Annotated in this window: 111 protein-coding genes and 1 pseudogene (2 of these 112 only partly in view); 55 read left to right on the top strand and 57 right to left on the bottom strand. The window is 68.0% G+C overall.

Annotation, left to right across the window (positions count from 1 at the left end; all coding sequences use genetic code 11):
* A protein-coding gene (locus ACMGFI_RS18065; protein WP_436911398.1) for a hypothetical protein crosses the window boundary here: on the bottom strand, positions 1-274 show its 5' end (the start). Its footprint begins 440 nt before the window's first position; 274 of the gene's 714 nt are visible here — the first part of the coding sequence; it begins with the start codon at positions 272-274; its stop codon lies beyond the left edge, outside the window.
* A 180-nt stretch (positions 275-454) separates the two neighbouring features.
* On the opposite strand from ACMGFI_RS18065, the gene ACMGFI_RS18060 reads away from it, so the two are divergent.
* The 5 genes from ACMGFI_RS18060 to ACMGFI_RS18040 all read left to right on the top strand — a co-directional run bounded on the left by ACMGFI_RS18060 (position 455) and on the right by ACMGFI_RS18040 (position 3,618).
* Positions 455-1,435: a DUF8108 domain-containing protein gene (locus tag ACMGFI_RS18060; RefSeq protein ID WP_436911397.1), complete on the top strand. Its 981-nt coding sequence runs from the start codon at positions 455-457 to the stop codon at positions 1,433-1,435.
* Between the two features lie 143 nt (positions 1,436-1,578).
* Positions 1,579-2,487 (top strand): AEC family transporter, encoded by a 909-nt coding sequence (locus ACMGFI_RS18055; RefSeq protein ID WP_436911395.1) that lies wholly within the window; start codon positions 1,579-1,581, stop codon positions 2,485-2,487.
* Between the two features lie 50 nt (positions 2,488-2,537).
* A complete protein-coding gene (locus ACMGFI_RS18050) occupies positions 2,538-2,786 on the top strand; it encodes an AbrB/MazE/SpoVT family DNA-binding domain-containing protein (protein WP_436911394.1) in 249 nt (82 codons plus the stop codon).
* Entirely contained in the window at positions 2,786-3,217 is a 432-nt protein-coding gene (locus tag ACMGFI_RS18045; protein ID WP_436911392.1) for a type II toxin-antitoxin system VapC family toxin, read from the top strand. The genes ACMGFI_RS18050 and ACMGFI_RS18045 overlap by 1 nt, the downstream gene beginning before the upstream one ends.
* A gap of 20 nt (positions 3,218-3,237) precedes the next feature.
* A complete protein-coding gene (locus tag ACMGFI_RS18040; RefSeq protein ID WP_436911391.1) occupies positions 3,238-3,618 on the top strand; it encodes a cupin domain-containing protein in 381 nt (126 codons plus the stop codon).
* A gap of 18 nt (positions 3,619-3,636) precedes the next feature.
* On the opposite strand, the gene ACMGFI_RS18035 is transcribed toward ACMGFI_RS18040, so the two are convergent.
* Positions 3,637-3,759: a hypothetical protein gene (locus tag ACMGFI_RS18035; RefSeq protein WP_436911390.1), complete on the bottom strand. Its 123-nt coding sequence runs from the start codon at positions 3,757-3,759 to the stop codon at positions 3,637-3,639.
* 142 nt (positions 3,760-3,901) lie between these two features.
* Between ACMGFI_RS18035 and ACMGFI_RS18030 the strand changes: the two genes are divergently transcribed.
* Both ACMGFI_RS18030 and ACMGFI_RS18025 read left to right on the top strand, forming a co-directional pair.
* Positions 3,902-4,552, top strand: a complete 651-nt coding sequence (locus ACMGFI_RS18030) for a bifunctional 4-hydroxy-2-oxoglutarate aldolase/2-dehydro-3-deoxy-phosphogluconate aldolase (RefSeq protein ID WP_436911388.1) — start codon at positions 3,902-3,904, stop codon at positions 4,550-4,552.
* A 100-nt stretch (positions 4,553-4,652) separates the two neighbouring features.
* Positions 4,653-5,039: a DUF7573 domain-containing protein gene (locus tag ACMGFI_RS18025; RefSeq protein WP_436911387.1), complete on the top strand. Its 387-nt coding sequence runs from the start codon at positions 4,653-4,655 to the stop codon at positions 5,037-5,039.
* Between the two features lie 63 nt (positions 5,040-5,102).
* On the opposite strand, the gene ACMGFI_RS18020 is transcribed toward ACMGFI_RS18025, so the two are convergent.
* Positions 5,103-5,462: a DUF7344 domain-containing protein gene (locus ACMGFI_RS18020; protein WP_436911385.1), complete on the bottom strand. Its 360-nt coding sequence runs from the start codon at positions 5,460-5,462 to the stop codon at positions 5,103-5,105.
* Positions 5,463-5,521: 59 nt separating this feature from the next.
* Positions 5,522-6,181 carry a helix-turn-helix domain-containing protein gene (locus tag ACMGFI_RS18015; RefSeq protein WP_436911384.1) on the bottom strand — a complete coding sequence of 220 codons (660 nt, stop codon included), beginning with the start codon at positions 6,179-6,181 and terminating at the stop codon, positions 5,522-5,524.
* A 329-nt stretch (positions 6,182-6,510) separates the two neighbouring features.
* Between ACMGFI_RS18015 and ACMGFI_RS18010 the strand changes: the two genes are divergently transcribed.
* From ACMGFI_RS18010 to ACMGFI_RS17975, 8 genes are all read left to right on the top strand, one after another.
* A complete protein-coding gene (locus tag ACMGFI_RS18010) occupies positions 6,511-7,479 on the top strand; it encodes an AAA family ATPase (RefSeq protein ID WP_436911381.1) in 969 nt (322 codons plus the stop codon).
* Positions 7,479-8,498 (top strand): DUF58 domain-containing protein, encoded by a 1,020-nt coding sequence (locus ACMGFI_RS18005; protein ID WP_436911380.1) that lies wholly within the window; start codon positions 7,479-7,481, stop codon positions 8,496-8,498. The genes ACMGFI_RS18010 and ACMGFI_RS18005 overlap by 1 nt, the downstream gene beginning before the upstream one ends.
* Positions 8,495-10,759, top strand: a complete 2,265-nt coding sequence (locus ACMGFI_RS18000; protein WP_436911378.1) for a transglutaminase TgpA family protein — start codon at positions 8,495-8,497, stop codon at positions 10,757-10,759. The genes ACMGFI_RS18005 and ACMGFI_RS18000 overlap by 4 nt, the downstream gene beginning before the upstream one ends.
* 223 nt (positions 10,760-10,982) lie before the next feature.
* Positions 10,983-11,276, top strand: a complete 294-nt coding sequence (gene yciH / locus ACMGFI_RS17995; RefSeq protein ID WP_436911377.1) for a stress response translation initiation inhibitor YciH — start codon at positions 10,983-10,985, stop codon at positions 11,274-11,276.
* Positions 11,277-11,438: 162 nt separating this feature from the next.
* The gene (gene hisS, locus ACMGFI_RS17990) at positions 11,439-12,749 is read left to right on the top strand and encodes a histidine--tRNA ligase (RefSeq protein ID WP_436911375.1); all 1,311 of its coding nucleotides are present in this window, start codon (positions 11,439-11,441) and stop codon (positions 12,747-12,749) included.
* 63 nt (positions 12,750-12,812) lie between these two features.
* Positions 12,813-13,388: an SHOCT domain-containing protein gene (locus ACMGFI_RS17985; RefSeq protein ID WP_436911374.1), complete on the top strand. Its 576-nt coding sequence runs from the start codon at positions 12,813-12,815 to the stop codon at positions 13,386-13,388.
* A gap of 57 nt (positions 13,389-13,445) precedes the next feature.
* On the top strand, positions 13,446-14,282 hold the full coding sequence (gene truA / locus ACMGFI_RS17980) for a tRNA pseudouridine(38-40) synthase TruA (protein ID WP_436911531.1): 837 nt from the start codon (positions 13,446-13,448) through the stop codon (positions 14,280-14,282).
* A 597-nt stretch (positions 14,283-14,879) separates the two neighbouring features.
* On the top strand, positions 14,880-15,614 hold the full coding sequence (locus tag ACMGFI_RS17975) for a class I SAM-dependent methyltransferase (protein WP_436911373.1): 735 nt from the start codon (positions 14,880-14,882) through the stop codon (positions 15,612-15,614).
* On the opposite strand, the gene ACMGFI_RS17970 is transcribed toward ACMGFI_RS17975, so the two are convergent.
* Positions 15,615-17,039 carry a M28 family peptidase gene (locus tag ACMGFI_RS17970; protein ID WP_436911372.1) on the bottom strand — a complete coding sequence of 475 codons (1,425 nt, stop codon included), beginning with the start codon at positions 17,037-17,039 and terminating at the stop codon, positions 15,615-15,617. It abuts the gene before it with no gap.
* Positions 17,040-17,190: 151 nt separating this feature from the next.
* Here ACMGFI_RS17970 and pepF point away from each other — a divergent pair, with 151 nt between their 5' ends.
* On the top strand, positions 17,191-18,981 hold the full coding sequence (gene pepF, locus ACMGFI_RS17965; RefSeq protein WP_436911371.1) for an oligoendopeptidase F: 1,791 nt from the start codon (positions 17,191-17,193) through the stop codon (positions 18,979-18,981).
* Positions 18,982-19,074: 93 nt separating this feature from the next.
* Positions 19,075-19,413 carry a DUF7968 family protein gene (locus ACMGFI_RS17960; protein WP_436911370.1) on the top strand — a complete coding sequence of 113 codons (339 nt, stop codon included), beginning with the start codon at positions 19,075-19,077 and terminating at the stop codon, positions 19,411-19,413.
* Between the two features lie 430 nt (positions 19,414-19,843).
* On the opposite strand, the gene ACMGFI_RS17955 is transcribed toward ACMGFI_RS17960, so the two are convergent.
* The 4 genes from ACMGFI_RS17955 to ACMGFI_RS17940 all read right to left on the bottom strand — a co-directional run bounded on the left by ACMGFI_RS17955 (position 19,844) and on the right by ACMGFI_RS17940 (position 22,214).
* Positions 19,844-20,707 carry a hypothetical protein gene (locus ACMGFI_RS17955; RefSeq protein WP_436911368.1) on the bottom strand — a complete coding sequence of 288 codons (864 nt, stop codon included), beginning with the start codon at positions 20,705-20,707 and terminating at the stop codon, positions 19,844-19,846.
* 15 nt (positions 20,708-20,722) lie between these two features.
* Positions 20,723-20,989 (bottom strand): hypothetical protein, encoded by a 267-nt coding sequence (locus ACMGFI_RS17950; protein ID WP_436911366.1) that lies wholly within the window; start codon positions 20,987-20,989, stop codon positions 20,723-20,725.
* Between the two features lie 105 nt (positions 20,990-21,094).
* A complete protein-coding gene (locus ACMGFI_RS17945; protein WP_436911365.1) occupies positions 21,095-21,553 on the bottom strand; it encodes a DUF5812 family protein in 459 nt (152 codons plus the stop codon).
* An 88-nt stretch (positions 21,554-21,641) separates the two neighbouring features.
* A complete protein-coding gene (locus ACMGFI_RS17940; RefSeq protein WP_436911364.1) occupies positions 21,642-22,214 on the bottom strand; it encodes a DUF8056 family protein in 573 nt (190 codons plus the stop codon).
* 131 nt (positions 22,215-22,345) lie between these two features.
* On the opposite strand from ACMGFI_RS17940, the gene ACMGFI_RS17935 reads away from it, so the two are divergent.
* The 3 genes from ACMGFI_RS17935 (at position 22,346) to ACMGFI_RS17925 (ending at position 25,235) form a co-directional block, all read left to right on the top strand.
* Complete coding sequence (locus ACMGFI_RS17935; protein WP_436911362.1) at positions 22,346-23,641, top strand: phosphoglucose isomerase-related protein; 1,296 nt, start codon at positions 22,346-22,348, stop codon at positions 23,639-23,641.
* Positions 23,642-24,139: 498 nt separating this feature from the next.
* On the top strand, positions 24,140-24,928 hold the full coding sequence (locus tag ACMGFI_RS17930; protein WP_436911359.1) for a CPBP family intramembrane glutamic endopeptidase: 789 nt from the start codon (positions 24,140-24,142) through the stop codon (positions 24,926-24,928).
* Positions 24,929-25,088: 160 nt separating this feature from the next.
* Positions 25,089-25,235, top strand: a complete 147-nt coding sequence (locus ACMGFI_RS17925) for a CopG family transcriptional regulator (protein ID WP_436911358.1) — start codon at positions 25,089-25,091, stop codon at positions 25,233-25,235.
* A gap of 199 nt (positions 25,236-25,434) precedes the next feature.
* On the opposite strand, the gene ACMGFI_RS17920 is transcribed toward ACMGFI_RS17925, so the two are convergent.
* Together ACMGFI_RS17920 and ACMGFI_RS17915 are read right to left on the bottom strand one after the other, a co-directional pair.
* On the bottom strand, positions 25,435-25,893 hold the full coding sequence (locus ACMGFI_RS17920; protein WP_135366014.1) for an NOB1 family endonuclease: 459 nt from the start codon (positions 25,891-25,893) through the stop codon (positions 25,435-25,437).
* A complete protein-coding gene (locus tag ACMGFI_RS17915; protein ID WP_436911356.1) occupies positions 25,894-26,133 on the bottom strand; it encodes a PRC-barrel domain-containing protein in 240 nt (79 codons plus the stop codon).
* Between the two features lie 149 nt (positions 26,134-26,282).
* Between ACMGFI_RS17915 and ACMGFI_RS17910 the strand changes: the two genes are divergently transcribed.
* The 3 genes from ACMGFI_RS17910 (at position 26,283) to infB (ending at position 29,369) form a co-directional block, all read left to right on the top strand.
* Positions 26,283-26,822 (top strand): plastocyanin/azurin family copper-binding protein, encoded by a 540-nt coding sequence (locus ACMGFI_RS17910; protein ID WP_436911354.1) that lies wholly within the window; start codon positions 26,283-26,285, stop codon positions 26,820-26,822.
* Between the two features lie 46 nt (positions 26,823-26,868).
* Positions 26,869-27,477 (top strand): cupredoxin domain-containing protein, encoded by a 609-nt coding sequence (locus ACMGFI_RS17905; RefSeq protein ID WP_436911352.1) that lies wholly within the window; start codon positions 26,869-26,871, stop codon positions 27,475-27,477.
* 77 nt (positions 27,478-27,554) lie between these two features.
* Positions 27,555-29,369, top strand: a complete 1,815-nt coding sequence (infB, locus tag ACMGFI_RS17900) for a translation initiation factor IF-2 (RefSeq protein ID WP_436911351.1) — start codon at positions 27,555-27,557, stop codon at positions 29,367-29,369.
* A 217-nt stretch (positions 29,370-29,586) separates the two neighbouring features.
* Here infB and ACMGFI_RS17895 read toward each other — a convergent pair whose 3' ends face one another.
* Together ACMGFI_RS17895 and ACMGFI_RS17890 are read right to left on the bottom strand one after the other, a co-directional pair.
* Positions 29,587-29,988, bottom strand: a complete 402-nt coding sequence (locus ACMGFI_RS17895) for a hypothetical protein (protein WP_436911350.1) — start codon at positions 29,986-29,988, stop codon at positions 29,587-29,589.
* Between the two features lie 511 nt (positions 29,989-30,499).
* Positions 30,500-31,192, bottom strand: a complete 693-nt coding sequence (locus ACMGFI_RS17890; RefSeq protein ID WP_436911348.1) for a hypothetical protein — start codon at positions 31,190-31,192, stop codon at positions 30,500-30,502.
* 204 nt (positions 31,193-31,396) lie between these two features.
* Between ACMGFI_RS17890 and ACMGFI_RS17885 the strand changes: the two genes are divergently transcribed.
* Positions 31,397-31,612 (top strand): DUF8015 family protein, encoded by a 216-nt coding sequence (locus ACMGFI_RS17885; protein ID WP_436911345.1) that lies wholly within the window; start codon positions 31,397-31,399, stop codon positions 31,610-31,612.
* 34 nt (positions 31,613-31,646) lie between these two features.
* On the opposite strand, the gene ACMGFI_RS17880 is transcribed toward ACMGFI_RS17885, so the two are convergent.
* Together ACMGFI_RS17880 and ACMGFI_RS17875 are read right to left on the bottom strand one after the other, a co-directional pair.
* On the bottom strand, positions 31,647-32,000 hold the full coding sequence (locus ACMGFI_RS17880; RefSeq protein ID WP_436911344.1) for a DUF5811 family protein: 354 nt from the start codon (positions 31,998-32,000) through the stop codon (positions 31,647-31,649).
* A 122-nt stretch (positions 32,001-32,122) separates the two neighbouring features.
* Positions 32,123-32,608: a pyruvoyl-dependent arginine decarboxylase gene (locus ACMGFI_RS17875; RefSeq protein WP_436911342.1), complete on the bottom strand. Its 486-nt coding sequence runs from the start codon at positions 32,606-32,608 to the stop codon at positions 32,123-32,125.
* 109 nt (positions 32,609-32,717) lie between these two features.
* Here ACMGFI_RS17875 and ACMGFI_RS17870 point away from each other — a divergent pair, with 109 nt between their 5' ends.
* Complete coding sequence (locus tag ACMGFI_RS17870; RefSeq protein ID WP_436911341.1) at positions 32,718-33,326, top strand: hypothetical protein; 609 nt, start codon at positions 32,718-32,720, stop codon at positions 33,324-33,326.
* An 18-nt stretch (positions 33,327-33,344) separates the two neighbouring features.
* Here the strand turns inward: ACMGFI_RS17870 and ACMGFI_RS17865 are convergent, their stop codons facing one another.
* The gene (locus tag ACMGFI_RS17865) at positions 33,345-34,253 is read right to left on the bottom strand and encodes an NAD+ synthase (RefSeq protein ID WP_436911339.1); all 909 of its coding nucleotides are present in this window, start codon (positions 34,251-34,253) and stop codon (positions 33,345-33,347) included.
* A 160-nt stretch (positions 34,254-34,413) separates the two neighbouring features.
* On the opposite strand from ACMGFI_RS17865, the gene ACMGFI_RS17860 reads away from it, so the two are divergent.
* Positions 34,414-35,049: a class I SAM-dependent methyltransferase gene (locus tag ACMGFI_RS17860; RefSeq protein WP_436911338.1), complete on the top strand. Its 636-nt coding sequence runs from the start codon at positions 34,414-34,416 to the stop codon at positions 35,047-35,049.
* 243 nt (positions 35,050-35,292) lie between these two features.
* Here ACMGFI_RS17860 and pan2 read toward each other — a convergent pair whose 3' ends face one another.
* Complete coding sequence (gene pan2, locus ACMGFI_RS17855) at positions 35,293-36,513, bottom strand: proteasome-activating nucleotidase Pan2 (protein WP_436911336.1); 1,221 nt, start codon at positions 36,511-36,513, stop codon at positions 35,293-35,295.
* Positions 36,514-36,702: 189 nt separating this feature from the next.
* On the opposite strand from pan2, the gene secF reads away from it, so the two are divergent.
* Both secF and ACMGFI_RS17845 read left to right on the top strand, forming a co-directional pair.
* Positions 36,703-37,560, top strand: a complete 858-nt coding sequence (gene secF, locus ACMGFI_RS17850; protein ID WP_436911334.1) for a protein translocase subunit SecF — start codon at positions 36,703-36,705, stop codon at positions 37,558-37,560.
* 55 nt (positions 37,561-37,615) lie between these two features.
* Positions 37,616-39,208, top strand: coding sequence for a preprotein translocase subunit SecD (locus ACMGFI_RS17845; protein WP_436911332.1), 1,593 nt, complete (start codon positions 37,616-37,618; stop codon positions 39,206-39,208).
* Positions 39,209-39,283: 75 nt separating this feature from the next.
* Here ACMGFI_RS17845 and ACMGFI_RS17840 read toward each other — a convergent pair whose 3' ends face one another.
* The 4 genes from ACMGFI_RS17840 to ACMGFI_RS17825 all read right to left on the bottom strand — a co-directional run bounded on the left by ACMGFI_RS17840 (position 39,284) and on the right by ACMGFI_RS17825 (position 43,105).
* Positions 39,284-39,526 (bottom strand): HalOD1 output domain-containing protein, encoded by a 243-nt coding sequence (locus tag ACMGFI_RS17840; protein WP_436911331.1) that lies wholly within the window; start codon positions 39,524-39,526, stop codon positions 39,284-39,286.
* A 112-nt stretch (positions 39,527-39,638) separates the two neighbouring features.
* Positions 39,639-40,397, bottom strand: coding sequence for a ribonuclease HII (gene rnhB / locus ACMGFI_RS17835; protein ID WP_436911330.1), 759 nt, complete (start codon positions 40,395-40,397; stop codon positions 39,639-39,641).
* 201 nt (positions 40,398-40,598) lie between these two features.
* A complete protein-coding gene (locus ACMGFI_RS17830; protein WP_436911329.1) occupies positions 40,599-41,615 on the bottom strand; it encodes a GDSL-type esterase/lipase family protein in 1,017 nt (338 codons plus the stop codon).
* A gap of 65 nt (positions 41,616-41,680) precedes the next feature.
* Positions 41,681-43,105 carry a tRNA pseudouridine(54/55) synthase Pus10 gene (locus tag ACMGFI_RS17825; RefSeq protein ID WP_436911328.1) on the bottom strand — a complete coding sequence of 475 codons (1,425 nt, stop codon included), beginning with the start codon at positions 43,103-43,105 and terminating at the stop codon, positions 41,681-41,683.
* A gap of 151 nt (positions 43,106-43,256) precedes the next feature.
* Between ACMGFI_RS17825 and ACMGFI_RS17820 the strand changes: the two genes are divergently transcribed.
* Positions 43,257-43,520 carry a DUF8044 family membrane protein gene (locus ACMGFI_RS17820; protein ID WP_436911327.1) on the top strand — a complete coding sequence of 88 codons (264 nt, stop codon included), beginning with the start codon at positions 43,257-43,259 and terminating at the stop codon, positions 43,518-43,520.
* A 101-nt stretch (positions 43,521-43,621) separates the two neighbouring features.
* Here the strand turns inward: ACMGFI_RS17820 and ACMGFI_RS17815 are convergent, their stop codons facing one another.
* Positions 43,622-44,743 (bottom strand): DegT/DnrJ/EryC1/StrS family aminotransferase, encoded by a 1,122-nt coding sequence (locus ACMGFI_RS17815; RefSeq protein WP_436911325.1) that lies wholly within the window; start codon positions 44,741-44,743, stop codon positions 43,622-43,624.
* 94 nt (positions 44,744-44,837) lie between these two features.
* On the opposite strand from ACMGFI_RS17815, the gene ACMGFI_RS17810 reads away from it, so the two are divergent.
* Positions 44,838-46,178: a nucleotide sugar dehydrogenase gene (locus tag ACMGFI_RS17810; RefSeq protein WP_436911324.1), complete on the top strand. Its 1,341-nt coding sequence runs from the start codon at positions 44,838-44,840 to the stop codon at positions 46,176-46,178.
* 4 nt (positions 46,179-46,182) lie between these two features.
* Here ACMGFI_RS17810 and asnB read toward each other — a convergent pair whose 3' ends face one another.
* Positions 46,183-48,123 (bottom strand): asparagine synthase (glutamine-hydrolyzing), encoded by a 1,941-nt coding sequence (gene asnB, locus ACMGFI_RS17805; RefSeq protein ID WP_436911322.1) that lies wholly within the window; start codon positions 48,121-48,123, stop codon positions 46,183-46,185.
* The gene (locus ACMGFI_RS17800; protein WP_436911320.1) at positions 48,123-49,031 is read right to left on the bottom strand and encodes an NAD-dependent epimerase/dehydratase family protein; all 909 of its coding nucleotides are present in this window, start codon (positions 49,029-49,031) and stop codon (positions 48,123-48,125) included. The genes asnB and ACMGFI_RS17800 overlap by 1 nt, the downstream gene beginning before the upstream one ends.
* A gap of 113 nt (positions 49,032-49,144) precedes the next feature.
* Between ACMGFI_RS17800 and ACMGFI_RS17795 the strand changes: the two genes are divergently transcribed.
* The 9 genes from ACMGFI_RS17795 (at position 49,145) to ACMGFI_RS17755 (ending at position 56,827) form a co-directional block, all read left to right on the top strand.
* Complete coding sequence (locus tag ACMGFI_RS17795; RefSeq protein WP_436911319.1) at positions 49,145-49,726, top strand: acyltransferase; 582 nt, start codon at positions 49,145-49,147, stop codon at positions 49,724-49,726.
* The gene (locus ACMGFI_RS17790) at positions 49,723-50,802 is read left to right on the top strand and encodes a DegT/DnrJ/EryC1/StrS family aminotransferase (RefSeq protein ID WP_436911318.1); all 1,080 of its coding nucleotides are present in this window, start codon (positions 49,723-49,725) and stop codon (positions 50,800-50,802) included. The genes ACMGFI_RS17795 and ACMGFI_RS17790 overlap by 4 nt, the downstream gene beginning before the upstream one ends.
* Entirely contained in the window at positions 50,799-51,767 is a 969-nt protein-coding gene (locus ACMGFI_RS17785) for a Gfo/Idh/MocA family oxidoreductase (protein WP_436911316.1), read from the top strand. The genes ACMGFI_RS17790 and ACMGFI_RS17785 overlap by 4 nt, the downstream gene beginning before the upstream one ends.
* Positions 51,768-51,981: 214 nt before the next feature.
* Positions 51,982-52,458: a MaoC family dehydratase gene (locus ACMGFI_RS17780; protein WP_436911315.1), complete on the top strand. Its 477-nt coding sequence runs from the start codon at positions 51,982-51,984 to the stop codon at positions 52,456-52,458.
* The gene (locus ACMGFI_RS17775) at positions 52,455-53,327 is read left to right on the top strand and encodes an HpcH/HpaI aldolase/citrate lyase family protein (RefSeq protein WP_436911313.1); all 873 of its coding nucleotides are present in this window, start codon (positions 52,455-52,457) and stop codon (positions 53,325-53,327) included. The genes ACMGFI_RS17780 and ACMGFI_RS17775 overlap by 4 nt, the downstream gene beginning before the upstream one ends.
* A complete protein-coding gene (locus ACMGFI_RS17770; protein WP_436911311.1) occupies positions 53,320-53,967 on the top strand; it encodes a PglD-related sugar-binding protein in 648 nt (215 codons plus the stop codon). The genes ACMGFI_RS17775 and ACMGFI_RS17770 overlap by 8 nt, the downstream gene beginning before the upstream one ends.
* Positions 53,964-54,662, top strand: coding sequence for a polysaccharide deacetylase WbmS family protein (locus tag ACMGFI_RS17765; RefSeq protein ID WP_436911309.1), 699 nt, complete (start codon positions 53,964-53,966; stop codon positions 54,660-54,662). Before ACMGFI_RS17770 ends, ACMGFI_RS17765 begins: the two co-directional genes overlap by 4 nt.
* A complete protein-coding gene (locus tag ACMGFI_RS17760; RefSeq protein ID WP_436911306.1) occupies positions 54,655-55,767 on the top strand; it encodes a hypothetical protein in 1,113 nt (370 codons plus the stop codon). Before ACMGFI_RS17765 ends, ACMGFI_RS17760 begins: the two co-directional genes overlap by 8 nt.
* A gap of 22 nt (positions 55,768-55,789) precedes the next feature.
* Positions 55,790-56,827, top strand: coding sequence for a methionyl-tRNA formyltransferase (locus tag ACMGFI_RS17755; RefSeq protein WP_436911304.1), 1,038 nt, complete (start codon positions 55,790-55,792; stop codon positions 56,825-56,827).
* A 133-nt stretch (positions 56,828-56,960) separates the two neighbouring features.
* Here ACMGFI_RS17755 and ACMGFI_RS17750 read toward each other — a convergent pair whose 3' ends face one another.
* On the bottom strand, positions 56,961-58,016 hold the full coding sequence (locus tag ACMGFI_RS17750) for a glycosyltransferase family 4 protein (RefSeq protein WP_436911303.1): 1,056 nt from the start codon (positions 58,014-58,016) through the stop codon (positions 56,961-56,963).
* A 419-nt stretch (positions 58,017-58,435) separates the two neighbouring features.
* On the opposite strand from ACMGFI_RS17750, the gene ACMGFI_RS17745 reads away from it, so the two are divergent.
* Both ACMGFI_RS17745 and ACMGFI_RS17740 read left to right on the top strand, forming a co-directional pair.
* The gene (locus tag ACMGFI_RS17745) at positions 58,436-59,200 is read left to right on the top strand and encodes a glycosyltransferase family 2 protein (RefSeq protein ID WP_436911301.1); all 765 of its coding nucleotides are present in this window, start codon (positions 58,436-58,438) and stop codon (positions 59,198-59,200) included.
* Positions 59,201-59,202: 2 nt separating this feature from the next.
* Positions 59,203-59,607: a DUF2304 domain-containing protein gene (locus ACMGFI_RS17740; RefSeq protein ID WP_436911298.1), complete on the top strand. Its 405-nt coding sequence runs from the start codon at positions 59,203-59,205 to the stop codon at positions 59,605-59,607.
* On the opposite strand, the gene ACMGFI_RS17735 is transcribed toward ACMGFI_RS17740, so the two are convergent.
* The 3 genes from ACMGFI_RS17735 to ACMGFI_RS17725 all read right to left on the bottom strand — a co-directional run bounded on the left by ACMGFI_RS17735 (position 59,604) and on the right by ACMGFI_RS17725 (position 62,793).
* Complete coding sequence (locus ACMGFI_RS17735; protein WP_436911297.1) at positions 59,604-60,779, bottom strand: glycosyltransferase family 4 protein; 1,176 nt, start codon at positions 60,777-60,779, stop codon at positions 59,604-59,606. The genes ACMGFI_RS17740 and ACMGFI_RS17735 overlap by 4 nt on opposite strands.
* A gap of 419 nt (positions 60,780-61,198) precedes the next feature.
* On the bottom strand, positions 61,199-61,990 hold the full coding sequence (locus tag ACMGFI_RS17730; protein WP_436911296.1) for a methionyl-tRNA formyltransferase: 792 nt from the start codon (positions 61,988-61,990) through the stop codon (positions 61,199-61,201).
* Positions 61,987-62,793: a polysaccharide deacetylase family protein gene (locus ACMGFI_RS17725; protein WP_436911294.1), complete on the bottom strand. Its 807-nt coding sequence runs from the start codon at positions 62,791-62,793 to the stop codon at positions 61,987-61,989. The genes ACMGFI_RS17730 and ACMGFI_RS17725 overlap by 4 nt, the downstream gene beginning before the upstream one ends.
* A 195-nt stretch (positions 62,794-62,988) precedes the next feature.
* Here ACMGFI_RS17725 and ACMGFI_RS17720 point away from each other — a divergent pair, with 195 nt between their 5' ends.
* Positions 62,989-64,521, top strand: coding sequence for an alkaline phosphatase family protein (locus tag ACMGFI_RS17720; RefSeq protein ID WP_436911291.1), 1,533 nt, complete (start codon positions 62,989-62,991; stop codon positions 64,519-64,521).
* Here ACMGFI_RS17720 and ACMGFI_RS17715 read toward each other — a convergent pair.
* From ACMGFI_RS17715 to ACMGFI_RS17695, 5 genes are all read right to left on the bottom strand, one after another.
* The gene (locus ACMGFI_RS17715) at positions 64,518-64,697 is read right to left on the bottom strand and encodes a hypothetical protein (protein ID WP_436911290.1); all 180 of its coding nucleotides are present in this window, start codon (positions 64,695-64,697) and stop codon (positions 64,518-64,520) included. The two genes, ACMGFI_RS17720 and ACMGFI_RS17715, sit on opposite strands and share 4 nt — an antisense overlap.
* A gap of 46 nt (positions 64,698-64,743) precedes the next feature.
* On the bottom strand, positions 64,744-65,496 hold the full coding sequence (locus tag ACMGFI_RS17710) for a polysaccharide deacetylase family protein (protein ID WP_436911289.1): 753 nt from the start codon (positions 65,494-65,496) through the stop codon (positions 64,744-64,746).
* Positions 65,493-66,647 (bottom strand): glycosyltransferase family 4 protein, encoded by a 1,155-nt coding sequence (locus ACMGFI_RS17705; RefSeq protein WP_436911288.1) that lies wholly within the window; start codon positions 66,645-66,647, stop codon positions 65,493-65,495. The genes ACMGFI_RS17710 and ACMGFI_RS17705 overlap by 4 nt, the downstream gene beginning before the upstream one ends.
* Positions 66,648-66,765: 118 nt before the next feature.
* Positions 66,766-67,839, bottom strand: a complete 1,074-nt coding sequence (locus ACMGFI_RS17700) for a glycosyltransferase family 4 protein (RefSeq protein ID WP_436911286.1) — start codon at positions 67,837-67,839, stop codon at positions 66,766-66,768.
* Complete coding sequence (locus ACMGFI_RS17695; protein ID WP_436911285.1) at positions 67,836-69,551, bottom strand: hypothetical protein; 1,716 nt, start codon at positions 69,549-69,551, stop codon at positions 67,836-67,838. Before ACMGFI_RS17695 ends, ACMGFI_RS17700 begins: the two co-directional genes overlap by 4 nt.
* Before the next feature lie 235 nt (positions 69,552-69,786).
* Here ACMGFI_RS17695 and ACMGFI_RS17690 point away from each other — a divergent pair, with 235 nt between their 5' ends.
* Positions 69,787-71,586: an ABC transporter ATP-binding protein gene (locus tag ACMGFI_RS17690; protein ID WP_436911284.1), complete on the top strand. Its 1,800-nt coding sequence runs from the start codon at positions 69,787-69,789 to the stop codon at positions 71,584-71,586.
* Between the two features lie 34 nt (positions 71,587-71,620).
* Here ACMGFI_RS17690 and ACMGFI_RS17685 read toward each other — a convergent pair whose 3' ends face one another.
* The 6 genes and pseudogenes from ACMGFI_RS17685 to ACMGFI_RS17665 form a co-directional block, all read right to left on the bottom strand.
* Positions 71,621-74,029, bottom strand: a complete 2,409-nt coding sequence (locus ACMGFI_RS17685; protein WP_436911282.1) for an STT3 domain-containing protein — start codon at positions 74,027-74,029, stop codon at positions 71,621-71,623.
* Positions 74,030-74,095: 66 nt separating this feature from the next.
* Entirely contained in the window at positions 74,096-74,443 is a 348-nt protein-coding gene (locus tag ACMGFI_RS21215) for a DUF1616 domain-containing protein (RefSeq protein WP_495849322.1), read from the bottom strand.
* 165 nt (positions 74,444-74,608) lie between these two features.
* Positions 74,609-75,043 (bottom strand): annotated as a pseudogene (locus ACMGFI_RS21210) (DUF8471 domain-containing protein); the annotation flags it as partial.
* A gap of 163 nt (positions 75,044-75,206) precedes the next feature.
* Positions 75,207-76,133, bottom strand: a complete 927-nt coding sequence (locus tag ACMGFI_RS17675; protein WP_436911279.1) for a DUF7982 domain-containing protein — start codon at positions 76,131-76,133, stop codon at positions 75,207-75,209.
* Positions 76,120-76,521, bottom strand: coding sequence for a hypothetical protein (locus ACMGFI_RS17670; RefSeq protein WP_436911278.1), 402 nt, complete (start codon positions 76,519-76,521; stop codon positions 76,120-76,122). Before ACMGFI_RS17670 ends, ACMGFI_RS17675 begins: the two co-directional genes overlap by 14 nt.
* Before the next feature lie 45 nt (positions 76,522-76,566).
* Positions 76,567-77,985, bottom strand: a complete 1,419-nt coding sequence (locus ACMGFI_RS17665) for a DUF58 domain-containing protein (RefSeq protein ID WP_436911277.1) — start codon at positions 77,983-77,985, stop codon at positions 76,567-76,569.
* A gap of 128 nt (positions 77,986-78,113) precedes the next feature.
* Between ACMGFI_RS17665 and ACMGFI_RS17660 the strand changes: the two genes are divergently transcribed.
* The 3 genes from ACMGFI_RS17660 to ACMGFI_RS17650 are packed head-to-tail and all read left to right on the top strand — an operon-like array spanning position 78,114 to position 82,380.
* Positions 78,114-80,279 carry a hypothetical protein gene (locus ACMGFI_RS17660; protein WP_436911275.1) on the top strand — a complete coding sequence of 722 codons (2,166 nt, stop codon included), beginning with the start codon at positions 78,114-78,116 and terminating at the stop codon, positions 80,277-80,279.
* Between the two features lie 3 nt (positions 80,280-80,282).
* Entirely contained in the window at positions 80,283-81,380 is a 1,098-nt protein-coding gene (locus ACMGFI_RS17655) for a DUF4350 domain-containing protein (RefSeq protein WP_436911273.1), read from the top strand.
* Positions 81,373-82,380 (top strand): AAA family ATPase, encoded by a 1,008-nt coding sequence (locus tag ACMGFI_RS17650; protein ID WP_436911271.1) that lies wholly within the window; start codon positions 81,373-81,375, stop codon positions 82,378-82,380. The genes ACMGFI_RS17655 and ACMGFI_RS17650 overlap by 8 nt, the downstream gene beginning before the upstream one ends.
* A 58-nt stretch (positions 82,381-82,438) precedes the next feature.
* Here ACMGFI_RS17650 and ACMGFI_RS17645 read toward each other — a convergent pair whose 3' ends face one another.
* Positions 82,439-83,191: a CPBP family intramembrane glutamic endopeptidase gene (locus ACMGFI_RS17645; RefSeq protein ID WP_436911270.1), complete on the bottom strand. Its 753-nt coding sequence runs from the start codon at positions 83,189-83,191 to the stop codon at positions 82,439-82,441.
* Between the two features lie 372 nt (positions 83,192-83,563).
* On the opposite strand from ACMGFI_RS17645, the gene ACMGFI_RS17640 reads away from it, so the two are divergent.
* The 3 genes from ACMGFI_RS17640 (at position 83,564) to ACMGFI_RS17630 (ending at position 86,348) form a co-directional block, all read left to right on the top strand.
* Positions 83,564-84,976 (top strand): sugar transferase, encoded by a 1,413-nt coding sequence (locus ACMGFI_RS17640; protein WP_436911268.1) that lies wholly within the window; start codon positions 83,564-83,566, stop codon positions 84,974-84,976.
* 92 nt (positions 84,977-85,068) lie between these two features.
* Positions 85,069-86,172 carry a glycosyltransferase family 4 protein gene (locus ACMGFI_RS17635; protein WP_436911267.1) on the top strand — a complete coding sequence of 368 codons (1,104 nt, stop codon included), beginning with the start codon at positions 85,069-85,071 and terminating at the stop codon, positions 86,170-86,172.
* Complete coding sequence (locus ACMGFI_RS17630; protein WP_436911265.1) at positions 86,169-86,348, top strand: hypothetical protein; 180 nt, start codon at positions 86,169-86,171, stop codon at positions 86,346-86,348. Before ACMGFI_RS17635 ends, ACMGFI_RS17630 begins: the two co-directional genes overlap by 4 nt.
* 31 nt (positions 86,349-86,379) lie before the next feature.
* Here the strand turns inward: ACMGFI_RS17630 and ACMGFI_RS17625 are convergent, their stop codons facing one another.
* From ACMGFI_RS17625 to ACMGFI_RS17585, 9 genes are all read right to left on the bottom strand, one after another.
* Positions 86,380-87,312: a UDP-glucuronic acid decarboxylase family protein gene (locus ACMGFI_RS17625; protein WP_436911263.1), complete on the bottom strand. Its 933-nt coding sequence runs from the start codon at positions 87,310-87,312 to the stop codon at positions 86,380-86,382.
* Positions 87,305-88,171 carry a UTP--glucose-1-phosphate uridylyltransferase GalU gene (gene galU, locus ACMGFI_RS17620; RefSeq protein ID WP_436911262.1) on the bottom strand — a complete coding sequence of 289 codons (867 nt, stop codon included), beginning with the start codon at positions 88,169-88,171 and terminating at the stop codon, positions 87,305-87,307. Before galU ends, ACMGFI_RS17625 begins: the two co-directional genes overlap by 8 nt.
* A gap of 123 nt (positions 88,172-88,294) precedes the next feature.
* Positions 88,295-89,260 carry an NAD-dependent epimerase/dehydratase family protein gene (locus tag ACMGFI_RS17615; protein ID WP_436911260.1) on the bottom strand — a complete coding sequence of 322 codons (966 nt, stop codon included), beginning with the start codon at positions 89,258-89,260 and terminating at the stop codon, positions 88,295-88,297.
* Between the two features lie 175 nt (positions 89,261-89,435).
* Positions 89,436-89,711: a DUF433 domain-containing protein gene (locus tag ACMGFI_RS17610; protein WP_436911259.1), complete on the bottom strand. Its 276-nt coding sequence runs from the start codon at positions 89,709-89,711 to the stop codon at positions 89,436-89,438.
* A gap of 23 nt (positions 89,712-89,734) precedes the next feature.
* The gene (locus ACMGFI_RS17605; protein ID WP_436911257.1) at positions 89,735-90,682 is read right to left on the bottom strand and encodes an NAD-dependent epimerase/dehydratase family protein; all 948 of its coding nucleotides are present in this window, start codon (positions 90,680-90,682) and stop codon (positions 89,735-89,737) included.
* 3 nt (positions 90,683-90,685) lie between these two features.
* Positions 90,686-91,870 (bottom strand): NAD-dependent epimerase/dehydratase family protein, encoded by a 1,185-nt coding sequence (locus ACMGFI_RS17600; protein ID WP_436911256.1) that lies wholly within the window; start codon positions 91,868-91,870, stop codon positions 90,686-90,688.
* Positions 91,871-91,991: 121 nt separating this feature from the next.
* Positions 91,992-93,536, bottom strand: a complete 1,545-nt coding sequence (locus ACMGFI_RS17595; RefSeq protein ID WP_436911255.1) for a sulfatase — start codon at positions 93,534-93,536, stop codon at positions 91,992-91,994.
* Between the two features lie 188 nt (positions 93,537-93,724).
* On the bottom strand, positions 93,725-94,900 hold the full coding sequence (locus ACMGFI_RS17590) for a hypothetical protein (protein ID WP_436911253.1): 1,176 nt from the start codon (positions 94,898-94,900) through the stop codon (positions 93,725-93,727).
* A gap of 76 nt (positions 94,901-94,976) precedes the next feature.
* The gene (locus tag ACMGFI_RS17585) at positions 94,977-96,101 is read right to left on the bottom strand and encodes a glycosyltransferase (RefSeq protein ID WP_436911252.1); all 1,125 of its coding nucleotides are present in this window, start codon (positions 96,099-96,101) and stop codon (positions 94,977-94,979) included.
* Between the two features lie 59 nt (positions 96,102-96,160).
* Here ACMGFI_RS17585 and ACMGFI_RS17580 point away from each other — a divergent pair, with 59 nt between their 5' ends.
* Both ACMGFI_RS17580 and ACMGFI_RS17575 read left to right on the top strand, forming a co-directional pair.
* Positions 96,161-97,087, top strand: a complete 927-nt coding sequence (locus ACMGFI_RS17580) for a hypothetical protein (RefSeq protein WP_436911251.1) — start codon at positions 96,161-96,163, stop codon at positions 97,085-97,087.
* Positions 97,044-98,204: a glycosyltransferase family 4 protein gene (locus ACMGFI_RS17575; protein WP_436911249.1), complete on the top strand. Its 1,161-nt coding sequence runs from the start codon at positions 97,044-97,046 to the stop codon at positions 98,202-98,204. Before ACMGFI_RS17580 ends, ACMGFI_RS17575 begins: the two co-directional genes overlap by 44 nt.
* A 210-nt stretch (positions 98,205-98,414) precedes the next feature.
* Here ACMGFI_RS17575 and ACMGFI_RS17570 read toward each other — a convergent pair whose 3' ends face one another.
* The 5 genes from ACMGFI_RS17570 to ACMGFI_RS17550 form a co-directional block, all read right to left on the bottom strand.
* Positions 98,415-100,205, bottom strand: a complete 1,791-nt coding sequence (locus tag ACMGFI_RS17570) for an ABC transporter ATP-binding protein (RefSeq protein ID WP_436911247.1) — start codon at positions 100,203-100,205, stop codon at positions 98,415-98,417.
* 91 nt (positions 100,206-100,296) lie between these two features.
* Entirely contained in the window at positions 100,297-102,102 is a 1,806-nt protein-coding gene (glmS, locus tag ACMGFI_RS17565; RefSeq protein ID WP_436911245.1) for a glutamine--fructose-6-phosphate transaminase (isomerizing), read from the bottom strand.
* A gap of 37 nt (positions 102,103-102,139) precedes the next feature.
* Positions 102,140-103,339 (bottom strand): bifunctional sugar-1-phosphate nucleotidylyltransferase/acetyltransferase, encoded by a 1,200-nt coding sequence (gene glmU / locus ACMGFI_RS17560; protein ID WP_436911243.1) that lies wholly within the window; start codon positions 103,337-103,339, stop codon positions 102,140-102,142.
* 124 nt (positions 103,340-103,463) lie between these two features.
* Complete coding sequence (locus tag ACMGFI_RS17555; RefSeq protein WP_436911242.1) at positions 103,464-103,760, bottom strand: type II toxin-antitoxin system RelE family toxin; 297 nt, start codon at positions 103,758-103,760, stop codon at positions 103,464-103,466.
* Positions 103,741-104,016: a ribbon-helix-helix domain-containing protein gene (locus ACMGFI_RS17550; protein ID WP_436911240.1), complete on the bottom strand. Its 276-nt coding sequence runs from the start codon at positions 104,014-104,016 to the stop codon at positions 103,741-103,743. The genes ACMGFI_RS17555 and ACMGFI_RS17550 overlap by 20 nt, the downstream gene beginning before the upstream one ends.
* A gap of 294 nt (positions 104,017-104,310) precedes the next feature.
* On the opposite strand from ACMGFI_RS17550, the gene ACMGFI_RS17545 reads away from it, so the two are divergent.
* The 4 genes from ACMGFI_RS17545 to ACMGFI_RS17530 all read left to right on the top strand — a co-directional run bounded on the left by ACMGFI_RS17545 (position 104,311) and on the right by ACMGFI_RS17530 (position 107,146).
* On the top strand, positions 104,311-104,850 hold the full coding sequence (locus ACMGFI_RS17545) for a DUF7342 family protein (RefSeq protein WP_436911530.1): 540 nt from the start codon (positions 104,311-104,313) through the stop codon (positions 104,848-104,850).
* Entirely contained in the window at positions 104,847-105,323 is a 477-nt protein-coding gene (locus tag ACMGFI_RS17540; RefSeq protein WP_436911238.1) for a toxin-antitoxin system TumE family protein, read from the top strand. The genes ACMGFI_RS17545 and ACMGFI_RS17540 overlap by 4 nt, the downstream gene beginning before the upstream one ends.
* Before the next feature lie 69 nt (positions 105,324-105,392).
* Positions 105,393-105,683: a ribbon-helix-helix domain-containing protein gene (locus tag ACMGFI_RS17535; RefSeq protein ID WP_436911236.1), complete on the top strand. Its 291-nt coding sequence runs from the start codon at positions 105,393-105,395 to the stop codon at positions 105,681-105,683.
* Positions 105,684-105,844: 161 nt separating this feature from the next.
* Entirely contained in the window at positions 105,845-107,146 is a 1,302-nt protein-coding gene (locus tag ACMGFI_RS17530; protein ID WP_436911235.1) for an RNA-guided endonuclease InsQ/TnpB family protein, read from the top strand.
* Here ACMGFI_RS17530 and ACMGFI_RS17525 read toward each other — a convergent pair.
* The 3 genes from ACMGFI_RS17525 to ACMGFI_RS17515 all read right to left on the bottom strand — a co-directional run.
* Positions 107,129-108,004, bottom strand: coding sequence for a CheF family chemotaxis protein (locus ACMGFI_RS17525; protein WP_436911233.1), 876 nt, complete (start codon positions 108,002-108,004; stop codon positions 107,129-107,131). The two genes, ACMGFI_RS17530 and ACMGFI_RS17525, sit on opposite strands and share 18 nt — an antisense overlap.
* Positions 108,005-108,296: 292 nt before the next feature.
* Positions 108,297-109,046: a polysaccharide deacetylase family protein gene (locus ACMGFI_RS17520; protein ID WP_436911232.1), complete on the bottom strand. Its 750-nt coding sequence runs from the start codon at positions 109,044-109,046 to the stop codon at positions 108,297-108,299.
* Positions 109,039-109,506, bottom strand: the final stretch of a protein-coding gene (locus tag ACMGFI_RS17515) for a methionyl-tRNA formyltransferase (RefSeq protein WP_436911231.1). 507 nt of this gene lie beyond the right edge of the window; only the last 468 of its 975 coding nucleotides appear in the window; its start codon lies beyond the right edge, outside the window — the gene reads right to left on this strand; the stop codon is at positions 109,039-109,041. Before ACMGFI_RS17515 ends, ACMGFI_RS17520 begins: the two co-directional genes overlap by 8 nt.

The raw sequence follows: 109,506 nt of genomic DNA, 5'->3' as shown, positions 1-109,506 counted from the left end.
GGCCGCCGGCGCCCTTCGCCGCGCGGGCGCGCCCGACCGGGACGAGCCCGGCGACGGCGCCGCCGCCGAGGTTGCTCTCGTTCTCCCGGCGCGTCTCCACCTCGATGTCGGACAGCAACTCGATCTGCAGCGTCGTTCCCTGGAGGGCGACGTCGTCGAACACTCTGGACCGTCGGGGCGGCGGGGACGTGCTCCCCCCGAACCCCAGACACCCGGCCAGCGCCGCACCGGCCGCCAGCCCGGCACTGCCGCGCACGAAGCGTCTGCGCTTCATACCAACTACCGCAACGGGCATCGAATAAGTATCTTTATATCATAGTTTCAGCCAGGGCGAACGTTCGCGGGGTAGCCGAGCGGCGGGCGCGACCGGGGCCGGCCGGGGCGGCCGGCGTCGGCGACGGGCAGTGGGCCGGGATTCAAGTGGGGACCCGCAGTAGGGGGATGGTAACTGACAATGAGCGACACCTCCGACGGGACGACCGAGCGCTACTCCGGGGACGTGCGCCTCGCCGGTAGCCACGAGACGCCGGTCGGGCTCCGCGGGGCCGCCGACGTGTTCGTCGGCCCGGACGGCGTCGCGGGCACGCTCCGGCTGGCCGACGCCGAGTACGTCTACACGGACGTGACACCGCCCGGCGAGGGCGGGGCCGACCCCGCCGAGAGCGACCCCGACGTGGCGACCGAGGTCACCGGCGACATCGAGGACGGCTACGTCGAGAGCGTCGACGGCGACGTTGCGGTCCGGGGTGTCGAGGACGTGTTCGTGGCCGCCGGCGCCGCCGAGGCGATCGACCCCGCGGGCGCCGAGCAGGTGTTCCACGACGGCGCCGCGACGCCGACCGACGACCCCGCGGGCTACGACGTGACCGTCACGGGCTGGGACCACAGCCGCGACGCCCGGGACCCGCGCGACGGCGTCGCCGTCCGCGGGGCGAAAAACACCGTCGAGGTGGCCGAGGGCAAACACGACCTGACCGTCTACGTCGTCGGCTGGGACAACGAGGTCCGGGTCGAGGGGCGGGGCGTCGACGCCACCGTCTTCTTCGTCGGCCGGGACAACCGCGTCAGCGTCGGCCCGTACGTCTCGGTGACGACCGCCGCCGAGAGCGGCTTCGACAACGTCGTCGAGTCCGACCCCGTCCCGCCCGAAGCCGTCATCCAGACCTCGAAGGAGGAGGCCCACTCGGACGCCACCATCGGCCGCCACCGCATCACGTGGCAGGAGCCGGCGCCCGACAAGGACTGGTGTCCCAACTGCGGCGAGGACGCCGACGCCGTCATCGCGCGCCGGCAGAAGGACGCCCTCTTCCTGTTCGGCACCGCCGTCCGGACCTACGACGACGGCGGCGTCTCCTACGAGTGCGAGCGCTGTAGCCGTCACGTGGCCGGCGACGTGGCGCTCTCGGAGGACGAGCGCCGGGACGCGCTGCGGTGAGTCGGTAGCCTGGTACCGGCCGGGACTCCGGGCGGCAGCCGGGACTTTCGGCGGCGGCCGCGACTCGCGGCGACCCCCGGGAGGTCCCGGCGAGTTCGGCGGCGATCCGAACCCTGAAAGGCGCCGATCGGTTCCACCCGGGTATGGAGGTGTACGCGCGGCTGGCCTACCTGCTCGCGCTGTTGCTCGCGGGCCTGGCCGCCCGCCGGGTCGGCCTGCTGACCGAGCGGCGGACGGGCCGGCTCAACGACGTCGCGTTCTACGTCGCGCTGCCGGCGCTGGTCTTCTCCTCGACGTACGACCGGGCGCTGGGCGAGCTCGTCTCGCCGGCGCTGGTCGGGGGCGTCCTGCTGGTGTTTGCGACGGTGATCGCCGTCGCCTGGCTGGTCCACGGTCGCCGCGCCTCGCACAGTCGGCGTAGCGTCGCCGTCGTCCAGTCCTATCACTCGAACCTCGGGTTCCTCGGGCTCCCGCTCGTGGAGGCGACGCTGGGCGGTGCAGCCAGCGGGACCGCTGCCGTCGTCCTCGGCATCGGCGTGCTCGTCCAGACGCCGCTCACGGTGGGGTCGCTGATCGCGATCAACGACGCCGACGCCGCGGTCGCCGACGAGGTCCGCGGCGTCGCCACTAACCCCGTCCTGCTCGCCCTGGTCGCCGGCCTCGCCGTCTCGACCGCCGGCGTGGGCGTCCCCGGCGCCGCCGCGACCGGGCTCGGCGCCGTCTCGGAGCTCGCCCTGCCCATCGCCCTGCTCTGCGTCGGCGCCTCGCTGGAGGTGGTCGACGCCGACGTGGACTACGGGCTGACGGGCTCGGTCGTGGCGACGAAGATCGGGCTGATGCCCGCCATCGCGTGGGTGGTGTTCACCCTGCTGGCCGTCGACCCCACCGCCGCGGCCGCCGTCGTCGTCATGCTCGGGATGCCGTCGGCCGTCTCGACGTACGTCTACGCGACGGAACTGGGCGGCGACGCGCAACTCGCCTCGCTCAACGTCTTCGCGACGACGCTGGCCTCGCTGGGGACCGTCGGCGTGATCCTGCACGTGATGGGGTAGCCTCGACTCGAGCCCGTACTTTTTACGCGATGGCGACCAACCCCGGTGTGATGTCCCGACCAGTCGAGGACGAGACGACCGTCGGAGAGGGGTACTCGACGACGGTCCCCGCGAGCGTCCGCGAGCGGGCGGAGATCGAAGCGGGCGACCGACTCCGGTGGACCGTCGACGAGGACGGAGCGATCAGCGTCCGGGTCGTCGAGCGCGGCGAGGAGACGTTCGGGTCGCTCGACCCGGTCGAACTGGACGAGGAGACCGACGCGGCCGAGGACCACGACGCGGTCGCCGGCGACCACTGATGGCGACCGCGCTCGCCGATTCGAACGTGTTCATCGCCGCTCGACTGGCGAACGACCAGCACCACGAAACCGGCGCCGCGATCACCGACGGGATCGACGCCGGCGACCTCCCGAACGTCCGGGTCCCGGACGACGCCCTCTCGGAGGTGCTGAACTACCTCCACACGAGAGCGGGCCACGAGGCCGCAGTCGAAACGTTCGACGCCGTGCTCTCGACGCCGAACTTCGAGTTGGACCGGACGACCGCGACCGACTTCGATACCGGCCGAACGCTCTTTCGCCGATACCGCGGGCTGTCGTTCACCGATTCGGTCCTCTGTGCGTACGCCCGCCGAACCGGCATCGACTACGTGTACAGCTTCGACGACGACTTCGACGCGGTCGACGGGATCACGCGACTCGAAACGGCCGTGAACCCGTATCACGACTGACTTCGACGGTTTCAACCACGATGCCCTACCACCACGTCGACCCCGACGACCTGGATCCGACGCCGGACTACCCCTGCGACCGCCGCGGAATTTCGGACGCGGCGGAACTCGCGGCGCTACACCTCGCCACCTACGAGATGGAACCGGGCGAGCAGCTCCCCAGGGTCTACCACTACCACGACCGCCGCGAGGAGGCCTTCTACGTGGCCGCGGGGACGCTGCACGTCGAAACACCCGACGGGGAGTTCGTCGTGGAGGAAGGCGAGGTGTTCGTCGCCGAACCCGAGAGTCCCCACCGCGCGTACAACCCCGCGGACGCCGACGGGTCCGTGCGAGTACTGGGGACGGGCGCGCCGAAATCGGACATCGCCCACCCCTACGAACCCGAGACCGAGGAGTGAGCGGAGTCGGTAGATCGGTCAGCCGACGACCAGCACGTAGAGGACGAGCAGGAGGACCAGAAGCCCCACGAGCAGGACGCCGGGCATCCGCGGGAAGCTGTCGCTGGCCATCGTCGTCCGCGGATCGGGCGCGTCTGTCATGCCCGGTCTAGGTATCGGCGGAAGATAAACCGCTCGCCGGGGAGCGGTCCGCAGCGGCGGGAGGGGCCGCGAGCGGCGGACACCGCGTCGCTGCCCGACCGGACCGGGTACCCTTTTGGCCCCGCCGGCCGCAGGTCCGGCCATGACGGACAAACACGAGATCCAGCGACAGATCGTCGACAGCGGCGTGACCGCGGTCCTGCGTGGCATCGACGAAGACGACATCGTGCCGGTCGCCGAGGCGGTCCACGAGGGCGGCGTCACGGCGCTGGAGGTGACCGCCGACGCCAAGCGATGCAGCGAGATGATCGCGGACGTGGACCGCGCGATGGCGGACACGGACGCCATCGTCGGCGCGGGGACGGTGATGGACGCCGCGGCCGCGCGCAACGTCATCGAGGCCGGCGCGGAGTTCGTCCTCGCGCCCAACCTCAACGAGGACGTGATCGACGTGTGCAACCGCGAGGGCGTCGTCTGCATCCCCGGCGTGATGACGCCGACCGAGGCCGCCCGCGCGATGGAGGCCGGCGCGGACGTGCTGAAGATGTTCCCCGCCTCGACCGTGGGGCCGGGCCACATCGGCGCGCTCCAGGGCCCGCTGGGCGACGTGCCGATCATGCCGACCGGGGGCGTCTCGACGGACAACGTCGCCGACTACTTCGAGGCCGGCGCGGTCGCGGTCGGCGCGGGCTCGGCGCTGGTCGACTACGACGCCATCGAACGGGAGGACTGGGAGGGCGTCCGCGAGTCGGCGGCGGCGTTCGTCGAGGCCGTCGAGGACGCGCGGTCGTAGCGGACTCGGCGCGCGGTCGGATCGGAATCGACGGGTTCGCGCGGGTCGGCGCGCGGCCCGGGTCGCCAGCGCTAAGAGGGGCGAGCGACCACGACGACGCATGGGAGACCGGTCGCTCGACGACTTTTTCGGCGACGACGACCCCGACGACGGCGAGGAGACCGTCGCGGAGGAATCCCCGGACCAGTCCGACGAGCCGGCCGACGCGGTCGGCGCGGGCGCGGCCGACCGCGAGAACGGCGAAGTGAGCGGCGACATCGATACCGACGACGAGGGTGACGCTGGCGCCGAAACCGATAGGACCGAAACCGACGACGCCGACACTGACGAGGAGGGCGTCCGCGTCGACCCGTCGACGGTCGAGCCGGCCGAGTCGACCTACGCCTGGAGCCGCGACGGCGGGACCTGCGTGGCCTGCGGCGAGACGGTCGACCGGCGGTGGCGCGCCGACGACGGACTGGTCTGTGTCGACTGCAAGGAGTGGTAGCGGGCTCGCCGGCGTGTCGCGTCGCCGGCGTCGGTCGGACCACGGCCGGTCCGACACCGGGAACTACTGACTGTCGGGCGTCGACAGTTCTCGCTCGAACGACGCGACCGACGCGAGGTGCGGTTCGATCCGTTCGATCCCCTCGTTCGGTTCCACCAGTTCCCGGTCGGCGTCGAACGTGACGAGGCCGGCCTCCGCCAGTTTCGGGACGTGGCAGTGATACAGGGATGTCTTGATCCGGGTGACGGTCTCGTCGGACGGCTCCGTCGCGATGATGTCGTCGTTGCGTTCCACGACCGCCTCCGCGAGCGCGTCGAGCGTCTCCGGCTGCCCGCGGTCCGCGAGTACGGCGAGAACGATCCGGCGGTCTTTGTCCCGACAGAGGTCGATGACTGTGTCCGCGTCGAGGTGGGTCCCAACCATTGTCTTCCCGTAGCTGTCCGAGACGGGTGACTCCTCCTCTTGGGTACACAACGCCTTTATCAGGGATCGGGTGGATGGCTCCCCTCCAAGGCCGTTCCGAGTATCGCCTCGATCCCGCGGCGGAGACGGGACGCGACCGCCTGCTGTGTGACCCCGAGTTCGTCGCCGAGGTCTTCCATCGTCACCGCCCGCGGCGTATCGAAGTACCCCCGCTCGTACGCGAGGACCAGTACCTCCCGTTGTTTGTCGGTGAGCGCAGTCTCGACGTCGGATTCGATGGGGGTGAGCGCGTGCAGTTCGGTGAGGGTGATCGGCACGTCCAGTTCCCGACAGCGGTCCTGAAACGCCGCGATATCCCGCCGGTCGTCGCCGCGAACGTCGAACGTCCACTGTTCGCTGGTGCCGACGGCCTCGATGAGCGGGACGCTCGTCTCGACCAGCGCGCTCAGCACGCCGTCGTATTCGGTCGCCCACTCGACGCGCAGGAGGTGCTGGTCCGCGACGGCGTCGACCTGGCGGATGTCCTCCACACCGGGGTGGTCGCGAAACGCGCCTTCGATGTCGTCGACGTCGGTCCCCCGGACCCAGAAGTAGGGGATGACGACGTCCCGGGACGGGATGATCCGCTCCAGTTCGACCGTGACGCCCGGTAGCTGCGCGAACACGCTACCCAGAGGGAACTGGTCGGACGGGACCGTGAACGTCGCCTCGGTGGCCATCACTCGAGTATGGGCTCCCCGCGGGAAAGGGGTGGTGCCTGTCGACCGGGCCAAAGCGGCACTCGGCCGGGGATGTTCCCCGCGACGGGCGGTCGCCCCGGCGCGGTCGGTGTCCCGCTCGACCTCGTGTTCGCGTGGGGCTCCGCAGGCGCGCGCCGCGGGTGTCTCCCCGGGGAGACGGCCAGCAAAGTTACCTGTCTCCGGCCATAAGCCACGGTACCGAACACCCTGTGGGGGTTCGTCCCACGCACCTGCGGGGACCGTCCCACGCCACCGGTCGCCGTCGGCACCGCGGGCCGCGCCGCGGCGGGTCGGAGCCGTAGCCACCAATGACAGACACAGACACCCCAGTCTCCGGTCGCCAGGAGAGCACGGTCGAAGACGTAGACGACGCGCAGGCGGTGGTCTCGCGGGTCGTCGACAACGTCGAACAGGTGATCGTCGGCCACCACGGCGAGATAGAGCACATCCTCACCGCCCTGCTCGGGCGCGGACACATCCTGCTGGAGGACGTGCCCGGCGTCGGCAAGACGATGCTCGCCCGCGCGGTCTCGCGGTCGTTCGACGGATCCTTCAAGCGGGTCCAGTTCACGCCCGACCTCCTCCCGTCGGACGTGACCGGCGTCAACGTCTACAATCAAGAGACCGAGACCTTCGAGTTCCGCCCCGGCCCCGTCTTCGCCAACGTCGTCCTCGGCGACGAGATCAACCGCGCGCCGCCGAAGACCCAGTCGGCGCTGCTGGAGGCGATGGAGGAGGACCAGGTGACCGTCGACGGGGAGACCCGCAGCCTCCCCCAGCCCTTCACCGTGATCGCGACCCAGAACACCGTCGAGCGCGACCGCACCTACGAGCTGCCGATGGCCGAGCTCGACCGCTTCATGAAGAAGCTCCGCCTGGGGTACCCCGGCCGCGACGAGGAGACGGAGATGCTGGACCGGATGGTCGGTCACCACCCCATCGAGGAGCTGGAGTCGGTAGCGACGCTGGACGACCTGCGACGCGCCCGCGAGACGGCCGCGAACGTGACCGTCGAGGAGAGCGTCCGCGCGTACGTGACGCGGCTGTCGCAGTTCACCCGCCGCCACGCCGAACTCGGGGTCAGCCCCCGCGGCGGCCTCGCCGTCCTGCGGGCCGCGCAGGGGCGGGCGATCCTGGAGGGCCGCGACTACGTCATCCCCGACGACGTGCAGACGGAGGCCGAGGTCGTCTTCCCGCATCGCATCCGGACGAGTACCGACGAGACGACGCCGCGGGCCGTCGTCGAGAACGCGCTCGAATCAGTCCGCGTCGAGTGATGCAACTGACACGAAGGGGGTACGCCGTCCTGGGCGTCGTCGTCACAGCGGAGGTGCTGGCGATAAGCTACGGCGCCCGGGCGCTCAACGCCGTCGCCGCGCCGGCCGTCCTCGCGCTGGTGGCCTCGACCGTCCAGTTGTGGCGCACACCGGCGCCGACGGTCGACCGCGACCACGTCCCCGCCGCCTTCCCGGGCGACACCCGCGAGGTGAGCGTCGCGGTCGACGGCGGCGGCGTCGCCGAGATCGCGGAGACGGTTCCCGACGGGCTGACCGCCGAGGGGGCGAGCACGGAGGCGTCGCTGCCGGCGACGCTCACCTACACGCTGACCTGCGCCGAGCGGGGCCGGCACAAGCTCGGGCCGCTGGAGATCCGGGCCCGGGACATGCTGGGGCTGGTCGAGCGGACCACCCGGTCGGGGTCGGCGACGCACGTGCTCGTCTACCCGCCGGTCTACCAGGTCGCCGGGCGGGAGGTCATCCTGCAACACGTCCTCGAACGGTCCGACATCGAGCGCCAGGAGTTCGACTCCGTCCGCGAGTACGCGCCGGGCGACCCGCTGCGGGACGTCCACTGGAAGTCGACGGCCAAGTCGCCCGACGAGATATACGTGACGCAGTTCGCCGACAACCGCGTCGAGGACGACGAGATCACGATCGCGGCCACGGGGCAGGCGGGGAGTATCGACGAGATGGCGGCCGCCGCCGCCAGCGTGGCGGTCATGGCGCTGGACGCCGGGCTGGCCGTCGAACTGCGGCTCCCCGACGCCCACGTCCGGATGGGCCGGGGCGAGGGCCACCGCCAGCGACTGCTGGCCGCGCTCGCCGAGACGGACACCGACTTCACCTCGCCGTTCAAGTCGTACGCGCTGGACGACGATGTCCTCGCCGACGCCGACGTGGTGGTCCGGAGCACGGGCGACGGCGTCTCGGTCACCTTCGGGAGCGACGAGCGCGACTTCGAGGAGGTCACGGTCAGCCGGGAGAACCCGCTGACCACGCGGGGGGTCGAGTCGTGAGCGCCGAGACGCGCGCGGTCGACGCCGCGTTCGACCTCGACGAGGTCGACCCCGTCAGGGCCGTCGCGCTCGGCGGGGTCGGGCTACTGATCGCGGCCTACGGCTCGGTCTTCTACCGCTTCATCGACGTGACGGGCGACCCGACCGGGTTTCTCCTCCTGTCGGCGCTGGCGCTGGCGGCGGCGACGGCGCTGTCGCGGTCGCTGCGGCTGCGCTGGGCGACCGTCGTCGCCGTCGGCCTGCTGGCCGGCGGGCTGACGCTGTACATCTTCAGCCTGCCGCGCCAGCCGCCGCTGGTTCCCCTCTTGACCGACGCCATCGCCCTGATGACGGGGCGGTCGCTGCTGCAGGTGACCAACGTCGACCTGTGGGTGCTCGGCGTCTCGCCCGGCCCCCTGTTCCTGACGTGGTACCTCGCGGTGCGCCGGCGCTACGTCGGGAGCGTCGTCGCCGGCGGCGCGACGCTCGGGTTCCTCGTGTTGACCGGCGACGCCTCGAACGTGACGACGCTTTTGGGCGTCGTCGGGGGGATCGTCGCCGTCGCGGTCGGCGACATGGACCGGCGGGGCGACTCGCTGAAGGCGGCCGAGCCGCTGGCGGTCCTGCTGGCGGCGCTGATCGTCCTCTCGGCGGTCGCGCCGGTCGTCCCGGCCGGCCCCTCGCGGACCGCCGACACGTGGTCGAGCTTCCAGACCGGCGGGCCCGGCGGCGGCACCGTCGAGGCCAACCTCGTCCGGGCCGACAGCCAGCTGGGGATCGCGGGCAACCTCTCGCTGTCGCCGGAGGTTCGGTTCCGCGTCGAGAGCGACGCCGAATCGTACTGGCGGATCGGCAGCTACGACCGCTACACCGGCGACGGCTGGATCCGCACCGGGAGTAGCCACTCCTACAGCGGCCGCCTCAGCGGTCCGCCGGGACAGAGCCGGGCGGTCCGACAGACCGTCACCGCCATCGACGAGATCGGGGTCCTGCCGGCGGCCTGGAAGCCCGTCGAGCTCGACGGGGCCGTGGCCGACGACGCGCGCGTGACCGACCTCGACGGGTTCGAACTCGACGGGACGCTCGAAAGCGGCGATGGGTACACCGTCACAAGCCGGGTCCCCGTCGCGAGCGCTCGGGACCTGCGGTCGGCCGGCACGGACTACCCTTCGGCGGTCGCCGAGCGATACACGCGGCTGCCGTCGAGCACGCCCGACCGCGTCGGCGAGCGGACCGCGCGGATCACCGCCCGCGCGGACAACCCTTACGCGACCGCCCGGGTCGTGGAGCGGTGGCTGGAAAACAACAAGAACTACTCGCTTGACGTGCGCCGCCCCAGGGAGAACGTCGCCGACGAGTTCCTCTTCGAGATGGACGCCGGCTACTGCACGTACTTCGCGACGACGATGGTCACGATGTTGCGGAGCCAGGACATCCCGGCGCGGATGGCCGTCGGCTACACGCCCGGCGAGCGCGTCGCCGAGGACGAGTGGGTCGTCCGCGGCTACGACGCCCACGCGTGGGTCGAGGTGTTCTTCCCCGAGGTGGGGTGGGTGCGCTTCGATCCGACGCCGGCCGGCCCCCGCGAGAGCGCCGAACGGGGCGAACTCGCGGAGGCCCGCGAGAACAACCGCACCGACGTGGACACGAACGAGACCGGGGACGGGGAGTGGACGCCGACGCCGACGGCCACGCCGGCGCCGCTGACCCCGCGGGCCGACCAGCCCGCGCAGGAGGCCCCCGGCGAGGTCACCGTCCCCGACCGGATCACCCGTCCGGGCGCCCGCGGCCCCACCGGCAACGTGACCGTCTCGGGGCCCGCGATCACGCGTCCGCCGACGAACGTGGCCGCCACCGGCGGCGGCGACGGCGGGGGCGACGACGAGGGGGCGACCGGGCCGTTCGGCGGCCGGCCGCCCACGCGCGCCGAGGCGGCGCTGTCGGTCATCGTCCTGGTCGGCGCGGTCGTCGCGCTCCGGCGGTCGGGCGTCACCGGCCGGGTCTACCGGGCGGTGTGGCTGCGCTACCAGCCGACGAGCGACCCCGAGACCGACGCCGAGCGGGCCTTCGAGCGCCTGGAGTACGTCCTCGCCGAGCGCCACCGCCCGCGCCGGCCCGAGGAGACGCCCCGGCAGTACCTCGCCGCCATCGGCGCCGACGAGCGGGCCGCGCAGGTCGCGGCGGTCCGCGAGCGGGCCAAGTACGCCGGCCGAGTCACCCGCGAGGAGGCCGACCGGGCGGTCGACATCGTCGACGAGATGGTCGGGTGGCGCGGCGCCTGAGTCCCGAAGCGGCCGAGTCCCGAGGCGGGCGGTCGCCGCCGGTCGCCGACGGCCGCCCGTTCGGCCCGCTCGGCGTCGCCCGTGGGAAGTCCCGACAGTGTTTAATAGGTCGATTTCGTAGGCGGATGCGTAATGTCGGAAGTCTGCTCGCTGCACAAGGCGAGTACGCCGCACGACCTCAGTCACAGCCCGTCAACCACCGACGACGAACGCGCGGGTCAGCATGTCTGAGGTCTGCTCCACGTGTGGACTGCCCGAGGAGCTCTGCGTCTGCGAGGACGTCGCCAAGGACTCCCAGGAGATCAGCGTCCGCATCGACGAGCGCCGATACGGGAAGGAGGTAACGATTATCGAGGGGTTCGACCCGAAAGACGTCGACATGGACAGCCTCTCGTCGGATCTGAAGTCGAAGTTCGCCTGCGGGGGCACCGTCGAGGACGGGTCCATCGAGCTCCAGGGCAACCACACCGGACGCGTCGAGGACTTCCTCCGCGACAAGGGATTCAACGTCGCCTGACCGTCCCCGTGCCGCCGTGAGCGCGCACGGGTAGCCCGTTTTGACCCGCTCCCGGGTCCAGCCGTCTCCGCCGCCTGAGCACGCTCCGGCGCGATTCCGCTCGATGTTCCCCGTCCTTCTCGAAAAGGTGGTTTGAAGCGGCTCCTCGTCGAACCACGGGGTATGTACGAGGGACTGAAGGGGTTCACCGACTTCTACCCCGACGAGATGGCCCCGCTCCGGGAGGTCATCGACACGATCGAGGACACCGCCCGGGCCTACGGCTTCCGCGAGACATCGACGCCGGCGCTGGAACCCGCGGAGATGTGGACCGACAAGAGCGGCGAGGACATCGTCGACGAGCTCTACGACTTCGAGGACAAGGGCGGGCGCCACGTCACGCTCACCCCGGAGCTGACGCCGACGGTCGCGCGGATGGTCGTCGCCAAACAGCAGGCGCTGTCGAAGCCGATCAAGTGGTTCTCGACGCGGCCGTTCTGGCGCTACGAGCAGGTCCAGCAGGGCCGATTCCGCGAGCTGTACCAGACCAACGCCGACATCTTCGGGTCGAGCGAGCCCGAGGCCGACGCCGAGGTGCTCGCCTTCGCCGCCGACTCGCTGACCAACCTCGGCCTCGACGGCTCGGAGTTCGAGTTCCGCGTCTCCCACCGGGACATCCTCGGGGAACTGCTGCGGTCGTTCGACGCCGACGTGGACACGGCGGCGGCGATCCGCGCCGTCGACAAGCGCGCGAAGGTCGAGCGCGAGGAGTACCTGGGCCTGCTCTCCGATGCGGGACTGTCCTACGACCAGGCCCGGGAGTTCGACGACCTGCTCGTCGCCGGCGACGACGATCTGTCGGCGCTGACCGACTTCGCCGACAGCGACGACCTCGCGGCGGCGGTCGAGAACCTGGAGAACGTGCTCGCTGCGGCCGAGGACTTCGGCGTCCGGGAGTACTGCGACGTGAGTCTGACGACCGCGCGCGGGCTGGACTACTACACCGGCGTCGTCTTCGAGTGTTTCGACGCCTCCGGCGAGGTGTCGCGCTCGATCTTCGGCGGCGGCCGCTACGACCACCTCATCGAGGAGTTCGGCGGCCAGCCCACGCCGGCGGTCGGCGTCGGCATCGGCGTGATGAACTCGACGCTCCCCCTGCTGCTCCAGACCCACGACGCCTGGCCGGGCGAGGGCATCTCGACGGACTACTACGTCCTGCAGGTCGGCGACGTGCGCTCGGTGGCCTCGCGTATCGCGCGCGAGTTGCGCGAGCGCGGCCACGTCGTCGAGACGGACGTGAGCGACCGGTCGTTCGGCGCGCAGATGAACTACGCCGACTCCATCGACGCCGAGACGGTCGTCATCGTCGGCGAGCGCGACCTGGAGAACGATGAGGTGACGGTCAAGGACATGGAGAGCGGCGACCAGGTGAACGTCCCGGTCGCGGAGTTCCCCGGCGACAGCGAGCGGCCGACCTACGACGACTTCGCCTGATCGTCGGTCCGTCCGAACACCGAGCCGAAACAGTCTCGTGACTGACGTTCCTTCCCGCGATCGATGGGCGACGACGAGGACGGCATCGACTGGCAGCGCGTCGGTCGCGTCGCCACGGAACCCGACGGGTCGCTCCACTGGGGCCGCGTCCGGAGCGCCGTCCGCGGCCGCGGCTCGCGCGAGGACGCGGACCTGACGGCGCTGGTGGTGCTCGCGCTACTCTGGACGTTGCTCGGTCCCGTTCTCGCGGCCGGCTTCCCGGCGGTCGTCGGGCTGGCGCCCTGGCAGACGGGCGGTCTCGGCGCCGTCGTCCTGCTCGGGCTGGTCGCAGCGGTCGTCGACCGTCTCGACGAGTACAAGGTGACCGACGACGACGTGGTGATCGAGGAGTTGCGCGCCCGCTACGCGGCCGGCGCGCTCTCGCTCGACGAGTTCGAGCGCCGCGTCGAGCGCGTCGTCGAGGACGGTCCCGAGGCCGTCGACCCGTCCATCGGCGGCGACCCGGACGACGGCGAGCGCGACCCGGTCGCGATCCTCCGGGAGCGCTACGCCCGCGGGGAGATCGGCGACGACGAGTACCGCCGCCGGCTGGACGTGCTCGGTGAAGACGTACCCGACCGGGTCTCCGAAACGTCCTGACCGAACCGCCCCGAAACCGACAAGGCCCGCTCTCGCGAAGCGCGAGCGATGCCGGAGATGCGCGCCTACCGCGTCGCCTACGACGGCCGGCCGTTCCACGGGTTCCAGCGCCAGCCCGACGTGCCCACCGTCGAGGGCGCGCTGTTCGACGCGCTCCGGGACCTGGGCGTGCTGGACGACGGGGCGGAGAAGCCGGAGGCGTACGCCGCGGCGGGGCGGACCGACGCGGGGGTCTCGGCGCGGGCGCAGACGGTGGCGTTCGCGGCGCCCGGGTGGCTCTCGCCGCGTGCGTTCAACAGCGAGTTGCCCGCATCCGTCCGAGCGTGGGCCAGTGCGGACGTGGCCCCGGACTTTCACGCCACTCACGGTGCCGAGTCGCGGGTCTATCGCTATCACCTGTACGCACCCCGCGACGGTGACGGGGGGCCGGACGGCGGGCGCGCGCTCGACGAGGGCCGGGTTCGGGACGCGCTCGCCCGGCTCGCCGGCGAGCGCGACTTCCACAACCTCACGCCGGACGAGGAGGGGACCGTTCGGGACCTGTCGACGAACGTCGAGCGCGACGGCGATTTCTTGGTCGTCGAACTCGCCGCTGGCGGGTTCGCCCGCCAGCTTGTCCGGCGCGTGGTCGGGCTCGCCGTCGAGGTCGGGCGCGGCGAGTCGGAACTGGGGAAAGTCGACCGTGTGCTCGGCGAGGAGGCGGTCGAGGGGCCGGAGGGCGTCGCCCCGGCGCCGCCGTACCCGCTCGTCCTCTGGGATGTGGACTATCCCGGAGTCGAGTTCTCGGCGGACGAAGACGCGGCCGCGAGCGCCCGCGAGGTGTTCGGTGCTCGGTGTGTAGAGTTCTCGGTCCGTGGGCGTGTGGCCGGTTCGATCCGCGACTCGATAGAGTGAGTGGTCGATTCGTGGTGTTTCGATGTGGTTGCCGACTCTCCTCGAATGGCCTCGGCACGCTCGGTAGCTGGAGTCATCACCGCACTCGACATTAAGCGGTGAAAGCCCTCGGCCCGCTCGCTCGCAGTCAACTCGACCGCCGGAAACAACAGGCGATGAAAGCCCTCGGCCCGCTCGCGGTCGCTGTCGCCGGAAATCGAAGATTTCCGAGATGACGAGAGAGCTTCGCTCTCTCGAACCAAGCGACATACCCTCGCTCCGCTCGGGTAGGGGTCGCTCAGACGACTGAACTGCACGCGAGCGAGCCTCGCCCTTTCAGTCCACCAGGACCGCAACCGCACAGCACCGCAGACGGCCACGAGCCTCCCCAGCCGATTGCGTTACTCGTCGCTACGCTCCTGCGTTACTCATCCCTCGCGCGATGCTGTCGCGTCTAGCGAGAGCAAAGCTCTCGCTGACCTTCGTTCGCGTCGCTCACGAAGAAGACGAGACTCGCGACAGCGCGCGCCGGGTGGCCGACTCCCGGGCTCGAAACGCCGTGGGACGGTCCCGCAAGCCGACACAAGACCTATCGGAACCGGCCGAAACAGACGGGGTATGACGGAGGAAGTGAAGGAGTGGTGGGAGCTGACGGCCCGCTGGTTTCAGGACGACATCGACCTCGACGTGGGGGTCAACTGGACCGGCGTGGGCGTCGACGACGACCTGCGGCTCCTGCTGGACGTTGCGGGCAAGGACGTGCTGGAACTCGGCTGCGGCGGCGGGCAGTGCTCGGTCGCGCTGGCCGAGCGCGGCGCGAACGTGACGGGACTGGACCTCTCGGCGGAACAGCTCGATTTCGCCCGCGACCTGGCGGCCGAGCGCGACGCCGACGTGGCGTTCCTCCAGGGCGACGTGACCGACCTCCCGTTCGCCGATGATTCGTTCGACGTGGCGTTCAACGCCTACGTCTTCCAGTGGGTCGACGACCTGGCGGCCTGCTTCCGGGAGACTCGCCGCGCGCTCCGCGAGGGGGGTCGGTTCGTCTTCTCGATGCCCCACCCCGTCTACGACCTTGCCGACCCCGAGAGCCACGAGGTCGAGGAGAGCTACTTCGACACGGGGCGACAGGTCACCCCCCAGAACGACCTGGAGACCGACATGGTGACCTACCGCCACCGGGTCAGCGACGTGTACAACGCGCTCGTGGGGGCGGGGTTCCGGGTCGAGCGGCTGCTCGAACCCGGGTCGGACGACCCCGACGACTACGAGGAGGGGCCGTGGGGCGAGCGCAGGCCCGAACTGCTGGCGAAACTGCCGTCGACGCTGGCCGTCGAGGCGCGGGCGGCGTAGCTACGCCCACTCGTCGGGCCAGATGTCGGCGGCGCGCATCCCCTTAGCGGTGCCGGCCTCGGTGAGCGCGTCGCGGACGGTCGCCGGATCGAGCCGCGGCAGGTCGCTGGCGGCGACCGCGCGGACGAACAGGGCGACCAGCATCGCGTGCTCGCGGAGCGTCCGCCGGTCGGCCTTGTCGCGGGTGTCGGCGCGGGTGTGGGTCCAGCCGCGGTCCCACGGCCCCGCCGAGTCGGGATTGCTGCTGTGCAACTGCAGCGCCGGGACGCCCGCCCGGAGGAACGGCCAGTGGTCGCTGTAGGGGTGCGGTCGCTCCTGCACGTCGACGGGGTGGCCGACCGCGTCGGCGACGCCCTCCGCGAGGTCGCCCATCGACTCCGAAGCGTGGACCAGCGCCGTCAGGTCCCGATAGCGGCCGGCGCCGTCGACGTTGACCACGGCGTGTACGTCCCAGAGGTCGAGGCGGTCGGCGAGCGCCTCGCTGCCCATCAGCCCGAGTTCCTCGCAACTGAGGCCCGCGACCCGGACCGGGCGGTCGAGGTCCATCGCGCTCAGAACCCGCGCCGCGCCGGCCAGGGTGGCGATCCCACAGCCGTTGTCCAGCGCCCCCTCGCCCACATCGTGGGCGTCGAAGTGCGCCACGACGACCACCTCGCCGTCGGCCGCGTCTGCCGCCCGCTCGCCGCTGTCGTCGGAGTCCGGTTCCGACTCCGTTCCCGGCCCGACCCGGCCGACGACGTTGCGGCTCGTGGCCGGTTCGGTCTCGGCGTCGACGCGCAGGTGCGCCCGGGCGCCCTCGCTCGCGTACTCGCGGAGCCACTCGCCGGTCTCCCTGCTCACGCCGAGTCCCGGGATCGCGGCCTCGGCGTCGAACCGGAGCGAGCCGGTCGGCGGGAGCTGTCCGGGGACGTGGTTGGTGAAGACGAACGCCTCGGCGCCCGCCGCGGCGGCGTGGCCGACCTTCTCGGCGCGGTGGTAGGGGCGGCCGAAGTCCGGCGGCGTCGCGGTCCGCGTGACGGCGACGGCGCCCGACACGTCCGCGGCGTCCAGTTCCGCGGGCGTGCCGTAGCCCACGTCGACCAGCGGCGCCTCGCACTCGTGGGCCGGCGAGTAGGGGAGCGCGACGGCCTCGAACGACCGCTCGACGCCGCGGTCGGGAACCGCGACGGCGAGGTCGGTCGTCCCGCGGGTCCAGCGGTTCATTTCGAACGGCTGTTCGCGGACCGCGCGGACGCCCGCCGACTCGAAGGCGTCGGCGACGAGTTCGGCCGCGCGGCGGTCGCCGGGGTGACCGCCCAGCCGGTCGTCGAGTTCGGTCAGCCGCGTCAGCAGTTCCCACGAGTCGTCGGCGAGCCAGGCGCGCCCCAGCGCCGCGGCCCCCGGGTCGTCGCCGCCGAGCGACCCGCCGGCGTCGAATCCGTCCATACCGTCTCTCCCGTCGCCGGCGACAAAAGCGCGCCGTCCGGTGCCCGGGCCGACCCGGGATTCGCGGCTCCGCGGGGCGGTCGTCGGGTCCGCTGTGTCCGCCCCGTCCGGCATCGAACGGCTTACGGCGCGACGGCGCCAACTCCGGGCCATGAGTTCCGTGCCCGAGCGCAGCGACATCGACGAGGAGTACAAGTGGGAGCTCGAATCCCTCTACGCCGACGACGAGGCGTGGGAGGCCGCCTTCGAGTCCGTGCAGGACCGACTCGACGACCTCCGGGCCTTCGAGGGGCGGGCGACCGACGACCCCGAGACCCTGCAGGACTGCCTGGAGACCTACGAGTCGATCATGCGCGAGGTGGCGAACGTCTCCGCCTACGCGCGGATGCGCAGCGACGAGGACACCGCCGACAGCCACTACCAGGCGCTGTCCTCCCGGGCTCAGTCGCTGTCCTCGGAGGCCTCCTCGGCCGCCAGCTTCCTCGAACCCGAGATCCAGAGCCTCGACCGCGAGACGGTCGAGCAGTACATCGAGGCCAACCCCGACCTGGAGGTCTACGAGCACTACTTCGACGACGTGTTGCGGATGAAACCGCACACCCGATCGGCCGAGGTGGAGAACCTGCTGGCCGACCTGGGCGAGGTGCTGGGCTCGACCGGCGAGGTGTACAACATGCTCACCAACGCCGACATCGAGTTCCCCAGCGTCGAGGACCCCGACGGCGAGCCCCGGCGGATCACCCTCAACAACTTCACGACGCTGCAGGAGAGCCCCGACCGCGACTTTCGCCGCGACGTGTACGAGACCTTCTACGACGAGTGGGAGCAGTACCGCAACTCCGTCGCCGCCGCCTACCGGAACAGCGTCAAGACCGACGTGAAACTCGCCCGCGCCCGGAACTACGACACCGCCCGCGAGGCCGCCCTGGACGGCCCCAACGTCCCCGTGGAGGTGTACGACACCTTGGTCGACACGGTCGACGACAACCTCGACGTATTGCAACGCCACGCCGACCTCAAGCGCCGCTCCATCGGTGCGGACGAACTCAAGATGTGGGACCTGTACGTCCCGATGGTCGAGGGCGAGAGTCCCGACGTGGGCTACGACCAGGCCCGGGAGTGGGTGACGGGGGCGGTGGAACCGCTCGGCGAGGAGTACCAGGAGTGGCTCGCCGAGGGGCTCGAATCGCGGTGGGTCGACGTGTACGAGACGGAGAACAAGCAGTCCGGGGCCTACTCGGGCGGCACTTACGACTCCCAGCCGTTCATCCTGATGAACTACCAGGACGACGTGGCCTCGATGTACACGCTGGCCCACGAGCTGGGCCACTCGCTGCACTCCGAGTACACCAGCGAGCACCAGCCCTACGTCTACAGCTCCTACGAGATCTTCGTCGCCGAGGTGGCGAGTACGGTCAACGAGACGCTCCTCACGCATCACCTGCTCGACGTGGTCGACGACGAGCGGCTGCGCCGGCACGTCCTCAACCAGTACCTCGAACGATTCAGGTCGACGCTGTTCCGACAGACGATGTTCGCGGAGTTCGAGCACGAGACTCACCGACTCGAAGAGGACGGCGAGGCGCTGACCGCCGACCGGCTGGACGAGGTGTACGGCGACCTCAAGGGGAAGTACTACGCCGACGCCGACGTGGACGACCGCGTCGCCCGCGAGTGGATGCGCATCCCGCACTTCTACCGCGCCTTCTACGTCTACCAGTACGCCACCGGCATCTCCGCCGCCGTCGCGCTCGCCCAGGGCATCCTGGAGGAGGGCGAACCGGCCGCCGAGCGCTACCGCGAGTTCCTCGCCAGCGGCTCGCGGGAGTACCCGCTGGAACTGCTGGAGTCCGCCGGGGTCGACATGACCACCTCCGACCCCATCCAGTCGGCCATCGACACCTACGACGAGTTCCTCGACGAGTTCGAACAGCTGATCTGAGCGGTCCCCTCGTCTCGGCCCTCGATCCCCCCGTTTCGACTCGAACCGACGACCGACGGAACCCATTTCCGCGTCACGACCCAACACTGACCGATGAGCACAGACCAGCGACAACCGGGAGACGACGCGGCGACGAAGGTGGTGCTGTCCTACCCGTCGGACCTCAGTTCGTGGGGGCGGGACAAGCTCGACGGGTCGCCGTTCCGCGCCTACCTGCGGAAGACGCTCGGGCGCGTCGAAGCGGGACAGACCACCGAGCAGTTCACCGGCGTCGGCTGTTGTGGCGACACGCTGGACGTGCCGCTGAAGGTCGAATCCGTCGAGGGCGGCGACGCCGTCGGCGAGTCGACGACCGTCGAGTACGAGGTCCGCGATTCCCGCGAGGTCGAGGGCGGGTGGCGCGTCCAGAGCGCGGGCGGGCCGACGGAGTAGTCTCTATACAAACTCGCATAACATGCCTATATTCTCATTAATAGTTGTGATCATATCCCTCTGTACTTAATTTCAGAATGACATGGCTAATACCCAGGAATAGGAACCCAATCGTAATGAATAGTAATATCATCTCTATCCTATTTGGGCTCTTTGCAAATCCTGAAAGTTCAAATAGTGATATTAGGTAAGTTACACTCCAAATTCCGAAACTGGTAATATATGTAATAAATACCCACTTTGGTTCGTCATCAGGGGACCCCTTTGAATGGTTATAAATGAACGCGCCAGTCGCGAGAGAAAGTATTAACAATCCCCCTAATACTTTCTCTGGAGATGAGTAATATAGATATCCAAAATTCACTCCCGGTAGGAATGAGAATAATGATGGATTTCTGTCGAGTATAGCATTTGCCCTTCTGGAGACCATCTATTCGAGAGTCATTCCATCCACAGAATCGGGATAGATTCTATATCGCGTTGATGGGTTATCTACTTCAACCAACATCGTGACACAATCCGTGTCGCGCTGGAACTCAAGAATGGACCTCTCTAAGACACCACGAGCTCTGCTACCAACTGCTAACGCATCTACAAACTCTATCTGGATCGGATATGATGTGTATTTCGAGAGTTTGTTTTTTATTTCTTTCACTACTCCCGGTGGCTGATCGGACCCGCCAACAAATACAAAGAACGGCTTTTCTTGGAGAATTTCAGAATAAATCCTCCTGTATTCCGAGTGGTCCACCCCTGATTCGTCCAAATTTTCAAATATTTCTCTAAAATACCCGTCCTTATCATAATATCCGGAGCTCACTAAGTTTGAAACCGTGAATGCGTGATCGAAGTCTTGGCTCAAGTCATATTTCATGCTATCCATCTCTTGCCTACTAATATAGATTTCATCCCGCTCCCAGTCTTGTCTAATTGAAAGACATCTCCGCAATAAAGTCGTTTGATTATCAGAAAGATATTGAGAAAAGAAATCAACAATCTCATTAATACGGGTGTCTGAAATGCCAGACTCCGATATTATTTTATACTTGTCTGTTTCTGGGAGGAAAATTCCTTCTTGTTCGTGGAACAATGGTCCTAACTGTCGGATTACGTCTTCTCGAGATTCTTTGTCCCAAGCATCAATATTAAGTTCAATAATGTTCTTCTCCCCCTCATTTTTAATATTGAATTTTGGATGGTCCTCCCCTTTCCGGACGATTTGTGGTTGAGCATCATCAATATCTACATCACCAATAGCATCCCTAACAGTATCAACAAAATCGTCAATAACCATCTTCGGGAACCTATTCTATCTAAGTCCGTGCTTTTGTTCCACGTACTCAGAGACCGATGAGTAACTATCTTTTACGACGATCTTTGAACCCTTTCCTACACCGCCAAAATCTTCAATCGGGACTCTCTCGCCTTCCGCTGACTCCACAGGTTCACCGGTGTCCTTATCAACGACATATCCATCATTGTTAACTTCCATCCCGAGTTCCTCCAGGACTGTCTCTGCTGCACTCGGGCCAAATGTAACATTCCCTTCCATTCTAACCACCGGGCGAGCGTTCACTCGCTGCTTTCTACTTGCCCCGCCACACATATAGATTTGGCTTCGTTCGTAGAATTCAATTAGGCAATCCGGATCAGCTACTTAGTAAAATTCACAAATCAGGACCTAAGGCAGATACCGTACGCTCACGACGCCCGGCTCGGAACGTATCTCGACGCGTTCGACGCCGAGGCGGGCGGCGCGTTCGACGGTCGCCTGGTCGTCGCGCACGTCGGCGACGGCGCTGTCGGTCGACTCCTCGGGGACGGTCAGCACGTGGACCTCGCCGGTTCCCGCGCGCTCGTGGGTGGTCACCTCGCCGACCGGCTGGTCGGCGGCGGTCTCCCGTGCCTGCTGGGTCGGCGGCTCGTCGTGTTCCTCGACGGAGACGGTGAACCGCCGGTCGATCTCCTCGACGGTCCAGACCACGTCCATCGGCGGCTCGGGGGCCAGCGTCCCCTCGACGGCGACGCCGGCCTCCAGGTCGGGATTGCTCCCGAGCGTGTGGATCTGCCCGTCGCTCACGTCGCGCAACACCGCCGACTCGGGGTCGGCCTCCGTGACGACGAACGTCCCGGTCTTCATGGGCGCCCGTAGCCGGTCGGGGTTTTTCCCCGTTTCGACGGCGACTCGTCGGGTCGGCGCCGATCGGTCCGCGACGGGCTCGCGGCCCTCACCGTAGCTGTCGGTGGGTGAGGTAGACCAGCAGCGCCGCGGCGACCGGCGGGACGACCGCCGCCTCGTTCGGTAACCCGTAGAGGAACTCGGCGACCGCGCCGAGGGCGCCGCCGGGGTCCTCCTGCAGGTCGGCCGGCGTCGTGATCACGAGGGCGACGTACATCGCCAGGAGGAACCCGTAGCCCGCCGCGGCCATCCCCCGGTCGTACCGGGTGTCCGAACCCACTCGTCGGTGCCGGCGGGCGACGAACAGCACCGGCCCCACCAGCGGCGCGAGCACCAGGAACATCAGGAACAGGAAGAAGGCCCGGGAGAAGGTGAACGAGCCGCCGGGCGCCTCGGCGGTCGCGCCCAGCAGGGTCACGACCGCGAACGTGAACAGGAGGACGATCCCGGCGCCGAACAGCGCGCTGGTGCCCGCGTAGATCCGGAACGCCAGCGAGTCGCTCGCGCGGAATGCGTAGGGGTAGGCGGTGAGGATCCCCTTGTACGTCTCCGCGGCGCTCCCGTCGCTCGACGCCGACGCGACCTCCCCGTCTGCGCCCGCCTCGTCCGTGGCGTCGCTCATCCCCGGAGGGTTCGGCTCGGCCGGGAATAAACCACCCGTTCCGGCGTCGGCGAGCCGTCGCGAGGCGGTGCCGGACGGCCCGCCGGCGCGACCCGAAAAGGACTATCCCTTCGCCGGGCGACCACCCGGCCATGAGGATCGACATCGGGAACGCGCTGGCGAGCGAGGCCGACCCCGGGATCAGCCGGGACGACCTCGACGACCTCGACGAGCGCGTCGCCGACGCCCACGACCGGATCGCCCGCGGCATGGCCGACGACGAATTCGGCTACGCCGCCCTCAGTCTCCCCGAACGCGCCGATCCGACCGAGATCGAGGCCGCCGTCTCCGGCTTCGACCCCGAGGCCGTCCTCACCGTCGGCATCGGCGGGTCGGCGCTGGGCGCGGTCACGATCACCGAGGCGCTGGCCGGCGACTCGCCGGTCGACCACCACGCGCTGGACAACGTCGACCCCGCCCACGTGAACCGATTGCTCGACGAGTTGCCGCTGGCGGAGACGGTCGTCCACGTCGTCTCCCGTTCCGGGACCACCGCCGAGACGCTGGCGAACTTCCTCGTCGTCCGCGAGGCGATGGACGCCGCGGGCGTCGACTGGAGCGAGCGGACGGTCGTGACGACCGGCGAGTCCGGTCCCCTGCGCGAGCTGGCCGAGCGCGAGGGGCTCCCGGCGCTGGACGTGCCCGAGGGCGTCCCCGGCCGCTTTTCGGCGCTGTCGACAGTCGGGCTGGTGCCCGCCGCGCTGATGGGTGTGGACCTGGAGGGACTGCTCGCAGGGGGCCGTGCGGGCGCCGACGCGCTCGCGGGCTCGCTGTACGACTGCCCGGCCTACGCCTACGGCGCGGTCGCCTACGCGCTCGACGAGCGCGGCGCGAGCGTCAACGCGATGATGCCCTACGCCGAGGGACTGGAGTCGTTCGCGGAGTGGTTCGCCCAGCTGTGGGCCGAGAGCCTCGGAAAGGAGGGCGGGGGACAGACGCCCGCCCGCGCGCTCGGCGCGACCGACCAGCACTCCCAGCTCCAGCTCTACCGCGCGGGACCGCGCGACAAGCTCGTCACCGTCGTCCGCCCGCGCGAGCGGCCGGCGTGTCCGATCCCCGAGACGGACGTGGACGCCCTCGAATACCTCGGCGGGCAGGACCTGGGCCCCCTGCTCGACGCGGAGTTCGAGGCGACCGAGGCGAGCCTCGCCGCCGCCGAGCGCCCCTCGGTACGGGTCGAAGTCGACGGGATGGACGCCGAGAGCGTCGGCCGCCTCCTCTTCGACATGGAGGCCGCCTGCGTGCTGGCGGGCGAACTGTACGGCGTCGAGACGTTCACCCAGCCCGCGGTCGAGTGGGGCAAGAAGGCCGCCCGCGGCCTGCTCGGCGGCGGCGACTTCAAGGAGGCCGACGCGGTGGCCGAGAAGACGGAACTCGTCGTGGAGTAGCCGGCGAGCGACGGAGTCCCCGACCAACGTCGTTGCTGGCGTACAGGGGAGAGCCGTTGCGGTGGGCGGTCGCGGTGCAGTCGGCGCGCGCTGGAGCGCGCGTTCATGCGCGCGACCGTAGCCGCGCGAGGGATGAGCGAGTGAGCGGCGCGAACGAGCGAATCGGCTGGGGAGGCTCGTGGCTGTCTGCGGTTACGGTCCCTGGCGGACTGAAAGGGCGAGGCGGGCTCGCGTCTAGTTTAGTCGTCTGAGCGGGCACTATCCGCGCGGGCCGTGCGGAGAGCGCGGATATCCCGCTCAGCGACCGCGAGCGCGGCGAGGGCTTTCGTCGTCTGCTGTCGAGTGCAGTCGATCCAACTCCGAGCGAGCGCGCCGAGGGCTTTCATCGCCTGTTGTCCCCGGCGGTCGCTGTCGTGCTCATTTCATCCGCACCAGAACCAACTACTCGACTCACGTGTTGAACTGAACGCGCTCGTCGGGACCGGTGCAGTCAAACCCGTGGGATACCTACCGGCGGGCACGCAGATGGGTTCGGAGTACTACCGCGTCGCCGACATGGAGACTCGGGTCGAGAGCCTCTTCCACTCGTTCGCGCTGGTGGTCTCGGCGTTCATCCTCGGGACCTTCCTGATCGCCGGCGCCGGATCGATTCTGAGCGCGCTCGGGTTCGACGTGGAGTCGACGGCGACGCTGCCGCCGCTGGCCTACGCCGCGCTGACGGCCACGCAGTTCGTCGGCTTCTTCGCCGTCATCGCGGCGTATCTCCGGTGGCGCTCCGACGAGCGGTTCTTCCGGGCGGCCGTCCCGTCGCTCCGGGACCTGGGCTGGGTCGTCGCCGGCTTCGTCGGCCTGTTCGCGGTCGCGACGGCGCTGTCGGCGGTCATCCAGTCAGCCGGCGTCGACAGCGCGACCAACCAGGTGATCACCCAGGGCCAGCGCGACCCCGTCCGCTTCCTCTATCTCATCCCCGTGACCTTCCTGTTCGTCGCCCCCGCCGAGGAACTGCTCTTCCGCGGGATCGTCCAGGGACTCTTCCGCCGGGCCTACGGCGTCGTCCCCGCGGTCGTGCTGGCCAGCGCCGTCTTCGGCGCGATGCACTACTTCGCGCTGCTGGGCTCGGAGGGGAGCATCGTCTCGTCGCTCGCGCTCACCGCCGCGCTCGGGCTCGTCCTCGGGGCGCTGTACGAACTCTCCGGGAACATCGCCGTCCCCATCGTCGTCCACGGGCTGTGGAACACGATGAGCTTCCTCCTGCAGTACCTGCAGGCGACCGGCGTCGTCGGCTGAACGCCCCGCCGTTCCCCGGCGCCCGTCCCGACCGCACGGACCCAGTCGGCGCCCCCAGCAGTGGCCGCCACCGCGGCGTCGCTCGACCGGCTCGACCGGAAATCCAGTCTGACGGTCGTCTGACGGGTAGTTAAGCGGGGTGAGGGGGAATACCCGGGATATGCCGACCCGCTACACGGTCGTCTGCGACGACGACCGCGCCCGGGAGATCAAGGCGATCGCTCGGCAGTACGACCTCACCGAGGAGGAAGTGCTCCGCCAGCTCGTCGAGACCGGGCTCGAACAGCTCGAAGAACAGGCACAGTAGCGGGTGGGGGGTGCAGTCGGTCGACGAGGCGGTTCGGTTGGGCCGACGAGGCGATTCGGCGGGGGCCGACGGTCCCGATCTCGGAGTCGGTCGGTGGACGGCCGGCCAGCGACGGCTCATACGGATTATTGCAAGCGTTTACCGGGTCGACCGCACGACTGGGTGCGGTCGATCCCGGAATGTCTTGCAATAATCCGTATCAGGCGGGGTTCTTCCGCGTGAGGTCGCTCCCGCAGACGGGACAGCGGTCGTGGTTCTCGTCGAACTCGCGGCCGCAGCCGGAACACTGGAAGCGCCAGTCCCGTTGCTCGGTGATGCCCTCGCGGGCGATGAGCTCGACCGCCACCTCCAGCTTCTCGGCGACGTTCTGCATGGCGTAGTCGTCGGTGACGAGCCGGCCGTCGAGCTCGAACGCCGCGGCGACCAGCCGGATGTCCGTCTCAGAGAGGGTTTCGAGGTCGCCGGTCTCGCGGGCGGCGCGCTCGATCCGCTCGACGGTCTCCTCTTCGGGGATGTGGATGTGCATCCCCGACCCCTCCATGGCGTCGTAGCGGTAGGCGCTCTCGTCCTCGAGCTCCTCGCGGACGAGCGGGATCGTGGCCTGCTGTTCGGTCGTGTGGTACTCGTTGATAAAAGCCGAGGCGTCGAGGACGTACATTTAGCGCTGGACGATCATCTGGTCTTTGACTGCCTGCACGCGGTCGACGGGCACGAGGAGGTGTCCCTGCTCGTCGACGTCGAACTGCGAGTTGTCGAGGTGCTCGTTGGGCTCGATGATGAGGTTCCGGAGCCGACCGGTCTCCAGGTCCATCGTGATGTTGTACAGCATCCCCATCTCGGCGCCGTCCGTCCCGGTGACGGCCTTGCCGGAGAGGTTCTCGGCGAGTATCTCGGCCATGCTCCCGACTACCGATTCAGGCCCTATAAACGCCACGGGGCCGTCTGACGGCCGCGTGACGCGGTGGGGGCCACGACCGCAGCTGTCGGGACTCGACCTCGGGACCCCGACCACCGGGGTTATGGCGGTCGTGGGCGAAGGCGTCGAGCATGGACCGCAGACGACTGTTGCGGACGGGTGCCGTCGCGCTCGCGGCGCTCGTCCCGGGGTGCGGGCTGGGATCGGACGACTCGACGGCGACGCCCGACGAGTCGGCGCCGACCGAGCGGCCGACGGCGACGGCGACGCCGACCGCGACCGACACCGCGACGGCCACGGCGACGCCGGAACCGACGCCGACGCCCACGGCCACCCCGACCGCCACGCCGACGGCCACTCCCACGCCGGCGCCGAGCGAGGCCGACCGGGTCGTCGCGGTCGCCGACGGGTCGTCGACCTTCGACCCCGAGACCTTCGAGATATCGACCGGCGAGACGGTCGTCTGGGTGTGGCACGGCTCCGGGCACAACGTCCGTGCGACCGCGCGGCCGCGGGGCTCGACGTTCACCGGCACGCCCGGCGACGACGGGACGACCTACGACGAGGGGTACACCTTCGCCCACACCTTCGCGGTCGCCGGCGAGTACGAGTACCGCTGTTACCCCTACCGCAACCGCGGCATGAGGGGGTCGTTCACCGTCACCGAGTGACCCGGAGCGTCGCGGGGTTTATCTCGCGACAGTCCCGAGCGGGCCCATGGACCGCCGTAGCCTGCTTCGACTGGGTGGAACCGCGCTCGCCGCCGCCGTCGCCGGCTGCGGCGGTGACGATGGGACCGAGACCGACGGCGACAGCCCCGGCACCGACGGCGGCGACGCGACGCCCTCCCCGTCGCCGACACCGACGGAGACGCCCGAGACGGCCACCCCGACGGAGACGCCGACACCCGACTCGGCACTGACCGGGACGCCAACCCCCACCGCCACCCCCGGCTCGGCGGCGACGCCGACGGGGACGCCGACCGCGAGTCCCACGCCCACCGAGACACCGACGCCCACGGCGACCCCCAGGCAGGCCGCACAGGTCGTCGCCGTCGCCGACGGGGGGCTCTCCTTCTCGCCCGAGACCTTCGAGATATCGACCGGCGAGACGGTCGTCTGGGTGTGGCACAGCTCCGGACACAACGTGCGCCCCGAGACGACCCCGAGCGGGTCCGAGTTCTCCGGGACGCCCGGCGGCGACGGCGACCTCTACGACGAGGGCCACGAGTTCTCGTTCACCTTCGAGGCGCCCGGCGAGTACGAGTACTACTGCAGTCCCCACCGCAGCGTCGGCATGACCGGTTCGTTCACCGTCACGGAGTAGCCGCGCGCGGGCAGATGAGATCACTTATCCGGCCTGCGGGGCTGATCCGAGACAACCGAACCTTCTGTGGTGATAGGATGGCAGACTCACAACCGACAGACACCGACGACGAGTCCGAAGCGACGCTTCGGACACCGATAGTCGCCGTACTCGGCCACGTCGACCACGGCAAGACCAGCCTGCTCGACGAGATCCGCGGCTCCGCGGTCACCGAGGGCGAGTCCGGCGCGATCACCCAGCACATCGGCGCGACCGCGGTCCCGCTCGACGTGATCTCCGAGATCGCCGGGGAGCTCGTCGACCCCACCGACTTCGACCTGCCCGGCCTCCTCTTTATCGACACGCCGGGCCACCACTCCTTCTCGACGCTGCGCTCGCGGGGCGGCGCGCTCGCCGACATCGCGATCCTCGTGGTCGACGTGAACGACGGGTTCCAGCCCCAGACGCTCGAAGCCGTCGACATCCTCACGCGCACCCAGACCCCCTTTATCGTCGCCGCCAACAAGATCGACACCACGCCCGGCTGGAACCCCAACCCCGGCGCCCCCTCCAAGGTGACCATCGAGGCCCAGACCGACCGCGTCGAGAGCGACCTCAACGAGAGCCTCTACGAGCTCATCGGCGACCTCTCGGACAACGACTTCTCCGCCGACATGTACTGGCGCGTCCAGGACTTCCAGAACAACATCGGCGTCGTCCCCGTCTCCGCCGAGACCGGCGAGGGCATCCCCGACCTGCTGACGGTCATGATGGGGCTCTCCCAGCGCTACATGAAAGAGGAGATGGCCGTCGACGTGGGCGGTCCCGCCGCCGGCACCGTCCTCGAAGTCACGGACACCCAGGGCTTCGGGACGACCGTCGACGCCATCATCTACGACGGCACCATCTCCGCGGACGACGAGATCGTGGTCGGCGGCGTCGAGGGCCCCATCGTCACCGAGGTCCGCGCGCTACTGCGGCCGCGCCCGCTGGAGGAGATCCGCACCGAGGGCCAGTTCCAGCAGGTCGACTCCGTGAAGGCCGCAGACGGCATCAAGATCGCCGCGCCGGACCTCGACGACGCGATGGCCGGCGCGCCCATCCGCGTCGTCGGTGACCGCGACGTGGACGAGGTGATCGAGGAGGTCCGGGCGGAACTGGCGGATATCGCCGTCCAGACCGCCGACGAGGGCGTCGTGGTCAAGGCCGACACGCTCGGCAGTCTGGAGGCGCTGGCCTCGACGCTCGAAGAGGAGGAGATCCCGGTCGTCCGCGCCGAGGTCGGCGACGTGGCCCCCCGAGACGTGCGCGTCGCCGAGACGGCCAACGAGGAGAAACACAGGACGATACTGGCGTTCGGCGTCGACGTGCTCGACGACGCCGACGACCTGGCCGACCAGGAGGACGTGCGAATCTTCGCCCACGACGTGATCTACCGGCTCGTCGAGGAGTACGAGGAGTTCGTCGAGGAGCGCGAGCGCGCCCAGCAGGACGAGGTGCTCGACAACATCACCCGACCGGCCCGCTTCCGGATCCTCGACGACCACACGTTCCGCCAGTCCGACCCCGCCGTCGTCGGCGTCGAGGTCCTCGGCGGCTCGCTCAGGCGCAACTCCCACGTCGCGCTCTTCGAGGGTGCCGAACCCGAGCGCGTGGGGCTGCTCAAGTCGATCCAGGACGAGGGCGAGGACGTCGACGAACTCGGGCGCGGCGAGCGCGCGGCCGTCTCCATCGACGGCCCCACGGTCGGCCGACAGATCGAGGAGGGCGACGAGCTCTGGACCGAGATCCCCGAGAAACACGCCAAGATCCTCGAACAGGAGCTCTCGGAGGACATCCCCGTCAGCGAACTCGAGACGCTCAACGCGTACCTCGAGAAGCGGCGCAACCGCGACCCCTTCTGGGGGAAGTAGGCGTTTTGTGTAGCCAGATGTTTACACAGAATCGGAAGCTTTAGCCGACAGTCGGGGTCAACCCCGCAGACTACTCCACTATTCTAATAGATAGCCGCTTCGCTACTTCTCGCACGTCACTTGAACCGACGGACACCCCCGAACGGCCCCGTCAAGATTACAGAGCGGACGGGCCCCTATCACTCCACGGTAGGGGTGGATTTGAGCGCGCTAAGCGTTACCCAAAGTCCATATTCTCGGGATTGAGCGGTATCATAGCCGCGGCGTCGTCCTCGGTAATAGGGTCACCAATCCGACTATGCTTACTTCCCCGCTCAAGAGCTTCCTCAAATGTCAAATCCATACTGAGCGGAATATCCGAGTAACTCTTGATATGCATTCCATACTCCTCACCAACTACGTCGGTGAAAAATACGAACAAATCAATAGCGATGTGGTCAACATCGTTCCATTCCCGACTAAGCCTCTGCATGACTTCGGAGAATGGGGCTTCGTAGGGTTCAGACCCACCACTGAACGGCTCGAGTTTGATCACACCGTCAAGTAGAACATTCATCTCTCCCGCCTCAACGGTACTTTCTCCGACCTTGTTGATATCGGGCGGCTTGTCGTCATGCATCGACGTAGTAGGTTTACGAACCATGGGATTTAGCGCTGAACTGACGACCGTTCCAGCTCCTTGGTATCCAGGCTTAAATTGGGGACCGTCGCCACCATTCTCTTGTTCGTAAATCACACACTGTGAATGGATATTGTCCGCGGGGCCCTCGCCACTATTGTCTATGCTAAGTTTCAGGGTATCGTCGTCCCCCCGATGACTGTCAAACGTTAGTCTCGGTTGATGGTTTGCCGCCATCAAAGCGGTCTGTCTCTGCATCAACCTATTTTGAGTTCGCTGAATCGTATTCTGTTCGTCCTGAATATTCCTCATACTGAGATAGACCAAAAACAGTCCCACCGTCAGAAGTAGTGAAACAACATCCGCGACATCAACAGACCAAAAATTGGGAGGAAGCGACTGTAATATAGTCTGCATATAAATACGCACTTACCTTGATGGAATAAACGTTTTCCCTCTACCGATTACACAGCCCCGCGAATGGCTCACGCGGTATGGTCGCTCTTGATGGTTAGTGGAAACAATTTATAGAGACTTGACTATCGTCTGTCGTCTCTGCATATTGTTCCCATATACGCCTTGGCGTCACCTCGTGGGGGATCTCATCAATCAAATTATCAAGTGAATATACTTCGCCCTCACTTTCTACAATTCGACGAACGTGGCTATCGAACAAATTTTGAGCATCCTCGTACTTGCTATACTGATCTATCGTTTGATGGTTGCAACTGGGGCATTCCCAAAAGTCTGGTCCTCCACCCACAGTAGCCACAGCGACAGGAGCGCTATTTTCACCATCATACATCACTGTCTGGCAATTTGGGCAGATTGCTTTGTATTCCACGTTAATCTCAGATATTCCTTCATCTGACAGTTCAGCTATTCCTCGCCAACAACTCCCCTCCACCTCAATACACCCATCAATTTCTGAGACTGTAGTTTCACCATTGATGTCTGTTCCAATTTCTTCGTCCGCCACCGTCTCCCCCTCCGACTCATTTTCCTTTTCCCAAATACCCCTCACAAACCAACCGCTCATCGCCCCGATAGCGAGAATTCCTGTACGAGCCATCCAGGTGAAAATGATGTTAATCGGCAATCGATCAGCCAGACCAGCAAATAAAGGTGGGTAAAAATTGGCGGCAGTGGGAATTCCGATCAGAACAACTGTAACCAGAATGGAAACAATTGTTAATCTACTCACTTCTGCAGGATTGCCACCCAATAGCAATATATTTATCGCCTTTTTGGGTGTTCTCAATCGGAGCGTTTCAAGGGGTGGTCATCTGGAACGGCCATGGCTTGCGCGTACGCGCATCAATGGATGCCGAGTAAAGTGGAGTCACGTGATTCTCTGGCTGCACACGCAGTAATAATATTTAATTACGACGCGGTCGACCGTCGACACGTGTCTCGACCAGTGGCAAGCGACGCGCGCGGTGTGGTGTCGGTCCACGACGCGGTGCTGGCGCTGATCCCGGCGGTGCTGGCGCTCGCGGCGCTCGTCGGTATCGTACTGTCGTGGTCGTGGGGGACCGCGATGGCCGTGGGGAGCGTCCCGGCGAGCGGTACCATCGGCTACGCGCTGTTCTACAACCCGCCGGAGACGACCGGAGAGAACTGACGGGACGGCCGCCGGGAACTGACGGGAGGGTCCCCTATCGCGCGGCCGGACTGTCGTTGTTGGAGAGGGCCTGTTTCATCTGGAGGGCGGCGCTGGCGGCCAGTCCCTGCGCGAGGTCGGTCCGTTCGTCCTCGTCGATGGTCGCGTCGGCCTCCTCGGGCGTGTAGCCCGCGGAGACGACGGGGCCGACGGGCGGGCGGACGGCGACGGTCGCTTCGGGGCCGTCGGAGCCGGCGGTCAGGTCCGACCCGACGACGAACTCCTCGGGGAGGAGCCGTCGGGTCTGCTGGGCCACCTGCGAGAGGTCCCGCTCCAGCCGGCGGCGCTGGTCGGGCGTGAGCGTCTCGGGGTCCAACCCGTCGTCGCCGAGCGGCGAGTTTCCGTACATTGGGCTCTTCCGCGCCCGTATGCGGCCCAGGGTCTTAACCCCTGTGAGAGGCGCACAGCTTGCCGTTCCACACGATCGATCGTGACTTCCCGTCGGGGTAGTGTCGCTCCGTCACCACTGGGTCAGTCGAACAGCGGTTCGCTCTGCCCGTAGGCTGCCACGACGACCGCGGTGGCGTGGTCGGCCGGGTCCGCGGGGGTCGACTCGACGACGATTTCGGGATCGGTGCGGAAGGTCCACTCCCGCAGTTCCATTCCCCGACTCAGGCCTTCCTCGACGGCGTCCGCGACCGCGTCGGGGTCGGCCCCGCTGGCCTCGTAGAACAGTCCGCGGCCGGACTCGCTGCGGACCCACCCCAGCCCCGCGCAGGCCTCGCCGTCGGCCCCCGGCGCGAGCGTCTCGCGGCCGACGACGGCGTACAGCGCCTCGCCCGCGGGTCCCAGGGCCGGGGCGGTACCGACGCGTTCCAGCCGGGCCTCCGCGGGGATCACCGAGGAGAGCGTCACGAGATTGTAGTTGTGGACGCCCGCCTCGGCCAGCGCCGCGTCGAACGACGACATCGCGGTCGGGCCGGCGGCCGACCCCCACGCGACCCGGATGGTGCTCATACCTCCGGGTCGTCGACTCGCGCGCTAAGGGGTTTCGCTTCCGGTCGAACGGCACCGCCCGCGCCTGTCGGCGAGAAAGTATTTACCGGCGGGCGCGCCCGTCTGTCCCGTGACGCCGACACGCCGCTCGGTCCTCCGGGGGATCGGCGCCGCGGTTCCGTTCCTGGTCGCGGGCTGCGAGGCGCCGGACTCGCCCGAACCGAACGCCGACACCGCACCGTCGCCAGCGCCGACTGACGGCCAGACGCCGTCGCGGACGCCGGAGCCGATGTCGAGCCCGACGGGGTCGCCCTCGCCGACGCCGGACCGCGATGCCGGGGACGTGCTGCCCGAACCGGGCGACGGCTGGACGCTCGTGGGGACACGGCAAATGGCCGCGCGGATGCTCGGCGCCGAGACGGGCGTCGTCGGCAAGTACGAAAGCGCCGATGGCACGCGCTTCCGCGCCGTCGTTCTAGAGCGGTTCCCGCGCCACGACCCGACCGGCAAGGCCGAACGCTGGGCCTGTATCGGCTGGGACGTGGCGGTCGCCTACGAGGACTTCGCGTTCGCCGCGGGGACCGGGACCGAGCAGCGGGACTACACCCCGGAGACGCCCCCGTACATGGACCGGACGGCGATCCCCGGCAGTGCGGACCGGTCCCGGGAACTGCTCGCACGGTCGCCGCTGCTCTCCGCCGAACGCGTCGACGCCAGCGAGGTCACCTGCGAGGAGTGAGCGGCTCGCGGACCCCTGTCATAGCCCGTTCGCCATCGGCGCGAGGTGCAGCGGGTGGGAGCCGCCGGAACCGTTCCCGCGGTCGTCGATGCCGGGCGTCGGCGGCACCGCGCGCTTGTGCAGCGAGTCGACGTACAGCCGCGCGACGGTCTCGGCGGTCTCCGGGCTCGCGTCGGTGTCGTCGATGGCGTCTTCGACGCGCTCGCTGCGGTCGACGACCCGGCGGAGGACGGGGTCGATCTCCGAGTAGCGGGCGCCCAGGTCCTCGGCGTCGGTCTGACCGACCCACAGGTCCGCGGTCGGCTCCTTGGCGACGATCCGCCGCGGGACGCCCACCTGCTGGGCGAGCGCCTGCACCTCCGCCTTGTAGAGGTCACCGAGCGGGAACAGGTCCGCGCCGCCGTCGCCGTACTTCGTGAAGTAGCCCAACAGCAGTTCCGAGCGGTTGGCCGTCCCGCAGACCAGATACGACCGCGCGTTGGCCGCGTAGTACAGCGCGCACATCCGCAGGCGCGCGGTGAGGTTCCCGATGGCCCGCCGGCCCCCGCCGGGGGCGACCTCGGGCGCGACGTGGTCCTCGAACAGGTCGACCAGCGGCCGCAGGTCGACCTCGCGGAACTCGATGCCCAGCCCCTCGGCCATGGTCTGTGCCTCCTGGGCGTTGTCCTCGTCGGTGTGGGCGGGCAGTCCCAGCCCTAGCACGCGGTCGCTCCCGAGCGCCTGAACGGCCAGGTGCGCCGTCAGCGTCGAGTCGACCCCGCCGCTCAGCCCGACGACGACGCCCCGCGCGCCCGCCGCGGTCACTCTGTCCTTGATGAACGTCACCGCCTCCTCCCGGACCGCTGCCAGGTCGTCGCGGTCTGTCAGAAAGCCCGGACCGTCAGTCCGGACCGACGTTACCCCCTCGTCGGTGTCGCTGGATACCATATGTTCGGTCACCGTAATACATTTTCCCTGGTCGAACGTCTCGTATTTAGTTTTGATCCTTAAACAAATGCTAAAGATGTCCCTAAATAGTGATCGGATGGGGTGGCGTCCGTCGAAGCCGGCCGCCGGATATTTCGTCCGCGCGATACAGCACGCACGTATGGCCGGGGATCGATGGAGCGAGTTCTACGCCACCGGCGAGTACGAGCGGTGCGCGTACCTCGCGGGGGAGGAGATGGACGAGTACGTCGACCGGTTTCTCGACGGATCGGGCGCGGACCCCGAGTCGTTCGCCTCGGTCGGCTGCGGCCCGGCAGCGACCGAGTTCGCGCTCGCCGAGCACCACCCCGAGATCGAGTTCTACTGCTGTGATCTCGCCGAGGACGTGATCCGGGACGACCGCGAGGTCGCCGATCGATGCGACCTGTCGAACATCTCCTTCCACGTTCGCTCGCTGCCCGACCTCGACCTGAGCCGGGAGTTCGATATTGTCTACTGCATGGCGACGCTGTACTTCGTCGAAGCGATCGAGGACGCTATCGAGGCGCTCTACGACCACGTGAAACCCGGCGGCTACCTGATCTTCAACTATCCCACCGAGGCGACCCGGGAGTGGCTCCGGGACGAACCCGAAGGGAAGCGTGAATTCTTCGCGCCCGTCGCCGCGGGAGCGAACCTGCTCACTCGGGAGGCGATCGAGCAACTACTCGGCACGGATGTCCGCAATTACTGGAAGTTCGTCGGTGCGACCGATCTGCAGTCCGGCGACAGTCCCGCCGTTTTCGTACAACGGTAGCCCGCCAGGTCGCACGAGCATCCGCGCCGCAGGCGCGGTTCGCCGTCAGAGCAAGCGCTGACGAGCCTGCGGTCGTTCGCGGTGCTCACTCCCGCAGATACCGGACGCGAGCGAACGCAGTGAGCGAGTCGTCCGGCTTTTTCCCCAAGTTTTTGCGACGGAGGATCCCCGCAGCGCGCCGCTGGCGCGCAAGGCGCTCTCCGTCGGAAAAAGTGGGTGTGTCTCCGTCGCAAAAAGTGGGCCCTAGTAGAACGCGACCGGCTGGCCCTCGGTGGCGTCGCCCTCCTCGATCTTCTCTAAGGCCTCCTCGAAGTCCCCGGTGCGCACGTCGGTGCGGCCGTCGCGGATGGCGAACATCCCGGCCTCGGTGGCCAGCGACGCGAGTTCGGCGCCGGAGAACCCCTCCGTCTCCGCGGCGAGGTGCTCGAAGTCGACGGTCTCGGCGAGGCTCATGTCCTCGGTGTGGATCTCGAGGATGCGCTTGCGGCCCTCGGCGTCGGGTTCGGGCACCTCGATGAGGCGGTCGAACCGGCCCGGGCGGAGGATCGCGCGGTCGAGCATGTCGAAGCGGTTGGTGGCAGCGATGATGCGGATCTCCCCGCGGTCCTCGAAGCCGTCCATCTCCGAGAGCAACTGCATCATCGTCCGCTGGACCTCGGCGTCGCCGGAGGTCTTGGACTCCGTTCGTTTGGCGGCGACGGCGTCGATCTCGTCGATGAAGATGATGGCGGGCTCGCGCTCGCTGGCGAGCTCGAAGAGATCGCGGACGAGCCGGGAGCCCTCGCCGATGAACTTCCGGACGAGCTCGGATCCGGCCATCTTGATGAACGTGGCGTCGGTCTCGTTGGCGACCGCGCGGGCGAGCATGGTCTTGCCGGTGCCCGGCGGGCCGTGCAGGAGGACGCCGCTGGGCGGGTCGATACCGACCTCGTCGAACTGGGCGGCGTTGATCAGCGGCTCCTCGACGGCCTCGCGGACCTCCTGGATCTGCTCCTCGAGGCCGCCGATGTCGTCGTAGGTGACGGTGGGCGACTCGTCGACCTCCATCGCCTGGGCGCGGGCGTCGGTCTCGCTCTCCAGCTGGGACTTGATGGAGAAGGAGTCGTTGATGGCGACGCGGTCGCCGGCCTCTAGCCCCTCGCGGAGCTGGGTCGGCAGTTCGGTGAGGACCTCCTGGTTGTTGCCGTGCTGTTTGACGACGACGCCGTCGTCGGTGATCTCCTCGGCGGTGGCGACGTACAGCGAGGAGGTCTTGAGCGTCTCGTTCTCGCGTTCGAGCTGGTCGACCTCCTCGGTGAGCTCCTCGCGGCGCTCGCGCGCGCTCTCGAGCTGGCCTTCGAGTTCGCGGTTCACCTGGACGAGCTGTTCGTAGTGGTCGGTGAGCGCACCCAGCCGTTCCGACGGGGACATATCCGGGTCGAGCTCCAGCCGGGGTCGCTCGGGGAGCGAGGGACTGCGGGACATCGGGTTAGTGGGTGGTAACGAGCGAACGAAAAAGTGCCTTTGGGTGTGGGGGCCGCCGATCCGCGCTCCATCCGGTGGTCGCTCGGCGGGCGAGCCGGCCGTTCGGGACCGACGGCGCCGCCGTCGCGGCCTCGCCGGGCGCCGGCGAAATGGAGAAGGCTTATCGGCGGGCGTCGCACACCGACGGGCATGGTCGAGTCCGTAGTACCGGAACCCGATTACGACCGGTACTCAAACCGTCAGCTCGCGGCCGTCCCGCTGGCCGTGCTGGCGCTCGCGTTGCTGGTCCTCGCGGGGTGGTACCTGACGACCGGGGCGCCGGTCACGCCGGGTATCGAGTTCACCGGGGGGACCGAGATACAGATCGAGACCGACGCCTCTCAGTCCGAGATCAGGAGCTCCCTCGAGTTCGATATCGACTCGGTCCAGCCGATCGCCGGCTCGAACGAGTACATCGTCACGACCCAGGCGACCGACACCGACACCATCCGCTCGGGGGTCCAGTCGGCGGGCTACGAGATCGTCTCCGTCCAGTCGCGGTCGGCGAGCTTCGGCGCCGACGCCCAGCGGCTCGCGCTGATCGGCGTCGCCGTCGCCTTCGTCGGGATGAGTCTGCTCATCTTCGCGCTGTTTCGGTCGTTCGTGCCCTCCATCGCGATCGTCGCCTCCGCGTTCTCGGACATCGTCATCCCGCTCGCGCTGATGAACGTATTCCAGATCAAACTGTCGCTGGGGTCGGTGGCGGCCCTGCTGATGCTGATCGGGTACTCCGTCGACTCGGACATCCTGCTGAACAACCACATCCTCCGGCGACGCGGGAGCTTCTACGAGAGCACCTACCGCGCGATGGAGACCGGCGTGACGATGACGGTCACCTCCATCTCCGCGATGACCGTCATGTGGATCGTCTCGTCGCTCTTCGGCATCCCGCTGTTGCCGGATCTCGCCATCGTGCTCGTGTTCGGGCTGGTGGCCGACCTGATGAACACCTACATGATGAACCTGAGCCTGCTCCGCTGGTACAAGTTCGAGGGGGTGGCCCGATGAACACCGTCACACGCAGAGCGCGTGACGAGCTCACGCGAATCCAGGAGGGATTCGCGTGAACCTCCGCGAGAACTGGCGGATCGTCATGCTCGTGGTGTTCGTGCTCGCAGCGACGGCCGCGCTGTTCGCGCCGACCGGCGCGCCCGACGCCGGCGCGAACAACAGCTCCTCCTACGGCGCGGCGGACGGGCCGACGAACCTCAAGTTCGGGCTGGAGCTGGCGGGCGGGTCGCGCATCCGCGCGCCGCTGGTCGGCACGACCGCCGAGGAGCTCGACATCGAGCAGGGCCAGCGGTCGAACATCCGTCAGACGGTCGGCAACCGGCTGAACGTCTCGACGGGCGACGTGTCGGTCGTCCTCAACACCGGCAACGGCGACGCCGTCGAGGTGCTCGTCGAGAACGTCAGCGAACAGCGCTTCCGGGCAGCGCTGACGGAGGCCGGCCTCGACGGCGACGAGGCGACGATACGGCGCGGCGTGACCGCCCAGACCCGTCAGCAGACCGTCGAGACGATCACCGCGAAGATCAACCGCGGCGGGCTGAGCGGCGGCCAGGTGGCCACCCAGCGCTCGGCGACGGGCGAACAGTACGTCGTCGTCGACGTGCCCAACGCCAACACGACCGAGGTGCTCAACCTCATCGGCGACGAGGGCGAGGTCAGTATCGTCGCCACCCGCCCCGTCGAGACCGACAACGGCACCGTCTACCGCAACCAGACGGTGCTGACCAACCGCCAGCTGGAGAACTCCCAGATCGGCATCGCCCAGTCCGACGAGAGCGGCCAGTCGTTCGTCCCCATCACGCTGACCGAGGACGCCGCCCGCAACTACTCCCGTGATCTCGTCGACCTGGGCTTCACGTCCAGCGAGGCGACCGGCCGGCAGAGCTGTCGCTACCGGCAGAGTCCGGACGACCCCGGCTACTGCCTGTACACCGTCGTCGACGACGAAGTCGTCTACGCGGCCGGGCTCGACCCCGGCCTCGCCGAGGACATCGAGTCCGGCCAGTTCCTGACGGCCCCGTCGTTCATCATGCAGACGCGGTCGATGGACGAGGCCCAGAACCTGCAGATCAACCTGCGGGCCGGCGCGCTGCCGACGCGACTGGCCGTCAACGAGGGGACCGTCCTGTTCCTCCAGCAGAGCCTCGGCGACCGCTTCAAGTGGCAGGCGCTGCTGACGGGCCTGATCGCCTGGCTCGCGGTCAGCGGGTCGGTCTTCCTGCGCTACCGGAACCCCCGCGTCGCCGTCCCGATGCTCGCGACCGCCGCCGCGGAGGTGTACCTGCTGATCGGGTTCGCCGCGGCCATCGGCCTCCCGCTGAACCTCTCGTATATCGCCGGGTTCATCGCCGTCATCGGAACCGGGGTCGACGACCTGCTGATCATCGCCGACGAGATCTTGAACGAGGGCGAGATCGCCACCGGCAGGGTGTTCCAGAACCGCTTCCGCAAGGCGTTCTGGGTCATCGGCGCCGCCGCCGTGACCACCATCATCGCCATGAGCCCGCTCGCGTTCCTCTCGCTGGGCGACCTGCAGGGCTTCGCCATCGTCACCATCGTCGGCGTCCTCATCGGCGTGCTCGTCACGCGACCGGCCTACGGCGACGTGCTGCGGAACCTGATGCTCGACCAGGGGAGCGACTGAGCGCGCTTCCGTTTTTTCCGCGCGGCGCTGTCGGGGCGGGCGTCGGGAAACGGCCGTCAGCTCGCGCGGGATCGCTCAAACCGCCGAAGAATCGTTCTCGGCTTGCCCGTCGACCAGGATCGCTCCGGCGCTCGTGACGGTCACGCTGTGGTCCGGGAGTTCGAACGTGAACGTCCACGTGCTCTCCGGGTGTTCCGCCAGTTGCTCCAGGGCGTCGAGATCGACGTGGTCCGCGAGCACGAAATCCAGCTCTCGCGGGTCGCTGTCCCGAGCGCGGGCGACGGCTTCGACGATATCAGTCGGTAAACTGTTGTCCATAGACCGTTTTCACGCCGTGTTATGAAACAGATCACACCTAATTGGTAAGGTGCGGAGTGGCGTGCCCGTACCGAACAGCGGCGAGCCGACCCGGCTGGACAGAACGCGGGGTCTAGAAGTCGTCGAGGGTCGTCCGCCGGAGGCCGCTACCGTCGGAGCGCACCTCGGCTTCGTCCGCCGACTCCCCCACAGCGCGGCCGCCGTCGGGTTCGAACTCGCCGAGCGAGGACTGCGAGACCGCGGCGAGAGCGTCCTTGCTGGTCTGCCAGGACTCGCGGGCGCAGGCCGGCAGTTCCTCGTGGTCGGCGACGTAGGCTTCGAGGAACTCTCTCGTGGTACTGTCGCCGGGGTAGCCGCTGCCCACGTCGCCGTACTCCTCGGCCAGCCGTTGGACGTGGGCGTCGCGGGCCACCTTCGCGACGATGCTCGCCGCGCCGACCACGGGGTAGGTCTCGTCGGCGCCGTGTTCGGCCCGGGCGTCGATGGCGGCGTCCGCGGCGTCCTCGACGCGCCGTTCGAAGCGGACGGCGTTGGTGTCGCCGGCGTCGACGTAGCCCTCCAGGGGGTCGTCGTCGGTCGGCGTCCCGTCGACGGCGTCGGCCAGCGCGTCGACGGCCTCGGCGTGGGCGGCGACGGTCAGCGAGTTCATGTCGGTCTCCTCGTCGTCGATGCGCTCGACCGGGATCTCGGCGACGCCGACCGACCCGACCTCGCGGATGACGGCGTCGAGTTCCTCGCGGCGCTCGGGAGCGATCTCTTTCGAGTCGCCCACGTCGCCGGGCAGGTCGGCAGGATCGACCGCGACCGCCGCCGCGAACATCGAACCCAGCACCGGCCCCTTGCCGGCCTCGTCGACGCCGAACTCCTGCATGGCCGCGGCTTGTGCCCCCTCATATTTAAACCGTCGCGGTCGAGACGCCGACCGTCTGACGCGCGTCTGCCGTCTCGGGGTCGTTCCCGGCCGTTCTAGCGGATCGGACCAGCCGATCGGGGACTCCGAACGGGGTCGCCGGCCGGAAAAAGCGGGGTGAGTTCGGTCGTGCGCGGTCGCGACCTCGTTCGTCCGGTGTCGTCACTCGACCCGCTCGTCGAGTTCCCGGGCGAGGTTCCGGCCGATCTCCTCCATGCCGGCGTCGCCGGGGTGGAGGATATCCGCGGAGTAGCCCGACACGTCCGTCAGGTCGGTGCCCTCGATCACGTGCAGGTCCGGGTGGTCTGTCTCGGCGACGATCGCCCGGAGCGTCGCGCGGTAGTTCTCCGCGCGCTCGGCGTCGCCGCCCTCGATCACGTCGGGATAGTACGGGAACAGCGTGATGCAGGCGATCGGCTTGTCCTGGTGGGATTCGGCGACCGTCTCGACGAACGTCCGTGCCCGCTCCTCGAACTCCTCGACCGGGAAGTCCTGGTTGGCCATGTTGATCGACAGCGCCAGCGTCGCCACGTCCCAGTCGTCGCGCCCGGCGATGTACTCCGCCATCGGCCGGTCGGCGTAGGCCGACCCGGAACAGCCGAAGTTCAGCACGTCCCACCCCAGCGCGCGGGCGGTCCGCGACACGTAGTTCAGGTGGGTCGCGGACGAGGCGGCGCCCTCGGTGATCGAGGTGCCGTAGGCGAGATAGCGCGTGTCGGGGAGTTCGCCGCTCTCGGGCGGTCGGCAGTCGCCGGTCACGTCGTGGACGGCGACCGCGGGCGTGCGCTCGAACAGGACCCGGCAGACGCGCGGGTCGAACCGGCTGTCGACCTCGGTGTCGAGTTTCCGAACTCGCTCGGGCACCGCGAGCGTGTGCGTCTCGGGTTCGGGACCGACGTCCGTGGGCGTCCAGGGCTGGAACGGGCCCCAGAACACGCGGAACTGGCCCGGTTCCTCCGCGGAGAGCGTGACCTCGATCTCGGCGTCGTCCGTCTCGGGCACGAACCGGAGTTCGCTCCCGGACGGTTCGCGCACGCGGCCGTCGGCCATCTCGTTGAGTCGTGCGGCCACGTCGGCCGGGAGTCGGTGGAGCCGGTCGCCGCCCTCGGTCCAGTCGGCGGGCACGGTCTCGGCGACGTTGTGCAGCGACACCGATGGGTACTCGTCGAGCGTCGTCATTCGGGCTGAAAACTCACGGCCGCCCCCTTGGCTCCGTCGGTGGCGGCGGCTTCGACCGCTTCGGGCTACTCGCCGTCCGCGGACGCGACTCCGCCGTCGCCGGATCCGTCCGACGCCGTCTCCCGTTCGTTCCCGTCGCCGTCTGCCCCCTCGTCGTCGCCGTCGGCCGGGAGTTCGCCGCGGAAGAACTCCTCTTTCGCGAACGGCTCGTCCTCGCCCCGTACGTCGAGCACGTCCAGCGCCGTCACCTCGGCGTCGACGCCGAGCAGGCCCGCGAGGCTCGGCTCGGTGCGCCCCTCGTCGCTGGAGACGAGTTCCTTCACGTAGAGGCCGCCCTCGCCGTGGAGCTCGACGGTCGCCGTCCGCTCGCCGTCCAGTTCGCCCTCGATGTCGTAGACCTCGCGGGTCCGCGTCAGGTCGGCCCGCCGGTGGTCGACCCGCTGGGGCGTCCGCTGTTCGACCGTCGCGCCCGCCAGTTCGTCGAGCGCGGCCTCGAAATCGGTGGCGTCGACGGCCTCGTCGAACTCGATCTCCATGCGGTAGGTCTTGCTCGCGTCGAGTTCCTTGACGCGTTCGACCATCTCGTGGGTGGCCTGCCGGAGGTCCGTCACCTCGACCTTGCCGTCGGCGAACTCGTTGACCGCCGTCTGGAGGGTCGCGGCGTCGACTGTCCGTTCGCGGGGCTCGTCGACCTCGATGACGAACGGTCGTCCCCCTTCGAGCATCAGCGCGTCCACGTCCTCGCGGCCGGCGCCGTGGAAGGTCGCCGACTCCCCGTCCATCGCCTCCACCACCGCGGGGGCGGTGAGTTGCTCGACGCTCTCGTCGTAGCGGTAGCCCGAGCCGTCACAGCCCTCGCAGATCTCGCCGCGGATGAGGCCCGTGCCGTTACAGTCGTTGCAGGGCCACTTCGTCTGGGGGATGTCTCGCTCTAACTTGCGGTAGCGGCCGTAGACGAACGCGGAGTTGACCTGCGCGTCGACGGTGTCGTCGCCGAGATTGAGCGTGATCTGCACGTCCGGGCGGCCGAACTCGACTTCGGCGCCCGTCTCGCGGCCGAACCGCTTGCCGACCTCCCTGTTGAGTTCGGTCTTGAGCGCCTCGCCAGCGTCGTCATCCAGCCCGAGGTCCTCCCGGAGGAGCGCGTCGTTCTCCTCGAACAGCGGCGGGACGCGCGTTCCTACCTGGAAGGTCTCGAAGTCGTAGTCGGAGACGGCGTAGGCGGCGCGCTCGGCCCACTCCTGCACCCGCTCCTCGGTGGACTCGCCCTCGCAGACCCAGCAGGGCTCGTCGGGTTCGAGGTCTGCGACGGGGCGGTCGTCGGCGAGCGCGACAGCGACGCGGAGGCTCCGGCCCCGCTCGCGGTTGGTGAGGCCGAAGCTCCGCTCGGCGAGCAGGCGGCCGAGACAGGGGTCACAGAGCGGCCCCGTCTCGACGGCCCGCCGAGCTAGATCGAGCACGTCGTCGGTCGGGCGGGCGTCGTCAGTCATGGAAAAGGGTGGGCGACGGGGGCGTAATTCCCTTTCGACATCCGCGGACGCCTCGGCCGGGCCGCGCCCGTCGCGGTCCCGTCGGAGACAGCCCGCGGGGAGACCGGCGAGGCGACAGCTACTAACCCCACCGACCGATACCGGTGACGTGATGGGGCGCCAACGGGAGTATCTCGTCGCGCTGGTCACCGGCTGGTGTCTCTGCTGGCTGGTGGCCCTGTCGGTGCTCGGCCGCCTCACGCTGGAGCTCTACTTCGTCGTGTCGTTCGCTGGCGTCCTGGTCGCGTACGAACTGACCGCGCCGATCGCCGTGGGGCTCCGGCAACGACGGTACGTGCGGGCCGCCATCGCCGTCGGCGCGCTCGTGTTCGCCGTCATCGTCGCCCGGCGGGTCCTGGAAGCGATCCCCGTCTAGCCGGGTCCCGTCGTCGGGACACCCGCCGCGGCGACCGCCCTGGCACTCGCCGTGGGGACCGTTACGGTACTCACCGTGACGGCCGTCACCGAGTCGGTGGATTACTTGACGGCGTCGAGGGCCTCGACCAGCGCGTCGACGACGCGCCCCTGGTCCTCGTCGGTCATGGTGTGGGCCACGGGCAGCGTCAGCAGGTTCTGCTGGAGCGCGTACGACGTCTCGAGGTCGCCGACGGCGTCGGCGTCCGCGAACGCGTCGGTGTCGTGGAGCGCGTAAGTCCCGATCTGGGACTCGATGTCCCGCTCCGCGAGCGCGTCGATGATCTCGTCGCGGGCGTCCTCGCCGCCGGCCTCGACGTAGACGCAGTAGCTCTGGAAGTTGTGCGTCGCTTCCGGGGGTTCCTGCGGCGTCGTGACGCCGTCGACTGCTTCGAGGCGGTCGGTGTACCGATGTGCGATCTCCCGGCGGCGCTCGACGATGTCGTCGAGCTTCTGAATCTGGGCGACCCCGACCGCCGCGAGGATGTCGCTGAACCGGAGGTTCGTCGCGTCCGCGCGGACGAACCCGATCTCGCCCTCGCGCTGGTCGGTCCCGAAGTTCTTGATGCTCCGGATCTCGCGGGCGAGGTCGTCGTCGTCCGTCGTGATCATCCCGCCCTCGCCGGTCGTGAGCACCTTCCGCGGGTGGAAGCTGAAGACGCTCACGTCGAACTGCGAGCCGACCGGGTCGCCGTCGTAGGCCGCGCCGGACGAGCAGGCGGCGTCCTCGATCACCGGAATGTCGTGTTCGTCCGCGACCGCGCGGACCGGCTCGGTCGGGAGCGGCTGGCCGCCCCACGAGACCGGCAGCAAGGCGGCCGTGTCGTCGGTGATCGCCGCCCGCAGGTCGTCGAGGTCGACGTTGTAGGTCTCCCGGTCGACGTCGACGAGGACGGGCTCGGCGCCGACGTGGACGACCGCGTTCCCGGTCGCCGGGTGCGTGAAGTCCGGGACGACGACCTCGTCGCCGCGTCCGACGCCGTAGGCCTCCAGCGCCAGTTCCATGCCGGTGGTGCAGGACGTGACGGTGATGGCGTGGTCGGCGTCGGCGCGGTCTGCGAACCGCTCCTCGAACTCCTCGGCGTAGGGGCCCTGGGTCATGTATCCGGAGTCGAGGACCGACTCGACGTTCGCAAGCTCCTCCTCGCCGACGACCGGGTCGATTAGCGGGATCCGCTCGGACATTACGACCTTCTGGACCCCGGGCGCACTTGGCTGTGCTGATCCGGCGGCCGGCCAACCGGAACCGATTACTGTCTCGGTGACCGACCGAGACGGCATGAACGCGACGCTCGCGGCGCTCGACGAGCAGTCCGACCTCGACGGACTGGAGGTCGCCGTGTACGGCCTCGGCAAGATGGGGCTCCCCCTGGCGGCGGTCCTGGCCGACAGCGGGGCCACCGTCCACGGGGTCGACATCGACTCGGACGTCGTCGCCGCCGTCAACGACGGGCGGTCGCCCGTCTCCGAACCGGGGCTCCCGGCGCTGCTGGAGGACCACGGCGGCGGGGCGCTGACCGCCACGACGGACGGCGCCGCGGCCGCCCGCCGCGCGGACGTGATGATCGTCCTCGTCCCGACGGTCGTCGACGGGGACGGCGACCCAGACCTCGGGCCCGTCCTCGCGGCCGGCGAGGCGATCCGCGAGGGCGTCGACGCGGGCGACTTGGTCGTGCTCGAGAGCACGGTCCCACCCGGGACGACCGCCGGCGCGTTCGCCGACGCCGTCGAGCCCGACGACCTGGTCGCGGGCGAGGACTTCGGCCTGGCCCACTGCCCCGAGCGCACCTCCTCGGGCCGGGTCCTCCGGGACCTCACCGAGTCCTACCCGAAGATCGTCGGCGCGACGAGCGCCGACGCGACGGCCGTCGCCGCGGACTTCTACCGGACGTTCAACGAACCGGGCGTCGTCGAGCTGCCCGGCGCGACCGCCGCGGAGATGGTCAAGGTGTCCGAGGGGATCTACCGCGACGTCAACATCGCGCTGGCCAACGAACTGGCGAAGGCCTGCGAGGAGTGGGGCCTCGACGCCGGGACCGTCTTCGAGGCGGCCAACACCCAGCCGTTCTGCGAGATCCACGACCCCGGCGTCGGCGTCGGCGGCCACTGCATCCCCGTCTACCCGCACTTCGTCATCGACGGCGCCTCGGAGACGCCGCTACTGGAGACCGCGCGGGCGGTCAACGACGGGATGCCCGCCCACACGGCGGAACTGGTGACCGACGCGCTCGACGCCCGCGACGTGGCCCCGACCGACGCCCGCGTGCTCGTCCTGGGGCTGACCTACCGGCCCGGCGTCCGCGAGACGCGGTTCGCCCCCGCGTTCGACCTCGTCGACGAACTCGACGAGCGTGGCGTCTCGGTCGCCGCCCACGACCCGCTGCTCACGGCCGAGGCCGTCGAGCGCGCCGGCGCGACCCCGGTCGAGGACCCGCTCGACGGGGAGTGGGACGCCGTCGCGCTCGCGACCGGCCACGAGGAGTACCGCGACATCGACCTCGGGGCGCTGCGCGAGCGGATGCGGACGCCGGTGCTCGTCGACGGGCGCGACTTCTTCGACCCCGAGGCGGTCGCGGCGTTCGACTACCGCTGTGTCGGGGACGGCACGACGCTGTCCTGACCGGTCAGGTGTAGTAGCTGTCCAGCGGCTCCGGTCCCCCGACGCCGTCGACGATGTACATCTGGTACCAGATCTCCAGCGCGACGAGCTTCCAGAGCATCTTGTAGTGGGGCGTCAGCTCCCGCCGGGGTTCGGCCCCGAGCAGCTCGTCGAGATACGACGCCTGGACGTACCCCTCGCGGACGACGTGCGGGTCCGCGAGGATCCGCCTGGCGTGGGGGAGCATCTCGTCGCGCGCGAACGGGTAGGTCGGCATCGTGAACCCCTGCTTGTCCTTCTCGAAGACCGCGTCGGGGAGCCGGTCGCGCATCGCCCGCCGGAGGACGGACTTGCCAACGTCCCGGTCGTCGTCGACGGCCCCGAACTTCTCGGACTGCGGGAGCGAGAACGCGACGTCGACGAGCTCGTTGTCGAGAAACGGGACGCGCGACTCCAGCGAGTGGGCCATGCTCATCCGGTCCTCGACGAGGAGGAAGTCGTCTGGGAGCTTGACGGCGAAGTCCCAGTACAGCGCCCGCTCGGTCAGCGACAGGTCGTCGGTTCCCGGGAGGCGCGCCCGGACCCAGTCGGCCGGGACGAACTCCCCGAAGGCGTCGCCCAGTACCCGGTGGTCGACCGCCTCGATGTCGCCGAAGACGTCCGTGCTGTTCAGCAGCACGTACAGCCGCGCCGGGTCGTCGACGTGCCGGAGGACGCCGACGTCTTCGAGGACGTCGTCGCCGTCGAGGTCGCCGTAGGCGAGCTGCCAGTCGGCGACCTGCCCGGCGGTGTCCGCGACCGCGGCGTTCTCGGTGCCCGGCATCCCCGAGCGCAGCTGGTCCAGTTCGCGCAGGCGCGAGTACCGGTAGACGTAGCCGCCGAACAGCTCGTCGGCGCCGAGCCCGCCCAGCGCAACGCTCACGTGGTCGCTCATCTCCCGCGCCACGTAGTAGGGATAGAGGTTGCGCTTGGGCTCGTCGGCGTGCCAGATCATCTCCGGGAAGTCCCGCATGAACTCCCGTTCGACGGTGATCTCGTGGTGGTTCGTCCCGAAGTGGTCCGCGACGGTCCGCGCGTCGGCCCGCTCGTCCCACGCCTGGTCCTCGAAGCCCATGCAGAACGTGTGGATGGGGTCGTCGCTGACCTCGTCGGCCATGGCGACGACGCTGCTCGTGTCGAGCCCGCCCGAGAGGTAGAACCCGACGGGAACGTCGCTCATCAACTGCCGCTCGACGGCGTTGCGGAGCGCGTCCTCGACGGCGCCGACGGGGTCCGCCGGCGGGTCGCCGCCCGCGTCCGTCGGCGTCCAGTACTGGTGTTCGGTCGCCGTCCAGCCGTCGCCGTCGCGACCGATCTCGAGTATCTGTCCGGGGAGCAGCGTCTCGATCCCCTCGAAGAGGGTCGTGTGCGACGGCGAGTAGCGCAACTGGAGGAAATACTGGAGCGCGCGCTCGTCGACGGCGGGCCGGACCCGGCCGCTCCGGAGGATGCTCTTGGGCTCGCTCGCGAAGGTGACGCCGCCGTCGGTCCGGGCGTAGTACAGCGGCTTGACGCCGACGCGGTCGCGGGCCAACAGCAGGCGCTCGTCGGTCGCGTCCCACAGCGCGACGGCGAACATCCCGTTCAGTTTCGAGAACACGTCCAGGCCGTACTCCTCGTAGCCGTGGACGAGCACCTCGGTGTCGGTCTCGCTCGTGAACCGGTGGCCGGCCGCCTCCAGGTCGGCCCGCAGCGACCGGAAGTTGTAGATCTCGCCGTTGTAGACGACGACGACGTCGCCGTCCTCGTTGTACACCGGCTGGTCGCCCCCCTCGATGTCGATGATGCTCAGCCGCTGGTTGGCGAGCATCACGTCGTCGGTGACGTGCGTGCCGGTGTCGTCGGGGCCGCGGTGGGCGAGACACGCCGCCATCTCCGCGAGGACGGACGCGTCGCCGTCGCCGACCGCGCCGCAGATCCCGCACATCAGCTATCGCGGTCGGACGCCAGCCACTCGTGGGTCCGTTCGAGGCCGTCGCGGAGGTCGGTGTCGGGCGCCCGTCCGAAGAGTCGCTCGCACTTGCTCGTGTCGGCGTAGAAGTCGTCGATCTCGTCGGGACGCTCCGGCTTCCGGTCGATCTCCGGCTCGACCCCGACCACGTCGGCCATCAGCTCGATCGCGTCGAGGATCGCCGTGTCCGTCCCGCGGCCCATGTTGACGACCTCGTTGCGCACGTCGCCCTCGAGGCCCTCGACGATGAGCTCCGTGATGTCGCGGACGTAGACGAAATCGCGCGTCTGCTGGCCGTCGCCGGTGACGAACACGCCCTTGTCCTCGGCGAGCCGCGACAGGACGACCGGGACGAGTGCGCCCGATTCGGGCGCCTGGTACGGTCCGTACACGTTGAAAAACCGGAACACGAGGTAGTCGAGGTCGTACAGCTGGTTGTACACCTCGAGGTACTCCTCGACGGCGTGTTTCGCGACGCCGTACGGCGACTGGGGCGTCGCCGGGTGGTCCTCCGGCACCGGGACGGTCTCGACCTCGCCGACGAGCGAGGAGGCCGACGAGAAGAACACCTTCTCGACGTCGTGTTCGCGCGCCGCGTCGAGGATATTGAGCGTCCCGACGACGTTGATCTCCGCGTTGAGCTTCGGGTTCTCGTTGCTTGCGGGCAACGGGTGGGCCGCCAGGTGGGCGACCGCGTCGACCCCGGAGACGGCCGCCTCGACCGCGTCCTCGTCGGTGATGTCGACCTCGCGGAACGAGACGTTGTCGGCGTCGTGGTCGAGCGGTTCGACGTCGCACGCCAGCACCTCGTGGTCCGTGTCGGCGAGTTCGTCGAGGAGGTTCCGACCGACGAACCCGGAGGCGCCGAAGACGGCGATATGCATACACGGAACAGCGGTGAGCGCAGGTTTAGGCCTATCGGTCTCGCCGGCGGCCGCGTTCCCGTCGGGCGAGCGAAATGCCCATACCACTCCGCGTAGAGGGTCCCCTACGGACAATGGACGGCGATGACCACTTGCGGGGCGTGACCGTCGAACCGGGCGCCACGGTCGGGGTCTCCTACGACGACGAGTCGTCACCGCCCCGGATCGGGCCGGACAGCATCGTCAGGTCGGGAACGGTCGTGTACGACGACGTGGTCACCGGCGAGTCGTTCGCCACGGGCCACCACGCGGTCGTCCGGGAACTGACCGACGTCGGCTCGGACGTGCTGGTCGGCACCCACACCGTCATCGACGGGGCCACGAGCGTCGGCGACCGCGTCAGCATGCAGACCGGGGTCTACGTGCCACGGGAGACGGACATCGGCGACGACGTGTTCCTGGGCCCCAGCGCGACGCTGCTCAACGACCCCTACCCCGTCCGCACGGACCACGACCTCGTCGGACCGACCCTCGAAGACGGCGTCTCGGTGGGTGCGAACGCGACGGTCCTCCCCGGCGTGACCGTGGGGGAGGGCGCGTTCGTCGCCGCCGGCGCCGTCGTGACCGACGACGTTCCGGCCGAGACGCTCGCCGCCGGCGTCCCGGCGACCCACCGGGAGCTACCGCCGGAACTCCGGGGGGACAACCGGCTATGAGCGACATCCCCATCGCGAACCCGGTCGTCTCCGAGCGGGCGAAGTCGGCCGTCGCCGACGTCCTCGACTCCGGGATGCTCGCCGACGGCGAGGAGGTGCGGGCCTTCGAACGGGAGTTCGCCTCGTACGTCGGCACCGACCACGCCGTCGCCACCTCCTCCGGGACGACCGCGTTACACGCGATGCTCGAGGCCGCCGGGGTCGGCGAGGGCGACGTCGTCCTCACCACCCCGTTCTCGTTCATCGCCAGCGCCAACGCCGTCCGCCACGCCGGCGCCGAGGTGGCCTTCGCCGACGTCCGCCGGGAGACGTTCAACCTGGACCCGGCGGCCGTCCGGGAGGTGCTGGCCCGGCGCGACGACGTCACGGCGCTGTTGCCCGTCCACCTCTACGGCCTGCCCGCCGACGTCGAGGCCTTCCGCTCGATCGCCGCCGAACACGACCTGCTGTTGCTCGAGGACGCCGCGCAGGCCCACGGCGCGACCTACGGCGGCGACCGCGCCGGGTCGCTCGGGGACGCCGCCGCCTTCTCGTTCTACCCGACGAAGAACATGACGACCGCCGAGGGCGGCATCGTCACGACCGACGACCCCGAGATCGCCGAGCGGGCGCGCCGCCTCGTCGACCACGGGCGGACGGGGTCGTACGAACACGCCGAGGTCGGCTACAACTACCGGATGACGAACGTCCACGCGGCGATCGGCCGCGACCAGCTGGAGCGGCTGCCCGGCTGGGTCGAACAGCGACGGGCCAACGCCGACCGGCTGTCGGCGGCCCTGGCGGACGTGGACGGTGTCGCGGTCCCGACCGTCCCGGACGGACGGACCCACTCCTTCCACCAGTACACGGTCCGGACCGACCGCCGGTCGACCCTCCAGGAGGCCCTCGACGCCGCCGGGATCGGCTACGGCGTCTACTACCCGCGACCGATCCCCGACCAGCCCGCCTACGACGGGGACGGCGACTGGCCGATCGCAAGGGAGTTAAGCGAAACCGCGCTCTCTCTGCCCGTGCATCCGCAGGTGTCCGGCGCGGACGTCGACCGGATCGCCGAGGAGGTCGCCACCGCACTATGACACAGAAACCGATCCCCGTCGCGGTCGTCGGCGCCGGGAACATGGGCTCGAACCACGTCCGGGTCTACGACGAGCTACCGGGCGCGCGGCTCACCGAAGTGGTCGAGCCTGACCCCGAGCGAGCGCGCGAGATCCGCGAGGAGTACGACGTCGAAATACTCGACGACCCCGAGGCTATCGAGCGGGCCGAGGCCGCGACCGTCTCGGTCCCCAACGACCACCACTGCGCGGTCGCGGAGACCTGCCTCCGCAACGGGCTGGACGTGCTCGTCGAGAAGCCGCTGGCGACGACGGTGGCCGACGCCGAGGCCATCGTCTCGGTCGCCGAGGAGGAGGACGCCGTCCTCCAGGTCGGCCACATCGAGCGGTTCAACCCCGCGGTCGAGACGCTGGCGGAACTGCTCGACCAGCAGCGGGTCATCGCGTTCGAGGCCCACCGCCTCGGGCCGTTCAACGAGCACCTCTCGAAGGAGAGCGTCATCTTCGACCTGATGATCCACGACCTGGACGTCATCGAGTCGCTGGTCGACGCGCCCGTCGAGCACATCGACGCGCTCGGGTCGACCGCCCGGTCCGAGAAGGTCGACCACGCGGTCGCGCAGTTCGAGTTCGAGAACGGCGTGGTCGGGACCACGACGGCCAGCCACGTCACCAACGGCAAGGTCCGGTCGCTCGACGTGACGACCGAGGAGGCGTACATCAAGCTCAACTACCAGGAACAGGACATCGTCGTCCAGCGCCGCGGCACCGAACAGACGACGACGCTGCTCGACCAGAGCGGCTACCGGACCGAGCGGATCACCGAGAACCCCTACATCCGCAACCGCGAACCGCTGAAGAACGAACTCGAACACTTCCTCGATGCCGTCCGGGAGCGGCGGACGCCGGCGGTCTCCGGCGAGGACGGCGTGCGGGCAGTGAAGCTGGCGACAGAGGTTGTAAATCGGATCAAATCGACACGATAGCGGCAACGGGACCCCCGTACGAGGACACCCGTCGCTGGGAGCTCATCCGGTACGCCGTGCTATCCGATATCCCGGCCGGAGATCCCTGACCGAGACGGTCACGGATCCGGATAGAGACCCTTCGGGATCCGGGCCGACATTTGTATATTTAGTTATATAATTATTGTATATTATATTCGAAGCATTTTTGAAGAGGGATCGCGCTATTCGACCCATGGAACACGATTCGCGGGAGGAGTTCGGGAGGTACTACGGGGAGTTCAAGGAGGGAGTGACATATCGACACTGGCCCCGAAAGACGATCACCGAATTCGAGAACCACTTCTTCTCGCTTCTGACGATGAACCACCACCCCGTGCACATCGACGAGACGTACGCGGCCGAACAGCACCACGGTCGCGTCCTCGTCGTCGGCCCGCTGGTCATCAGCACTGTTGTGGGGATGTCCGTTCGCGACATCAGCGGGAGCGCGGTCGCGAACCTGGAGTACCACGACATCACGCACGACGGCCCCGTGTTCATCGGAGACACGATCCGGGCGGAATCCGAAGTCCTCGAGAAACGAGTTTCGGAGTCGGACCCGGACCGGGGGATCGTCACGGTCGAAACGAGGGCGTACAATCAGGACGACGAGAAAGTACTGACGCTGCGTCGGTCGATCCTCGTCCCGAAGCGGACGGCCGAGCAATGAACGATACCGAGCCCCTGTTTCGGAGCCCCCTGTTCGTCCCGGGCCACAAAAGCGAGATGATCCAGCGAGCGGTCGAGTTACCGGCGGACGCGATACTCCTCGACCTCGAGGACGCCGTACCCGCTCACAAGAAGTCCGACGCCCGCTCGAACATCGAGAACTGTCTCGAGCGGTCTGTTTTCGACGACGTGACCGTTTTCTGCAGAGTGAACGACATAACGACGGATCACATATCCGCGGACATCAGAGCCGCGGTCCACGACGACCTGGACGGGTTCGTCTATCCCGAAGTGAAGTCCCGCGAAAATCTCAGTACGTTCGTGCGGATGGTATCCGAAGCGGAGAGCGAGTTCCGAACGAGCAGACACCATACGATCCCCCTGATCGAATCCCCCAGCGGCGTCCTCAACGCTCGATCTATCTGTGAGGCCACCGACCGAAACGTCGCGGTCGCGTTCGGCTCGGAGGATTTCCTCGCGTATCTACAGGGGGACTCGGAGCAAACGGTCCTCCAGGTCCCCCGGGCACTCGTCGCCATGAGTGCGAGGGCGACCGGACTGATCCCGATCGATACGGTCTATATCGACGTCCACGATACCGAGGGGTTTCGTACAAGTGCCCAACTCGCAGACCAGTTAGGGTTCGAGGGGAAACTCCTGTTGCATCCCGGTCAGATCCCGATAGCTAACGAGGTGTTCTCACCCGACGAAGAGAAAGTGGAGCAGGCGAGGCGAGTCATCGCGGCCTCCGAGGGAGAACTCGAGGACGACACCGTATCGACCGTCGACGGGGAATTCATCGGACCGCCGATAATAAAGGCGGCTCGCAAGACATTAAATCGAGCGCGTAAAATCGAGGACCGTGAGTGAAATAGTCGTTATCGGTGGCCGAGGGAACGGGACCGTGATCGCGTCGACGATCGAGGACTGTCGACGGGCGGGGTCCGACGTGGAATTCGTCGGATTTCTGAACGACTTCGAGGACGGCCCGATCAACGGCTACCCCGTCCTCGGCGGGATCCAGAACGGAGACTGGAGGGATCTCCCGGAGGAGTACGAGTTCATATACGCGATCTCGACCGTGAAACAGGCGCCTGAACGCTACGAACTGCTGAAAGACCTCCAGATCCCCGAGGATCGGTTCGCGACCGTCGTCCACCCCGACGCGACGGTCTCGGAGGAGGCGGAACTCGGGGACGGGGTCGCCGTGATGCCCCGTGCCGTCGTCGGTCCCGACGTGGAGGTCGGGTCTCACACCCAGCTGTACGCTCAGAGCTTCGTCGGACACGACACGACGCTGGGCGAGATGGTCTTCGTGGCCAACAACGCCAGCGTCGGAGGGCGGCTATCGGTCGAAGACGGCGTACACGTCGGTAGTAACGCGTCCCTGCTCGAACGGCTCACGATCGAGGAGTTCGCCGTCATCGGACTCGGGGCCGTCGTCGTCGACGACGTGGGCCCGTACGAAAAGGTAATTGGGAACCCAGCGGAAGTCATCGGTGAGATATGAGCGATTTCGATATCGGTCAAGATACAATCTTCATCACGTTCGACATCGACTGGGCTCCGGACGCAGTCTGTCGGTACGTCGTGGAAACGCTCGAACGATACGGCGTCCCGGTGACGATGTTCGTCACCCACCAGAGCGAGTATCTTCAGTCCCTTCGGGACCACGACCTCGTAGAGGTCGGAATCCACCCCAACTATGAAAAGAAAGGCGTCGAAGAGGCGGTTGACGAGCTTCTGGAACACTATCCCTCGGCGAAGTACGTACGAGCACACGGCCTCCAGACGTCGACGGAGCACCTGCAGATTTACCAACGGAAGGGGCTCGACATCGCTTCCGACGTGTTTCTCCCGAGCCATCCCGGGCTTCGTCCCACCTGGCGGTTCGGGGAGGGTTCGATACTGTCCGTCCCGTTCTTCTGGGAGGACGACAACTACTTCGCAAACTACGGCGACGTGTCGTTCGATCCCGGCGAGTTCCTCGAGATCGAGGGGATGAAAATCTTCAACTTCCACCCGATACACGTGTTCGCCAACACGGAATCGATGGACCACTATTCGGAGCTCAAGGAGGACTATCACGACCCGGACGCGCTCCGTGAGCACCGCGTCGAAACCGGTACGGAGGACTTTTTCACTCGGCTGCTCGAATCGGACTACACCAAGAAGACGTTCGCCGACATACAGACTGATGGGTGACGACTCGATCGCCGAGGACGAACTGCTCCGCAAGGAGCGGATCATCTCGGACGCGATAGAGGAGTTCGACCTCGATCTAAGTGGACAAACCGTCTTCACCGAACTCGGCAGTAATGATTACCTCTTCACGCCGGTCATTGCGTCGCTGGCTGGTGCAGATCAGGTGTACGCGATAACGGAAGATTCCAAATACGGTACCGTCGACGCGCTCACCTCGGAACTAGCCCAGGTACGGGAGTACTTCGGTCTGGACGACAACATCGAAGTCGTCGAACGGAAACAGGAGTCCAACATCGGAAGCGCCGACATCGTCACGAATTCCGGATTCGTCCGTCCGATCGACCAAGAAACGATCGATCTGATGAAACCCACTGCCGTGATCCCGCTGATGTGGGAGACGTGGGAGTTTCGAGAAGACGAACTCAACCTGGATTACGCGCGCGAGAACAACGTGCTCGTACTCGGGACGAACGAATACTTCCTCTACGAGAACAACGGGTTTCTCGTCACGAAACTGCTGTTTGAACTGGGTCTGGGCGTTTACAAGGACAACATCCTGATATTAGCGAGCGGACGTATCCGGGAGAGCATTTCCGATTTCTTCACGTCGCTCGATGTCGATCACGCGATACTGACTCTCGACGAGGACCTCGATCCGACGGAGCGAGCGAATCACGTCGGAGTAGACGAGGCACGGGCTCAGTTGGACCAGTTCGATGCCATCGTCGTCGCCGAACATTACCACGACACGGAGTTGCTCTCCGAAGACGGACTCATACCGCCATCACTGGTAAAAGAGAGGAATCCGATCATGAAGGTTGCCCACATCTGTGGATCGATCGACGAGGACGCCGTCACGAACGCGGGGCTGGAGTTGCATCCGCGACCGACTGCACCGTTCGGACACATGACCGTTTCGGCGGCTCATCTAGATAGCCACGCGGTTCTGGAATTGAACACAGCGGGGCTTCGCGTCGGGGAGATCATGAGCCGTCTCCGTTCTCGATTCAGCCTGGAAGAGGCATACGAAAGAGCGATCGACCACGAGCTCGTCGACGATTTCCCGGGAGGGTATCTCCCGTCTCGTCATCAAAAGAGCCAATAATACCCCAGCGGTTGTTGGTTCTATGTCCCGGTCGTCACTCGACGCCGTTCTAATCGGAGGGAACCAGCGTACGCTGAAGACATTTCGAGCACTGCTGGACCGCGAGGACGTGAATATAGAATACTTTATCATTCAGATAGAATACGACGATGAACCGGAGATCCATCCCAAACTGGTGGACCTCGCGGAACAGAACGACATCGAGTATTTCACGTCGCCGTCGGCCAAACCGCTTCCGGAAGAGCAGATCGAACACGTCCGCTCGCTGGCATCCGACGTTATACTCCGAGGGGGCAACTGGCGAGCAGTTTTACCGCCCCGGTTCTGGGGGACGACCGAATACGGATGCATCGGATTACATGGTTCGCTACTCCCGGAGTATCGAGGGTGGGCGAACATCAACTGGTATCTCATCAACGGCGAGTCCGAGTACGGACTCCGGATGTTTCGATTCAACGAGAACATCGACGACGGGGAGATCGTCTATCAGGAGTCTTCCGGCGAACCGCTGGAAGTCCGCATGGACATCGACGACGACCGATATATTCGCGAGATTCTAGAAGAAGTCGACGAGCGGCACGTCGAAGAGATGATGGAACTGGTCGATCTCCTCATAGAGGACGACATCGTCTTCGTCCAGCAAGATAGGTCCCGAGCAACTTGGACTTGCCATCGAGGTCCCGAAGACGGGGAGATCGACTGGACTCAGTCGACGGACGAACTAGTGAATTTCATCAGGGCACAATCCCGTCCGTATCCCGGTGCGTTTTCGTTCTACAACAACGAGAAGTTCAAGATATGGAAAGCATCTGAACCCGAGGACCCGCCGGAATACGTGGGCCGAATACCGGGAAAGGTTGTCGACAGGAACGAAGAGACGGGAACGGTAGACGTGCTCACCGGCGACAGTGTCCTCAGAATCGAAGAGATATCTGTTTCTGGAGAAGAAGTGGACCCGTACGAATTCATCGACTCCGTGCGCGAATCCCTCGGTTACAATCCCAGGGAGAAGATCAACCAACTCGAAGAGCGAATAGAGGCTCTCGAAGATCAAAACTGAGACCGCTCTCCGTTGTTCGCTCGGGAAACAACTCGACCGACACCGTTCACAGGCCGGTCTTTCCTCTCTCGTATCGAGGTTCTCTACGAGGAGAGGGCCAGTTTGACACTCGGAGTGACTCGAAAGCGGCCACCTACTCGTCTCTCAGACTCGATCGGTAGATAGACAGATACCGTTTCCCGAGCGTGTCCCACCCGTAGTTCCGCTCCATCCATTTACGCGACTCGGTACCCAGCTGCCGTTTCTGATCTTCGTCGGTGAGGAGCGTGATCCGATCGCGGAGCTCGTCCGGCGCTGAGGCAGAGAGGATCGGAGGATCCGAATCGAAATTATCGGAGATACGGGACGTGTCGATTTTCGATATGAGGGGCGTGCCACACGCGAGCGTCTGTCTACTTAGTGAACCGATCCCGCCGAAGTGAAACTGATCTAAGACAGCATCGCATTGATTGATAACCCGTCGTAGCCGTTTTCGCGACATAATCGGGACGAACGAGACGTTTTCTTCCAGCCCCAGCTCGGATACCAATTCTTTAGAGCGCTCGATATCCTCACCCCACTCGGCCGTGACCAGGTGCCAATCGACACCGTCGACCGCCGCTAACCCCTCGAAGATGGTGTCGTTCGCCTTGTGTTCCCATTTGTGTCGAGCACCGGCAAACAGTAACAGATCGCAATCATATCTCTGTTTCAAGTCACCGTCCGCCGGGTCTGGTTTAAACCGTTCGAGGTCGACCATCGTCGCGATCCGCTCCGTCGGGACATCGTACTCTTTCTCGAGAGCGTTTATCACCCCGGGCTCGGAAACGACCATACTGGCGTTCCTGATCCCTCTGCGGATCAACGGCGTGAAAACCGCCCGCTTCAGTGGATTTTTCGTCTGTTTGTCCGACTTCCAGTCTATTACCCCTGTGACCCAGTAGACGTACGGCAGTCCGGAAAACGACGCCCAGATCGCACCCCAGGCCCCGGATGCGTGAATGATATCGCAGTCGTAGGACCGGACTTTCTTCACCATCTTCGCCTGAAAGCGCGGGCTCTTGATTTCCGGTCCGAAACCAGCGCTGTCCGAGGTCGTGACTGACTCGACCCAATCGGGTTCTCGGCTACGGTGCTGTTCTATCCACTTTTTCGGGTACCACTTGTAATAGCCGTCCGACTCGATATCGTCGAGGTCCGTATCGATCAACTCCCAAAGCGGATGATGAGTAATGTGGGATTCTACGTGAAGTAACCTCGTATCGTGTCCATGTCTCCGAAATATACTCGCGAAATTAAACGATACGTTGGAATCATTTCCCAGATATAGAATATCCATGCTCCCCGGTTCCGTCCTGGAATACTTAAACATATCCGATTAACGTCGTCGATTCAGGGTTCCGTGTCCGGGACGATCGCAAAAACAGACTGACGTGCGCGTGAACGCGAGACGGTTCGGTCAGCTATCGATCATTCGGTCACGGGGGAACTAGCCCTACCCGCGCCAAGTCGCTCTGACTGGCCTCCGAAACCGTTCCGTCTATCCCGTGCGGTACCGAGGGCTGGTCAGTAAGGGAAATCGGAGCGTAACACTTTACTAGAGGCCTACGGAATACGGAACCGGCTAAGATGTCCTCACTCCGTGGTGTTGACGCCGCTTCCGCCGAAGTCCCCGACCAGGCCGACCCCGCGGCCGAGCCCGAGTCCGCGGCCGGCCGGAGCGTCGTCGCCGTCGTGCCGGCGTACAACGAGGCCGAGAACATCGAATCGGTCGTGCGCGACGCCGCGGAGTACGTGGACAAGGTGGTCGTCGTCGACGACAAGAGCAGCGACGATACCGCGTCCGTCGCGGAGGCGAGCGACGCGGACGTGGTCAGCCACCCGATGAACATGGGCGTCGGGGCGGCGATCCACACGGGCTATCAGGTGGCCATCCGCGAGGGGTTCGACCTGGTCGTCCAGATCGACGCCGACGGCCAGCACGACCCGTCGTTCATCCCCGAGATGCTCGCCAAACTGGACGAGGACGACGCGGACATGGTGATCGGGAGCCGGTGGCTCAACAGCAGCTACAAGGAGTACAGCGCGGTCCGGCGCGCCGGGATCCGGTTTTTCACGCTCGAAGCGAACGTCCTCGGCGGCCTCTCGATCACCGACGTGACCAGCGGGTACCGGGTCTACCGCGTGTCGATGCTCGAGGACCTGGGCCGCCCCGAGAACAGCCACTGGGCGCTGGAACAGACGCTCGAAGCGGCCAGGAAGGATTACGAGATCACCGAGGTCTCGGTCCCGATGCCGACCGAGACGGAGGGGTCGCAGTTCGACGTCGAGACCTTCATGAAGTACCCCGCCAGGATGCTGCTGACGACCATGAAAGTGCTCATCTTCAGGTGACCATGGTGGCCGGATTCGAGCCGATGCACATCGTCGGGATGCTCGTCTCGTTCGCGCTGTTCTACCAGAGCTACCGGCTCGTCCGGAAGCACAAGGAGGGCATCGTCGAGTTCCTCTTCTGGGTGAGCTTCGGCGGGGCGCTGTTCCTGCTGTCGGTGGGCGACGCGACCGCCGGCACGGGACGGTTTCCGATCTTCGACCTCGTCAAGCGGTTCCTGCTCGCGATGGGGTTCAGCAGCGGCGTCAACGGGATCTTCACGCTGACGATCCTCGGGCTGATACTCCTGATCTTCTACACGTACGTGAACGTGAAGACCAACCGACAGATGCTCTACGACCAGACACAGGAGATCGCGTTACTCCGCTACGAACTCGAGCAGGAGCGCGACGAGGAGTCGGGCGACTAGCTCCGACCGGCGGGGTCGCCCGACGCGGTCACGGACCGGGCGACCGACTCCATCCCGTCGGCCGTCTCCGCCCAGGTGAACTGCGCCGCTCTCTGTAGATTTCGGTCGCGGATGGCGTCCCGCCGGTCGGGATCCGCGAGCAGCGACTCGATGCGGTCGGCCATCGCGGCCTCGTCGCGGGCGACCAGATGACCGTTCTCGCCGTCCTCGAAGAACGTGTCGTAGACCGGCAGGTCGACGGCGACGACGGGCGTCCCCGCGGCCATCGCCTCCAGGAGCACGAGCCCGAACCCCTCCTGGTGGGAGCCGAACGCGAACACCGCCGCGGCGTTGAGCAGTCGCCGCTTCTCTGCCTCGCTGGCGAAGCCGTGGAACGTGACGCTGTCCGCGAGCCCCCGGGCCCCCACTAGGTCTTCGAGGGCCGACCGCGCCGGTCCCGCGCCGACGACGTGGAGCGTCGCCTCCGGGACCTCGTCGGTGACCCTGTCGAACGCCCGGATGACCGTCGACTGGCCCTTGCGCTTGCTGAGTCGGCCCACGGTGACGACCGCGGTCGGGTCGCGTTCGACCGTCGGGTCGTAGTAGCCCTCGGCCTCGATCCCGTTCGGGACGACGGCGAGCCGCTCCGGGTCGAGGCCGTAGTCGACGAGCTGTCTCCGGACGTGGTCGGTCGGGACGACGACCGCGTCGTAGGTGACCAGCCTGAGGATGTTCTGGACGAGCAGCTGGATGCTCGCGGTGACGGGGTCGTACGTGTCGAAACACTCGCGGTCGTAGAACTCGTGCTGGACCGCGACGACGGGGACGCCGAGCGCGCGCGCGACCAGCACGGTGAGCGTCGGGTACGGCGTCATGTTCTCGACGACGACGTCGAACTCCCGGCGAGCCAGCAGCCAGCAGACCACCGGCAGGCTCGCGACGGCGAACAGGTACCGCGACGCGAAGAAGGCGAACCGCTCGAACGCGAACAGGGAGTCGGGGAGACAGCGCACGTGCCGGAACGTCCGATCGCCGTCACGCGCCCACTTCGGGAGGTCCCGCTGGGTCTTCCCCGAGAGGACCGTCACGTCGTGGCCGCGGTCGGCCAGCCGGCCCGTCACCTCGTCGGCGCGCTTCTCGGCGCCGCCGGCGTCGGCTAGCGGCGACGTCTTCGTGACGTAGAGGACACGCATCGGCGGTCGATCACTCGCGTTGCCCGCGTGCCGCGCCGGCGGGGCCGACGGTGCGCTCGCTCACCGGCGCGACCGGGGGCCGATATCGGCCTCGGCCGCGTCCGGCGGCCGCCGCGTCGCGGGCGCGTGTCCGGTCCGGCGACCGAACCGGCGTATCGACGGCTCGACGACCGGCCACCGACCGCCGTCGTTCGGCCGTCGGAGACGACCCCGGCCCTGCGCGTCTCGGGAGACGGATCATGTGCGCACGGAGCGCGTCGACCGCTATTTACCTGACGGACTCCGGGGCTCGCGCGGAGCGGACCGCGGGCAGGCCGGTTCCGACGGGGCCGTCGCGGCTCCTCGAATCCGACCGCACCCGGCCGTCTCGGACGGTGGCCCCCGAACCGACGGCGGAGCCCCCGGGTCCCGTCCGAACGTCAGTAGAACTCGTTGCCGCGGCGCCGGAACTCGCGTCGGTCCTCGGGGTCGGGCAGCGAGTAGTACTCGCCGTCCTCCGGGTCGTTCGGCGCGGTCGTCACGTCGCCGTCGGCGAGCCGGTCGACGACGTCGACGGCCAGCTCGGCCCCGGTGTCGGCGATCTTCAGGTACACGTCGTCCATCGTGTCGTCGCCGGTGATCTCGAAGCGCCGCTGGGCGAGGATCTCCCCGGCGTCGTACTCCGGGGTCATGTAGTGGGCCGTGACGCCGCTCTCGTCCTCGCCGTTGAACAGCACCCAGAACGCGGTCGCGCGACCGCGGTACTTCGGGAGCAGCGAGCCGTGGACGTTGACGGCGCCGTCGGCCGGGACCGACAGGAGCTCCTCGCCCAGCCGCTGCTGGGCCGATATCGACAGCAACAGGTCCGGGTCGCGCTCGCGCATCTCGCCGACGAACGCCCGGTCGTTGACGTCGTCGACCGTCCGACAGGGGATGTCGTGGCGGTCACAGAGCGCGGCGACGGAGTGGGACCGCCCGCCGACCGCCCGGTCCAGCCGGTCGGGCAGCTTCGCCAGCGCCGTCCCGACGCCGTACCGGAGCCCGAACCCGAGGAACGCGGCGGGACCGAGCATCCGGTAGCGCCGCCGGGCGGTCGTGAGCAGGTCCTCCTCGGGGTGGGGCGCGAACACGACCTCCTCGATCCGGTCGCTGCAGGCGTCCAGGACGGGTTCGAGGTACCGCGGCATGTACATCGGCTCGTCCATCGTCAGGAGGACCACGTCGTAGTTCATCGGCCGACCACCTCGGGGCGGACGTCGTCGACGACGGACGAGACCGTCGTGAACTCGTAGCCGCGCTCGCGGAGGTGCGAGACGAACCGGCGAAAGAGGTCGGTCGAGCGGTCGAGGTTGCGCTCGTGGAGGAACTTCAGCGGCTGGTCGAGCCGGTCGTGGGAGGCCGTCCGGTAGAAGTCCTGGAGGTGGGAGTCGAAGACGAGCGGGTCCGGCAGGGGGGTCGACTCCAGGTACCGCACGAACGGCCGGCCGAGCAGTTTCAGGTAGCTCTGGGATATCGGGACGCGCGTCCACGGCGTCGCCGCGAACGGCACCTCGACGAGCGTTTCGGCGGCCTCGGGGACGTACGGGGACAGCGGCGCGTCGAGGTTGTTGTAGACGCCGGGCCGGTAGGAGGGGAAGACGCTCGCGTCGAACGCGAACCCCGCCTCGTCGAGGGCGGCGAGTTCGGACGGTTCGATGTTCCCCTGAGGCGCCCGGTACCCATCGGGCCTGCGGCCGAAGTGGTCCTCGAAGGCCTCGACGCCGCGGCGGAGTTCCCGCCGGAAGTCGTAGGACTTCGAGAGGTCGTGGCCGTAGGAGTGGAGGTGAAACTCCGCGTCGATCCCCCTCGCCAGTTCCGCGACCCGGTCGGGGAACCGCTCGATAGTCCGCCCGACCGCGAAGACGGTGACCGGCACGTCGAGGTCGGCGATCATGTCGACGTACTCCCCGAGGTGCGCGAGCGTGAGGTGGTCGCACTCGCCGTCCTCGAAGTACCAGTCGTTCTCGAGGTCGAGGGTGATACAGGCCCGCTTCACGTCCCGAGACACCGTCCCGACCGATATTTACCTGTCGGAGTGGCGCGGCGCCGGTGAGCGGCCGCGGTCGAGTCCCCACCGACGGGGATTTCCAACGATATTTGTAGCGGAAGGCGCTGTGGGACGGTACGGACGCGGGGCGCCGGCGGGGCGGTCGGGTTCCGATCGCCGGGTACCCCGAGACGGGACGATACAATGGACGCAACAAAGACGGTCGTGTTCGGCCTCGACGGGGCGCACTTCGAGCTGATCGAGCCGTGGATCGAGGCGGGAGAGCTCCCGAACGTGGCGTCGGTCGTCGACGGGGGCGTCAGCGGCGACCTCGAGTCGGTGTTGCCGCCGGTGACCTCCCCGAACTGGAAGGCCTACGCCACCGGGAAGAACCCCGGGAAGCTCGGCATCTTCTGGTGGGAGAACGTCGACGTGGCCGAGCGGCGGGTCCACTACCCGAGCGACCGCAAGCACCGCCACGTGGAGTTCTGGGACCTCATCGCCGACGAGGACCCCGTGGGCGTCCTCGGGACGCCGACGACGTACCCGCCCAGCGAGATCGAGCCGTTCTTCGTCGCCGGCCCGCCCGACGGGAAGAACACGGACTTCGCGTACCCGCCCGAGATCGAGACGGAGCTGACCGAGCGCTTCGACTACCGGGTCCGCAAGCGGTACCGGATCGCCGACGACGAGGACCGCGCCGTCGAGGAGATCCTGGACCTGATCGACCTCCGGTTCGAGGCCGCCCGCCATCTCGCCGCCGAACACCCCGTCGCGTTCCTGCAGGTCACGACGTTCTATCTCAACTCGCTGCATCACTTCCTGTGGGACGACGAGGCGACCCTGCGGGCCTGGCGGATCGTCGACGAACACCTCGGAGCGATGCTGGCCGACGACTGCAACGTCGTGCTGATGAGCGACCACGGCTCCCACCAGATATCGACGGTCTTCCACGTCAACACGTGGCTCCAGGAACAGGGATACCTGACGCTCGACGAGACGGTCGCCAACGCGCTACACAGCCTCGGCATCAACACGGACCGGCTCGTCCGGCTGGCGACCTCGCTGGGGGTCAGGGAGACCGCCGAGCGGCTGACCCCCCAGCGGCTCCTGAACTACATCCCCGACGAACAGGGGGAGGTGAGCCTCGAACAGAAGACCGAACACGTCGACTGGGACCGGACCCGGGCGCTCGCGAGCGGGCAGGGACCCGTGTATCTCACGCTCCCGCGCGACCACCCCGAGTACGAGCGCACTCGCTCGACGCTCGTCGAGGAACTCGAGGGAGTCACGGACCCGGACGGCCGCCCCGTCGCGCGCGCCGTCCACCGCGGCGAAGACGTCTACAGCGGCGAGTACGTCTCGGACGCGCCCGACATCGTCGTCGAGCAGGCCGAGGGGGTCCACATCCACGGCTCGCTCGGCCGGGACGCCGTGTTCACCGCGCCGGCGGCCGACGGCTGGAGCGCCGAGAACAAGCGAGAGGGGCTGTTCGCGGCCGCCGGGCCGGACTTCGCGACGGGCGAGGCCCCGGGGCTGTCGATCCTCGACCTCGCGCCGACGCTGTTGCACCTGCACGACTGCGCCGTCCCCGCCTCGATGGACGGCGAGGTCCGCACGGACCTGTTCGACCCGGACAGCGACCCCGCGGCCCGCGAGGTCGCGGTCCGCTCCGGGACGGCCCGCGAGCGCGAACTGGAGCGGATCCGCGGCGTCGCCCGGCGGATCGACCTCTAGAGGTACCCGAGGTCTTCGAGGCGCTCCGCGACGTCGTCGTCCGCGCCCTCCGACTCGAGCTCCGAGAGGACCGTTCGGACGAGTTCGGTCGTGTACGCCTCGGTCGACTCGAACCCGTGTTCGTCCGCGCGCAGCGAGAGGCGTTTCGTCAGGTCGTCGTCGAACTCTATCTCCATGGCCGCCACCTTCGGCGGCCCCTCCAATAGGACTGTCTTTCGACGGTCACCCGCTCGCCGCGCGCAGGCGCTCGTCGACCGCGGTGAGCGCGACGACGTCGAGCCGGTCGGCCAGCGCCGAGACGTAGGCGACGATCCGCGACCGGAGCGGGTCCGCGAGCACGTCGTAGTCGTGGAAGTTGACCATCAGGTACGGGCGGTCGGCGACGAGCAGGCGAAGCGTCACGCCGAGGAACCCGACCGCGAGCGGGCGGTTGGCGAGAAAGGCGTCGGCGTGCAGCGGGATCGAGTCGATCCCGTAGGGGCGGAGCAGCTGGTGGACCAGGGGGTTCCGGTAGACCGTCATCGGGTACTCGGTCACGCCGTGGCGCTCGTAGGGCTCCCGGTGGGCGTCCGGACACAGCGAGGCGTCGATCCGGACGTCGTGGCGGTCGAGCGCGCGGAGCAGCGCCTCCGAGTACGCCCAGCGGCCGGCCCTGAACGCCGGCGGCGCGTGGTCGAGGTGGTCGTCGAAGACGTCCAGCCCCTCCCCGACCATCCCGTGGATCGCCGCCTCGTCGTACTCGTCGAGCCAGTCGGACCCCCCGGTGAGCCGCGCGGGGTGGACGTGCAGTCCCACCGGGTAGCCGGCGTCGAGCCACTCCCGGACGTGGTCGGTGCGGTTGCGCACCACGTCGGGCGTCACGAAGAGGCTCAGCGGGCCGTCGAGCCGCCGGGCGACCTCGCGGAACGCGTCGGTGCTCCGGTAGCTCGCCGGGTCCGTCTCGCCCTCGATGTCGGCCGTGACGACGAGTTTCATGCGTTCGCCTCCCCCCGTGTCTCTCCCGTTGGTCCGGCCGCCGCGAGGGCGTCGAGCACCTCGCCGACGAACGCGTCCATCGAGAAATCGTCGAGGACGTCCGTTCGGAGCCCCCGGTCGGGGTCGAACGCCGACTCGCGGACGCACTCGGCCATGCGGTCGAGCGGCGCGAGCCGGAGGTGCTCGACGTCGAGCTCGGGGAGCGCACCGACCGGCGTGGCGACGACATCGGTCCCGAGTGCGAGCGCCTCGAACACGACCGTCGGCGTGGCCTCCGTCCGCGAGGTGAGCAGGAGGGCGTCGGCGGCGGCGATGCTCGCCAGCGTCTCGGCGTGGGGCCGACGGCCGAGAAGCGTCACCCGGTCGGCCACGCCGCGGTCGGCCACGGCGGCTCCGAGGCCGGCCCGCATCGTCCCGTCGCCGACGACGGTCAGGTGGTACTCCGCCGGGAGCGACCGGACCAGGTCCGCGACCGCGAGCGGGCGCTTGATCGCCTCGACCCGGCCGACCCACAGGAGGTCCGTCCGGTCGTCGCGCCCGTCGAGCGCGGCCGGGGTCGCCGCCGACGCGCCTTCGAGGACGCGGTCGCGGTTGAGAATCCCCCAGTTCACTCGCACCTCGGCGCTCGACCGGTCCGCTATCATATCGCGGACGCCCGGGGTGCGACAGATCACCCGTTCGCCCATGAAAAACCGGACGTTCAGCTGTTCGAGCAGGTAGAGCGGGTTCGTGACCGACCGATCCCGCTCGTCGATGCTCGGCGTGTACGCGACGAAGTTGACGACCGGCAGGCCGGCCGCGAGGCCGACCAGCTTGGCGACCGGGTGGACGAGGTGGTTGGTCGCGTACACCGCGTCGTACTCGTCGCCGTCGACGGTCACGAGGAGGTGGCCCAGCAGGAGCACTGCGAACGCGACCCGGCGCAGTTGCGCGAGCGGCGCGTTCGGATGGCGCTCCTCGGCGTTGGCCCTGAACGGCCGGTTGATCTCGACGCCCGCCTCCCGCTCGTGGCGCGGTGCGTCGCCGACCCGCTTCGTGTAGACCGTCACCGCGTGACCCTCCTCGACGGCCCGCTGGGCGAACTCCCAGTCCGTCCGGGCGCCGCCGGCAGTGGTGGGATAGAAGTCCTCGGCCAGTTGTAGAATCCTCATCGCGTCCCGCCCGGAGTGTCGGGATCGGGGAGTAAATGCCTTCCGTCACTCGACTGCGCCCGTCGTCCGCGAGGGCGACCACGTCGGGGTCGCCGCCACGGCCCCGCGGGGCAGCCGGTCATCGCTTGCCGCTCTCGGCCCCGGTCGCGCAGACGGACTCGAAAAACGACACGCAGTCGGGCGCCAGCGCGTCGACGGTGAACGGCTCGACGTCGTCGAGCGGCAGCGACTCGAGATCGACCACCCTCCGGACGAACTCCGCGTCGGTCTCGAACGTGTTCCCGGTCGCGTACCCCACGTCGCCCACGTCCCTCGCGAGCACCGGGGTCCCGACCGCCAGCGATTCGAGCACCGCCCGCGGCAGCCCCTCGGTGAGCGACGGGTGGACCAGCAGGTCGGCCGCTGCGAGGCAGTCGGGGACGCGGTCGGGCGGGACGCGCCCGACGTGCGTGACCCGCCGTGCGCTCGCCGCGGGCAGCGACAGGTCGTAGCCGCGGTCGCCGACGAAGACGAACCGGAGGTCCGGCCGCTCCCGGAGTATCTCGGGGATCGTCCGTTCGAGCGTCGCCGCGCCCTTGAGGCGACTGAGCCGACCGAGGAACGCGACCGTCTTGCCCGCCGCGGCGTCGAAGGGAGCCGCCGACGGCTCGCCGTCGAACCGGTCGGGATCGACCGACGGCGGGAGTATCGCGACCGACTCCGGGTCCACGCCCCGGTCGACGAGTCGCCGGCGCCCGGCCGGCCCCATCGCGATGGCGGCGGTGGCGAGTCGGACCGGGAGGCGGCCGAGGACGTTGTTGAGGCCGAACGCCGTCGCGCGCTTCCACCCCCGCGTGACACGGAACGTGACGAACCGGTCGCCGGCGTACCGGTAGACGAACGGGACCCCGTTGCGGCGCGCCAGCGGCGCGACCATCGACCCGTGCAGCGGCGGTTTCGTCAGCTGGACGACCGCCGCCGGTTCCCGCTCGCGGAGATATCCGAGCGCCGCGCGGAACTCGCCGCGCCGCGTCGACGCCCGGTCCGCACCGAAGACGGCGACCCGCGACAGCACCGCCTCGTCGAAGGCGTCGGGGTCGGTCGTCACCAGGTGGAGCGCGAACTCGCCGTCGAGCATGGCCGTCACGTTCGAGACGAGCGTCCGGACGTTGAACGCCGTCGCGGACCCGACGAACAGCGCCAGTTCGGTCATCCCGACCCCTCGCCGGATCCGGCACGGCAGGTCCGACAGCCGTACAGGACGACATCGCCGTTGTCGAAGACGCGGTGGTACCGCCGGTCGAGCGCCGGTTCGGGGCGCCACGTGAGTTCGTAGATACCCCGGTCCGTCCGATAGATGTTCAGGTCCGTCCGGTGAGCGACCACGGGGTGGCCCTGTCTGTGGAGCGTGCCGTTGAGATACCCGTCGGTCGCGGTCCGGAACTCCGCCGGGAACGGCGTGCCCCCGCCCGGCCGCTGTGCGTTGATCACGAACGCCGGGCTTTCGTGGACGTAGAACAGGTCCGTGTGGACCGTCCCGTCGACGTGCGTGAGGGCGAACTGCTTGGCTTCGACCTCCGGTTCGGTGAGATACGGCCGGTAGTGATTCGAGCCGTCGTCGGGCGCGGCGAAGGTGGTAACCGACATCGTCGACAGGAGGAGCGCGAACACCAGTACGGAGCCGAACGTGGGGAGCGTCGACCCCGGGAGGTGCCGGCGCGCCTGTGAGAGCAGCGTCACGACCAGTGCGACGAACACCGTCTCTCCCGCCAGTATCGTCCGGAGCGGGTTCGCGAGGCCGCCGAGGAATCCGAAGACGGACAGCGCGACGCAGACCGCCGCGACCGAGAGCAGGGTGCGCGCCTCCCGCTCGTGGCGTCGCGTGGCCGCGACGAACAGCCACCCGATCCCGGCGGTGGCCATGAGCGCGACCAGGTATCCGAGCCGCCGGAGCCGTCGCGGGCGGGTGTACGCGTCGAACGCCGCCGGCGGGTCGAAGGCGACGGGGGCGACGCTCTGGTCGACGGCGAGAAACAGCCACAGTCTGTACACGCGTCCCTCGAGGTAGTTCGTCAGGAACAGTCCCTGGAGAACCAGCACACACGCCGCGACGGCCACCAGAGTAAGGGCCGGGACCCGGGTTATCGGGGTCAGCCCGCGCTCGTAGCGGTCGACGAGCGAGAGCAACGACACCACGCCGAGGGCGCCGGCGACCACGAAGACGGGGAGCTTGTGCGTCAGCGCCATCAGCGAGACGGCGACCAGGAACACGACGAGAAATCGCCAGTCGCGCGCCCGCCCGTAGCGAGCGAGCGCGAGGTAGCCGAGAAACAGGAACACCAGCGCCGAGGTCTGGGCGATCGGCACGGACGTGAAGTTGACCGTTATTCCCGCCATCGCCGCGAGTGCCGCCCCGGCGACCTGCACGGCGTCGTTGCCCCCGAGCATCCGCGTGAACAGGGCGCCGAACAGCGGCACGAGCACCCCGAGCGCGACGGGGAACAGGACGGTCCCGGCGACGGGGCCGACGCCGGCGGCCAGCGAGAAGGCTGCCCCCTGGAGCACGTGGACCGGCGCCGACCCGTAGAAGTACACCGAGAGCTCGCGGGCCGTCCCGTCGGCGATCACCTGTTGCATCAACTCGGCGTACCCGTCGGGGTCGAAACCGATCAGGGTCGGCACGAACGCGACCGCGTAGACGCGATGGAACACTGAGAGGCCGGCGACGAGGCACAGGTACGGCCACGCGGGCGCGTCGTCGTCCAGCGCCGCACCCAGTGCGACCGCGCCCATACCGAGGCCGACCAGCACCGGCAGGTACGGGACCAGCGTGCCCAGCCGGTGGGTGACGAGCGCGGCACAGGAGACGACGAGACAGACGAACGTCCCGACGAGGCGTACGTCGACGGCGTTCCGGTTCATCATCAGTGTGGTCGTCGCCAGGTATCGGGGGACTGCGGCGGCGTGACCGCCGCGCGAAGTCGTATTTCGACAGACCCGACAGAGACACATAACGGTTGCCATCCGCCGGATCGCGCCGGCGACGGGCGGGACGCGATCCCGGAACCCACCGCGTTCGGCCGTCCGCTCCGACCGGACCCCGGAGACCGACTCCCGAGAATCAGAAGATTCACCACACCGGCCCGGAGAGGTACGACAAATGGGAGAGGGCGACATCTCGCTACGGCGGAAGATCACTTCCATCCTCGCTATCATGCGGTACCGGCCGCGGTACACTGCAACCATCATCCTGTTCAGCGTCTTCGCGGCGTTGCTCGAAGGGATCGGGATCGGGTTCATCGTGCCGATCCTCAGCGTCGCGCAGTCCGGCCCGGCGGCCGTCGAGAGCGGGGGGATCAACGGTGCGTTCGTCCGGCTGTACCAGATACTGGGCATCCCGTTCACGCTCGAGTTCATCTTCGGCGGCGTCGCGGTCGTCCTGACGCTCAGGTACGTCGCGACGTTCATCGGGACCTGGTTCCGGGAGCGGTTGCGCGCGAACTACATGCGCGACCTGAAAACCCGGGGGTTCCGCAGAACGCTGGACGCCGAAGTGGGATACTTCGACACGGAGGGGTCCGACGACATCCTCAACGCGATCATCACGCAGACGAAGTACGCCGGTCGGGCGATCAGGCGGATCGTCCAGTTCTTCCAGCAGTCGCTGCTCGCGCTCGTCTACTTCGGGATCGCGTTCGCGCTGGTTCCGGTGCTGACGGTCGGGACCGGCGTGTTTCTCGGCGGCCTGACGATCCTGATCCGGCACGGTTTCGAGTCGGGCTACTCGGTCGGCGACGCCGTCGCGGACGCCAACGAGCGGATCCAGACGGCCGTCCAGGCGGGGACGCAGGGCGTCCGCGACGTGAAACTCTTCGGGATGAGCGAGGAGCTGTTCGACCAGTTCGAGGGCGCGGTAACGCAGTTCGAAGACGCGATCATCAGGCGGTCCCGGAACGAGTACGGGCTGCGAAACCTGCAGGACCTCGTCAGTGCCATCTCGGTGTTCGCGCTGGCGTACGTCGCGCTCCGGTTCGCGTCGCTGGACCTCTCGACGCTCGCCGTGTTCCTGTTCGCCATGTTCCGCCTGGCGCCGCGGGCGAGCAGCCTCAACAAGTATCTCTACCAGATCGAGGGCGACCTCCCGCACTTCGTCCGGACCGAGGAGTTCGTCGACGAGCTGGAGTCCCGCGAGGAGCCGACGGGCGGGACCGAGCCGGTCCCGGACTCGGTCGACCGCGTCGACTTCGAGGACGTGACCTTCGCGTACGACACCGGCGAGAGGGTGCTCGACGGCTTCTCCTTCCACGTCGAGTCCGGCGAGTTCGTCGCGTTCGTCGGGCAGTCGGGCGCCGGCAAGTCGACGGTCGTCTCGCTGCTCGCCCGGTTCTACGACCCCGACGAGGGCGCGATCACCGCGAACGGGACGCCGATCGACGAGTTTCCACTCCGCGAGTGGCGCTCGAAGATCGCCGTCGTCAGGCAGGACCCGTTCATCTTCAACGACACCCTTCGGTACAACCTCACGGTCGCCGACACGGCCGTCTCCGAGGAGCGACTCCGGCGCGTCTGCGAGACCGCGGCGGTCACGGAGTTCCTCGACGACCTGCCGGAGGGGTACGACACGGTGCTCGGCGACGACGGCGTCCAGCTGTCGGGCGGCCAGCGCCAGCGGGTCGCCATCGCCCGCGCCCTCCTCAAGGACGCGGACGTGCTGATCATGGACGAGGCGACGAGCGACCTCGACACCGCCATCGAACAGGAAGTCCAGGACGCCATCGAGTCGATGAGCCGCGACTACGCCCTGATCACGATCGCCCACCGACTCTCGACGGTCAAGGGCGCCGACCGGATCTACACGGTGGAAGACGGGGACATCACCGAGTCCGGCACCCACGACGAACTGCTCGAAAACGAGGGGAAGTACACGGAGCTGTACGCCGCCCAGTCCCGGGCGGAGTGAGCCGCGGGCGACCGCCGGTCGCGGGCGGTCGTCGCTACTCGCTCGCGGTCACGTTCACGGAGGTAAACCCGCCCTCGCGGACGAACGTCTCGTTGACCCGGAGCGTCGCGTCGCCGATCTCGTAGGTCCCGGGGTAGGGGAGGTTGACCTCGTAGGTGCCGTTGTCCGGTCGCACGACGCGCTCGTAGGTGAACGAGGTCCCCCCGACCGACACCGGCTCGGTCCGCGTCACCGCGACCGACTCGTTGGACGGGAGTCGCCACCGGACCGTCGGGCCGGGGACGACCTCGAACACCTTGATGTCGCCGTCGTCGGTCGCGTGGACCGCCCGGTAGCGCCCGAGCCCCGGCGCGTGGTAGTCGGCGGTTCCCCAGTGTTCGTGCAGCCGGTCGTACATCGACCGCTCCGGGAGGTCCGCCGGCTGGTCCTCGGTGACGACGAACCCGATCGGGTGGTAGGCCATGATCCCGTCCCACTTGTCGGGGTTCTCCGAGAGGAGGAACTGCTCGAAGTAGTTCGCGGCGAAGCTGTACGACTTGGACTGGCCGTTGACGAAGTAGTTGTACACCCGGTTGCGCCCCCAGCTGCTGAACACGTAGTTGTCGGGGTAGGTCAGGCCGTTGTCGTCGCTGTACTCCTCGATCCACGTGGCGGCCTCGTATCGCCCCTCGTCGATCGTGAGCTGGGACTGCTTGACCGGCGTCTGGACGATCCCGACCCCGGTCACGAGCAACAGCAACAGCGACAGGGAGACGAGGTCGGCGCCCGACGGGAGCAGCGCGCGCCCGTCGGACGCCACCTCGCGCGCGGACCGACCCTCGGCGAACAGCGCCGGGGCCTCGAGCAGGTCGACCCAGTCGGCCAGCGCCAGGAACCCGACGGCTCCGAACGTCGCAACGAACAGCGAGAGGTGGGCGGTGAACCGGATCTGGTTGAGCGAGAGCGCGAGAAACGCGAAGTAGTAGGTCCCGAGCGCGACCCAGCCGCGCCGGTGGTCGCGGAACCCGACCCACGTCGCCCAGCCGGCGACGGGCAGCGAGAGGTAGATCGGGACGCCGACCTCCAGTAGCGGCGCGACGAACAGTCCCCGCCGGGGACTAAGCAACGACGTGGAGTCGGCGATCTGCGAGTCGAGCTTCTCCGTCTGGTAGGACACGAAGTGCAGAATGGCGTCGGCGACGTCCGGGATCGCGACCCAGGCGGCGGCGAGCAGGCCGACGCCGACGACGAGCGACGCCACCGTCGTCTCCGCGACGGTCCGTTCGCGGCGGACCGCGAGTTCGCCGACGAGCGTCGTCGCGGCGATCCCGCAGCACAGAAGCGGCGGCGAGACGGCTCTGAAGAGCCTGGCCCACCCCAGCGTCAGATACGGGACGAGCGTCAGCACCGACGCCACCGCGGCCGCCGCGGCGAGGGGCGCGTTGGCGACGAGCGGCGACTCCCGCTCGCGGACCGACGCGAGCGTCGACACGGCGACGAACACCGCGAACGGGACGAACAGGGCGGGACCCGCCCGCCAGGCGAGCGCCTGGGCCGCCAGCCCGACCCCGGTCAGGGCCGTCCACGCCGCCCGTCCTGAGTCGCGCCAGTACTCCCGCTCGGTCGGCCGCCCCTCGGCCCCGATATCGAGGAGCGAGACGAGGCCCAGCACCGTCAGCGACAGCCAGACGTAGTCGAACGCGTGGTGGTCGCCCATCCCCACCATCGTGCGGTAGGCGTGGGCCGGGATCACGGCCAGGAGCAGGACGGACGCGAGCGCGACGCGGCGGTCGCCCGTGATCCGCGCCGAGATGAGATACACTGCCAGGGCGGTGACGACGCCGGCGACGACCGGATACCAGGCGAGGACCGCGCTCACGGCGGCGGTCGTACCGCCCAACAGCGTTGCGGCGAGCCAGGTCGTGTAGATGAACAGCACGTCGTGCCCGGCGAGGATCGTCGTCCCGACCTGGAACCCGTCGAGATCGGACGGCGAGAACGGCGAGCGGTCCGAAGTGACCAGCGCCTCGAGGTTGTACCGGTAGTAGTACGGGTCGTTCGAGACGAGCACGACGTCGCCGTTCCGGAACACCGACCCGTAGACGAACACGACCCTGACGAGGACGACCACCGCCAGCGCGCCGACCAGAGCGAGCGCCCAGCGGCGGTCGACGCTCGCGAACGAGGGGAGCGAGGATCGCGAGGCGCCCGGGTCGGTCGCCGCCGCTCCGTCGCCGTCGAGCGCCGCCCGGACCGCTCCCGGGTCGGCGAGTTCGTAGCCCGAATCGCCCTCGACGGCGACGTCTCGGGAGACGACTTCGCCGAACTCGCCGGCGTCGAGCGGGACGTCGTCGAACGTCCACCCGTCGGACTCGGCGTCGATCTCGACCACCTGGCGGAGTTTCCCCTCCAGGTCCGGCTTCTCCTCGACGAGCGCGGCGACTGCCTCCCGCGTCTCGGCCATGTGTTACCCGCTGGGCGACCGTCGTAAATAAAGACAACTATCGGGTGGGCGTCGGCGCGCTCGCGGTCAGGCGGTCGACGCGTTGAGGTAGACGTGGGTCCGCCGGTAGGCCGACTCGACGCTCGGGTCGGCGGGCGGGTCCCCACGGTACAGGAGGAACGTCGCCCGCGACCGCCCGCCGGGGTCGGCCGGCGGGAGCGCGTACGTCCGGTTCCAGGCCTCGCCGTGGGCGAGCGACGGCGACGAGAACGTCTCCAGGCGGTCGAACGACCCCGGCCCCCCGGTCCCGACGACGACGGTGTAGCTGGTCGGGGCGTGCTCGTGGTTGCGTATCCCGACGACGACGGCGCTCCGGTTCCCGTCGACGGCGGGCGCGTACTGGCCGGTGGGGACGCGCTCGCCGGGAGTCAGCACCGAGAAGCCGGTGACCGAGTCGCCGCTCTGGGGGGCGACGAGCGCGTACCCGACGCTGGTCAGGGCCACGAGGACGGCGACGGCGAAGACCGCGTTCAGCACGGTATCCCGCCGGGACGCCGTGGGGAGTCGGCCGAGGACGGCGCCGGGCGAACGCGGGCGCAACCGCGCCGCGGGGTCGAGCGCGTGGCGCCGCCGGGCCGCGACGGCGACCGCGGCGACGGTGACGAGCGACACGGCGCCGACGACGGACCACGACGCGACCGCCGCCGGCGACAGGTCGACGACGAGCGACGCCGCCGCGAACAGCGCGTAGCTCAGCCCGACCGACAGGACCGCCCGCTCCAGCCCGCTGATCGACCGCCGCTCCGTCCCGTCGGTCGCCTCCCGTTCGGGGAACAGCGCCGCGACGAACGCGTACCCGGGGAGCGCCAGGCACAGGGCGAACGCCGCGAGCAACCGGGGGTAGGACAGGCCGAACACCGCCGACAGAACGACGACGGCGTCGGCACACACCGTCAGGAGGAGGACGGCCGCGAGGTCCGACGGCAGCGACCGGACCGGCGCGGGAACCAACGGTCGCAACGTACCGGCGTTCATCCTCCGGGAGTTCCGCGTCGGCGGTGAAAAATGTCGCGACACGACCGCGGGACCGCGCCCGCCGCCATCCGACGGCACGGGGTAACACTCCCGCCGGGCGTCGCCGGGGTCGCGGGGCGCCGGTCGACGGTCGACTGGCGGTTCCGGGTGGCGGCGGCCGCCGTCAGGCGTCGCCGGCCGCGTCCGCCGGCTCCCACGAGCACGTCACCAGCGTCCCGTCGTCGTCGACCGACGTGGTCTCCGTCGTCACGGGGCGTCCGACGGCGCGGGCGACGCCGACGCCGAGCAGCGAGACGACCGGGTGGTCGAACTGTTCGAGGCCCCCGAACGTCGCCTCGGGGACCCGGACGGCGACGCGTCCGCCGGCCCGGTCGCCGTCGACCGCCGCGTCGGGGACGAGTTCGAACTGCTCGACGAGCACGTCGCGCAGCTCGCCCGCGACCTCGACGGGGTCGTCGCTCGGGTCGCCGGTCACCGCCCGCTCGAACTCCGCGTAGAGCGGCTCCCCAGTCGGTCGCAGGGAGACGCCGCGGGAGCGGCGGTCGTCGGGCGTCACGAACACCCGGTCGAGGTCGTCGCCGTCCGGGACGGCGTGGTCGGCGTGTTGCGGGACGAAGAGCCGCACCTCCCCGACCGGTCCGCGCTCCCCCTCCCCGTTCCCGCCGCCGGCCGCCGTTCGCCCGGCGGTCCGCGGGACGTACACGCGCGCGTCCCGGAGTCCGAGCTCCGACACCAGCTCCGCCTCGTTGCGGGCGAGCGGGGCGTACACCGCTTCCCCGACCGACGCCGCGATGAGCCGCGCGGGCGTCAGGAAGTAGAGCAGGGCGGCGACGAACAGGCCCGTCCCGCCGAGGGCGAACAGGACGGTCCGGGCGTCGGCGACGAGGAGCCCGCCGACCACCGCGAGCAGTCCCACGACGGCGAAGGTGGCCGCGCTCCGGCGGTAGCGCGACTGGCGCGCGCGGACGAACTCCCGGCGGAGCCGCTCGTTCTCCGCCCGGAGCGCGGCGAGCTCGCCGCGCAACCGGTCCCGGGCGGCCGCCTCGGTCGCGTCGCCGTCGGCGTCGCCGGTCAGGTCACTCGCGCTCATCGGCCACCTCCGCGAGCCCGACGGCGACGAACTCCAGCCGGTGGAGGGCGTAGGAGGCGACCGCGACGGCCGACGCGAGCGCGACTGCGGCGGCCCCGGCGCCGCGCGCGGCGCCGAGGGCCCACGCCCCCCCGACGAGGAGCGCCCAGAGGACGACGACCACGGCGGCGACGCGGAGACCTCCGGTGGCGCGGAGTTCGGTGCCGGCCGCGACGGCGAGCAGACAGCCCTCGGCCGCCGCGAGGCCGGCGACGCCGGGCGTGACGGCGGTCAGCGCGACGTGGGCGGCGACCACTGCGACGACTCCCGCCCACGTCGCGCTCGCCGACGCGACCGGCGCGGGGTCGGCGGGCGCGCGCACACCTCCTCGGTCGGCGGACGATGTCATCGGCGTATCTCGAATCCGGCCGGGTTTCAACTTTCTGGAGGGCGGTCACCGCCGGCCGTCGGCCAGCAGGGCCGACAGCCGGTCCGCCGGCGCCACCTCGTAGACCGTCACCCGGTCGAGGCTCGAGAGGTCCCGCCGGAACGACTCGAACTCCGCGTACCGGGCGTAGCCGTCCTCGAGGTCGCCCAGTCCGCGGGGCTCGTAGACGACCGACGGCGCCAGGAAACACACCACCCGGTTCCCGTCCGCCCGGGCGGTCCGGACGGTCTCGCGCAGCCGCTCCCGGTCGGAGTCGTCGGTGAACAGCAACACCCAGTGGTCGCCCCCGAGCCGCCCGACGAAGGTCCGCACCGTGTCGAACAGGGGGTCCTCGTCCATGCGGCGGACGTACCGGCGACGCTCCGAGAGGTACGGACCGAGCGTCCGCGCGAACGCCGACTCGTCCCCGGCGAGCGCCGACTCGACCCGTCGCGTCCCGGCGGCGCCGCGCGCCGGCCCCGGCTCCGGTGCGTCGCTCCCGGTCGGCGAGAGGTCGTGGAGGCGCGTGCGAACGTCGCGGTAGTGCTGGCCCGCCGTGGAGGGGCGTTCCTCGGCCGTCAGCCCGTCGTCACCGACGGCGTAGAGCCCGAGGGGGTCGCTGGCCGACTCGGCGGCGGCGGCGACGGTCAGCGCGACCTCCCGGAGGTAGTCCAGTTTCGTCTCGCCCTCCGGTCCCTCGCCGGTCCGCGCCCGGTGGTCGACGACCAGCACGGTCCGCCGGTCGGTCTCGACCTCGTACTCCCGGACGTGGGGGTAGGCCAGCCGCGCCGTCGCCTTCCAGTCGATGTTGCTCACCGAGTCGCCGGGGGCGTACTCCCGGAGTTCCGCCGGGTCGGTCCCCTGGCCGTACTGGTCGGTGCGGTGGCCGCCGAACGGCGCCCCGACCGCGTCGCCGCCCTCGCCGACGTGGACGTTCCGCGGCCGGCGCGGTTCGACCCGGATCTCCGTCCCCCCGCCGCGCCGGTAGGACTCGGTGAACAGCCCGTACGCGTCGACGACGGAGACGGTCGGTTCCGGGACCGTCGCCCGGCCGACCACGGGCCACTCGACGGGGAAGGTGACCGTCCCCGACTCCTCGCCCGGTTCGAGCGCGACCGTCCGGTCGGCCCGGTCGACGCCCCCGGCGACGGCCGGGAGCTCGGCCGTGACCGCCAGCGCCAGCGGCGCACCGCCGGGGACGGAGACGGTGAGGGTCACCTCCGTCCGCTCGTCGCGGCGGACGACCCGCGCGTCGGTCGCCACCTCGACCGAGAGGTCGTCGTCGAGGCGCCCGGCCGCCCGGAGAAACGCGTACTGCCTGGCGAGGACGATCGCTCCGACCCCCCCGGCGCCGGCGACGAGCGCCGGTCGGGCGAAGGCGACGCCCAGCAGCGACAGGAGCGCGCCGGCGCCGACCGTCGACCACAGCCGGGGGGTCGGGTCCATACCGGAGCGAGCGGACCGACCACATTCAACGTTGTCGGTCGACGCCGACCCGGCCGGGGCGGCCCGACACCGGCGCGGCGGCGCGCGGAGAAGAAGGGATTAAACCCGCCGGCGGGATACCCGGAGGTATGCACCGCCCCGCCCTCCTCCCCGACGACGGGCTCGCGCGAGCGCTCGTGGTCGTCGGCGTCGCGACGCTCGTCGTCGGGCTGGTCGTCGGGGCCGTGGCGCCGGCGGCCGGCGTTTCGGGGCTGGGTTCGCCGGGCGCCGCCGGCGAGCCGAGACAGGTCGACCCGGCGGAGGTCGGGAGCGAGGGCGACCTGAGCGCGGTCGAACGGCAGCTCGCGGAGCAGCTCGCCGACAGGGCGCGGAGCGGCGCCGTCAACCTGAGCAGCGACGACATCGAGCAGGCTCGCGACCGGATCAACGGGACCGAGTACGAGTCGCTCCTGGACCGGTACGCGTCGGTCGCCAATCAGACGGGCAACACGGAGCAGACGCTGGCCTACCGGCGGATGCTGAGAGCGCAGTCGGAGTTCATCGAGGATCTCGACCGGTACAACCGCATCCATCGGCGCTATCAGGCGCTCCGGAACGCGGAGTACACGACCGCGGAGATGGCCACCGCGCGGACCCGACCGGACCTGCGCGAGATCGAACCCGGCTCCGAGCGGCCCACGCCGGCGAACCGGACCCAGATCTATCGGCGCGCCCACCAGCTCTCCCGACTCGCCGACGAGGTCAACCGAACGGGAACGCGCCTGTCGGAGCGGTACCGGACGCTCGGCAACCTCTCGAGCCGGAACTTCACTGCGGCGCGCGCGGCGGTCACACGGAGCGTCGGGAACGTCACGGCACGACAGGCGACCGTCCGCGACCGGACGTTCGTCCCGACCGACCTGACCGTCGCGGGCCACTCGCGGACGGCGTCGTTCTCGGACCCCCTGTACGTCAGGGGGACAGTCAGTACCAACGGGACCGGCGTCCGGAACGGGACGATCACCGTGACGGCGGGCAACCAGACGATCAACGCGACCACGGGACCGGACGGAACGTTCACGCTCAGCTACCGCCCGACCCAGGTGCCGGCCGGCCGCTCGGCCGTGACGGTCGCCTACGTCCCGGAAAACGACTCGGCGAGCGCGCCCGCACGCGACCGCTTCGACGTGAACTTCACGCGAGAGACGCCGGACATCGGCGTCACGGTCGAGCCGGACGCAGTGAGTTACGGCGACCGGATCACTGTCAGCGGGCGCGTGAGCGTCGACGACGTCGGCGTGCCCGAGGCGCCGTACGTGGTCATCGCTGACGGACTCGTGCTCGCGCGCAACGAGACCGACGATATGGGACGATACAGCGTCTCCCGACGGCTCCCGAGTTCGGTCGCCGACGGCGAACAGCCGGTGCGCGTGCTCGTCCCGCTGGAGAACGGGACGCTGACGAGCGCGAGCGCGAACACGTCGGTCCGCGTGGCCGAGCTCGCGACGGAGCTCTCGGCCGAGGCCACGCACGTCGGCGGAGAGACCGTCCGCGTCACCGGGCGCCTCTCGCAGGTCAACGGGGGCGGGGTGGCGAACGAGACCGTCGACATCGCGGTCAACGGCACGACCGTCGGGACGGCCGAGACGACCGCGAACGGCTCGTTCGACACCGCGGTCGCCGTCCCGAGTCGCCTGCTCGACGGCGGCCTCCTCGGCGGGAGCCGGACCCTGGTCGTCGCGACCGCCTACCGGGACGCGGGCAGCAACCTCGGCCCGTCGCGGGTCGCCGAATCGATCACCGTCGAGACCGCCGGCCAGCCGGTCCTCCTCGGCGGACTCGCGGCGCTCGTTGTCGCCCTCGTCGGCGGCGCTGTCCTCTTCCGCCGTCGACCCTGGGAAGGCGAGCGAGACGACACGGCGAGCGACGAGAGCGGGCACCCGCCCGGCGTCGCGGCGGGTGGCGTCGACGACGGTAGCGATACCGCCGCGTCGCTGCTCTCGGCGGCGCGCGACCACCTCGGGAGCGACCCCGAGACCGCGGTCCGCGTCGGGTACGCGGCGCTGCGAGCGCGGATCGAGCGCCGCGACACCGTCCCCGGCGACGGCCGCACCCACTGGGAGTTCTACCGCGACTGCGAGGCCGCGGACGTGGACGAAACGACCCTGGAGACGCTGCGGACGGTCACGGAACGCTACGAGGAGGTCGCGTACGCCGCGGACGGGGTCGGCGTCGATGCGGCCCAGTCCACACTTCAGGAGGTCGAATCGCTCGTCGACGGATCGGCGGGACCGGATCCCGGGGGGAGCGACTGACCGATGGCGTTCGACGACCACGACTACCCGCGGGTCGCCGTTGTCGTTCTCCTCGTCGCCGTCAACCTCGCACTGGTCGGTGCGCTCGCCACCTCGTCGGCGCCCTACGGCCCTTATAATGGCGAGTGGGACGGCGCCGACACGCTCCGGACGACCGCGAGCGAGTCGGCGGAACTCCGCCTCGCGACGACGACCGAGCGCTACGGCGAGGTCCCGGCCGACGGGTCGCTCGCGGTCGTCCTCGCGCCGAGCGACCCGACCGACGAGGCGGCCGCGCGGGTCCAGTCGTTCGTCTCCCGGGGCGGGACGCTCGTCGTCGCCGGCGAGTCGCCGAACGCGACCGACCCGTATCTCGACGCGGTCGGGTCGAGCGTCCGCGTCGACGGCCGGCAACTGCGCGACGACCAGAACAACTACCGCGGGCCGCAACTCCCGGTCGCGAACAACGTCTCCGACCACAATCTGACCGACGGCGTCGACTCGATCACGCTCAACGACGGGACGGCACTCAACGTCAGCGACGGCGCGTCGTTCAACGAGAGCGACGTGACGCCGCTGATAAACAGCTCGACTATCGCGTACCTCGACTCGAACGGCAACGGGACCTTCGACGCCGGCGAACCGTTCGGGTCGCTCCCGGTCGCGACCGTCGAACCCGAGGGCGAGGGCCACATCGTCGTCGTGAGCGACCCGAGCGCCTTCACGAACGCGATGCTCGACCGCGACGGCAACCGGGCGTTCCTCGCGGCCCTCCTGGACGGCCGGGAGCGCGTCCTGCTGGACTACTCCCAGCACTCGTCGCTGCCGCCGCTCGTGTACGCCCTGATCACCGTCCGGACGAATTCGACGCTCCAGCTCTTCGTCAGCGTCCTCGCGTTCGGCGTCTTCGGCCTCTACGTCAACAGGGGGCGACTGGTCGCGGCCGCAGCCTCCGCGCTCGGTCGCGACGGCGACGAGTTCGATAGCGACGACGTGACCCTCGACCGGGCGGCCGTCCGGGCGCTCATCGAGGACCGGCATTCCGACTGGGACGAGGAGTACGCCGAGCGCGTAACAGAAGCGATTATACGCCAGCGGGAGGGACGGACAGACGATGACTGAGCCCGCCGCCCTCTACGAGGCCATCCGGGAGGAGGCCGGATCCGTCCTCATCGGCAACGAGACCGTCGTCGAGGGGTTGACCATCGCGATGTTGACCCGCGGCCACGTCCTCCTGGAGGGGGTCCCCGGCGTCGCCAAGACCACGGTCGCGAACCTCTTCGCGCGAGCGACCGGGCTCAACTACAACCGCGTCCAGATGACGCCGGACATCCTCCCCGCGGACATCACCGGCACCTACGTCTACCGCGAGCAGTCCGGCGAGTTCGAACTCCGCAGGGGCCCGGTCTTCGCCAACGTCGTCGTCGCCGACGAGATCAACCGCGCGACCGCCAAGACCCAATCGGCCCTGCTGGAAGCGATGCAGGAGCGCCACGTCACCGTCGAGGGCGACACCCTCCAGCTCCCCACCCCCTTCATCGTCATCGCGACCCAGAACCCAATCGAGATGGAGGGGACCTTCGAGCTCCCCGAGGCCCAGCGGGACCGCTTCGACCTGAAGCTCACCGTCGACCTGCCCGACCGCGACGAGGAGACGGAACTGCTGAATCGCTTCGACGACGAACCCGAGCTGGGTCCCGAGTCCGTCGAGCAGGTCGTCGATCGCGACGACATCCTCGCCGCCCGCGAGGTCGTCGAGGACGTGTACATCGACGAGAGCGTCAACGAGTACATCCTCGACCTCGTGGCGGCCTCACGGGACTCGGCCGACACCGCTCACGGCGCTTCCCCGCGGGCGTCGCTGGCCTTCCTCAACACGTCGAAGGCCCGCGCCGCCATCCACGGCCGCGACTACGTCATCCCCGACGACGTGAAGGCGCTCGTCGAACCCATCCTCGCCCACCGGCTCGTCCTCTCGACCGAGGCCGACCTGAGCGACGTGACGCCCGGAGACGTGGTCGAGGACATCGTCGAGCAGGTGGACCCGCCGAGCCGCGAGGCGGCCCAGCGGGCGCCCGCGGTCAGCGACGGCGGGGACGAACAGGACCGAGACGGGAACTGAGTGCCCGCTCCGAAACCGGTCGGAAGTGACGTTCGGGTAGTGACTGCAGGACTGCTGTTCAGTGGAACGGCAGCAGCGTCGAGAACGAGATCGTCCAGCTCATCGCGTGACTGACCGCGGTCACGGCGAGGTTCTCCGTCCGCTCGTAGGCCAACGCCCAGACGGCCCCACCGACCCCGGTCGACGCGATCCAGTGGACGACGCGGTCGGTCGACGAGACGAGCCCCATCACACCGTGCATCAGCCCGAACGCGAGGCCGCTGACGAGCACGACCCCCGCGGTCCCCAGGTGCGGCCGGAGTCGACCCTGCACGACACCGCGGTACAGCAGTTCCTCGGCCGGCGCCGCGAACAGGTACAGCGCGGGTATCGCCACCGCCCAGAGGACGGGCCGGTTCGCGAGTATCTCCGCGGCCCCCTGAGCGCCGTGCGAGGTCGACGGCGTCGCGGCCCCGACCACCGACAGAACGGCGTTCAGGGCGAACCCCGCGACGCCGAGCAGGACGGGCAGGACCAGGATCCAGCCGATGTCTTCGAGGGTCGGCCACCGAACTTTCGCGTACCGCGACGGCTCGTCCGCGGTGGCCAGGTAGCCGAGGGCGACGGCGCCGAACCCGATCTGGACGCCGACTCTGCCGACGGTGAACGCCGCCGAGTCGGCGACGCCGAGCGCAGCGGCGACCAGACGGAACGCGATGGCGCCGACGACCGCCGCGACGCTGCCGCCGAGTGCCAGCCCCAGCGCCCCGATCACGGCCGTCAGCGCCGGACTGTGGGGGACGACGGACGAGAGTTCCGAGCGGACATTCATTGTTTACACCCCCCGTGAGGGTCGAACACCGGAGACGAACGGTCGGCGGTCCGTTCCTTCGGACGGGGACCGTGGCTCCCGTCGGCTGACAGTCGCACGTCCGGTTCGCATCTTGGGTCAGGTCGTCTCATCGAACGGGTATCGTGGCGACCCCGTATTGAACGACCGAGACCGTTTAGAGCGTTTCTGGCCGTGATACGCCCATACACCTCCGATAGGGGATGTCGCTGTACGCCCGTACACCGACCGGGACAGGCGATCGGAACGACCGGAACGGGCGGCGATCGGACGCGGCCGAAACCGGCGCTGAAAGACTCAGGAGCGATAATCGTGGCGCAGTACTTATGAGAGTCAGTTCGACAATAAGGGACGATGAACTCGCGATGGCAGTATCGGGTCGCGAGCGTGGGGGCCACGGTATCCCTGACGCTCGTCGCGCTGCTCGTCGCGAACCACCCGTTCGTCCAGGACCTGTTCGCGCTGGTGCCCTACTTCGGCCGACCGGCGCCGGAGGTCCTCGTCGGCGGCCAGTTTACGGTCGCGGTGGCGACGACCATCGGTATCGTGGCCGCGGCGATGTGGCCCGTCTTCAAACCCCGTCCGCGGCGGGTTCTCGACACCATCCTCCTGACCCAGAAGCGGGTTCTGCTGGCGATGGTCGGGCTGGCCGCGCTGGGGTACTACAACTACACGTACAGGCTTCCGCGGTCGACGCTGATGATCGTGACCGGTCTGCTGTTCGTCGCGCTCCCGGTGGCGATGGTCGCGATCCGGCGACGGCCGCCGGGCACCGAACGGGCCGTCGTCGTCGGCGACGACCCCGACGCGATGGCGGACGTGCTGGCGACGACCGACCTCGACGTGGTCGGCTACGTCTCGCCGCTGGCGAGCCGCGACGACCGACAGGTGCCCGACAGAGTCGGCTACACCGACGGCGGCGTGGCGGTCGAACGGGACCCCCTGGAGGAACTGGAGTGTCTGGGCGGGCTCTCCAGGCTGGAGGAGATCCTCGTCGCCTACGACATCGACACCGCGGTCCTCGCGTTCGGCGACGCCGACCGCATGGAGTTTTTCGGGACGCTCGACAGCTGTTACGAACACGGCGTCGTCGCGAAGGCCCACCGCGACCACGCCGACAGCGTGCTCACCGCGAGCGTCCCCGACGACGCGCTGGTCGATATCGACCTCGAACCGTGGGACACCCAGGACTACGTCGTCAAGCGGGTGTTCGACGCGGCCTTCGCCGCGACCGGCCTCCTCGTCCTCTCGCCGCTCATCGCGGTCATCGCCGCGGCGATCAGGCTCGACAGCGACGGGCCGGTCCTCTACGGCCAGGAGCGGACCGCCGAGTTCGGCGATACGTTCCGGATCTACAAGTTCCGCACCATGTACCCGGACAGCGAGGACGCCACACCGGTTGACGACGACGACAACGACGCCATCACCCGCGTCGGCCGCGTCCTGCGGACGACCCACCTCGACGAAATCCCCCAGCTGTGGACGATCCTCGTCGGGCGGATGAGTGTCGTCGGCCCGCGGGCGGTCTGGACCGACGAGGAGAGCTACCTGGAGGAGTCCGCGGATCGGTGGCGCAAACGCTGGTTCGTCAAACCCGGGCTCACCGGGCTCGCCCAGATCAGCGGCGCCTCCAGCACCGACCCGGAGACGAAGCTCCACTACGACCTGGAGTACATCCGCCGCCAGTCGTTCTGGCTCGACGTCCGCATCGTCATCCGACAGTGCTGGCAGGTGCTCGCTGACCTCGCCGAGTTCGCCCGTGACTGATCTCGCCCGTCCGCCGGAGACCGACCGCGCGGGTCCGGCCGCGGCCGACCGACCACCACACCTAACACCGACGGGGTGGAGGTGAGAAGCGAATGCGGGTCCTCCGGGTCGCACAGAAGGTCTACCCCGACGTGACGGGCGGCGGGCCGTACCACGTCCACGCGATGAGCCGCGACCAGGCGGCGGCGGGCCACGACGTGATGGTCCTGACGGTCGACGCCGGCGGGGACCGTCCCCACGTCGAAGAGCGCGACGGTTACACGGTGGTCCGGTATCCCGCGTCGGCCGAGCCGCTCGGCAACGCCGTCTCCGCGGGCGTCGCGCAGTTCCTCCGCCGCGCCGGCGAGTACGACGTGATCCACGCCCACTCGCACCTCTATTTCTCGACGAACCTCGCGGCCCTGGCCGGCCGGCTGTCGGGGACGCCGCTGGCGGTCACGAACCACGGCCTCTACTCCCAGACGGCGCCCAAGTGGGTCTTCGACGGCTACCTCCGGACGGTCGGCCGGTGGACCTTCGACAGCGCGGACGCGGTCTTCTGTTACACCGACGAGGACCGCGACCGACTGCGCGAACTGGGCGTCTCGGCCCCCGTCGCGGTCGTCGCCAACGGGATCGACACCGACCGGTTCGCGCCGGACGGGCCGGCGGACGACCGCGTCGCCGGCGACCCCGCTATCGTCTTCGTCGGTCGGCTCGTCGAGGGCAAGCGCCCCGGGGACGCGCTCGCGGCCCTCGAACGACTCCGCGAGCGGGCGCCGGACGCCGGACTCACCGTCTGCGGGGAGGGCCCGCTCCGCGACGAACTGGAGCGGTCGGCCCGCGAGCGCAGCCTGGAGGGGGCGGTGCGGTTCCTGGGCCACGTCTCCTACGAGGCGATGCCGGCGGTCTACCGCGGCGCCGACGCGCTCCTGTTGCCGAGCGAGGCCGAGGGGCTCCCCCGGACGGTGCTGGAGGCGATGGCGACGGACGTGCCCGTCGTCACGAGCGCGCTCGACCAGCTCACGGACGTGGTCGCCGGCGGCGGCGAGACGGTCCAGGTCGGCGACGTGGACGGGTTCGCGGACGCGCTCGCGGCCGTCACCGCGGATCCAGGGGCGTACGCGCCGCGAGAGGTCGTCGAAGGCGGGTACGACTGGGAAACGACCGTCGAGCGGACCACGGAGCGACTCGAACGGATCGCGGGAGAGCGATGAGCGCGCTCGGGCGGCTGCTCGCGGTGCTGTGCTGTCTCTGGGTGGCAGTCAGCGCCGTCGCGACGCTGTGGGGACGGCCGTCCGAGGCGCTCGCGTTCGGGAGTTTCTGCGTCGCCGTCGCCGTCCTCGTCCCGCTCGTCTGGGAACTGGCCGATCCGGACCCGGAACGACAGTGACCAGAAGGGGCCGCCGCGGTCCGGGCCGTCGCTACACGACCGACTCGAAGTAGTCGAGCGACCGTTCGAGCCCGGCTTCGAGGTCGACGGTCGGTTCCCAGTCCAGTTCCGACTTCGCCTTCGAGATGTCGGGCCGACGGACCTGGGGGTCGTCCGGTGGCAGCGGTTCGTAGGTGATCTCGCTGTCGGAGTCGGTCAACTCGATAATCACCTCCGCGAGCTCCTGGATCGTCCGTTCGTCCGGGTTCCCGATGTTGACGGGCGTCTGCACGTCGGCTTCGAGCAGCGCCAGGATCCCCTCGATCAGGTCCGAGACGTAACAGAAGCTCCGGGTCTGCTGGCCGTCGCCGTAGACCGTCAGGTCCTCGCCGGTCAGCGCCTGCTTGGCGAACGTCGGGATGACGCGCCCGTCGTCCAGTCGCATCCGCGGGCCGTACGTGTTGAAGATGCGGACGACGCGGACGTCGATGTCGTGTTCGTCGCGGTACGCGCGGACGAGCGACTCGCCGTAGCGCTTGGACTCGTCGTAACACGACCGGGGACCGTAGGAGTCGACGTTCCCGCGGTAGTCCTCGGGCTGGGGGTTCACGTCGGGGTCGCCGTACACCTCGCTCGTCGACGCGAAGAGGTACGTCGCGTCCTTCTCCTTGGCGAGCCCGAGCGTCTTGTGCGTCCCCAGCGCTCCGACTTTCAGCGTCTTGATCGGGTGGTCCCGGTAGAAGACGGGCGAGGCGAGGCTCGCCAGGTGGATGACGCTGTCGAGGTCCCCGGAAATGTGAATGAAGTTCGTCACGTCGTGTTCGTAGAAGGAAAACCGGTCGTGATAGAAGACGTCCTCCAGATTGTCGGTCCGGCCGGTGACCTGGTTGTCCATCGCGATGACCTCGTGGCCGGCGTCCAGCAGCGCCTCGCAGAGGTGCGACCCGAGGAAGCCGGCGCCGCCGGTGACGAGCACTCTACCCATCGAGCTCTTCCTCGACGAGCGTTCGAACGGCGTCGTTCATCTCGCCGTCGTCGTGGGTGAGCGCCATCTCCAGGTTCGCCTGTAACCAGTCGGGGATGTTCCCGATGTCGTAGCGGTCGCCATCGAGTTCGACCCCGCGGATAGCCGGGAGCTTCCGGAGCGCGTCCGTCAGCTGGAGTTCGCCGCCGACGCCGGGTTCGGTCTCCTCCAGCAGGTCGAATATCTCCGACGTGAGGACGTACCGGCCGGTGATGGCAAGGTTCGACGGCGCGTCCTCGCGCGCGGGTTTCTCCACGAGTTCCTCGATGGGGAGCGACCCGTCCTCGCTCCGTTCGCCGACGTCCGCGACGCCGTAGGCGGACACCTTCTCCCAGGGGACGGCTTCGAGCGAGATGGTCGACTCCCCGTGGGCCTCGGCGTGGTCGATGAGTTTCGCCGTACAGGAGACCTCGCTTTTCACGATCGTGTCCCCGAGCAACAGTGCGAACGGTTCGTCGCCGACGTGCTTCCGGGCGTAGCGGACGGCGTCACCGAGCCCGTCGCGCTCCTTCTGACGGACGTAGTGGATGTCGCAGAGGTCCGCGATCTCCTGGACCCGGTCGAGCCGGTCGTCCTTGCCGGCGGCCGCGAGTTCCGCTTCGAGTTCGTAGGACTTGTCGAAGTGGCGCTCGATCGACTGTTTCCCGCGGCCGGTGATGATGAGGATGTCGTCGATCCCGGCGTCGACGGCCTCCTCGACGACGTACTGGATGGTCGGCTTGTCGAGGACCGGCATCATCTCCTTGGGCTGGGCTTTCGTCACCGGTAGGAATCGTGTGCCAAAGCCTGCGGCGGGAATGACAGCCTTGTTCACATCCATGACACCTACACCGGTGGGGACTATCTTGGAAGTTACGCAACCCCGTACGAACACCGGCCATCGGTCGCGCCGAGCCGGCCGACAGTCCGTCGGGAGCGCGGGCGGTTTCGGGCGGCGAGTCGGTCAGTCCTCGACCAGCAGTTTCCGGATGCTGTCCTCGACGGAGTGTTCGACCGTCCACCCCAGTTCTTCGCGAGCCCGCGTCGTGTCGACCTCGAACTCGCTGACGAGCGTCTCGTCGCGCGGGTTCTCCAGCAGTTCGATCTCCGGTTCGAAGTCGATCTCCTCGGCGGAGATGTCCCGGACGATCTCCGCGACGGTCGTGATCCCGGGGTCCTCGTCGCTGGCGATCTCGTACTTCTCGACGCCCGTCTCGCCCGCGTCGAGCCGGTCGTCGAGCCGCTCGGCGCTCCGGACGTACGCGCGGGCCACGTCCTTGACGTGGACGTAGTTGCGCGCCTGGTCGCCGGGCTCGTAGACGGTCAACGCCTCGCCCGCCCTCGCGCGGCCGACGAAGAAGTTGATGACCGTCCCCTTCGAGACGGTCTGACCGCCGATCTCGTGTTCCCCATACAGATTCGACTTGAGGAACAGGTGCGCGGGGAACGCGCCCTCGGCGAACGTCTCGATGGCGCGCTCGCTGAGCAGTTTCGTCCGGCCGTACCAGTTCATGGGGTCGCGGCGGTGGTCGACGGTGATCGGGAACTCGACGGGGTCGCCCAGCACCGCCATCGAGAACGGGAACACGAGCGCCGCGCCGGTCTTCCGGCAGAACCACGCGACGTTGTTCGTTCCCTGGACGTTGACCTCGTAGGCCTGGTCCTGATTGTCCTCGCAGTCGTCGACACCCGAGATCGCCGCGAGGTGCATCACGATGTCCGCACCCGCCAGCGCGTCCTCCAGGCGGTCGCGGTTGCGAACGTCGACGTGCTCGACGGTCACGTCGCCAATCTCGCGCACGTCACCGAGGTAGAAGTTGTCGAGCGCGGCGATCTCCCAGTCGGGGTAGGCCTGCTGTAGTTCCGAGACGACGCGACTGCCGATGAATCCCGCCGCGCCTGTGACGGCGACGGTGCGTTGGTCTGTCATTATCTGTGTGTCCTTCGGATCGAGTGTTTCGTATCGCGTGTGGCTGCACCGAGAGAGTGATTGCTATTACGTCGTACTAAATCCGACGTAATGACCATTACACGGGATCGGTTTACAGTTCTCTCCCTCACGGAAATCGCGTTCTTGTCGATGTAGACCTCTGATTGGTTCATTGCTATTCCACGCTGTCAGGTGTTATCGCCTGTTCTCGCAGTTGGGCTTCGAGTCGCTCGTTCCGTTCTCGAATCTCGTCCATCTCGTCGGGGTTGTCGTAGTAGTACGCGAGTGCGGTGTGGACATCCGAGAGCGAGATGGCGAGTTGATCCGCGACGTATTCCGGAGAGTGGCCCGCATCCAGAACCATGTCCGCCACCTGGAGGACCGAAATGCGGTGTCCCGCCAGCCGTGGCTTCCCCCCGAGGACACCATCGGTTCGAACAATTTCGGCCATGTGTCAGCTCCGAGTTCCGGTTGTCATAAGCCTGCCTTCGTCTCCGAGTCACGGAACCGCGCGGCCAGGTCCCGGACGCCCTCGCGGAGGGTGTATTCGGTCTCGAAGCCCGTCCCGTCCAGGCGGTCGAAGTTGACGTGGTAGGAGGGGCCGGGGTGTTCGTCTTCGAGGTAGGTGATGTCGACCGGGCCGACCTCCTCGCGGACGACCTCGGCTATCTCCTCGATGCGGTAGTTGCCGTCGTTCGAGCCGACGTTGTACACGCGCTCGTTCCACGCATCGGGCTCGCGGACGGCGTGTTCGTAGGCGCGGGCGGCGTCGTCGACGTGGACGAACGGCCGCCAGTTCGACCCGTCACCGTAGACGGTGAGCGGCCGGCCCGTCACCGCGCGAAAGACGAAGTGGTTGACGACGAGGTTGAACCGGACCGCCGGCGAGTAGCCGAAGTTGGTCGCCATCCGGAGAGCGGTGCCGGTCATGTCGTACTCCTCGCAGTGCTCCGCGAGCAGGTCCTCCGACTGGTACTTCGTCTCGGCGTAGGGGTTGATCGGGTCGGGGTCGACCGTCTCGTCGATGTCCGTGCTCGTCGCGCGGCCGTAGATGTTACACGAGGAGGCGAAGACGACGTGGTCGACGCCGAGCTTGCCCGCGGCGGTCAGGACGTTCTCGGTGCCGTCGTAGTTGACGGCGAAGGTCTCCTCGCGACGGTCGTGCGTGCTCGCCGCGCCCGTGATTGCGGCGAGGTGGACCACCCGGTCCACGTCGCGCATCGCGCTCTCGACGTCGCCGTACTCGCGCACGTCGCCCCGGCGGAAGTCCAGCCCGTCGTCGAAACAGCCAAAGAGGGCGCGGGGCGACCCGGAGACGAGGCTGTCGAGGACGACCACGCGGTCGACGTCGCCGTCGGCCTGGAGTTTCGGCACGAGGTGGCTGCCGATGTAGCCACACCCGCCGGTGACGAGCACGTCCACGGGTTACTCCTCTTCGTCCCAGTCGTCGAGGACGCCCGGCAGGAACCGGTCCTCGTGGGCCTCGATGGTGTCGGCGTGGGCGGTGAGCGTCTCGAACACGTCGCGGATGCCGCCCTCGAACGACTGGGCCTGCCCGCCGATGAGGTCGGCGTAGCGGTCGTTCTCGATCTCCATCTTGTGGGTCTCGTCCTCGTCGCGGGGGTTCTCGAAGTGCTCGACGGCCACGTCCAGATCGAACTCCGAGCCCACGTCGGCGATAGTCTCGGCGATCTCGACGATGGAGATCGCGCGGGTGACCTGGTTGTAGACGGTCAGGTCGTCCGGGCGCTCCGCGTGGTCCTGCAGGGCGAGGTTGGCCAGCCCCTCGACGGCGTCCTCCAGCGAGACGAACGGCTTGCGCTGTTCGCCCTTGCCGTAGACGGTGACCGGGTAGCCCGCGACGGCCTGTGCGGCGAAGCGGTGGGCCACCGTGCCGAAGTAGTAGTCGAAGTCGAACCGGGTCTTCAGCCGGTCGTCCTCGCGGGTCTCCTCGGTCTCGGTCCCGTAGGTGATGGCCGTGCGCACGTCCGAGATGGGGATGTCGAACTGCTGGTGAGCCAGGCGCATGTTCGCGGCGTCGTGGCTCTTGGTGAGGTGGTACCACGACCCCGCCATCGCCGGGAACGGCACCTCGTCGCGCTCGCCCTCGTTCTCCATCACGGCACCGCCCTCGGGGATGGGGAACTCGGGGGCACCGTAGACACCCGTCGTCGTCGTCTCGATGAAGTGCGTGTCGTTGAGGTCGTGCTCGTCCAGGCCCCACAGCAGGTTCCGCGTGGCCTGCATGTTGTTGTGCTGGGTGTAGTTGGCCCGCTCGCCGTTGATCTGGGAGTACGGCGCGGACGGTTGCGCGGCCGCGTGGACCACCACGTCGGGCTCGTGGACCGCGAGGAGTTCGTCGACGAACGACTTCTCGACGAGGTCGCCCTCGACGAAGGACATGTTGCCGATACCGAACACGTCCTCGGCCGCGTCGATGCGCTGGTCGATGCCCGCGATGGGCGTCGCGCTCTTCGAGCCGACCTCTTCGACCCACTCGCGGCGGGCGAAGTTGTCGACGAGCAGCACGCGGTCGTCCGTCCGGTTCGCGATGCGCAGGGCGGTCGGCCACCCGATGTAGCCGTCGGCGCCGGTGACGAGGATCGTCATAGGTTACTCAGATTGTGAGTAACTCTGCTCGGTTATATGTTTTTTCATCGGGCGGGTGCTGTCGCTAGGTACTCAAGAGAGAGGTGTCGGGATCAGAGGCAGAAACGGCCGTACCAGGCGCTTACTCCTGCAGGTATCCGAGGTCTTCGAGGCGCTGGGCCGTTGTCTCGGACATCGCCGGGTCACCGTCGGGGTCGGCGTGGTTGAACGACGCGAGCCAGTCGTCGAGTACGTCGCCGAGGGAGTCGGTTCGGCGTGTGGCGTCGACGGATTCCTTGTCCGCCGTGTTCGCCTCGGCTGTCCCACCCGCCTCGGGTACCCCATTCGCGCCGGTCGTCCCGTCGCCATCGGTCGAGAGTAGGTCCACCGTCTCGTCGGGGTCGGTCGCGAGGTGGTAGCACTCGCGCGAGCCGTCGGATCCGCGTATCAGCTTCCACCCGTCGCCGCGGACGGCGCGTAGCGACCGGTCGTACCGGCGCACGTCGTCGGAGAGGCCGCCCACGCGCTCGGTCAGCGCCGCCATCGACGGCTGGGGCGCGAGGTACTCGGCAAAGACGTGGTCTCGCTGTCCGCTGCTGTCGGCGAGCAGCGATTCGCCCTGTGCCTGGTCGCGGAACTCCGGCGCGTCCACATCGGCCGCGTCGAGCAGCGTCGGCGCGAGATCGGTTAGCGATACCAGCCGCTCGTCGCAACCTTCGTCAAACGGGCCGCCGTGGACAACCAGCGGCACGTGGAGCAGCGTCTCGTAGAGGCAGTACTGGTGGTCCATCAACCCGTGGTCACCGATGTTCTCCCCGTGGTCGCCCGTGACGACGAACACCGTGTCCTCCCAGACGCCGGCCGCCACCAGCGCGTCGCGCAGCTCGGCGATCCGGTCGTCGAGGTAGGCGATCTCGCCGCGATACAGCGCGCGCAACGCCGCGAAATCCTCGTCGGTGAGGTCCAGGTCACCCGCGACATACGACCACGCGTCTTGCGGGACGGCCATCGCCTCGTCGTAGCTCGTCCCCGCGGGGAGGAACTGTTCGGCCGCCTCGCGGGGCGGCCGATACTCCAGGTGGGGTTCGAGGTAGTTCACGAAACAGAAGAAGGGGCGCTCGTCGTCGCGGTCGGCGAGCCACTCCCGGATCCACCGATTGGTCCGGCGCGCGCCGCTGTCCTCGCGCTTGCGGAAGAACTGTCCGTAGACGGCGTTGAGTGCGTTGACCAACGGATTGCCGTCGAACAGCGACCGGGTGAGTGCCCGGAGTTTGTCGCGACCCTCGTTCGTGCGGGCGGCGGGCCCGAGGTCCGTGTCCGCCTGGAGGTACTGCCAGGTCTTGCGGAAGCGCTCGAAACCCCGAGCGAAGCCGAACCCGTCGCTGATCCAGGTGTTGTTCGAGACGGCGACGGTCTCGTAGCCGGCTCCGGCGAACACTTCCGCGACTGTCGGAAGCCCGTCGTCGAGGTACTTGTGGTCGGCGTGGGCGCCGTGTTTCGACGGGTACGTTCCGGTGAACAGCGAGGCGTGCGACGGGAGCGTCCACGGTGCCGGTGCGACCGCACTGTCGAACCGCGTCCCCTCGGACGCCAGCGATTCGAGGGTCGGAGCGACCGTCTCGTCGGCCGGGAACACGTCCCGGTAGCGGGCCGTGTCCATCACCACGACGACGACGTTCCGGGTCATCGCCGACACTCCGGCTCGGAGGATTCGTCCGGTATCAGCTCCGTACCGAGACGAAGCCCTCTCGGCGTTCGTCGGCCCGACAGGTCGGGCACACTGTCGTCGCGACTGAGCGACCCCGCGATCATCGTTTACCATACGACCGCTCAGTCCCCTAACGATGTCGGTCGTCTCGACCGCGTCGCGAACGATCATCCCAGTCGCTCGAAGCGGTCGGTGAGGTCGAACCGCGTCGCGGCGCCGACGCCGGCAAACAGGAAGAGCACCCAGAGGAACATCTGTCGCTGGCGGACGTTCGTCCCCACGTTGGCGTTGACGAGCCCGTAGAGTATCGTACCGACGGCGAAGGCGACGACGAGCGCGCCGGTCGTTCGCTCCGAACGCCTCCAGAGAACCGGGACGCCCACGGCCGCGAAGCCGGCTGCGACGAGGTTCCCGACCGACTGGGGAAAGACGACCGCGTCGGCCACCGTCTCGATCATCCAGGGGAACGGCGTGAACAGGAAATAGACCGCTCCGACCGGCGCGAACGCGATCGCCTTCGGGATCGTGTCGGGACGGAACTCGGGGAGGTACACCGTCCGGCCTTCGCTCCGACGGTCACGCTTGACGACCAGGAAGTCGAGCGCCGACCGGACGAACGGACGGCCGACGGTGAGCGTGACGAGCGTCGCCAGCGTCGCGGCGACGGCGAGTCGCAACTGTGTGATACCGTCGCGATGGCCGACTGCGACGCCGGTGCCCAGCGCGACCGCGTACAGCGGTAGGTTTTCCCACCGGACGACCGAGATCAGTCCCAGGACGGCGAGTCCGGTGAGGTACCTGACAGTCCCGTCGGGGAACCACGCGGGTCCGGTGCCGGTCTGGAACCACGACGGCGCCGCCCCGGTATCGCTCAGTAGTATCGTCGCCCAGACCAGCCCCGCGAGGACGAACGACTCCCGGAGGACAGTACTGTGGACGAGGACGATGCTCGGATAGCAAACGAGTGGAAGTACGGCGACGACGCCGGCCTCACGGGAGTGGAGCGCTCGGGCGAGGCGATAGAGCCCGTAGACGGCGACGGCCCCCAGAAGCGCGGCGAACAACCGACCGTACAGCCGGCTCGGCCCCGGCAACAGCCACAACGGCGAAAGAAAGAGCCCCCACAGCGTGACGATCCGGTCCGGGTTCGTCGGGATCGTCGGGAGACGGCCCGCGATCAGCGTTGCCGCAGTCTCGGCTGCGCTGGCCGCGAATCGGTCCGCGTCCGCCCTGGCGTACGGATTCAGTTTCGTGAGGCCCGTGACTGCCACACCGACCAGGCGCGTCGAGAGTGCCAGGAGAAAGACGAGCAGTCCGACACCGAACCGTCGTCGGCCGTTCATTGTCTCTGTGACGCACGTCCGTCGACAAAACGGTTCTGGCCGCCGACCATCGGGCAGATTCCGTCGGAGATCGGTCTCATCGACTACCAGAACTGGGTGAGAGCGACTCGTACAGTCGACGGTGGGCTTCGACAGTACTCGCGATGTCGAACTCCTCGCCGACCCGCTGTCGACCCGCGCGACCGAACTCGGACTGCCGGTCGGCACTAGCCAGGTCACACATCGCCGACGCGAGCGCGTCGGGCGACTCCGGTGGGACGAGCCGCCCCGTCTCGCCGTCGACGACGACCTCGTCGACACCCGGGATGTCCGTCGCCACCACCGGGAGGCCAGCTGCCATCGCCTCCAGGTGTGCGATCGGCAGCCCTTCGAACACGGACGAGGAGACGAACACGTCCGCCAGCGCGTAGTACGGGTGAACGGACGGGACTCGCCCCGTGACGGTCACGTCGTCGTCCAGTCCGCGCCGCCGAACGCGCTCCCGGAGCGACTCCTCCTCGGATCCCCAGCCGACGACGAACAGGTGCGCCGCCGGCTCCCGGTCGACGACGGCCGCCATCGCGTCTACGAGCGTCGCCTGGTCTTTCGCCGGTACGTACCGCGAGACGTTCAGGTAGACGGTTGCGTCGTCCGCCACCGTGACAGCCAGCGAATCCGGATCCGCCGTCTCGACCGCCGTCCCGAACGCGTCGGTGTCGACGCCGTTGTAGATCGTGCACCATCCGTCCTCGAGGGTCCCGTCGTACCGGTGGGCCGCACCGCGGAATGCCCGCTCGACACCCGCCGAAACCGCGACCGTCGCATCGTCGAGCGGTCGCGTCGTCCGTTCGAGCGTCCGGGTGATCGGATGGTAGTTCTCCGGGACGTTGTGTTGGGTGCTGACGACCGCGCCGATGGTTCCGAGGAGCGCAGAGAGTCGTCCGAGCGTCTGTGAATACGGGAGGTGAGTGTGGAGAACGTCGAACTCGCGCCGGCGGAAGAAGCGGGCCATCCGCCCCAGCGCCCGGGGGTCGAATTTGAACGACGCGCCGAAGTCGACCACCTCGGCGCCGGCCTCGCGGAGGTCCGGGACGAGGCTGTCGTCCCCTTCGACGAAGCAGACCGTGTACGAGACATCGGGGTCGGTCCGCCTGACGAGATCGAGGAGGAGCGTCGGCGCGCCGCCGGGCGCCAGCTGATTGATGAGATAGCAGATCTCCATCGGGCTACTCCTACTGCGCTACCGAAAGGATATAAACCTATCAGCATCTTTGTGCGGCCATGTATTCCCTCTCGCAGCTGAAGCGGGGGCTCTCGACGCCCGCGCTGTTCCTCCGGGAGGCGAACCGGCTGTATCACCGGCGGCTGAACCAGCGGGACTACAACACCGATGGCGTCGATATCTTCGCAGAGGACTGGGACAACCTCCTGATTCTGGACGCGTGCCGATACGATATGTTCGCCGAGCAAGCGGACCTTGGCGGGCGTCTAGAGCGTCGTGTTTCCCGCGGGTCCAGCACGCGAGAGTTCCTCAAAGGGAACTTCCAGGGTCGGGAACTCCACGACACGGTGTACGTCACTGCAAACCCGCAGTTGTACCGCCACCAGGACTGGCTTGATACTTCCTTCCACGCGGTCGATCATGTCTGGATGAAAGAGGGATGGGACGACGAGCACATGACCGTCCTTCCCGAGACAACGACGACCGCGGCCCTGCGAGCCGCTGAGGAGTACCCGGATAAGCGGCTGCTGGTCCACTACATCCAGCCCCACTATCCGTTCATCGTCGACAGTGACGAGCCACAGCCGTTCGACCCCGACCAAGCGTTTCTCAAGCCCGATGAGCCGGGTAGCTGGAACCAGTTGCTCACCGGGGATCTTCAGACACCAGATGAGTCCGTCTGGCGAGCTTATCGGAATAATCTCGACCGGGCGCTGCCGCACGTTGCCGACCTGCTGACAGGTCTAGACGGCCGCTCGGTCGTTAGTTCAGACCACGGCAACATGGTGGGCGAGCGTGCGCGCCCCTTCCCTATCCGCGAGTGGGGACACCCGCGCGGCATCTATACGGACCAACTCGTCACCGTTCCGTGGCTGATTGTTGAGGGCGAGCGTCGCAACATCGTGGCCGAAACGCCGACCGGCGAGCGCGAGGAGACAGCCGATGACGTGGTCGCGGACCGACTCGAACAGCTCGGGTACGCCTGAGCCGATGCGGGTCGCCTACCTCACCGCCTTCCGGTTCGAGGGGAAAGCGGGGCGGTACGGGCGAATGCACGACCTCTTCGACGGCTTTCGGACGTGCGACGCCGACTTCGAGTGGCGCGTCTTCCCGCTCATCGACGAGGGGGAACGGCTCGCCCTCTCGCCGCTGGGGTTCGAGGCCGACGACCTCTGGGGCAGTCGGTTGCACAACGTCGAGTCGCTCCTGTCGGCCCCCCGCGTCGCGCGGGCGCTACGCTCCTACGAGCCCGACGTCGTCCACGTGCCGACGGCGCGACCGGTCGAGGGGACGATCGCGAGGGCGGTCGGGTCCCGCCTGGACGCCCCCGTCGTCTGCGGCCCCAACGTCGGTGGCTGGTTCCCGATCAGGCCGAACGGACTCTGGGAGGACTCCCCCGGAGAGGCCGCCGCGAACAGGCTCAACTACCTCGCGAACCGGCTGTCGGTGGCCGCGATCGACCCCGACCGCCTCCTCGCGTTCAGCGAATACCACCGGGAGATGCTCCGCTCGGTCCGGTCGACCGGGCCGATCGAGGTCCTCCGTCCGGCCGTCCACCCCCGGTTCCGACCGGACCCCGAGGTCGCTCGCGAGACGGACCTCCTGTACGTGGGCGCCCTGAACGAGCGGAAGGGGTACCCCGCGTTCGTCGACGCGCTCGCCCGACTGGACGGGACGCGCGAACTCCGGGTCGACATCGTCGGCGGGACGCCCGAGGACAGCCCCGACTTCGAGACGGTCGACGTGACGTATCACGGGGTCGTCCCACGGGAGGAACTCCCGGCGTTCTACACCCGCGCGAAACTGTTCGTCTGTCTGTCGACCGACGAGATGGGGCCCAACACGCTCGTGGAGTCGTTCGCGTGCGGGACGCCGGCGCTGGTCAACGACGAGAGCAGTCTCGTCGAATACGTCCGCGGCGGCAACGGCGTCCGCTGCGATCGGACCGACGCGGACGACGTCGAGCGGCGACTGCGCGAGTGCCTCGAGGACGCCGATCGACTGATCGAGAACGCGCTGGACGCGGCTCCGTCGTACGATCTCTGCCGGACCGTCGACCAGCTCGAAGCGGTCTATCGCTCGGTGATCGAGGACCGACCGTGACCGAAACGGGTTACTGGTCGACATCGGTGACCCGGGGCATCAGGGACCAACTCGCCGAACTCTGTTCGGACGAGCGGACCCGTTCTCGCCCCGGCGGGAATACACGCGAGGCGGTACGCGGGCGAATTCGGTCAGCGTGGTCACCGATTGGGTCTACCGCCGGTGCGTCGACCTGGCGGGATCGGAGGGGTAACCGCGACGGCGACCGCCTCAGTTGCGTCGCTGTGTCTCGTACAGTTCCGCGTAGGTCCCGTCGCCGTCGACGAGCTCCCGGTGGCGACCGGACTCGACGAGCCGCCCCTGTTCCATCGCGTAGATCCGGTCGGCGTTCCGCACCGTCGACAGTCGGTGGGCGACGACGAACACGAATCGGTCGCGGTCCATCGACTCGATGCCGTCGTGTACCCGCTCTTCGAGCGAGGTGTCGAGGTCGCTCGTGGCCTCGTCGAGGACGAGGATCTCGGCGTCTTTCAACAGCGCGCGAGCGATCGCGATCCGCTGGCGTTGCCCGCCCGATAGCCGGACCCCGTCGTCACCGAGCACGGTATCGTACCCGTCCGGTAACGCGTCGAGGAACTCGGTCACCTGGGCGGTCTCGCAGGCGCGCCGGATCTCGTCCTCGGAGGCGTCCCGGTTCCCGACGGTCACGTTGTACCGGAGCGTGTCGTTGAACACGAACGGTTGCTGGCGGACGACGGCGACGTTCTCGCGCCACTCCCGGAGGTCGAACTCGTCGATCGGCGTCCCGTCCGCCGTGATCGTTCCCGCGTCCGGTTCGTACAGTCGCGCCAGCAGCGAGAGGACGGTGGATTTCCCCGCGCCCGAGGGCCCGACGAAGGCGACGAACTCGCCGCGGTCGACCGCGAGCGACAGGTCCTCGACCGTCGGTTCGTCGCCGTACCTGAACGAGACGTTCTCGAAGGCGACCCGGTCTATCCGACCCGGGACCGCCGCGGTCCCCCGCTGCGGTTCGCTCCGCGCCGCGAGTTCGTCGATGAACGCCTGGGTCCGGACGAGGTGCGGGAGGTCACCCTCGACCTTGTAGACCAGGTTGTTCAGCGTGCTCGCCCGCGGTGCGAGCCTGAACATCGCGAACAGGAACACGCCGAGGCTCGCGAGCGAGAGCGACGCGACCCGGAGCGCGACGTAGATCAGGAGGAAGACGACGACCGCGGTCGCGAGCTGGTAGAAGTTGTCGAGAACGGCCTCGTTCCGGCGGAGCTTCACCCTGGCGCGCACGCGCCGGTCCGCCGCGGTCCGGAACCGCTCGAACAGTTCGTCCGTCAGCCCGAACAGCTTGACGTCGCGGATCCCCTGCGTTCCGGCCTGGGCCGCCGTCTGGACGGTCTCGTTGGCGTCGGCCACGCGGTCACCGACCGAGTAGCCGGACTCCAGCGCCGTCCGCGAGAGCACGACGAAGGTACCGAGCACGACGACCGACGCGACGGTCAACAGCGGCGCCATCACCAGCGCGACGACGCCGTACATCGCGGTCAGGAAGCCCTGTTCGACGATCTTGACGATCCGGTCGATGGCCCGCCCCGCGTAGGTCGCCTGGGTGACGATCGCGTTGAGGATGTCGTCCGACCCCTCCTCGTCGAAATACGCCACCTCGGCGTCCAGCGCGTGGTCGAACGACTCGACCTGCAGGTGGCGAACGTACGTCGCCCGCAGCGAGGCCCTGAGCCACGCCACGAGGAAACTCGACGTGTACCGGACGGTCATCACGGCGGCGACGCCGATTACCACGGACTCCAGCGTGAACGGAACGCCGGTGGTCTCGTAGGCGGTCACGAACAGTTCCAGGTACTGTCCCCCCGCGCCGTCGCCGGCGCCGCCCCGAGCGAGCTGAATGATCGGGTACAGGAAACTCAGGCCGATCCCCTCCAGCAGCGCGGCGAACACGCTGAGCCCGATGATACCGGCGGTGAACAGCGGTCGAAACCGCGCGACCCGGGCGATCGCCCGGAGCTTCTCGTCGAGGGGTATCTCGTCGCTCATCGCTGGATCGACCCGCGCACGGGTGTTGTCCAGTACTCGCGAACGCCGATACAAAACAGACGCGGTCGAATTATCGCCGGCTGAACTGGCCTTACTCCACCGTCACGCTCTTGGCCAGGTTCCGCGGCTTGTCTATTGATCGCCCCAGTTCATCCGCGACGTAGTAGGACACCAGTTGCAACTGCACGTTGGCCAACACCGCGGCGGCCTGCGGGTGTGTCTCGGGGACTTCGAGCACGTGGTCGGCGTAGCGCTCCACGTCCGACTGCCCGTCGGTCACCGCCACGACCGGCGCGTCCCGCGCCTCGACCTCTTTCACGTTCCCGATGGTCTTGCGCGCCATCTCGCCGTCGCCCGTGACCACGGCGAACACCGGCGTGTCCTCGGTCACCAGCGCCAGCGGCCCGTGCTTCAGCTCGCCCGCGGCGAAGCCCTCGGCGTGCTTGTAGGTGATCTCCTTCATCTTCAGGGCGCCCTCCAGCGCGACGGGGTACTGCAGGCCGCGGCCGATGAAGAAGTAGGCGTCGCTGTCGACGTAGGTGTCGGCGACCGCCTCGGCGTTCGAGTCGTCGAGGATCGCCTGGATGTCGCTCGGCAGGTCCCGCAGCGCGCCGATGACGTCGCGTTTCCCCTCGACGCGCGTCGTCCCCAAGGTAAAGAGGTTCAGCGCGGCCAACTGCGACGCGAAGGTCTTCGAGGCGGCCACGCCGATCTCCGGGCCGGCCCTGATGTACAGCGCGTGGTCGCACTCCCGCGCCACCGTCGACCCCACGGTGTTCGTCACCGCGAGCGTCCGGGCACCGCGCTTGCGAGCCTCCCGGAGCGCCGAGAGCGTGTCGGCGGTCTCGCCGCTCTGGGTCACGCCCACCACCAGCGCGTCGCCGATGGGCGGGGGCGACGTGGCGTACTCGCTGGCGAGGAACGCCTGGGCCGGGATCCCGGCGTTTCGCAACAACTGCGCGCCGTAGAGCGCGGCGTGATAGGAGGTGCCGCAGGCGACGAACTGGACGCCGGTCGGCGACAGGTCGCCCAGGTCGCCGATATCGACCGTCGCGGCCATCTCGTCGACCCGTCCGCGGAGACACTGCCGGATGGCCCGCGGCTGCTCGTGGATCTCCTTGAGCATGAAGTGGTCGTAGCCGCTCTTGCCGGTCTCCTCGGGGTCCCAGTCGACCGTGTCCACGTCCTTGTCGACGGGGTCGCCGTCCTCGTCGGTGACCGTCCAGCCCTCGGCCGAGAGCGTCGCGAACTCGCCGTCCGCGAGGTAGACCACCCGGTCGGTGAAATCGCGGAAGGCGGGCACGTCGCTGGCGAGGTAGTAGGCCTCCTGGCCTTCCGCTTCGTCGTCGATCCCCAGCACCAGCGGGGAGTCGTTGCGCGCGGTGTAGATCGTGTCGTCACCGGAGACGGCGGCGGCGACGGCGTAGCTCCCCTCGAGCCGCGAGATCGCCTCCCGGACGGCGGCCTCGTTGTCCAGCCCGTCGGCCAGCGCGTCCTCGACGAGGTGGGGGACGACCTCAGTGTCCGTGTCGCTCTTGAACGTGTGGCCGGCCGCGACGAGCTCGTCGCGCAGCGACTGGTAGTTCTCGATGATCCCGTTGTGGACGACGGCCACGTCGCCCGAGCAGTCGAGGTGGGGGTGGGCGTTGGCGTCGGTGGGCGGCCCGTGGGTCGACCAGCGGGTGTGGCCGATGCCGGCCGCGCCGCCGATCGAGCGGGACTCGAGCGCCTCCCTGAGGTCCTCGATCTTCCCGGATTTCTTGCACACGTCGACGCGCTCGCCCGAGAGGGCGACGCCCGCCGAGTCGTAGCCGCGGTACTCCAGTTTCGAGAGGCCGTGGACGAGCACGTCGAGCGTCTCGTCCTCGCGGCCCACACAGCCGATGATCCCGCACATTAGTGAGTCACCTCGTATTTGATCGCTTCGGGTCCGTTCATCGGACCACCTCCGCGCCGCCGGCGATGGTCCCGCTCGCGCGGACGCTCGTCCCGATGTGGGCGCCGGGGCCGACGAGCGTCCCCGGGGAGAAGCTCGCGTCGCCCTCGGCGACCACGCGGTCGGCGACGACCGCGCCCAGGCGCTGGTCCTCGAACACCTCGCGGCCGACCCGCACGTCCGCCCGGCCGCCGGGCACGACCGTCCCGGCGCCCAGCGTCACGTCCTGGCCGGTGACGGCGTCGATGAGCGTCGAGCCCGACTCGACGCGGGTGTCCGTGTCGAGCACCGAGCTCCGCACCGTCGCGTTGGCACCGACGGTCACGTTCTGCCCCAGCGCCGTGTTGGGGCCGACCACCGCGCCGGGGCCGACCTCGCAGTCCGGGCCGACGACGGTCGGCCCCTGGAGGATCGCGGCGTCGTGGACGGTCGCCGCGGGGTCGACCCACACGTCGGCGTCGCGGTCGTCGCGGGCGGGCTCGTCGACGTGGCCGCGCGCGAGCACCTCGTCGGCCACCGTCAGCAGGTCCCAGGGGTAGGTAGCGTCGACCCACATCCCCTCGGTCCGCACCCCGCGAACCCGACCGTCGTCCATCAGCCGCGCGATGGTGTCCGTCAGCGCGAGTTCGCCGTCGGAGCGGTCAGTCTCGTCGATGGCCGCGAACACGGAGGGCTCGAAGGCGTAGACGCCGGCGTTGATCAGCCGGTACTCGTCGGTCTCGGGCTTCTCGACGAGTTCCGCCACGTCCCCCTCGTGGAGGACGACCGCGCCGTACTGGCTGGTCTCGGGCCGTTCGAGGACGGCCAGCGAGGGCTCGCCGCTCTCCTCGAACTCCCGGACCACGTCGCGGACGATGTTGGCGTCGATGACGCGGTCGCCGTTGACGACCAGCGCCGGCCCGTCGACCGCCTCGCGGGCCTGCAGGAGGGCGTGCCCGCTGCCGAGCTGCTTGCGCTGGGTGACGTACTCCAGGTCGACCCCGTCGTAGGTCGGCCCGAAGTGGTCCTGCACCCGCCCGCGCTTGTACCCCACCACGACCACGATCCGCCGCACGTCGGCCGCGACCAAGGCGTCGAAGACGTACTCTAAGATTGGTCGGTTGGCCGCCGGCAACATCGGCTTGGGCCGGTTGCGGGTCAGCGGCCGCAGCCGCGTCCCCTCCCCCGCCGCGAGGACCACCGCCGTATCGATGCTCATACGTGTTCGTCGTCGCCTGCCACTTTCAACTTTCTGGGCGATGGATACGACACGCGTAGTCTGGTGCGGCCGTCTCGTTCAGAGCCGACCGATCCCCGCGTCCGGATCCCCGTGACCGACCTGTTCAGTCGTCGTCACCCTTGTACGCGCCTTCACGTTTCCGGACGCTCTCGACGCGGAGCGTCTTCGTTTCGTGGCGCAGGCGACAACCCACTCGGTATCCGCCGATGCGGAGTTTCCGATACGGTGACCCCGTCAACGGTTCGAGAAAGTCCTCCGGTTCGCGCCATTCTGACGAGACAACTTCGTCCAATTCTTCCATGATCCTGTCCTGAGTGGACGGGTCCAGTTGCGCGAACTGAGACTCACCGCGCGGAGAGAACGTCCAGTCCCACTGATCGTCACTCGGTTCCTGTCCCATACTTCTCCCGCATCTCGTCGCTCGGAGCCCCCTCACCCTCGTCGAACTGTGCTTCACTGATCGCCAGATCCTTCCAGACGCCGGCGCCTTCTGGATGGTTCACCGAATCGCGTAGTGCGTATCGGATGAATTCGCTTCGACTATTGAATCCACGCTCGCGCCACGTCTCGTCAACCACATCGAGAAACGAACGCGAGATCCGGAGGTTGATCCGGTCGATTTCGGGATCGTTCCCGTCCGAGTCGGTTTTTGACATACAGACGTACATCGGACGCACACACACAAAACACTACTGCCGGCCTCCGTAGCCACCATTGTTCGCCGACCGTTGCATCGGTGACCGAGCGCCCACGGGCAGTCATCCTCCTCAGTGAGTTCCTGGATTCCTTCGACCACATCGAATTCAGAGTCGCAGTGCGGTCCCGACGACGGCGTAGGCCAGTATACTGATCCATGAATTCTTATATTTGTCCGAACAACGGTGCAGTAGATGACTGAAGACGAACTACCGGGTCGACCGCGAGGGGACAGAGACCGCGACAGTCGGGACGTGAACGAAGTCGTCGCGGAAGAGTGGGTCGACGAGACGACGCCGTTCGAGCGGGTCTACGAGGTTGTTCGCCGGACGTACGGCCGCGAATCCGCCGACGAAATCGCCGAGCGCGCCCGCACGTCGCCGACGACCGCGCGAAAGCACCTGCGGACGCTGGCCGACGCGGGCGAGGTCGCGACGGCGGAGGACGGTGGGACGACGCTGTACCGGCGGTCGGAGACAGCCATCGTGACGGAACACGCCCAGTCGCTCCTGCAGGACCGGTCGACGGAGGAGATCAGCGCCGGGATCGCAGACATGAAGGCGACGATCCGGGAGTGGCGCGAGGAGTACGGCGTCGACTCGCCCGAGGAGTTCGCCCGCCAGCTGGACGTGGCCGACGCCGACAGCGAGCACGGGTCCGTATTCACGGAGTGGCAGACCACCCGTCGCAACCTCGCGCTCGCGCAGGCGGCGCTGGCGATCGCCGACGTCCAGCGCGCGGGACACCTCACCGGCCGGGACGGGGACGACGAGGACACGTCGGCCATCGTATGAGCGAGGACGAACCGGCGTCGCCGACCGACGAAGACAGGGACGAGAGGTTCGGGCCGATCGACGCGGGGGCGCTCCGCGAGATCCACGACCTGTTCGTCGACCTCGAACCGCTCGTCGAGACGGCCGCGCTGGACGACCCGCTGAACCCGCAGACGCTCGCCGTCGAACTCGCCGACGGTATCGGGGACGCCTCGAACGCCCGGTTCGACGTTCGCTGGAGCGTCGCCGACAACTACGCCGTCCACTACACGGACGACCTGGGTCGGGACCTCCGCTTCGACTACCACCCGAAACCGGACGCGCCGAAGCGACACTTCCACCCGCCGCCGGAGGCACCGAGCCGACCGGTCGAACCGTCCTGTATCACCGTCTCCGAAGTGTCGCTGGTCACCCGTGCAGTCGTGCAATTGTGGCGAGACGCGTACCAACGCGGGAGTCTGGACGGGATCAACGAGGCGGAGAACATACCTTGATCGAGGGGCACATATCTTTCCTGGCTCTGGGAGAAGACTTAGTGGGGTGCGCGTGTAAAGCACACGTATATGTCGGACGCAGACACAAACGATGGCGCAAGCGACCCGGAGATGGTACAGGTCAATCTCCGGTTGAGCGAGACGTTCCTCGAAGACATCGACACGACGTGGAAAGAACAGGGATTCAACTCCCGGAGCGAATTCCTCAGACACGCTGCTCGTGACGCCGTGAAACATCCGGATTTTACGCGAGAAGGGTGGAAACAGATCGCGGCGAGCGAGCACGAACTCCGGGACGGCGACGCGGAATTTGTCTCTCGCGAAGAGGTTCTCGCAATGATGGACGACGATGCCAAATAAAGACGACTGGACGTGAAGTTCACAGAGGTTCGAGGAGGAAGCCCACGGCTTGCGCTGTGGGAGGAATCCGACAACCCTCGAATCAAACCACGAGCGAGAGGAGACTGGCTCCCCGCTCCTCCGAGAGTTTATAACCAAAAACGCGTCAGTGTATCCTACAGATGGGGGACGTGATTCGCACCGTCAAAATCAAACTCGACGTGCCCGACGAGCGGTGCGACGACCTCCATCAAACCAAAGACCAGTTCCTCCACTGTGCGAATACAACCGCAGAGTGGGCATGGAGACACCCGAACGACTACTGCATTACCTCGAAACAGACAGCCGAGAACGCTCTCTACGAGCGACTTCGTGACGAAACAGCACTGACCGCCAACCTCGTCCAGAAGGGGATTCGACGCGCTATCGAGGCCACGAAAAGCGGGGTCGCTCGACTCAAGAACGGCGACAACACGAGTCAACCGCATTTCGATGCCTGGAGCGTCGTCTACGACAAACGCGCCGCGACGTTCCACCGTGATCACGTTTCGCTCTCGACGATAAACGGTCGCGTCGAGTGTGACTATGTGATTCCCGACGACGCCGAGGGAACACCGATTGGCGAGTACCTGCTGAACAAGAACTACGAGTTCCGCACGTCCACACTGCAGTACGACCGGCCGACAGAGTCGTTCTACCTCCACGCACGGATGCGCCAAACTGAAGACACCGATCAAGGCCACTCCACGGCATTTTTCGACTCCGAGCACAGAACAGTCCTCGGTGTTGACCTGAACGTGGATGGGTCGCTTGCTGTGACTTCCACGGGCGCGTTCATCGGGAACGCCGACGAGATGAACCATCGACGCCGAGAGTTCGAGAAGACTCGCGGGTCGATGCAACAGACAGGAACGCGGTCGGCGCACCTGTCGATTCAGTCGATGGAAGACCGCGAACACCGCTGGATGCAGGACGAACTACACCGCGCGTCGAACCGGATTATCGAAGAAGCCCGCGACCACGACTGTACGCACATTTCCTTCGAGAATCTGACCGATATTCGCGAGCGGATGGCTGATGCGAAGCGATTCCACGCATGGGCATTCCGACGCTTGGTCGAGTATGTCGAGTACAAAGCCGAGATGGTTGGTATTGCGGTTGCGCAGGTGAGTCCTGCATACACGTCTCAGCGGTGTTCGAAGTGCGGGTTTACCCACGAGACCAATCGGCGGTCGAAACACCAGTTCGTGTGTCAGAAGTGTGGGTACGAACTGAATGCGGATTACAACGCGAGTAAGAACATCGCTCGCAAACTTCTCAAGAAACTCCACTCGGGGCAGACGTCTTCGGGTGGAGGCGCACCCTGTCAGTGTGCGCTCACGTCAGGGACGCTGAACCTGAACGGCGAGTACACCGCCTCCGTTGATTCGACGGCAGAAGGGGAGTCCACTGACAAGCCCAAGACTTCAGTCGCGGGTCACTGACTGCTCGCCCATCGTGTCGCCAGCGACCGAGCGCCCACGAGCGGTCATCTCCACCTCGGTGCGCTCGCGGACCACCTCGATCACGTCGAGTTCGATCAGCCGGTCGTAGATGGCTTCGATCTCTTCGACCTCGCTGTCGACGAACTCGGGGATCTCGAACGGCGAGACGCCCGAGTGCAGCGCCATGACGACCTGCTTCTCGACGGGCCCCAGGTCCAGGTCCGCGCGGTTGCGCTCGACGCCCTCCTCCAGGACCTGCGAGAGGACGGAGAGGTCGTACTCGTCGCCGGTGACGTGGGTCTCGACGCTGATCTCCCCCTGGCTGTGTTCGACCTCGATGACCCGGCGCTGCTCGCCGGCGGCCTGACGCTCGTCCTCCTCGACCTCACCGATGTCGTCGCGCTCGATGACGACGCGCTCGCCGTCGGCCAGCGCCAGCCGGATGTCCTCGTCGGTGATGCGGATGCGGGCCTTCGTCCAGTCGGTGCCCTGGACGACCCCGCCCTCGACGGCCGGGTGGTCGACGTAGAGGACCTCGCCGTTGAGACAGGCGTGGTAGAAGTCGGTCTCGAACTCGTGGTGGTCGGCGCCCGAGACCAGCACCACGTCGTCGCCGACGTGGAGGCCGAGGTAACTGGCGACGCCGGCGGCCCGCTGGTTCACGTCGTAGCGCTGGCCGATCTCGTCGATCTCCGCGAGCGGGACGGTCAGTTTCTCCTCGGCGACGAGCACCAGCCGCTCGGTGGTCAGGACGATCCGACAGGACTGCCAGTCGGCGTCGTCGCGCTCGCGCCCGCTGGCGACGGCCTGCATGTACCGGCCCTGCATGTCCGTCACCTTCTTCTCCGAGTTGCTCATTGGGAGATCGACCGCGATTGTCGGCGCTTCCCGGTCGTCCGCAATAGGAGTTGCGGGCCGATTATCGGATCCCGAAATCGGGCGAGGACAGCGGTAGAACGGGCCCGTCCGGGCACGCGCGCACGCTCCGCGGCGGCAAGTCACGACACGGCGGCAGCAGTCGTGAGTTCGGGACCGCGAGGGCCACGTCGACCTCGACGACCGGCACGACCGGAGGGGGCCGCCTTCGACCGGCGAGCGCCGCGGCGGCACGCTGAACCGCCGACACTGTCACCCGATTCACCGCGGCCGATCAGAACCCGTGCGGTCCGTCCCACCCGTGGTCGAACGTCGCATCGAGATGGTCGTTGATCGCCTTCCTGTGGTAATCCCGCTCCTCCCGGAGTCGGTCGACAACCGAGCCGTCGGACTCGCCCCAGAGCACCGGATGCGTGAGTATCTGCATCCGGGTCGGGAGTTCCTCCCCCTGGAAGGGCGGTTCCGATCGCCACCGTTGCACCGAGTCGCCGAAGTACTCGATGCTCTCGAAGAACTGCGTCTCGTAGGTGCTGATGAAATCCGGAAACGCACGTCTGAAGACCCACTCGGGGGGGTTGTGGAACGAGACGACGTCGACCGACCCGTCCGTGACCGTCTCCAGGACCGACCGTTCCCGGTTCACGCGGGCCGATACCTCCGAATCCGCCGGTTGTTGCCCCTTCTCGCGCTGGTCCGGAGTGCTGTCGAAATGCTGGTGCGTGCTGAAGTGGAGTCCGATGTCGTGCCCCAGTCGCTGGATCCGGTCGATGTACCCTCGGATCTCGCTGTTCGAACAGTTGTAAAACGGCGAGGAAACGAGGAAGAAGTACGTGGCGGTGACCCCCCGCTCGGCTTCGATCTCTGCCATGCGGACCGCCTTCCGGGGCGACCAATCGACGTCGTGACGCATGAGGACCGAATCGGACGGGATCTCGTCGTCGTACACCGCAAACGAGTATCCGCGACTGTCCAGGAGATCGAGCAGTTCCCCGTACCACTCGAAGGTGAACTCGACGTTACGCATGGTCATCGTTGTATGCACGGTTGGTAGAACCGATCGATTCGAGTACGATGCCGTCCGCTGGGGTGAACGAGTCCGCTTCCCACTCCTGCACCAGGAGCGTGCCGTCGCCGGTTCTGACGACAAACTCGCCGGTCGTCTCGAACGCCTTCACGATCTCGCCTTCCGCGGCCTCCAGGCCGATGTCGGTCGAGAAGGGAATCGCCCTCCAGATCATGACCTGTTCCCCGTCGTACTCGGTGAACGCGCCCGGATACGGCCTCGCGACCGCCCGGATCAGGTCGTAGATGTCCCGCGTCCCGTCGTGCCAGTTGATCGCACCGTCCTCGGGAGTGCGCTTGGGGTAGTACGTCGGTGAACCGGTCTGTGTCTCGTACTCGATCTCCCCGCTGACGATCCCCGGAAGGGATTCGAGTAGCATATCGGCCGTCGTGATCGCGAGCTTGTAGTACATAGTTCGTAT

The organism is Halosimplex marinum (assembly GCF_051414075.1).
Classification (GTDB): Archaea; Halobacteriota; Halobacteria; order Halobacteriales; family Haloarculaceae; genus Halosimplex; species Halosimplex marinum.
The sequence above is the reverse complement of the archived record's forward strand: the minus strand, read 5'-3'. Positions and strand labels throughout refer to the sequence as shown.

Excerpts from the sequence above, each read along its gene's own strand:
- ACMGFI_RS18060 (WP_436911397.1), top strand. The coding sequence starts at position 455 with ATGAGCGACACCTCCGACGGGACGACCGAGCGCTACTCCGGGGACGTG.
- ACMGFI_RS18055 (WP_436911395.1), top strand. The coding sequence starts at position 1,579 with ATGGAGGTGTACGCGCGGCTGGCCTACCTGCTCGCGCTGTTGCTCGCG.
- ACMGFI_RS18050 (WP_436911394.1), top strand. The coding sequence starts at position 2,538 with ATGTCCCGACCAGTCGAGGACGAGACGACCGTCGGAGAGGGGTACTCG.
- ACMGFI_RS18045 (WP_436911392.1), top strand. The coding sequence starts at position 2,786 with ATGGCGACCGCGCTCGCCGATTCGAACGTGTTCATCGCCGCTCGACTG.
- ACMGFI_RS18040 (WP_436911391.1), top strand. The coding sequence starts at position 3,238 with ATGCCCTACCACCACGTCGACCCCGACGACCTGGATCCGACGCCGGAC.
- ACMGFI_RS18035 (WP_436911390.1), bottom strand. The coding sequence starts at position 3,759 with ATGACAGACGCGCCCGATCCGCGGACGACGATGGCCAGCGACAGCTTC.
- ACMGFI_RS18030 (WP_436911388.1), top strand. The coding sequence starts at position 3,902 with ATGACGGACAAACACGAGATCCAGCGACAGATCGTCGACAGCGGCGTG.
- ACMGFI_RS18025 (WP_436911387.1), top strand. The coding sequence starts at position 4,653 with ATGGGAGACCGGTCGCTCGACGACTTTTTCGGCGACGACGACCCCGAC.
- ACMGFI_RS18020 (WP_436911385.1), bottom strand. The coding sequence starts at position 5,462 with ATGGTTGGGACCCACCTCGACGCGGACACAGTCATCGACCTCTGTCGG.
- ACMGFI_RS18015 (WP_436911384.1), bottom strand. The coding sequence starts at position 6,181 with ATGGCCACCGAGGCGACGTTCACGGTCCCGTCCGACCAGTTCCCTCTG.
- ACMGFI_RS18010 (WP_436911381.1), top strand. The coding sequence starts at position 6,511 with ATGACAGACACAGACACCCCAGTCTCCGGTCGCCAGGAGAGCACGGTC.
- ACMGFI_RS18005 (WP_436911380.1), top strand. The coding sequence starts at position 7,479 with ATGCAACTGACACGAAGGGGGTACGCCGTCCTGGGCGTCGTCGTCACA.
- yciH (WP_436911377.1), top strand. The coding sequence starts at position 10,983 with ATGTCTGAGGTCTGCTCCACGTGTGGACTGCCCGAGGAGCTCTGCGTC.
- hisS (WP_436911375.1), top strand. The coding sequence starts at position 11,439 with ATGTACGAGGGACTGAAGGGGTTCACCGACTTCTACCCCGACGAGATG.
- ACMGFI_RS17985 (WP_436911374.1), top strand. The coding sequence starts at position 12,813 with ATGGGCGACGACGAGGACGGCATCGACTGGCAGCGCGTCGGTCGCGTC.
- truA (WP_436911531.1), top strand. The coding sequence starts at position 13,446 with ATGCGCGCCTACCGCGTCGCCTACGACGGCCGGCCGTTCCACGGGTTC.
- ACMGFI_RS17975 (WP_436911373.1), top strand. The coding sequence starts at position 14,880 with ATGACGGAGGAAGTGAAGGAGTGGTGGGAGCTGACGGCCCGCTGGTTT.
- ACMGFI_RS17970 (WP_436911372.1), bottom strand. The coding sequence starts at position 17,039 with ATGGACGGATTCGACGCCGGCGGGTCGCTCGGCGGCGACGACCCGGGG.
- pepF (WP_436911371.1), top strand. The coding sequence starts at position 17,191 with ATGAGTTCCGTGCCCGAGCGCAGCGACATCGACGAGGAGTACAAGTGG.
- ACMGFI_RS17960 (WP_436911370.1), top strand. The coding sequence starts at position 19,075 with ATGAGCACAGACCAGCGACAACCGGGAGACGACGCGGCGACGAAGGTG.
- ACMGFI_RS17955 (WP_436911368.1), bottom strand. The coding sequence starts at position 20,707 with ATGGTTATTGACGATTTTGTTGATACTGTTAGGGATGCTATTGGTGAT.
- ACMGFI_RS17945 (WP_436911365.1), bottom strand. The coding sequence starts at position 21,553 with ATGAAGACCGGGACGTTCGTCGTCACGGAGGCCGACCCCGAGTCGGCG.
- ACMGFI_RS17940 (WP_436911364.1), bottom strand. The coding sequence starts at position 22,214 with ATGAGCGACGCCACGGACGAGGCGGGCGCAGACGGGGAGGTCGCGTCG.
- ACMGFI_RS17935 (WP_436911362.1), top strand. The coding sequence starts at position 22,346 with ATGAGGATCGACATCGGGAACGCGCTGGCGAGCGAGGCCGACCCCGGG.
- ACMGFI_RS17925 (WP_436911358.1), top strand. The coding sequence starts at position 25,089 with ATGCCGACCCGCTACACGGTCGTCTGCGACGACGACCGCGCCCGGGAG.
- ACMGFI_RS17920 (WP_135366014.1), bottom strand. The coding sequence starts at position 25,893 with ATGTACGTCCTCGACGCCTCGGCTTTTATCAACGAGTACCACACGACC.
- ACMGFI_RS17915 (WP_436911356.1), bottom strand. The coding sequence starts at position 26,133 with ATGGCCGAGATACTCGCCGAGAACCTCTCCGGCAAGGCCGTCACCGGG.
- ACMGFI_RS17910 (WP_436911354.1), top strand. The coding sequence starts at position 26,283 with ATGGACCGCAGACGACTGTTGCGGACGGGTGCCGTCGCGCTCGCGGCG.
- ACMGFI_RS17905 (WP_436911352.1), top strand. The coding sequence starts at position 26,869 with ATGGACCGCCGTAGCCTGCTTCGACTGGGTGGAACCGCGCTCGCCGCC.
- infB (WP_436911351.1), top strand. The coding sequence starts at position 27,555 with ATGGCAGACTCACAACCGACAGACACCGACGACGAGTCCGAAGCGACG.
- ACMGFI_RS17895 (WP_436911350.1), bottom strand. The coding sequence starts at position 29,988 with ATGCATGACGACAAGCCGCCCGATATCAACAAGGTCGGAGAAAGTACC.
- ACMGFI_RS17880 (WP_436911344.1), bottom strand. The coding sequence starts at position 32,000 with ATGTACGGAAACTCGCCGCTCGGCGACGACGGGTTGGACCCCGAGACG.
- ACMGFI_RS17875 (WP_436911342.1), bottom strand. The coding sequence starts at position 32,608 with ATGAGCACCATCCGGGTCGCGTGGGGGTCGGCCGCCGGCCCGACCGCG.
- ACMGFI_RS17865 (WP_436911339.1), bottom strand. The coding sequence starts at position 34,253 with ATGGTATCCAGCGACACCGACGAGGGGGTAACGTCGGTCCGGACTGAC.
- ACMGFI_RS17860 (WP_436911338.1), top strand. The coding sequence starts at position 34,414 with ATGGCCGGGGATCGATGGAGCGAGTTCTACGCCACCGGCGAGTACGAG.
- pan2 (WP_436911336.1), bottom strand. The coding sequence starts at position 36,513 with ATGTCCCGCAGTCCCTCGCTCCCCGAGCGACCCCGGCTGGAGCTCGAC.
- secF (WP_436911334.1), top strand. The coding sequence starts at position 36,703 with ATGGTCGAGTCCGTAGTACCGGAACCCGATTACGACCGGTACTCAAAC.
- ACMGFI_RS17840 (WP_436911331.1), bottom strand. The coding sequence starts at position 39,526 with ATGGACAACAGTTTACCGACTGATATCGTCGAAGCCGTCGCCCGCGCT.
- rnhB (WP_436911330.1), bottom strand. The coding sequence starts at position 40,397 with ATGCAGGAGTTCGGCGTCGACGAGGCCGGCAAGGGGCCGGTGCTGGGT.
- ACMGFI_RS17830 (WP_436911329.1), bottom strand. The coding sequence starts at position 41,615 with ATGACGACGCTCGACGAGTACCCATCGGTGTCGCTGCACAACGTCGCC.
- ACMGFI_RS17825 (WP_436911328.1), bottom strand. The coding sequence starts at position 43,105 with ATGACTGACGACGCCCGCCCGACCGACGACGTGCTCGATCTAGCTCGG.
- ACMGFI_RS17820 (WP_436911327.1), top strand. The coding sequence starts at position 43,257 with ATGGGGCGCCAACGGGAGTATCTCGTCGCGCTGGTCACCGGCTGGTGT.
- ACMGFI_RS17815 (WP_436911325.1), bottom strand. The coding sequence starts at position 44,743 with ATGTCCGAGCGGATCCCGCTAATCGACCCGGTCGTCGGCGAGGAGGAG.
- ACMGFI_RS17810 (WP_436911324.1), top strand. The coding sequence starts at position 44,838 with ATGAACGCGACGCTCGCGGCGCTCGACGAGCAGTCCGACCTCGACGGA.
- asnB (WP_436911322.1), bottom strand. The coding sequence starts at position 48,123 with ATGTGCGGGATCTGCGGCGCGGTCGGCGACGGCGACGCGTCCGTCCTC.
- ACMGFI_RS17800 (WP_436911320.1), bottom strand. The coding sequence starts at position 49,031 with ATGCATATCGCCGTCTTCGGCGCCTCCGGGTTCGTCGGTCGGAACCTC.
- ACMGFI_RS17795 (WP_436911319.1), top strand. The coding sequence starts at position 49,145 with ATGGACGGCGATGACCACTTGCGGGGCGTGACCGTCGAACCGGGCGCC.
- ACMGFI_RS17790 (WP_436911318.1), top strand. The coding sequence starts at position 49,723 with ATGAGCGACATCCCCATCGCGAACCCGGTCGTCTCCGAGCGGGCGAAG.
- ACMGFI_RS17785 (WP_436911316.1), top strand. The coding sequence starts at position 50,799 with ATGACACAGAAACCGATCCCCGTCGCGGTCGTCGGCGCCGGGAACATG.
- ACMGFI_RS17780 (WP_436911315.1), top strand. The coding sequence starts at position 51,982 with ATGGAACACGATTCGCGGGAGGAGTTCGGGAGGTACTACGGGGAGTTC.
- ACMGFI_RS17775 (WP_436911313.1), top strand. The coding sequence starts at position 52,455 with ATGAACGATACCGAGCCCCTGTTTCGGAGCCCCCTGTTCGTCCCGGGC.
- ACMGFI_RS17765 (WP_436911309.1), top strand. The coding sequence starts at position 53,964 with ATGAGCGATTTCGATATCGGTCAAGATACAATCTTCATCACGTTCGAC.
- ACMGFI_RS17760 (WP_436911306.1), top strand. The coding sequence starts at position 54,655 with ATGGGTGACGACTCGATCGCCGAGGACGAACTGCTCCGCAAGGAGCGG.
- ACMGFI_RS17755 (WP_436911304.1), top strand. The coding sequence starts at position 55,790 with ATGTCCCGGTCGTCACTCGACGCCGTTCTAATCGGAGGGAACCAGCGT.
- ACMGFI_RS17745 (WP_436911301.1), top strand. The coding sequence starts at position 58,436 with ATGTCCTCACTCCGTGGTGTTGACGCCGCTTCCGCCGAAGTCCCCGAC.
- ACMGFI_RS17740 (WP_436911298.1), top strand. The coding sequence starts at position 59,203 with ATGGTGGCCGGATTCGAGCCGATGCACATCGTCGGGATGCTCGTCTCG.
- ACMGFI_RS17735 (WP_436911297.1), bottom strand. The coding sequence starts at position 60,779 with ATGCGTGTCCTCTACGTCACGAAGACGTCGCCGCTAGCCGACGCCGGC.
- ACMGFI_RS17730 (WP_436911296.1), bottom strand. The coding sequence starts at position 61,990 with ATGAACTACGACGTGGTCCTCCTGACGATGGACGAGCCGATGTACATG.
- ACMGFI_RS17720 (WP_436911291.1), top strand. The coding sequence starts at position 62,989 with ATGGACGCAACAAAGACGGTCGTGTTCGGCCTCGACGGGGCGCACTTC.
- ACMGFI_RS17715 (WP_436911290.1), bottom strand. The coding sequence starts at position 64,697 with ATGGAGATAGAGTTCGACGACGACCTGACGAAACGCCTCTCGCTGCGC.
- ACMGFI_RS17710 (WP_436911289.1), bottom strand. The coding sequence starts at position 65,496 with ATGAAACTCGTCGTCACGGCCGACATCGAGGGCGAGACGGACCCGGCG.
- ACMGFI_RS17705 (WP_436911288.1), bottom strand. The coding sequence starts at position 66,647 with ATGAGGATTCTACAACTGGCCGAGGACTTCTATCCCACCACTGCCGGC.
- ACMGFI_RS17700 (WP_436911286.1), bottom strand. The coding sequence starts at position 67,839 with ATGACCGAACTGGCGCTGTTCGTCGGGTCCGCGACGGCGTTCAACGTC.
- ACMGFI_RS17695 (WP_436911285.1), bottom strand. The coding sequence starts at position 69,551 with ATGATGAACCGGAACGCCGTCGACGTACGCCTCGTCGGGACGTTCGTC.
- ACMGFI_RS17690 (WP_436911284.1), top strand. The coding sequence starts at position 69,787 with ATGGGAGAGGGCGACATCTCGCTACGGCGGAAGATCACTTCCATCCTC.
- ACMGFI_RS17685 (WP_436911282.1), bottom strand. The coding sequence starts at position 74,029 with ATGGCCGAGACGCGGGAGGCAGTCGCCGCGCTCGTCGAGGAGAAGCCG.
- ACMGFI_RS17675 (WP_436911279.1), bottom strand. The coding sequence starts at position 76,133 with ATGAGCGCGAGTGACCTGACCGGCGACGCCGACGGCGACGCGACCGAG.
- ACMGFI_RS17670 (WP_436911278.1), bottom strand. The coding sequence starts at position 76,521 with ATGACATCGTCCGCCGACCGAGGAGGTGTGCGCGCGCCCGCCGACCCC.
- ACMGFI_RS17665 (WP_436911277.1), bottom strand. The coding sequence starts at position 77,985 with ATGGACCCGACCCCCCGGCTGTGGTCGACGGTCGGCGCCGGCGCGCTC.
- ACMGFI_RS17660 (WP_436911275.1), top strand. The coding sequence starts at position 78,114 with ATGCACCGCCCCGCCCTCCTCCCCGACGACGGGCTCGCGCGAGCGCTC.
- ACMGFI_RS17655 (WP_436911273.1), top strand. The coding sequence starts at position 80,283 with ATGGCGTTCGACGACCACGACTACCCGCGGGTCGCCGTTGTCGTTCTC.
- ACMGFI_RS17650 (WP_436911271.1), top strand. The coding sequence starts at position 81,373 with ATGACTGAGCCCGCCGCCCTCTACGAGGCCATCCGGGAGGAGGCCGGA.
- ACMGFI_RS17645 (WP_436911270.1), bottom strand. The coding sequence starts at position 83,191 with ATGAATGTCCGCTCGGAACTCTCGTCCGTCGTCCCCCACAGTCCGGCG.
- ACMGFI_RS17640 (WP_436911268.1), top strand. The coding sequence starts at position 83,564 with ATGAACTCGCGATGGCAGTATCGGGTCGCGAGCGTGGGGGCCACGGTA.
- ACMGFI_RS17635 (WP_436911267.1), top strand. The coding sequence starts at position 85,069 with ATGCGGGTCCTCCGGGTCGCACAGAAGGTCTACCCCGACGTGACGGGC.
- ACMGFI_RS17630 (WP_436911265.1), top strand. The coding sequence starts at position 86,169 with ATGAGCGCGCTCGGGCGGCTGCTCGCGGTGCTGTGCTGTCTCTGGGTG.
- ACMGFI_RS17625 (WP_436911263.1), bottom strand. The coding sequence starts at position 87,312 with ATGGGTAGAGTGCTCGTCACCGGCGGCGCCGGCTTCCTCGGGTCGCAC.
- galU (WP_436911262.1), bottom strand. The coding sequence starts at position 88,171 with ATGGATGTGAACAAGGCTGTCATTCCCGCCGCAGGCTTTGGCACACGA.
- ACMGFI_RS17615 (WP_436911260.1), bottom strand. The coding sequence starts at position 89,260 with ATGACAGACCAACGCACCGTCGCCGTCACAGGCGCGGCGGGATTCATC.
- ACMGFI_RS17610 (WP_436911259.1), bottom strand. The coding sequence starts at position 89,711 with ATGGCCGAAATTGTTCGAACCGATGGTGTCCTCGGGGGGAAGCCACGG.
- ACMGFI_RS17600 (WP_436911256.1), bottom strand. The coding sequence starts at position 91,870 with ATGACGATCCTCGTCACCGGCGCCGACGGCTACATCGGGTGGCCGACC.
- ACMGFI_RS17595 (WP_436911255.1), bottom strand. The coding sequence starts at position 93,536 with ATGACCCGGAACGTCGTCGTCGTGGTGATGGACACGGCCCGCTACCGG.
- ACMGFI_RS17590 (WP_436911253.1), bottom strand. The coding sequence starts at position 94,900 with ATGAACGGCCGACGACGGTTCGGTGTCGGACTGCTCGTCTTTCTCCTG.
- ACMGFI_RS17585 (WP_436911252.1), bottom strand. The coding sequence starts at position 96,101 with ATGGAGATCTGCTATCTCATCAATCAGCTGGCGCCCGGCGGCGCGCCG.
- ACMGFI_RS17580 (WP_436911251.1), top strand. The coding sequence starts at position 96,161 with ATGTATTCCCTCTCGCAGCTGAAGCGGGGGCTCTCGACGCCCGCGCTG.
- ACMGFI_RS17575 (WP_436911249.1), top strand. The coding sequence starts at position 97,044 with ATGACGTGGTCGCGGACCGACTCGAACAGCTCGGGTACGCCTGAGCCG.
- ACMGFI_RS17570 (WP_436911247.1), bottom strand. The coding sequence starts at position 100,205 with ATGAGCGACGAGATACCCCTCGACGAGAAGCTCCGGGCGATCGCCCGG.
- glmS (WP_436911245.1), bottom strand. The coding sequence starts at position 102,102 with ATGTGCGGGATCATCGGCTGTGTGGGCCGCGAGGACGAGACGCTCGAC.
- glmU (WP_436911243.1), bottom strand. The coding sequence starts at position 103,339 with ATGAGCATCGATACGGCGGTGGTCCTCGCGGCGGGGGAGGGGACGCGG.
- ACMGFI_RS17555 (WP_436911242.1), bottom strand. The coding sequence starts at position 103,760 with ATGGGACAGGAACCGAGTGACGATCAGTGGGACTGGACGTTCTCTCCG.
- ACMGFI_RS17550 (WP_436911240.1), bottom strand. The coding sequence starts at position 104,016 with ATGTCAAAAACCGACTCGGACGGGAACGATCCCGAAATCGACCGGATC.
- ACMGFI_RS17540 (WP_436911238.1), top strand. The coding sequence starts at position 104,847 with ATGAGCGAGGACGAACCGGCGTCGCCGACCGACGAAGACAGGGACGAG.
- ACMGFI_RS17535 (WP_436911236.1), top strand. The coding sequence starts at position 105,393 with ATGTCGGACGCAGACACAAACGATGGCGCAAGCGACCCGGAGATGGTA.
- ACMGFI_RS17530 (WP_436911235.1), top strand. The coding sequence starts at position 105,845 with ATGGGGGACGTGATTCGCACCGTCAAAATCAAACTCGACGTGCCCGAC.
- ACMGFI_RS17525 (WP_436911233.1), bottom strand. The coding sequence starts at position 108,004 with ATGAGCAACTCGGAGAAGAAGGTGACGGACATGCAGGGCCGGTACATG.
- ACMGFI_RS17520 (WP_436911232.1), bottom strand. The coding sequence starts at position 109,046 with ATGCGTAACGTCGAGTTCACCTTCGAGTGGTACGGGGAACTGCTCGAT.